Below are 91,645 nucleotides of genomic sequence, written 5' to 3'. Positions count from 1 at the left end.
CGAAGCGCTAAGCCGGGCACTCGTGAAGTAGCGGCTCAGAAGTAGAACCACCTAAACCGAGTTCTGCAACAGCCACGGTCGGAAGATAAACGCGTCTTTGTGCAACTGCCGTAGGTTTGCGCCTTCACCCAACTGAAAATAACAATGGAGCAAGCGGATGCTGATGCTGGCGTGTGGGTCTTTCACGGTTCGGGCAGCCGGTTTGCCAGCGGGGTGTTTACCACGCGTGACCAGGCTGAGGCGTGGATTCACCAGCATGACCTAACTGGCGTATTAACTCGCTACCCCATAGACCAGGGCGTGTATGATTGGGCCAAAGAAAAGCAGCTGTTCCAGCCCACGGAGCCGGAACACACCGAGGCCGCCTTTATCCAACGGTTTACCTCCGGCAGCCAGGAGCATTTCCACTACGACCCCGACGACATTGGGTGAATAAGGGACTGCCGTTCGCCAAAGCAGTTGTTCTTTCGGCTTCTCTTATGATTATTCAGAAACAACTCCTGCTGCCGGCCATGGCGCGGGGCTTTCACCTCATCACCGACCACGTACTGCGCGAGCTGCCCGAACTGGGGCGGCTGCGGGCCGGCCACTGCACGTCTTCCTGCAGCACACCTCGGCCAGCGTGTACCTGAACGAGAACGCCGACCCGACGGTGCGCCACGACTTCGAGCAGTTCTTCAACCGCCCCCCCCGAGCAGGCGCCTTACTTCCGCAACACGGCCGAGGGCCCCGACGACATGCCGGCCCACCTCAAAGCCGCCCTGCTGGGCAGCAGCGGCACGATTCCCATGGCCGGCGGCCGGCTGGCCCTGGCCCCCCACGGGCTAGCGTGTACGAGTTCAACCTTATTTACTGAGACGAGATAGTGGCCCGGGTTTTCCAGTACATCTAAGCTCAGCTACCTCGAAACACTGCGCCAGGCACCGGGTTGCTTAAATAGTAGTTATGGCCTGTTCCGGATGAAAGCGCTGCGTTTGACCTTCTTCTAATCACCAGATTTTGTCATGGAAGCTCCCCCGCTCCCGGGACCCGATTTTGGGGTAGCCGGCATTGCGCTCACCGACCTGGCCGAGGGCGCCCTCGTCCGCGGGCATGCCTTCGGGCAGCCGGTGCTGCTGACGCGGCAGGGCGAGGAGCTGCTGGCCGTCGGGGCGCAGTGTACCCACTTTGGGGCGCCGCTGGAAAAGGGCCTGCTTGTAGATGGCACGGTGCGCTGCCCCTGGCACCATGCCTGTTTCAGCTTGCGCACAGGGGCGGCCCTGCGGGCCCCGGCCCTCAACCCGCTGCCCTGCTGGACGGTAGAGCGCCGCGACGGGCGGGCCTACGTGACCGGCAAGCAGGAACGCGACCCGCTGGCCCCCTCGCCCGTGACGGCCGTGCCTTCCGGCCACCCCAAGACCATTGTCATTATTGGGGCCGGCGCGGCGGGCAACGCGGCCGCCGAGATGCTGCGCCGCGAAGGCTACCAAGGCCGCCTCACGCTGCTCGACAGCGAAGCGGACGTGCCCTACGACCGCACGAACCTCTCCAAAAGCTTTTCCCCCGATGACGAGCAATACATTGCCCTGCGGCCACCGGGCTTTTATGCCCAACACAATATTGAGCTGGTGCACGGGGAGGTAACCTCGCTCGACGTGGCGGGCCGCCGCGTGCTGCTGGCCAATGGCTCCGCGCACGCCTATGAGGCGCTGCTGCTGGCCACCGGGGCCGAGCCCGTGCGGCTGGACATTCCCGGCCACGACCTAGCCCACGTGCACGTGCTGCGCTCCCTGGCCGACCACCGCGCCATTATGAGCGGGGCCGCTCAGGCCCGGCGCGCCGTGGTGCTGGGGGCCAGCTTTATTGGGCTGGAAGTGGCGGCAGCGCTGCTGGGCCTTGGGCTGGAAGTGCACGTGGTGGCCCCCGACGAAGCCCCCCTGGCCAAGGTGCTCGGCCCTGAGCTGGGCGCCATGGTGCGGGCGCTGCACAAGGAAAAAGGCATCCAGTTTCACTTGCAGCAAACCGCCGCCACCATTGAAACTGATGCGGTGGTGCTCCAAAACGGCGAGCGGCTGCTGGCCGACCTGGTGGTGGCTGGCATTGGGGTGCGCCCCCGGCTGGCGCTGGCCGAGGCTGCCGGCCTGGCTCTGGACCGCGGCGTGCTGGTGGACGAATACCTGCAAACCAGCGTGCCGGGCATCTATGCCGCCGGCGACATTGCCCGCTGGCCCGACCCGCACACCGGCCAACGCATCCGGGTGGAGCACTGGGTGGTGGCACAACGCCAGGGCCAGACCGCGGCCCGCAACCTGCTGGGCCAGCGGCAGCGGTTCGACGCGGTGCCCTTCTTCTGGAGCAAGCACTACGCCCTGTCGATTCGCTACACTGGCCACGCCGAAAAGTGGGATGGGCTCGTGGTGGACGGGCCGCTGGCGCAGCGGGCCGGGAGCGTGGCCTTCGTCGGGCAGGGCCAGACGTTAGCCGTGGCCAGCGTAAAGCGCGACCTGGATAACCTGCGGGCCGAAGTTGCACTGGAAAACCACGACGAGGCCGCCCTTACGCAACTCTTACATAGGCCACTGGAACCGGCGCAAGCTCTGCCGGCTCCTTCATTGCCTACGCAGAAGCCATGAAACGATTTGAAAACAAGGTCTGCCTCATCACCGGCGGCAGCTCCGGCATCGGCAGGGCGACGTCGCTGCAAATGGCGGCCGAAGGGGGCAAGGTGGCCATTCTGAGCCGTTCTCAGGATGAAGGGCAGGCCGTGGTGGCCGAAATCGGCCAGGCCGGCGGGCAGGCCGTGTTCCTGCAGGCCGACGTGGGAAACCCCGAGCAAGTAAAGGCCGCGGTGGACGAGGTGCTCAACAAGTGGCAGCGGGTGGATGTGCTGGTGAATGACGCAGCCATGATGACCTTTAAACCCCTGATTGAGCTAGCCGTGGAAGAGTGGGACCAAGTGATGGCCGTCAACCTGCGGGCGGTGTTTCTGCTGTGCAAGTACTGCATCCCCCACATGGAGCAGGGGGCCATTGTCAACGTCAGCTCGGTGCATGCCCACGAAACCACGCCCAATGTGATTCCTTACGCCGCCAGCAAAGGCGCCATGGAGGCCTTCACCCGGGGCGTGAGCCGGGAGTACGACATCGGGAACGTGCGCATCAACAACGTGGCCCCCGGCGCTGTGGATACGCCCATGCTCTGGGAAAACCCCAACGTGAAAAGCGGCCAGGAAAAAGTGGAAGGCGCCGTGGGCCGCCCCGAGGACATTGCCGAGGTGATTTGCTTTCTGGCCTCCTCGCAAGCGGCCTTCGTGAACGGCGCCACCGTGGTGGCCGACGGCGGCCGGCTCAATATTTTGTAGCGGCCTGTGCCGGGCCACCCGCGGCTGTTTTCTTAACCCCACGCCCTGATTCCCATGGCTACCTCCTTTTTAACCGAAATTAAAAAGCACTTTGGCGCCAGTCATTACCCCGGCGACGAATACGGCGGGGCCGGGGGCACCGTGGGCAGTGGCTTGCCCAGCGGCGCGCCCGGCAACTTCATGTTTGCCACCGGCATTGAGTGCAGCTACCCCACCATCGACACCGGCCGGACCCGCCGCGACTTGCTGGCCGAATGCGACCACTACAACCGGTACCGGGAAGACCTGGAGCTGGTAAAGGAAATGGGGCTGAAGGTGCTGCGCTGCGGGAGCAGCTCAACATTCCCATCATGCACGACGACCAGCACGGCACGGCCATCATCTCCTCGGCCGCGCTGCTCAACGCGCTGGAGTTGGTGGGCAAACGCATCGAAGACGTGCGCGTGGTGGTAAACGGCGCGGGCGCCGCGGCCGTCTCCTGCCTGCGCCTGTACGTGGCCCTGGGCCTGCGCCGCGAAAATATTGTGGTCCTGGACACCACCGGCGTGATTACGACGCAGCGGCCCACGCTCAGCCCCGAAAAACGCGAGCTGGCCACCGACCAACCGCTGACCACGCTGGCTGAGGCGCTGGCCGGAGCCGATGTGTTCATTGGGCTTTCGGCGGCCAACATGCTGCCGCCCGCGCTGCTGCTCACCATGGCCGCTGACCCCATCGTGTTTGCCTTAGCCAACCCCGACCCGGAAATTGCCTACCACCTGGCGCTGGCCACTCGCCCGGATATTGTGATGGCCACCGGCCGCTCCGACCATCCCAACCAAGTGAACAACGTGCTGGGCTTCCCCTACATTTTCCGGGGCGCGCTCGACGTGCGCGCTACCGAAATCAACGAAGAAATGAAGCTAGCGGCGGTGCACGCCCTGGCCGCGCTGGCCAAAGAGCCCGTGCCGGCCGCCGTGCACGAGGCCTATTCCGACGACTCGCTCGCCTACGGGCGTCGCTACCTCATCCCTACGCCGCTCGACCCGCGCCTACTGTTTACAGTTGCACCGGCCGTGGCCCGCGCCGCCATGGCAAGCGGCGTGGCTCAACAGCCCATCACCGATTGGGATGCTTACGCCGAGGAGCTGCAAGCCCGGCTGACCGGGCCTATGGCAGCGGTTGTACAACCCTTAGAAACGACCAGCTCGGCGCCCATTTTGTAACCGCAGGTGCTGGAATGAGGGTTGCTAGCATAGTACCAAGCGTGCTTTTGGACACAACATAGCCTTTCCTCACAGCAGGTAGTGCAACGGCAGCAAAAAATAAAACCCCTTCTATCTGCAATAGAAGGGGTTTTTCGTGGGCCCAACTGGAATCAAACCATTGACTGCTGATTATGGGTTAGCGAAGGTAGATTGCGAAACCTAATCCATGGCTGTTGCTGAATTATGGACGTGTTCTTCCATTAGCCTGTTGAACTGGCTCCACTTCAACAATGGTATTTGCCTTCTTTATTTCGCCTAAGAAGCATCCTTAATTTACTGTTCTGATAGGTACGCGCGTGGGTCCACCGTTGTCGGAAAAGAAAATCTTGCTTTCGTTAATTTATGCTGCATATCGAAAATCAGAATAGCGATGAGCGAAGTAAACCGCATTCTGGCTCAACTAGTCGAAAGGAATAAGACGCCCTCGGTGCAGTATGTCTTTTTCGATAAGGACAGTACAATAGAACACTGCCAGTTGGGTTATGCGGATGTAAGCCACCAAATACCAACGACTGAGCAAACTACTTACCACGCGTATTCGGTCACGAAGACATTTACGGCATTGGCCATTCTGCAATTAGCAGAACAGCAAAAACTTGAAATTGAGCAATCAGCAAGGTGCTATTTGCCCGATTTCCCCTACTCGCCGGAAATCACGATTAAGCAGTTGCTGACGCATTCTGCCGGTATTCCAAATCCTATTCCGCTGAACTGGATACACCTGGAAAGTGAGCATACCGCTTTTGATAGAAATGCCTTTTTCAAAAAGGTGTTTCTCCAAAATTCCCGGCTTCGTTCAAAACCAAACGACCAATTTGCTTATTCAAATCTGGGCTACGTTTTACTTGGTCAAATTATTGAGCAAGTGTCCGGCCTGAGATATGAGGACTATGTTCGCACGCATATTTTAGCGCCTCTAAAGCTAAAAGCCAGCGAGATTGAATTTGCGGTAGCCGGGGCTAGCCTGCACGCGAAGGGGTATCACAAGCGAACCAGTTTTTCTTACCTCCTCCTGGGATTTCTGCTCGATAAGCGAAAATACATGGCCCCAGCGGAGGGCATCTGGAGGCCGTTTAAAACGTTTTATGTGAACGGCGCATCGTACGGCGGCTTAATCGGCACGGCACAGGCCTTTGTCCGGTACCTTCAAGAGCTAATAAAAAGCAATTCAGTGCTGATTTCTGACGACTACAAAAAGGAGTTATTTGTCGAAAACCACACCAACTCTGGTCAACGTACCGGCATGTGTCTGGCGTGGTTCCGGGGGCAGTTGCAGGGCCATGAATATTTTGCTCACGCCGGCGGAGGTGGCGGATATTATTGTGAATTGCGAATATATCCTGCCAAGGAAATGGGCAGCGTGCTCATGATGAACCGAACCGGTTTCAAAGACGAGCGTTACCTAGATAATTTAGATAAATTTTTGATTTACATGCAATAACGCTGCAACACTTGCGGTAGAAAGATGATATTAGTATCGTCCTTGCATGGAGAATTCAAAACCTAGTACTGCACCGGAACTGAAAAATTCGTGAATGAGATTGGTTTTCAATCCCATCCCGTTACGAAAACTCCAGCCGAAAAGCGGTGCCTACGCCCGGGCCCGATTGTACCTTGATACTGCCCCGGTGCAGGTGCATTATCTGCTTGGCCAGGCTCAGGCCAATGCCCGTGCCCCCGCGCCGGGTGGTGAAAAAAGGAATGAAAATGCTATCCAGGACCTCGGCCGGAATGCCGGCGCCGTTGTCGAATACCTCGATGGCGGCGCGCCCGGGCTCTGGCTCAGTTGCGCGCAGCTCAATCCGGGGCTGCGGGCTCTGCTGTACGGCGTAGGCCGCATTGAGAACCAAGTTGATGAGGACTTGTTCGAGCAGGTGGACGTCGGCTTGCAGGCACAGGTCTGCAGGCTCTACAGTGAGTACCAGCTCAATACCTTGCGTTTCAAGCTGTGAGCTCATCAGGCGGCGAATGTTATTGAACAGCTCCTGTACCTCGACTGGGGCTAGCACCGGCGGGCTGATGGTGCTGAAGTCGCGGTAGACCTGCGAAAACCGAAGCAGACCCTCGCTACGATTCTGAATTATGCCGATGCCTTCCACCACATCGGCCAGCAATTCCCGCTCGGGTGGGGCCAGGGCGGTGGCTTGCTCCAGCTCCCGGCTCAAGTCGCGCCGGAGCGAATCGGCCAGCGAGGCAATGGGCGCTACCGAGTTCATGATTTCGTGGGTCATCACGCGCAGCAGCTTTTGCCAGGCTTCGGCCTCGGTTTCGTCGAGGGTGTGGCTGACGTTTTTGAAGGCCACCAGCGTAAACGCCCGGCCCTGCAGCCGGAAGGTGGTGGCGGAGAGCAGCAGCTGCATGGTTTTTTGGCCCACCGTCAGCTTCACCACCGTGGACTCGCCGGGTTCCAGGCGGCTGATGGCCTCGTAGAGCACTGGCAAGCGCTTTTGCAGGGTGGAGAGACGCTTGAGAAAAGGCAGCTCCAGCGTCCGCTTAAACGACTCGTTAATGGATTCGACCTGCCCCTCGGCATCGTAGGAAATGATGCCCGTGTCGATGAGCTGCAGCACCGTTTGCAAGTACGTAAACTGCGCTTCGCGCTCCACGCTGAGCTGCCGAAACGTAGTACTGAGCTCGTTGAATACCACGTGCAGCGGCCGCAGGGCCCGGTTGGGGTGGGCCTCGTTGTGGTGCTGCGAGAAGTCGCGGTACTTCACCGCCAGCAGGAAGTCGGCCAGCGCCTGGCTGCCGCGCGTGACGTGCCGGCCCAGTTCCCACACCGCCGCTACCAGGAGCAGCACCGCCAGCGCCAGCAGCCCGTATTTGCCGTGCTCCAGCGCCCGCTCGGCCCCGTAGACGAGGGCGAACAGCCCTAGCAGCCGCGCCGCGATGCCCAGTTCCAGCCGCTTAAAGGTCATGTTTTTCGAGGCGGCGGTAAAGGGCCGTGCGCGTTAGCCCAAGCTCCTTGGCGGCCTTGGTGATGTTGCCGTGGTGCCGCTCAATCACGCGCATGATGGTGGCTTTCTCTACTTCGCTGAGCTGCAACGGGCCTTCTGAGGAAGTTGAGCTGGCTGCGGGAGTGGCGGCTTCCATGGCCGAGAAGTGAAAATCCTGCGGCCGCAGCACCTCGCCTTCGGCCAGAATTACGGCGCGCTCCACGGTGTGCTGCAGCTCCCGCACGTTGCCGGGCCAGCTGTGCTGCTGCAGCTTCTGCAGCGTGGCGGGCGCAAAGTCGGGCGTGGGCTTGCGGTTGCGGGCGGCGTACAGTCCGGCAAAGTGGCGGGCCAGCAGCAGCACGTCGTCGCCGCGGGCGCGCAGGGGCGGCAGCGTGATTTCCACGGTGTTGAGGCGGTAGATGAGGTCTTTGCGAAAGCGCTGCTGGGCGGCCAGCTCGTAGAGCGGCGCGTTGGTGGCCGAAATCAGCCGGATGTCGACGGGCACGGGCACGTTGCTGCCCACCGGAATCACCTCGCGGTTTTGGAGCGCCGTGAGCAGCTTGGCTTGCTGGGCCAGCGAGATGTTGCCGATTTCATCCAGAAACAGGGTTCCGCCCGAAGCCGCCGCAAACCGGCCAATCCGGTCTTCGCGGGCATCGGTGAACGAACCCTTTTTGTGCCCGAACAGCTCACTTTCGAATATGCCTTCGCTCATGGCCGCCAGGTCGGCCGTAACAAAGGGCTTGGCGGCCCGGAACGACCTTTGGTGCAGGGCTTTGGCCACCAGCTCTTTGCCAGTACCGTTTTCGCCTAGCAGCAGTACGTTGGCCTCAGTGGGCGCCACTTTCTCGATTTTGTGGAACACCTCCTGCATGGCCTCAGACTCGCCCAGCAGGGAAAACTCGGCGAAGGAAGCCGGGCGCCGGGCCGCGGGTGCGGGGGTGGCCTTGCCGGCTTCCTTGGGCTCCAGGGCTGCGGCCAGGGTTTCGAGCAGTTGGGCATTGTGCCAGGGCTTCACGATGAAGTCAGTGGCACCGGCTTTGAGGGAGCGCACGGCCGTGCCGATGTCGCCGTGCGCGGTAATCATGATGACCGTGGCCGTGGGGTCTTTTTCGCGGATGCGCCCCAGCCAGTACAGGCCTTCGTTGCCAGAACCGAGGGTGCTTTTATAGTTCATGTCCAGAAAAATGGCATCGAAATGCTGCTTGCTCAGGAGCGAGAGCAGCAGCTCGGGGTTCTTTTCCGTCACCACTTCCTGCACCTCGGGCTTGAGCAGCATGCGCACGGCAAACAACACGTCCGTGTCATCGTCTACCACCAAAACACGTGCTTTCTTGAGAATCATGAATTCAGTAAAACTAATCGACTTGAGACCCCAGCCCATTGCGGACGCAAAGCACGCATTCCTGGAGCGGTTTCGGCATTTACACGTCAGACAGTAGCGCGGACTGTAGCGCGGACTTTGTAGTCCGCGTCCCCGCGCCGTTCGTGTGTTATTCGGGTGTCCGCCGGGGACGCGGACTACAAAGTCCGCGCTACTGGTCGCGCTACAATGAAACAGCCCTAGCCACAATTGTACTAGTTTCTAAAAACGGCCTGCCAAGCATCTGGCGGCAACTTTTTAGCCCAACTGGTTCGGGCCAGTGTATCAGAAGCGGACAGCAGGTGTATCAAAAACGTACGATTTTGGCGCCGTTAATAAACGTCTTAAAATTAAATAACTCACAATCAATAAATTACTCATTTGGCATCGTTCTTCGTGTGCATTGGCACGGGCCTATTAGTAAGGCTGCCAAGCACATGGATGTACTGATTGAAAAAAAGACCTGGACCCCGGCCAAGCTCCTCCTGCTGGGGGCGCTGGTGCTGCTGGTGGTGGCGGTAGCTGCCAGCCTGCTGTCCTCGGCCGGGCCGGCTACGCTGAATGTAGACCCGGAGCGGCTGACCATCAGCACGGTTTCGCGGGGGGCATTCCAGGAGTTTGTGCCGGTGGATGGCGTGGTGATGCCCATCAAAACCATCTACCTGGATGCGCCCGAGGGCGGCACGGTGCAGCGCATTCTGGTGGAAGACGGCGCCACGCTCACGGCTGGTCAGCCCATCATTCAGCTCGCTAATACGGACCTGCAGCTGGAAATGGTGAACCGCGAAACGGCGGTGTTCGACCTGATGAACAACCTGCACAACACCCGCAACCTGCTCCAGCAAAACCGCATTCAGCAGCTCAACCAGCAGGCCGACATCGACAACCAGCTCCGCGAAGCCAAGCGCGTGTACGACCTGAACAAAACCCTTTACGACCAGAAAGTCATTGCCCGGCAGGAGTACCAGCAAACCAAAAATGCCTACGACTACCAGCTGCGCCGGCGCCAGCTCAGCCGCAAGGCCCTGAACCAGGATTCGCTGGCCATGCGCGAGCAAATCAACCAGATGCAGCAGTCGGTGACGCGCATGCAAAGCAACCTGGCCCTGATGCGCCGCAAGCTGGAGGACCTGACCATCAAGGCGCCGGCGGCCGGCCGCATCACCTCGCTCGATGCCGAAATTGGGGAACTGAAAACCCGGGGCCAGCGCATCGGCCAGCTCGACATGCTCACCGGCCTGAAGGTGCGCGCCACCCTCGACCAGTACTACATCTCGCGCATCTTCCCCGGCCAGAAAGGCGAGGTAACGGTGAACGGCAAGTCCTACGAGCTGCGCGTGAAGAAGATTTTCACCCAGGTAACCAAGGGCGTGCAGGTCGACATGGAGTTTGTGGGTGCTGCCCCGCCCGACCTGCGCCGCGGCCAAACCCTGCCCGTGCGCCTGGCCCTGAGCGACCCCACCGTGGCCGTGCGGGTGCCCAAAGGCGGCTTCAACCAGAAAACCGGCGGCAACTGGATTTTCAAGGTGAGCGAGGATGGCACCAAAGCCTACAAAACCGACATCCACCTGGGCCGCCAAAACCCGGACTATTTCGAAGTGCTCGAAGGCCTCAAACCCGGCGACCGGGTCATCACCTCCAGCTACGAAGGCTACGAGAAGATGGGTGAGCTTGAGCTAAAAGCGAAGGCGCAGTAGCCTCTAAGCCACATAAGAATTGAGCTAAAACTGAGCACGCATTGAGCTAAAAAGAACCGTCATGCTGGGCGCAGCCGAAGCATCTCTACCACGAGAGTAAATCAATGGTGAGTGCTTTCGCTTCGCTGCAACGAAGCGGTAGAGATGCTTCGACTACGCTCAGCATGACGGTTCTAACAGGCGCTACAATCCGTCCTTTTTTCTGAAATAATACCACACCGCTTTTCTCACCTTCTGCAAAAAGTACTTATCCACTCAACCCGCAGCCCCTACTCCGATGATTAAAATCGAAAACCTCGAAAAGATTTACCGCACGGAAGAAGTGCAGACCAAAGCCCTCAACAACGTGTCCATCGCCGTGAACGAAGGCGAGTTTGTGGCCATCATGGGGCCTTCGGGCTGCGGCAAGTCCACGCTGCTCAACATTCTGGGTTTGCTCGATGAGCCCGATGCCGGCAGCTTCACGTTTGCGGGCACCGAAGTCGCCCACGCGCCCGAGCGCCGCCGCGCCGAGCTGCGCAAAAAGCACATCGGGTTTGTGTTCCAGAGCTTCAACCTGATTGATGAGCTCACGGTGGCCGAAAACGTGGAGCTGCCCCTCATATACCTGGGGGTGGGCGCGGCCGAGCGCAAGGAAAAAGTGGCCAAGGTGCTGGAGAAAATGCAGATTATGCACCGCCGCAACCACTTCCCGCAGCAGCTCTCGGGCGGGCAGCAGCAGCGCGTGGCCGTGGCCCGCGCGGTGGTGAATGCCCCCCGCCTGATTCTGGCCGACGAACCCACCGGCAACCTCGATTCCAGCAATGGCAACGAGGTAATGGAACTGCTCACCGAGCTCAACGAGGCAGGCACCACCATCGTGATGGTCACGCACTCGGAGCACGATGCCCGCTACGCCCACCGCGTCATCCGCCTGCTCGACGGGCAGGTGGTGCTCGAAAACCTGCAGCCGGCCTTCACGGCCTAACCCTCCCCTCCTGCCCTTTTTTTTGCGCTTACCGCCTCCCGCCATGTTTAAGAACTATTTCCTCGTTGCCTACCGGAACCTCGTCCGGCACAAAGGCTTTTCCTTTCTCAACATTGCCGGCCTGGCCCTTGGCCTCACGGCCTGCCTGCTGATTGGGCTGTTTGTGTACGACGAACTGCAGTTCGACAAGTTTGTGCCCGACGGCGACCGGGTATACCGCGTGTATACCGAGCAAACCAACAAGGAAATGCCGGATACCTACGCCCCGGTGTCGCCGGCGTACGCCACCACGCTCAAGCAGGAGTTTCCCGAAGTGGAGCAAACGATGCGCATTCTGATGCAGTCGACCACCAACCTGCTGGAAGTCGGCGACAAGAAAATCTACTTCGAAGGCGGGCAGATTGTGGATTCTACCTTTTTCGGGGTGTTTCCGCTGGCTTTCAAGTACGGCACGGCGGCCGGGGCGCTGGATGCGCCCACGTCGGTGGTGTTGGGGGAGGACGTGGCCAAGAGCTTTTTCGGCAACGAAAACCCCGTGGGCAAAGAGATAAAAATAGGCAAATCGCCCTTCATCGTAAAAGGGGTGCTGCGCAACGACTTGTCGAAATTCCACCTGAAAATCAATTACCTCATCCCACTTTCGGCGGCGCAACTCCCGGCCAAGCGCATGAAAAACTGGGGGTGGCACCAGTTTTTCACGTACGTGAAGCTGCGCCCCGGCACCGACGCCAAGCAGACCGAGGCCAAGCTGCAGCGCTACATCGCGGAGAAGGTGACGCCAACGCTGAAGGACGGGGAGATGAACGACAAGCCCTTTTTGCAGCCGTTGCACGCCATCCACTTGTATTCATCCACCTTCAAGTACGATTTGTCGGTGAAGGGCAACATCACCTACGTGAAGGCCCTGAGTTTTATCGCGGCGTTTATCCTGCTCATTGCCGGGTTCAACTTCGTGAATCTGGCCACCGCCAAGTCGATGCAGCGGGCCAAGGAAGTGGGTATCCGCAAGACCATCGGGGCCAGCCGCCAGCAGCTGATGGGGCAGTTTCTGAGCGAGACGGTGCTGCTCACGCTGGTGAGCGTGGTGCTGGCCGTGGTGCTCACGGCGCTGCTGCTGCCGTCGCTGAATGCCTTCACCGGCAAAACGATGACGTTTGACTTGCTCCGCAACCCGGCGCTGCTGGGCCTATTGGTGGCCCTGACGCTGGTGGTGGGGCTGGTGGCGGGCTTCTACCCGGCGCTGGTGCTGTCGAGCTTCCAGCCGGTGAAGGTGCTGAAAAGCGCCGTGGTCACGGACGGCATTTTTGGGCGGGTGCAGTGGCTGCGCCACGGGCTGATAGTGGTGCAGTTTGCGTTGTCGGTGTTCCTTATTATCTGCGCCTTTGTGGTCTTCAAGCAGGTGAGCTTCCTGCACAACAAGGACCTGGGCTTCAACCGCGACCAAATCATGTTCTTTCCCATGCGCGGCGACAACATGAACAAGCACTACGACGCCTTCAAAAACGAGCTGGCTCAAGTGCCCGGCGTGGCCTCGGTGAGCATCGGCTACGGCTTCCCGGGCGACCAGGTGGCCGGCGACGGCATTATGATACCCACCAACGGCGAGATGAAAGAGCATCCGTCTACGCAGCTGATGGTGGACTTCGACTACATCAAAACCCTGGGCCTGCAGCTGGTGGCGGGCCGCGATTTTTCGAAAGAGCAGACCACCGACAAAGACCACGCCTTCATCCTCAACGAAACGGCCGTGAAAGAATTCGGCTTTGGCACGCCGCAGCAAGCGCTCGGGAAAAAAGTGCAGTGGAAAGTATGGAGCGACCGGAACCCCGATTCGCTCAAAGTGGGGCAGATTATCGGTGTGGTGAAAGACTTCCACTACAAGAGCCTCTACGACAAACTGGAGCCGGCCGTGCTGCAGATATTCCCCGGCGCCTACTGGAAAGTAGCCGTGAAACTCAAGGGCGAAAACCTCGGCAGCTCCGTGGACGGCGTGAAGCAGGTGTGGGCCAAGTTCAGCCCCGATAGTCCCATCGAGTACAAGTTTCTGGACCAAAACTTCGACGACATGTACAAGGCCGAAGACAAGCTCAAGTCCTTGCTCTGGCTATTCACGGGCATTGCCATTTTTGTGGGCTGCCTGGGGCTGTTTGGCCTGGCTACCTACGCGGCCGAGCGTCGCAAAAAAGAAATCGGCATCCGGAAAGTACTGGGCGCGAGCGTGGGCAACATCGTGTCGCTTTTGTCGAAGGAATTTATGGTGCTGGTGCTGGTGGCCGCCGTCATCGCCTTCCCCGCCGCCTGGCTGGCCATGAGCCGCTGGCTGCAGGACTTCGCCTACCGCATCGACATGCCGCTGTGGGCCTTTCTGGCCGCCGGGTTTATTGCGGCCGTGGTGGCATTCCTCACGGTGGGCTACCAGGCCGTGCGGGCCGCTACTGCCAACCCGGTCAATAACTTAAGGGCGGAGTAGCTGGCTGGCTTACCTCCACCAAGTTGTCGTCTACGTTCCGGTCTATCAGCAGCCGGCGCGGGTCTATCCCGGCGCTGGCGGGCCGCGCCGGCACTCGCACCGTCAGGGTCTGGGTGCCGGCGCGGATTTGGTGCCGGCGCAGGTACAGCGGCTTGCCCAACTCCCCTTCCGGGCCGGCGGCGTACAGCCCCACTTCCACCAGGTCGTGCATCGAAACCGGGGTTTCGGTGCCCAGGCTGTCTACAGTCACCTTTTGCGCCTTGATGGTGAGCGTGACCTGCCACGGCCCCGCTCCTGCCGGCACCGCCCGGGCCGTGCTGGCCTTGAGCTCCCAGAAAGTATTGGCGGCGAAAAGGTCGTGCAGCAGGCCCCGGAGCGAATCGGGCGCCACAGCTTGCAGCTCGCGGTACAAGTCGAGGGAAACCGGCAGCGGTGGCTTACCGGAGCCGTACTGCCGGAGCAATTTCCGCAGAGCACTATTCACAGAGTCTTTGCCGAGGCACTCGCGCAGGGCGTACATCGCAAAAGGGCCCTTGCGGTACACGCCAAAATGGTCGGTGGCCCGCAGCAGCGGAACGCCGGCGCTTTCGCGCGGCGTGAGGTACTCGCGGCGCATCATGTGCAGCAGCCGGCTCAACTGTTCGCGGCCATGGGTTTCCTCTACCACCATCATCGCGCTGTACCAGGCCAGGCTTTCGGTGAGCACCGGGGCGCCTTCCACATCGGCCGGCACCAGCTGATGGCCCCACCACTGGTGGGCCACCTCGTGCGCTACCACGGCGAAGGGCAGGTCCAGCAGCCGCTGGTCTTGTCGGGGACTCACCAGGGCAAAGGCCTCCGTGTACATTATGGTGCCGGGATAAGCCGTGAGGCGCATGCTGCTCCCGGCACCGGGTGTTTCGACCAGCCGCAGCTGGCTGTATGGGTAAGGGCCAAACTGCCGGGTGTAATACGCCAGCGAGGCCTGCACACTTCGCACCATGCGGCTAAGATTGTGGGCGTGGCCGGGATGATAAAAAATTTGAATCGGGACGTGCTGCCAGTGCGCCGTGTGCACGGCATAGCGCCCAGAGAAGATTGCGTAGACGTTCCTTATTGGCTTATCCATAGCGTAGTGGAAGTAGCGGCGGCCCGACTCCCGCCAGGTGCGGCGCAATGTGCCGGGCGCCACCGCCGTCTGGCCTTCCTCGGTGCCGATGGTGGCTTCGAAGCGTATCTGCTCCCGCCCCACCGGGCTCTGCCGGGCGGCGGCATCGTGCAGCGAGCGTACGGCCGGGCGCGTGGGCAGGCGATACTGGCGCCGCGTGGCAGCGTCCGGCAGCTCGCGGCCGGGCTGGTAGCCCACGGCGGGCAGCCAGCTTTGCTCCAGCCAGGTTCCATTTCGCGCCACGGCCGGATGGCTGTCGCTGTTGGCAAACCCGCGCGTACCGATGCGCAGCTCAAAGTGCAGGCGCAGGGTGTCGCCGGGTGGCAGCGGCTGATACAGAGCCAGAATGTGATAGCCAAACTCCTCGTCGGCGAGTACCAGCCGCGCCGGCCGGTCGCAATGAACAGTTGTTATTTGAACATCGGGTGAAGAAACCAGGTGAATGGAATCAATGGCAGTTGAGCCATGGTTCACCAGGCGATAGGTGCCGCTGATGGTGGCCTGGCCCTGGCTGGGGTAGAGCTCCACATGGAGCTTGGTGCCGGTGAGAACCGGCTGAAGCACGTTGCGGTACTGGCCGAAACGGCGCTCGTATGCAGCCTGACGCTCAGCCCGTTTGGCAGTAGGCTGGTAATGATTAAGCACGTTGGTATTGTAGAAAACAAACCCTCCCAGCAGCAGGATACTACCAGCCGAGGCCGCAGCAACCGTAGCGGGCACGCGGGAGAAGCGGCGGCGCGCTTCCCGCATCCGGCCGCCCAGGCCCGGCTCCCGGCCCCGCACCCAAAACAGCATCAGGAGCAGCCCCAGAAGCACGGCCCAGCCAGCCCAATACAGCTTAAACCACACCCACGGCGCCGCAAAGGCCCCAAAACCACCCATATCGGAATACTTCCAGCCGGGGGCCGAGCCGTATACCAGCAAGTGGTGCTCCAGGCCGAACTGGCCCGCGTACGTGATGTAGAGATACACAAGGAATACCGCCAGATGCCCCAGGTACTTGTCGCGCACCAGCACGTGCCCTACCATGGCCACCACCGCAAAGAGTAGGTAGTCCGTCAGGCGGAGGCCGAAAAGGATGCGCAGGTACAGCCCAATTTCAAAATGGTGGTAGCCCTCGAGCAGCTGAATGAGGATTCCCGAAGTCAGGACCACCACTTGCAACGCGAACAGTAACATCAAGAGCCCCAAAAACTTGCCCACGTAAAGAACCCAGTTCGGCACGGGCGAGGCATCGGCCAGGTCGCTCAGGCCGGCGGCGCGCTCCTGCCACACCAGCTGGCCCGCGAAGAGGGTGGTGAAGGCTGCCACCATCATGCCGATAACCACATGCCCCGACAGCATGGCGATGCGCCCCGTGGTGGGCAGGCTGGGTGTACCAAGCTCCCCCTCCAACAGCTCGGGGCCAGCTATCACCATCATCACCGCTGCCAACGGCAAAACCAACGCGCTGCGGCTCGCCAGGATGGCCTGAAAGGACCGCAGCGCAATGGCCAGGGCCTGCCACAGGTGAGCACTGAAAATTGAGCTGAAACTGCCGGCCGGCATAGCAACGGGCACGCTCCAGGTTACCGGGCCCAGCGCGGCAGCAGCCAACTCCAGGCCAGTGCTGCTTTGGGGCACCGCCAGGGCAAGCCGGAGGGCCTGCTGGCTCCTCCCACCGTTTGAAGCGTGGTGCGCAAAACGAAAGCGCAGGAAAGCCAGCCCCAGCCCAGCGGCAGCCAGGCCGAGCCACAAGAGGCGGTTGGTGAGCAGCGGCCCTGCCAGCCCAACGAGCTGAAGGTTTTTTTGGGAGGGCGTCCAGCTGCGCCACAGCGCGCTCAGGCCTGTGAAGCCGGTCGGGTCCAGGTAGGTGCCCAGGGCCCAGCGGCCCAGATGGCCGGCTACAAACTCCTTTGCCACGTTGCTCAGCACAAACAGCAGCACGGCGCCGCCATAGCTCGCCAGCGTACGCCGGCTGAGCACCGCCAGCGAAAACAGCAGCGCCGTGGCCACAAACACATTGGGCAACGCAAAGTTGAGCCAGGCCCCCAGGTAGGCAGCCGGGCGGAAGGGCCCCACAAGTTGGGCATCCATGCCGGGCAGGTACATGGCCATGGCAAGGCCCAGCGGCACGGAGGCTAGTAGCAACAACCCGTTTACGGCACAGGCGCCCAGGAAACGGCCACCCAGGTAGGCCGCCTTGCCGATGGGCGCGGTGTAGTGCAGCGGCGCCATTCGGGTGTGCAGGTCCCGGGTAGCGGCGTCGCCGGCTACTGCGGCCGTAACCAGCAGCCCAAATAAGCTGCTGATGGCCGTGACGGCGGCAATGACGATGGGCGCATTGAAGTAAAAACCACCTTTGCGCGCGGACTGCACGAAAATGAGGGCAATGCCGATGGCCAGGCCCAGGTAGGTAGCCAGGTACACCCAAGTGGCCACGCGGCGGCAATGGTAGGCTACCTCAAAGCGAAAGATTCCCCAGAGCTTCATAGCGCGGTTTCGGGTTGAAAGTGAGGGGCGACCCGGCTGCCGTGACCGGCCATCACGCTGAAGTAGACATCGGCCAGGGTGGGCTCGGCAGCCTCGAACGCGGGCCCCGGCTGCTCGTCGCTGTGCACGTGCACGAGCGTGCGGCCGGCCAGCATTTTGGTGGAGATAATCGTGTGGGCCTGTGCCAGCGCCGGCAATTCCTGCTTGGCCACCAGCCGCCGCCAGATGCGGCCCCGCAGGCCAGCTACTTCGCGCAGCGGCTCACCTTCCAGCAAAATCTGGCCTTTGTTGACAATGGCCATGCGCGTGCACAGCTCGGCTACGTCCTCCACGATGTGCGTGGAGAGCAGCACCACACTGCGCTCGCCCAACTCGCTGAGCAGGTTCAGGAAACGCACCCGCTCGGCGGGGTCCAGGCCGGCGGTGGGCTCGTCTACTATCATCAGGCGGGGGTTGCCCAGCAGGGCCACCGCCACGCCGAAGCGCTGGCGCATCCCGCCCGAGAAGCCGCCCAGTTTCTGCCGGCGCACTTCCCACAGGTTGGTTTGGCGCAGCAGCCCCGCCACCACTTCCCGCCGCGCCCGCCGCCCCCGGATGCCTTCGAGCAGGGCGAAGTAGTCGAGCAGGTCTTCGGCCCGCATGCCGGGGTATACGCCAAACTCCTGCGGCAGGTAGCCGAGCGTGGCGCGCAACTGGTCTTTTTGCCGCACCACGTCGATGCTGCCCAGGTGGATTTCGCCCGCGTCGGGCTCCTGCAGCGTGGCCAGAATGCGCATGAGCGTAGACTTGCCCGCGCCGTTGGGCCCAAGCAAGCCGTACATGCCCGGGGGAATGGTTAGGGTAACGTTTTGCAGTGCCCGCACCCCGTTGGGGTAGGTTTTGGACACATTCTGAATGGTCAGTTCCACAGCTTTGCCTCGTAGGTGGCCGGAACGGGTAGCGGCCCACGCTGCTGGGCTGTCCCTCCGGAATGCAACAAGGTTAGGCACCCCATTCCAGCCCCAAAACCAAATGGGACGACCCCGAGATAAGATGGGATGGGCTACCCATAAAATGGGATGAATGCCGGGGCCCGGCCCGCTCTTACTTCGGCAGCCACCGCAGCCATTGCGTGGCTACTGAGCCAACAAATTGGGCTGGGTTGGGCTACCGATGCGGCAGCCCAACCCCCGCTCCCACCCCGGAAAAACGGCATTCGTCCCATTTTCCGGGGTTCTCAGCCCAATTAGTTTCGGGTGCGGGTTGGGCGCCCTAACATTGTTACCGAAGGGCGCTGCACACCAAAGTCAATTTGCGCGCCTACAATCCAATTGATGAACCAACCAAGGCACTGCCACCATGTATTATACCAGTAAAGATGTGTCCGGCCGGCTGTGGGAGGCCTTAGCCACCGCTTGGGCCGCGGCCAGCCGCTTCACTCGCTATGGCATTGTGGCCATAGCCGGGTGCCTGTTGGTTACCCTGCTGCTCATTCTCGTTGACCAGGAACACGGGGAGTTGTCGCTCTTCATCAGCCTCCTGGTGATTCATGGCTTTGCGTTGCATGGCTACTGCTTTTACTACCTGATTCCCCGCCTGGAAAGCCAGGGGAAAGGGTTTCGGTCTTACCTGCTGCGGTTCGTCGGGGTGTTGGTCGTCTCGTCGGCGGTCCTGTTTACGGTGGGGTTGGTCCTGACCCAGGACCCCGATGCAAGTACCAACTTTGGCTTGCTGAATGCGTTCTTTCACTTGGTCGTGACCGGGCCGCTTTCCTGGGTGCTCTACAAACGGCAGGCCCGGCACACCCAGCAAATTGCCGTGCTGGAAACTGAGTTGGGCCAGACCACCGCCAACCTCGACTTTCTGCGCTCGCAGATAAACCCGCACTTCCTGTTCAACGCCCTCAACACCTTGTACGGCATGGCCCTGCAGGAAAACAGCGAACGCACGGCGCAGGGCGTGCAAATGCTCGGCGACATGATGCGCTTCATGCTGCACGAAAACCACCAGCCCCGCATCATGCTGGCGCGCGAAGTGGAGTACCTGCAGAACTACATTGCCCTGCAAGAACTGCGCACGGCCGCCTCCCCCAACATCACCATTGCCACCACCCTGGCCGACGTGCAAACCGACCTGCAGATTGCGCCCATGCTGCTCATTCCGTTTGTGGAGAATGCCTTCAAGCACGGCATCAGCCTGCAGCACAAATCCTGGATTACCCTCACCCTGGAATGCCGCCAAAACACCCTCTACTTTGACCTGCACAACAGCACCCACGCCAAGCCCACGCCGGATGCGGCCTCCACGGCCTCGGGCGTGGGGCTGGAAAACGTACGGCAACGCCTGGCCCTGCTCTACCCGGGCCGGCACGAGCTGGTCATTCGGCAAACCGCGGGCGAATATTTCGTTCACCTCACACTGCAGTTGTAGCGCCCGGCGCCCGGCATTAGGTTTGAAGCAATAATGCCGAGCGCCGGAAAACCCACCCACGACCCATGAAGGCAATTGCCATCGACGACGAACCCCTGGCCCTGGAAGTAGTGCGCTCCCTGGCGGCCAAACTGCCGTTTCTGGAACTGCAGGCCTGTTTCACCGATGCTTTTGCGGCCACCGAATACCTGCAGCGGGTACCCGTTGACCTGTTGCTGCTTGACATCAACATGCCCGATATCTCCGGTCTGGAGCTGGTGCGCAGCCTGCCGCGCAAGCCCCTGGTGATTTTTACCACCGCCCATTCCGAGCATGCCATCACCGGCTTTGAGCTTGATGCCGTTGACTACCTGCTCAAGCCGTTTTCGCTGGCGCGGTTTGCCAAAGCCTGCAACAAAGCGCAGGAGCTGCTCCGGCTGCAAGGCGCGGCGGCTCCCGCCAAAGAATACCTGTTTTTGAAAACCGGGTACGAGCAGGTCAAGGTTGTTTTCGACGACATTCTTTACCTGGAAGCGGCCGGCAACTACGTCACCTTCGTGCTGCCGGGCAAGCGCCTGCTCTCCCGCATCACCCTAAACGAAGCGCTGGAGCTCCTGCCGGCCAATAAGTTCGCCCGCGTGCACCGCTCCTTCGTGGTGGCCAAAGACAAAATCGACACCATCGAACGCCATCAGGTGCGCATACAAGGCCACTACGTGCCGGTAGCCGCCTCCTACTCCCAGGAATGGCCGCTGACGTAAGCAGCGAAATGACCTTTGCACCTTTGCCTGAATACCAAGTAAGGTGTTGACTAGCTGATTTGGTCGACCACGGAATCAGGTTGCCAGCCCACTTTTTCAGCCCACAGCTCGGCCGCGTGGTAGAGCAAGTGAAACACGGGTTCTTTTAAAAACAAGTAGCCATCGATGCTGTCGGGAAAGACTGCGGCGGCGCGTTGTTTCAGCAGCCCGTATTCTTCCCGGGCGGGGCCATGGGCACGGAGGTAGTCGCGAAACAGCAGCGCAAACCGGGCATTGAAACGGCCGGCTTCCCGCAGATGCAGGTGCATGCGCCGCTCGCCCTCAGGCTCGCGCAGGTACAGCTTGCGCACCTCTACGGAGCGCGCCGGCAAGCCATGAAAAAGGTCGTACTCCCACTGCAGGCCCTGCCGAAACCCCACGGCCCGAAGCCGTTGCACCAATATCGCGGCATCGGCCCACTGCGCCACGCGCAGCTGTACATCAAGCACATCCTTGGCTACCAGGCCCGGCACAGCCGTGGAGCCAATGTGGTCGATGGCCAGTAGCTCAGGCCCCGCCAGGGCCTGCAGGCGCCGGGCAAGGGCGGTGAACTCGGTGGCCCAAGCAGGCTGGTGGGGCACCAGCACCACCGGCCGCGAGCGTTCAAAAGTCAGCGGTTCAGTCATGGCAAGCATTGCAGTCGATGCGAAGAAACGGCCCGACGGCCTATAAACTGTTCTTTCTAGGTTGTTAGCCGTAGCCGGGTGCGGCAGTTGCTACCCCAACTCGGTTACCTCCTGTGCAACGGCACCAACCTGCTATGCTATAGCATTATGAGACTATAAAGATTAGCTTTGTTGGAATGCTGTGGCCTGAGCTGGCTGCAAGCTTTACCAATTATCGTCAACTTAATCTAATGAGCCACGTGCTTTCCGCCGGCCCCCAGCTTGTTGCTGAGGGCATCATCGGCCAGGAACTGTTTGACCAGTACGCTGCCGAGTGGCTGCGCATTAGCGGCGCGGCCGACGGCGCCGAGCTTACCGCCAGCTTCCGTGCCCCTCACGGCGACCTGCGCGTGTCGGCGGTGAGTTTTCCGGTAAAGTGCATAGCCGAATTGCTCTCGGCGGTGGGCGTGCGCACCATCAAGGCTCGTTTCCTGATGGTGCCCGATGAGCACAAACGGCCGCATTTCTCGGTCGCGCTTTTCGCCACCGATGCCCTCGATACGCGCCTTACCTCCTACTACCTGGCCGAGCCGTTCTGGAAACCGCGCAAGGACCCGGCCCAGGACGCGCCCCCGCTAAGAATGGAAATCGCCAATGTGCTGGCAGCGCACTGGGCCACCCAGTGGGCCGATGTGGCGCGCTTCCCGCTCACGGCCCAGCTCTTCAGCAGCCACTACGGCCCGCTGCGGGGCTACAACTTTGAGCTCAGCGATTTCATGAAGCCGCTGCTGGTGCTGGACAAGCTGGGCGACCAGCGCCTACTGCTTGAACTGGGCCTGCACACGCATTATGGCCCCGGCCCGTCGGGCGAGGTGTTCACCGCCACTTTTGGGCTCATGGTACGCCTGGCTGGCCTCCAGGCCGAGGACGGGGAGCTGGACCCGGAATACGACTTGGCTACCCCCATTCCTCCCGGTTCTTAAGTTCCTCGGAACATTTCTCACTGCCTCACTCGGGGCTTTTCTTCCCACACGCATCGTAGCCTTCACATATGGACGCCTCCTTTTGGTTGGTTTGGACCGGGCAACTTTCGAGGATAATCCTGCTGGCAGTGGGGCTGCTGGGGTTGGCGCGCTACCGGCAGCTGCCCTCGGGGCTTCGCTACCTGGTGGGGCTGGTGTGGTTTGGGCTGACTATTGAAGTTTGCGCAAAGGTGCTCCACGACTGGAAGGGCTCTAACCTATTGCTTGCGCCGATTGATGCAGCAGGCGAGCTGTGGCTGCTATCGTTGGTCTACGCCTGGGCCCTGGACTCGGCTACTTTCTCGCGGCTGCGGCCTTGGTTGTTCGGCGCATTTGTGCTCTACGCCGGATTCACTGTAGCGCTGGCGCCCGAATTTACCCGATTCAAAACCGGGGTCATGGTGCTCGAGAGTCTGGGAATGATGCTGCTGGCGGGGCTGTACTTCCGCAAGCTGCTCAACGAGCTGCAGGTGCCGCGGTTGAGCCAGGCGCCCATGTTCTGGGTGTCGACGGGGCTGCTGCTGTACGCATTGGGCAAGTTCCTGATTGCGCTGTTCAGCAACTACATGCTGGCGCACTACTCCCTGCAATTAAGCCTGGTAATGTGGACAATACACGCCATGCTCATCGTTGTGCTGTACCTCGGCTATGGCCGCGCCCTATGGATGCGCCCGCAGAGGTAACTTTCGGCACGCTGCTGCTGGGTGGCATTGGGCTGATGCTGCTGCTGGCGGCGGCGTTCGTGGGCTTCGTTGTGACTTACCAGCAGCGCCTGATGCGGCAGCAGCTGCGCCTGCGAGGAGCCGAGGCCGCCCACCAGCACCACCTGCTCACGGCCGTAATCGCGGCGCAGGAGGCCGAGCGCGAACGCATCGGCCGCGACTTGCACGACGACGTGGCTTCGTCTATTGCCATGGCCAAGATGCTGGTCGACCAACTCAGCACCGCTCCCAACGCCGCCGACGCGCCCGAAATGCTGGCCCTGGCCCGCGAAGTGCTGGGCAGTGCCGTGGAGGACGTGCGCACCGTGTCGCACAACCTCTACCCGGACCAGCTGGCCCGCGTGGGCCTGGTCCCGGCCCTCTCCCATCTGGCCGAACTCTGCCGCCGAACCGACGCCCTGGCCGTCGACTTCGACGCGCATTACCCCCATCCGCTGCCCCTGGTTAAGGAGCTGGCCCTGTACCGCATCTGCCAGGAGCTGGTGCACAACACCCTCAAACACGCCAGCGGCGCCGCCCACCTGCGCATCCAGCTACGCCAGCAGGATGGGAACCTGGTGCTCTCGGTGGAGGACGACGGCTGCGGGTTTGCCACTAGCCCCCCGCCGGACGGCACTGCCGCTAGGGGAATGGGCCTGCGCAGCATCGGCGTGCGGGTCGAGATGCTGGGCGCGGAACTGGAGCAGCATTCGGCGCCTGGCCTCGGCACCCGCACCAGAATCAAACTGGCCCATCCTTAAGCCTGACAGTCAGCACTCGCACTACCCCGCCAGGTACGCCTTGCTGGGTTAGGTGTCCTTTCTGCGTGGTGGGGCGTATAGGGCCTTACCACCTCCTCTAGCCCATGCCACAGCCTTCTCGCCTGCCCGTCTCCAGCCCCTTCGACGCCGATGAGCGGCTGCGTTGGGTGGAGCGCATTGCTCATTTGATGGATAGCCAGTTTCGGCTGCCCGGCACCCGGTTCCGCTTTGGCCTCGACCCGCTGCTGGGCTTGGTGCCCATTCTGGGCGACCTTTCGTCGACGGCCGTGTCGGTGGCCTTGCTGCTCACCATGCTGCGCCACGGTGCCAGCGGCGCGGTGGTGGTGCGCATGACGCTCAACATCTTGCTCGACACCGTAGTGGGCGCCGTCCCGGTTTTGGGCAACCTGTTCGACTTCGCTTATAAAAGCAACGAGCGCAACGTAGCCCTGCTGCGTAGCCACTACGCCGAAGGCCGGCACCGCGGCAGCGGCAAAGGTCTGGTGGCGGTGCTGGTGCTGGCCTTTCTGGTGGTGTTGGGCCTAGTGGCCTGGGGCAGTGTTGCTTTGTTGAGCTGGATATGGCACTACTTTGCGGCGCATCCGGTGCTGGGCACGTAGTTTTTAGCCCAACTTCTTTTTCTGAAACTGCAGGTCCCCGCTGAGGGATTCGTGATGCAGGATGGACTCGTACACCACCCGGGCTTGCCGGCCGGTTTCGTCGGCTTTATGGAAAAACAGCTGGGCTACGTCATCCTGTTTGTCTTGCAAAAAGTGCTGGCCGAGGCTTTGCAGGAGCATTTTGGTTTCCTCCAGCCCGCGCATGGACTGGTAAAGCATGCTTTCTACCGAGGCCGTGACCTCGCCTAGCAACGCACTCAAAGAGTAGGCGTGGCCGGTGTGGCAGCGGTAGCGAATCAGCTTGCCTTCGATAAGCTGGGTGAGCGCGCCGTGGCAGTCGGGGCAGGTGAAGGGCGTGAGCTTGCCCTTCTCGATGATGCCCAGCTCGAACCCGCCGCCCTGCTTGGCAATGGTCAGCTCCACCTGGAGCAGGTCCAGCTCAGCGGCCGGGAGGTGGGTTTTGGCAGGAGCGGCCTGCAGGGTGAGGCGCACCAGCAGCGAGCCCAGCTCCGCGAGCGGCACGACGTAGTCGGCTTTGACAAACTCTAGCGCGTTGGTGGGCATGGCCGGCGACTGCGCATCGGCCGGGTCCTGCACGATGGCCAGCCCACCCATGCGCTGCACGCTCCAGAGGCCGGAAGTGCCGTCGTCGAGGTAGCCCGTGAGCACCACGCCAATCACGCGCGGGCCGTAGGTGTACGCGGCCGAACGAAACAGCGCATCGATAGACGGCCGGAACCGGTTTTCCTTCGGGCCCCGCGTCACGAGCACCTTATTGCCTTCCAGCAGCAGGTGGTGGTCGGGCCGGGCCACGTAAATCACGCCGGGCTCCACGGTTTCGCCGTTCTGCGGGTGTCGCGCCGGCAGGGCCGATACCGAGCTGAGCAGCTGCGGCAGGATGCTGGGAGAGTCGGGCGCCACGTGCTGTACCACAAAAATGGGCGCCGGGAAGTCGGCCGGCAGGGTTTTGACCAGCTCCAGCAGCGCCGAGACACCGCCCGAGGAGGCTCCAATTACCACAATGTCGCGGTGGTGTTTTCCGTTCTTGCCGGCAAGTGGAGCTGTCATGGCGTGCTTAAAAATGCCCTTGTGTTTCTAAGCGTACGCAAAACCCACCCCTCCGGTCTACCGGCCCTCGGCAAAGCAGCCTTCGCCCAGGGCCGGCAGTAGAAGCAAAGGCTGACCAGTCAGCCCCACCAGACCCCATTGGTGTTTACCGGGAAATGGCGGCTATCGACGGCGCTGCCGTAGCGGGAGCTAATTCATTCACTGAGATAATGGTTTGCGGCTGGGCTTTCACCTGCACGGTGTAGCGGTACCGCTCGCGGCCCACGCGCAGCAGCACGGCGTAGCGGCCAGCCGGCACTTTGCGGAAGCTCAAGTGGTAGCCATTCGAAGGGCGGTGATTGACCTCGTTTATCAAGCTGTTGTAGCTATCCAGATTGATAACCTGCATCTGCATCGCTTTTTTAGCGGGGTTCTCAATCGTTACCCACAGGCTGGCTGCATCGGGCTGCTTGGCTTTCACGCTGGGAGCGTCTTGGGCCAGGGCCGTGCCGGCGCTGCCCAACAAAGCCAGCCCACCGAGCAGAGCGGCGCGGAAATGCGGTGCTGCCATAAAAGAACGGGCACGAGTGGAAGATTGTGCGGCGGCCAGAGGCTGCTCGCTGCGGGAGGTGTTGGGACGTTTCATGATTACAGAAAAAAGTAGGGTGGAGTGAAAAAACCAGGCCTTACGGTTACGTATAGTACTGGGTGACGAACAATACAAATGTATGCTAGGTACTTTGCAAAGCAAGGTAGTGGGTGTAAAAATTTATTTTTTCCCGCTGTTGCTTTGAATTATTGACTGATAATCAGCGAGAAAATTTTCAAGCCTTCTGGGCTGGCCGGCGCCTTTCCTCCTTTTTGCAGCTAGTCGGCCCTTGGCTTGAAGCCCTGGAGAGCGGAAATACAGATTGCCCAGCTCCATCCCAAGTCAGGAATACACCCCATGGGTGTGCCTTATCAGATTGCGGCACCTATCCCTAACCGAGCAACTGCGCCCCTAAATGGACGTGGCGATACCATTAGGTTAGCAAACCAGCTCAATTCTTGCCCTTTAGAGGTTTTACCGTGTGAGCTTTCATTGTGCAGCCGGGACTAGGCCGCAGCTATGCAGCCCGTAACACCTCCCTCCTGCTCCGCACCAGGCAAAATCAGACAAGCAGCGCGCCACGGCCCTGGAACCTCTGCTTTTTTATCCTTGTCGAGAGTGCATGAACTGGCTGTTCTTATTCCTGCTACCGCTGCTCCTTGGGCTGACTGGTGGGGCACAGGAGCCGGCACCCACTGCCATTACCGGCCGCTGGCAGCCCGCGGATAAGCGGGGCGTGCTGGAGATTTATGCGGCTCAGGGCCATTTTTATGGCAAAGTGGTGGGCCCCACGACTCCCCCACGCCTCGACACGGAGAATCCCAACCCGAAGCTGAGGCAGCGCGCCTTGCTGGGCACGGTCATCCTGCAAGGCTTCCGCTTCGACGGCAAGGGAACCTGGCAGGGTGGCACCATTTACGACCCTACCAACGGCAAGACCTATGCTGCCACCCTAAGGCTGCGAGATGCTAATACGCTGGTAGTCCGGGGATATGTAGGGATTCCCCTATTTGGGCGCACGGTGGTGTGGTCACGGCTGCCCTAAAAGCGAGCTCTGCTTATTCAGCGGGCCGGGGCCTAAAAACAATTCCGGTATTTTTCAGTCAGCCCAATTTAGGTAATTGAGCAAGGCCAGCCCGTAATCAAGCAGTGCATTAAGGACATAGCAAAAGACACACGAATATTAGCAAAAACGTCTTTCAGAACGCTTAATAGCCCTTTTACCTGTTACCTCCGCCCTTTTCGCTTAAACTCAGAATGGTGAAATCCGGAGATGTCCCGGGCCGTTACTGATGCGCCATTCGAGCAGAATTAGACTAAGTGGCCAATCTCAAAAACAAGTTTTTTTGGTTTTACAAAAAATAGTCCCCTTATTGTCAGCATCAATTCCTCACTTATGAAGGATTGTTTTTATACAGAGGCGCGGAGAGACAGGCTCGACGAAACGCCGGCAACCCCCTGCTAACGCAGAACGGTGCCAATTCCTGACCATATAAAAACAAGTAGCCGTGCGCGTTTCCAACCACCTCCGCCTAATGCCCCTCCCTTTTGCTGCCATGCAACCGATGTGTTGTTGCATGCCAGGCATGGGCATGTGTATGGCGGGGACCAGCGCGGGTTGTTGAAGCTCCCTTTCCTGCTATAGCTGCCATTGAGGCAACTCATTGAAGCCGGCCGCTGCAAAGCGCTTTGGCGACTAACCGCACGGGCATGTCCTGCGGCTACGCCTGCCAGGCCGGCTCTTTAGCCACCCGGAGCTTTCACTGAAAAGCGCCACTCCCTTCAAACATCATGGAATACCCCCTGGCAGGGCTGGTCGACGACCTGCGCCGCTATTTGGTGGGCCAATCCGTGCCGGACACCCTGGCGCTGATTGCCGACCACTTCCCCGGCCAAGCCTCCTTCTCGACCTCATTTGGCCTCGAAGACCAAATCCTCACCCACTTCATTTTCACCCACGACCTGCCCATTCGCGTGTTTACACTCGACACGGGCCGCAATTTTCAGGAGACGTATTCGACCTGGAACAAGACGCTGCTGCGGTACCAGAAGCCCATCGAGGCCTTCGCCCCGCAGCAAAGCAGCGTGGAAGCCCTGGTGCTCCAAAAAGGGCCCAACAGCTTTTACGAGAGCATAGATAACCGCAAGGAGTGCTGCTACATCCGCAAGATGGAGCCGCTGCAGCGGGCCCTGGCGGGGCAAAAAGTGTGGGTGACGGGCATCCGCGCCGAGCAGTCGGCCAACCGCCAGCAGATGCACCCGGCGGAGTGGGACGACACCCACCAGCTTATCAAAGTGCACCCCCTCTTTGACTGGACCTGGGAGCAGGCCCGCGCCTTTGCGCAGGAACACAGCATTCCGGTGAGCCCACTGCACCAGCAGGGCTTTGTGAGCATCGGCTGCGCGCCCTGCACCCGTGCCATTCAGCCTGGCGAGGACTTCCGGGCCGGGCGCTGGTGGTGGGAAGACCAGGCGGCCAAAGAGTGCGGCCTGCACGCCACCGCCCCCCACCAGGGCCTCGACCCCGTGGTGGAGCCGCTGCCGGCCTAAGACTCTCCCCTATTCAAGATTTATCAGTGAATGGCTCAGCTTGAGCCCTCCTTTTTACGCCCCATGAATACGATTACGCTTGACTACCTGGACCGGCTGGAGGCCGAAGCCATCCACATTCTGCGCGAAGTGGCCGGCCAGTTTGAACGCCCCGCGCTGCTCTTTTCGGGCGGCAAAGACTCCATTGCCCTCACCCGCCTGGCCGAAAAGGCCTTCCGCCCGGGCCGGTTCCCCTTCCCGCTGGTGCACATCGACACGGGCCACAATTTTGAGGAAATCATCGACTTCCGGGATTCCCTCGCGGCCTCGCTGGGCGAGCAGCTGATTGTGCGCCAGGTGGCCGACACCATCCGGGAGCGGGGCCTGCACGAGCCGGGCGGCAAATACCCCAGTCGCAACCCGCTGCAGACGTACACGCTGCTCGACGTGATTGAGGAATTTGGCTTTGACGCCTGCATCGGCGGGGCGCGCCGCGACGAGGAGAAGGCCCGCGCCAAGGAGCGGATATTCTCGGTGCGCGACGAGTTTGGGCAGTGGGACCCGCGCCGCCAGCGCCCGGAGCTGTGGAACATCTACAACGGCCGCATCCAGAAGGGCGAAAACGTGCGCGTCTTCCCCATTTCCAACTGGACGGAGCTAGACGTGTGGAACTACATCCAGCGCGAAAACATCCAGCTGCCCGACATCTACTTCGCCCACGAGCGCCGTTGCGTGGTGCTGCCCAGTGGCCAGCTCCTGGGCCTAAGCGAACACCTTAACCTCGACGACACCGACGAAATCGTGAGCCGCCGCGTGCGCTTCCGAACCGTGGGCGACTCCACTTGCACCGCCGCCGTGGAAAGCGACGCCGAGTCGGTAGACGACATCATCCAGGACCTGCTGTTGGCCAAAGTGAGCGAGCGCGGCGCCACCCGCCTCGACGACAACCTCTCCGAAACCGGCATGGAGGACCGCAAGCGCAACGGGTATTTCTAGCCGACCAATTACAAAAACGTCATGCTGAGCGGAGTCGAAGCATCTCTACTGCAGCAGTAATCAATGCTAGCTCAACGAAGCGGTAGAGATGCTTTGACTGCGCTCAGCATGACGAACTGATAAAACTCAAAATACATGGACCTTCTTCGATTTATCACCTGCGGCAGCGTGGACGACGGCAAAAGCACGCTCATCGGCCGCCTGCTATACGACAGCGACTCCGTCTCGCTCGACGTGCTGGCCACGCTGGAAAAGCGCCGCCACGCCGGCGGAGCCGTGGATTTGGCGCTCCTCACCGACGGCCTGAAAGCCGAGCGCGAGCAGGGCATCACCATTGATGTCGCGCACAAGTACTTCACCACGCCGCGCCGCAAATTCATCATCACCGACGCCCCGGGCCACGTGCAGTACACCCGCAACATGGTGACTGGCGCCTCGAATGCCGACCTGGCCATTGTGCTGGTTGATGCCCGCCAGGGCATTATTGAGCAAACCCGTCGGCACACGCTCATCGCCTCCTTGCTGGGCATTCAGCACTTTGTGCTCGCGGTGAACAAGATGGATTTGGTGAGCCACGAAGAAGCGGTGTTCAACCAGATTGTGGAAGACTACCACGCTGTGGCCGAGCAACTCAAGCTCGCCAGCGTGGTGGCCATTCCGCTCAGCGCGCTCAATGGCGACAACGTGGTGCGGCGCTCGCGGCAGTTGGGCTGGTACGAAGGCCCAAGCCTGCTCGAACACCTCGAGCAAGTGCCCGTGCCGGCCGATGCCAACCCCAACGAGCCGCGCTTCCAGGTGCAGTATGTGATTCGGCCCCAGACCGAGGAGCTGCACGACTACCGCGGCTACGCGGGCCGCATTCAGAGCGGCACCTACCGGCCCGGCGACCGGGTACGCGTCTGGCCGTCGGGGCTGGAAACGGAGATTGAGGCCATTGAAATAAATGAACGCGAAGTGGCCGCGGCCACGGCCCCCCAGGCGGTGGTGCTGCGCCTGCGCGACGACGTGGACGTGAGCCGCGGAGACACCATAGTGCCGGTGAACGCCCACCCCGCCGTGACCCGCGAAGTGGAAGCCACCTTGTGCTGGATGGACGAGCGGCCCCTCAAAGCCGGGCGCAAGCTGCTGGTGCAGCACCACACCGCCGTGGTGAAGGCCTCGGTAACAGCCATTGTGTACAAAACCAACGTGGCCACCTTCGAAAGCGTGGGCACCGACGCCGCCCAGCTCAACGACATCGTGCGGGTGCAGCTGAAAACCGCGGGCCCGCTGGTAGTGGACGACTACCGCCAGAACCGCGCCACCGGCGCTTTCATCCTGGTCGACGAGCAGACCGGAGCAACCCTGGCCGCCGGCCTCATCGAAGGCACCGAACGGGACTACTTCACCCCGCCCGTGCTGGCTGAGGCGAGCTTCTCCATCTAACATTTAAGCAGCCCAAGCCATGCGTGCTACTAGCTTATTTATTCCGCGCCTGACCGTAGTAGGCGCCGGCCCTGGCGACCCGGAGCTGCTGACGCTCAAGGGCGCGCACGTGCTGGCGGCGGCCGACGTGGTGCTCTACGACGCGCTGGCCAATGACGCCCTGTTGGTCCACACCCGGCCCGGCACTCCCACCCTATTTGTGGGCAAGCGCCGTGGGTTCGCGGGCTATACGCAGGACGAAATCAACGCCCTGATTGTGGAGCAGGCCTACCGCCACGGCCACGTAGTGCGGCTGAAAGGCGGGGACCCGTTTGTGTTTGGCAGGGGCCGAGAAGAAATGCTTTACGCGGAGCAGCACGGCCTCAGCACCGAGTATGTTCCAGGCATCAGCAGCGCGGTAGCGGCGGCGGGCTGCCTGGGCATTCCGGCCACGCACCGCGGGCTTAGCGAAGGCTTCCGGGTAATAACAGCCACCACGGCCGATGGCCAACTATCCGGCGCCGTGGCCGAAGCGGCCCAATCGCCGCGCACCACCACCATCATTCTCATGGGCCTGAACCGCCTGGCCGACATCATGGCCCTGTTCGGCCAGCACGGCGGCGCCGACGTGCCAGCCGCCGTCATTCAAAACGGTACCCTGCCCACCGCCCGCCTCGTGACCGGTACCGTGGCCGACCTGGCTGTCCGCACGGCGCGCGCCGGCCTGGGTGCTCCGGCCATCATCGTGGTGGGCGAGGTGGTGCGGCTGGCCACCGCCCCGGCCGCGGCGGCTGTCGCGCCGGCCTGGCAGGCTGCGCTGCAGGCCTTGCTCCTGCCCTACGCCAAAGTGGCCTGACGCAGCCCAATCGCCTTTTTTCTACGAAGCATTCTCTATAGTTATGAATCAGCTACCTCTTACCCTGCCCCTGCCTGCCGGTTTCGACGAAGCGGCGCTCCGCCAGCTCTCGACCGGCCTCAACGCCCAGCAGTTGGTGTGGCTGAGCGGGTATTTCTATGGCCAAGCCGCCGGGGCGACCGTCGCCAATGGCGCGCCCTCTGCCACAGCCCGGGGCCTAGTACCGTCGGCAGAAAAGCTCACCATCCTGTACGGCTCGCATACCGGCAACGGCAAAAAGGTGGCCCAGCAAGCAGCTGAGGCCGCCCGCAGCCGGGGCCTCACGGCAGAAGTGCGCGACCTGAACGATTACGCCACCCGGCAGTTGGCTCAGGAGCAAAACCTGCTGCTCATCGTGAGCACGCACGGCGAGGGTGACCCGCCCGTGGCGGCCGAGGAACTGCACCGTTTCGTGCTGGGGCCGCGCGCGCCTCAGCTGCCGAAGCTGCAATTCGCGGTGCTGGCCCTGGGCGATAAAAGCTACCTGCACTTCTGCCAGACGGGCAAAGAGTTTGACCAGCGACTGGCGGAATTGGGTGGGCAGCGCTTGGTGGCCCGGGTCGACTGCGACGTGGATTACCACGATGCCGCTACGTCCTGGATTGCGGCGGCGCTGGATAAAATAACGGCCAGCACGCCGGCGGCTGCCGTCAGTGCGAATGCTACTGTGGCGGCCAGCCCAGCGGCGCTCACTACCCCAGCCATTACGCGGACCAACCCTTGGTCGGCGCGGGTACTGGAAACCATTCAGCTCAACGGGCGTGGCTCTTCCAAAGAAACCTACCATATTGAGCTAAACCTGGCCGGCTCGGGCCTGCACTACGCCCCCGGCGATGCCCTGGCCGTGCTGCCCGTGAACGAGGACAGCCTGGTAGAAGAAGTGCTGCGCGCCGCCCGCCTCAGCGACACGGCCTCGGTGACGCTGGGCAACGAAAGCCGGCCGCTGGCTGCGGTACTGGCCAGCCGGCGTGAGCTCACGGTCCTCACCCGCGATGTGGTGGAGCGCTACGCCGCCCTCACGCCCCACGCCGAGCTCCACGCACTGCTGGCCGATACCTCCCGCCTGCAGCCCTACCTATACGGCCGCGATGTGGCCGACCTGCTCACCGATTTCCCCACCGACCAGCTCACGGCCCAGGTGCTTGCCGAAACCCTGCGTCCACTGCCCAGCCGCGCCTACTCCATCGCCAGCAGCCTGCTGGTGCACCCCGATGAGGTGCACCTCACGGTGGGCGCGCTGCGCTACGATGCCCACGGCCGCCGCAAGCACGGCGTGTGCTCGTCGTACCTCGCCGACCAGATTTCGGTGGGCGACACGGCCCGGGTGTTCGTGGAAACCAACGAGTACTTCAAACTACCCGCCAACCCAGCTGCAGACATTATCATGGTGGGCGCGGGCACTGGCGTGGCCCCGTTCCGGGCCTTTGTGGAGGAGCGGGTGGAGCTGGGCGCCACCGGCCGCAACTGGCTGCTGTTTGGCAACCCTCACTTTACCACCGACTTCCTGTACCAGGCCGAGTGGCTGCGGCACCTGCAGAAAGGCGGCTTGGCGAAGCTCGACGTGGCCTTCTCCCGCGACCAGGCCGAAAAAATCTACGTGCAGGACCGCCTGCTGGAGCACAGCCGCGAGGTGTTTGCATGGCTCGAAGGCGGCGCCCAATTCTACGTCTGCGGCGATAAAAAGCGCTTAGGCGGAGCCGTGCAAACGGCCCTCACCGAAGTGGTGCGGCGCGAAGCTGGCCTCTCGGCCGAAGAAGCCACCAGCTACGTGCGCGACCTGAAGAAGCAGCGCCGCTACCTGGAGGACGTGTACTAAAACCTGCAGGCAGCGCGGAGCAGTGGAACCTCACCCCAGCCCCTCTCCAAAAGAGAGGGGAGCCTGACGATTGTAGCGCGGACTCTGTAGTCCGCGTCCACGCGCCGTTCGGGTGTCCGCCGGGGACGCGGACTACAGAGTCCGCGCTACTTCCCGCGGCAAACTGGGGCCGTGTAGGAGTCAGGGGGTGAGGTTCAGCCAGCGCCACATGAAGACTAAATAATACCTGTCAAAAAACCTTCTTTCTGAGCAATGAAAACGACTATCATCTCAAACCGAATTGTGTTGCCCGCCACTGTTGCAAGCTGCTGTTGTTGAACCTGCTTTCGCCCGAGCGCGGGGTCTTGGCCCGGTGCGCATCCTCACCAAAAGCCCTCAACAACTTTCCCCAAATCACCTTGAGATGAAATTCTATTACTCCGCGCTTTGGCTGTTTTTACTCCTGCTGCTGGTCAGTACCACGGCGGCTTTTGCCCAGGTTGAGCTCATTGCCATCAGTGGCGAAGTGCGCGAAAAAGGCACCAACGAACCCCTGCCCGGCGTGAGTGTGAGCGTGAAAGGCGCCAGCATGGGCACCCAAACCGACGCAGAGGGCAAATTTGAGCTGCAAGCCAAGCTGCAGTACCCATTTGTGCTCGTGTTCAACACCATCGGGCACGCGGCCCGCGAGATTGAAATTGCCCGCGGCAGCCGCCGCATTGCCGTGTCGCTGGACTCCCGCGAAATCATCACCAACGAAGTCGTGGTATCGGCGTCGCGGGTTGAGGAAAGCCGGCTCAAGTCGCCGGTGGCCATTGAGAAGCTCGACATCCGGGCCATCAAGGAGACGCCCGCGCCGAGCTTCTACGACGCCCTGGAAAACGTGAAGGGCGTGCAGATGACCACCAGCAGCCTCACTTTCAAAGTGCCGAACACGCGGGGCTTCAACATCCCCAACAACTTCCGCTTTATGCAGCTCGTGGACGGCGTGGACATGCAGGCCGCCACGCTGGGCGTGCCACTGGGCAACGCCATTGGGCCGACGGAGCTGGACATTGCCAGCGTGGAAATTACGCCCGGCGCGGCCTCAGCCCTCTACGGCATGAACGCCATCAACGGCATGGCCAACCTCACCACCAAAAGCCCCTTCACCTACCAGGGCCTGAGCGTGTACCAGAAAGTGGGCGTAAACCACGTGGACGGCACCGACCGCAACCCGAGCGGGCTCACCGAAACGGCCATCCGCTACGCTCAGGCCTTCAACAACCGCTTCGCCTTCAAGGTGAACGGCAGCTTTCTGCGCGGCACCGACTGGCTGGCCAACACCCAAACCGACCAGAACCCCCAAAACCTGGCTTCGGCCAACCCCCGCTTTCCCGAGCTGAGCGGTAGCGCCAACCCCGCCGCCGACCTCTGGAACCGCTACGGCGACGACAATGCCGGCAACGTGAGCATCACCATCCCCTACAACGGCCGCAACGAAACCTTCAACGTGCGCCGCACCGGCTACTACGAGCGGGACCTCACCAACCCCATCGTGCGCAACCTCAAGGCCGACGCAAGCCTGCACTACAAGCTGCGCGACAACCTGGAGTTGAGCTACGGCTACCGCTTCGGGCTGATGGACGGGGTGTTTCAGCGCGGCAACAAGATTCAGCTGGACGGTGTGACCGTGCAAAACCACAAAGTTGAGCTGAAAGGCAAGGACTTCACGGCCCGCGCCTACATGCTGATTGAGGACACCGGCAACTCCTACAACCTCAACCCCCTGGCGCTAAACCTGGACCTGCAAAACGGCTCCAACGCCATGTGGGGCAACAAATTCCGCACCGAGCTGCAAAGTCAGCTCACCGCCGGCCAGCCCCTGGCCGCCGCCATGCAGCAGGCCCGCGTGGTGGCCGACCAGGGCCGGGCCCTGCCCGGCACCGCCGCCTTCAACGACCTCAAAAACCAGATTACCCACACCAATAACTGGGACAGCGGCGTGAACGTGCCGGGCGCGCCCGTGCCCGGCGGCGCGGCCCTCACCCAGCGCAGCCACACCTACCACACCGAGGGGACGTGGAGCCTGGGCAACCGCATCAAATTTGCCGATGTGCTGCTTGGGGCCGATGCCCGCCTCTACGAGGTGATTCCGGACGGCAACAACTTCGTGGATTTCAGCCGGCCGCTGGCCGAGCGGATTCAGCCCGGTGGCACCAACCAGTACTACAAAAAAGCCGGCGTGTTTGCCCAGGCCACCAAGCTTTTGCTGCAGGACCGGCTGAAGCTGACCGCCTCTCTGCGGGCCGACTACAACCCCGAGTTCTCGCCCAAAATCAACCCGCGGGTGGCGGCCGTGTACACCGTGGCCGAGAAGCACAATTTCCGCGCTTCTTACCAGAACGGCTGGCGCTTTCCCTCCCTGTTTGAGGCCCTCTCCTTCGTGAACAACGGCAACGTGCGCCGCGTGGGCGGCCTGGCCCGCGTGAACGAGGGCCTAAACTACCTCGACAACTCCTACACGCTGGCTTCCATCACGAAATTCAACGCGGCCGTGAATGCCTACGTGGCCGCCACTTCCGGCGCCACAGCCGCCCAGGCCGCCGTGCGCCCCGAAATCCGCAGCCTGCTCACCGTGGGCAACCTGCCCACCGAGCAGCCCGAGCAAATCAACGCTTACGAAGTGGGCTACCGCAGCGTGCTCTTCGACAACCGCCTCTCCCTCGACGCCGACGCCTACTACAACGTGTACTCCGGCTTCCTGGGCCAGGTGGAAGTGAGCGTGCCGAAAAACGCCGCCGGCCAGCAAGTAGCCGTGGGCTCCGATGATGCCGTGCTGGCCGCCCTGAACAGCAACCGCGCCGCCCGCCAGGACCGCTACCGCGTGTATACCAACGCCCTGAACAAGTACAAAAGCTACGGCTCCACGCTGGGCCTGACCTACAATTTCTACCAGAAATTCACCCTCGGCGGCAACGTGGGCTACAACAACATCTCGGCCAATAGCCAGTCCGACATTTTCGTCACTGGCTTCAACACCCCAAAATGGGCCACCAACGTGAGCTTCGGCAACCGCGAAATCGTGCGCAACCTGGGCTTCAACGTGGTGTGGCGCCACCAGAGCACCTTCTACTGGGAAAGCCCGCTGGCCAACGGCCAGGTGCCCGCCTACCATACCGTGGATGCCCAGGTGAATCTGCGCGTGCCCGCCCTCAAAAGCACCATCAAGCTTGGGGGCGCCAACCTGCTCAACAACCGCTACATCCAGTACGCGGCCGGGCCCACCATCGGCGGGCTGTATTACGTGGCCCTGACGTTTGACAACACCGTAATCCGCTGAGCGACTTATGACACGGCCGATTCTTTTACTGGGCTTATTGGGGCTCGCGGCGCTGCCGGCGCGGGCCCAGAAGCAGTACGTGCAGGAGCAGCAGCTGTGGCTGGGTGTGTTCAACCAAACCCGCTTTTCGCCGCGCTGGGGCACCTGGACGGATTTGCACCTGCGCCTGCACGAGCATTTCGTGAACCGCCTGTTTCAGGGCGTGGCGCGGGTGGGCCTCACCTACTACCTCACCGATGAGGTGCGCCTGACGGCCGGCTACGCCTACGTGCACCACTTCCCGGAAGGCGCGCGCACCATTGGCCAGCCCGAGCACCGGCCCTGGCAGCAGGTGCAGTGGTTTACGCGCTTCCCCAAGGCCAGGCTGATGCAGTGGGTGCGGCTGGAAGAGCGGTTCCGGCAGCAGGTGGTGAACAACGAGGACCTGGGCTCCGATTTCAATTTCAACTACCGCACCCGCTACAACGCCGCGCTTTTTCTGCCCATCACGAAGGATGCCTTCGAGCCCGGAGGACTGCAGTTTCTGCTCAACGACGAGCTGATGGTCAACTTCGGCGAGGAAATCCGCTACAACACCTTCGACCAGAACCGGCTCTTTGCCGGGCTGGTGTACCAAGTGAGCAAGCACGGCCAATTGCAAGGGGGCTACATGCACCTGTTCCAGCAATTGCCGGCCGGCAACGTCTACCGCAACCAGCACAGCCTCCGGCTTTTCTATTTCCACAATTTCGATTTGCGGCCCAGCGCTGCCCCCGTTCCCACCCCGCAATAGCCCGCGCTGCGTCCCGGCCATTTAACTAAGCTTAGAGCCTAACCCTATGTCTTCCAAATTATCCGAAGTCGAAATCGTAAAAGATGCCAGCAATTACCTGCGCGGCAGCATCGTCGAGAGCCTGGGCAACCGCGTCACCGGCGCGCTGAACCACGACGACACCCACCTCATCAAGTTCCACGGCTCCTACCAGCAAACTGACCGCGACCTGGACTCCGAGCGCAAGCTGCAGAAGCTGGAGCCGCTCTACTCCTTCATGATTCGGGTGCGGGTGCCGGGCGGTGTGGCCTCGCCCGCGCAGTGGCAGCGGCTGGATGCCCTGGCCGATGCCTACGCCAACGGCACGCTCAAGCTCACCACCCGCCAGACGTTTCAGCTCCACGGCGTGCTCAAGCGCCACCTGCGGCCCACCTTTCAGGGCTTTAATGAGGTGCTGATGGACAGCATTGCGGGCTGCGGCGACGTGAACCGCAACGTGATGTGCAACACCAACCCGCACGAGTCGGCGGTGCACGCCGAGGTGTACGCGGCCGCCGTGGCCATCAGCGCGCACCTTACACCGCGCACCACGGCCTACTGGGAGTTGTGGCTGAACGGCGAGCAGCAGCCCACGGCCGAGGTGGTGGACGACGAACCCATTTACGGCAAAACCTACCTGCCGCGCAAGTTCAAAATCGCGCTGGCGGTGCCGCCCTACAACGACGCCGACATCTTTTCCAACGACATTGGGCTGATTGCCATCGAGGAAAACGGCCGCCTCCTGGGCTACAACGTGGCCGTGGGCGGCGGTCTGGGGATGACCTTCGGCCTGCCCGAAACCTACCCGCGCCTGGCCGACCTCATCGGCTTTGTGCCCGCCGCCGACGTGGTGGACCTGTGCGAGAAAGTGGTGACCATCCAGCGCGACTGGGGCAACCGCGAAAACCGCAAGCTCTCGCGCCTCAAGTACACCATCGACCGGGTGGGGCTGCCCGCGTTCCAGGCCGAGCTGCACCAGCGCCTGGGCTACGCCCTGGCCCCGGCGCGGCCCTACCGCTTCCAGACCTCGGCCGATGCCTTTGGCTGGTCGGGCGATGCTACTGGGCTTTCGCACCTCACCCTGTTCGTCGAAGGCGGGCGGGTGCTGGACCGCCCGGGCTACACCCTCAAAACCGCGCTGCGCGAAATAGCCGGCTTCCACACCGGCGAGTTCCGCCTCACCGGCAACCAGAACGTGATTTTGGCCAATATTGAGCCGGCGCACCGCCCCCGCATCCAGGCAGTGCTGGAAGCGCATGGCATCTGGCCCGGCACCGTGCGCCAAACCGCGCTACGCCAGAACGCGCTGGCCTGCGTGGCCCTGAACACCTGCTCGCAGGCCTTCGCCGAGGCCGAGCGGTACCTGCCGCAGCTACTCGACAAGCTCGACGTCGTCATCCGGGCCCACGGCCTGGCCGATGCAGGGATTCTGGTCCGGATGACGGGCTGCCCCAACGGCTGTGCCCGGCCTTACCTGGGCGAAATTGGGCTGGTGGGCCGCGCCATCGGCCGCTACAACCTGTACCTCGGTGCCAACCACACCGGCGAACGGCTCAACAAGCTCTACCGCGAAATGCTGGACGAGGACGGCATCCTGCGCGAGCTCACGCCCCTGCTGGCCGCCTACGCCGCCCAGCGCGAGCCGCAGGAGGCCTTTGGCGACTTTGTGGTGCGCCAGGGCTACGTGGCCGCCACCACCCACGGCCAGAACTTTCACGCCTGATTTTCCTAAAATTCTATGGCCGTTGACCCCATCGCCGCTTCTGCTGCCGTCCTCCCCGAGTTAAAGTCCGCCCCCGCGGCGCCTCCCACATCCAACGCCCTGTTTCCGGTGTTCCTGAAGCTGGAGCAGTTCCGGGTGCTGCTGGTGGGCGGCGGCAACGTGGGCCTGGAGAAGCTCTCGGCTATTCTGCGCAACAGCCCGGCCACGGCCGTGACGGTGGTGGCCCCGCGCATCCTGCCCGCGCTGCGGGAGCTGGCCGACCGGCACCCGCGGGTGCAGCTCCACGCCCGGCCCTACGACGAGGACGACCTCGACGACCAGGACTTCGTGTTTGTGGCTACCGACAACCCAGCCCTCAATCGCCACATCAAAGCCGCCACCGCCGCCCGCCGCATTCTCACCAACGTGGCCGACACGCCGGAGGAATGCGACTTCTACCTCTCGTCGGTGGTGCAAAAGGGGGATTTGAAAGTAGCCATTTCTACCAATGGCAAGTCGCCCACCGTGGCCAAGCGCCTGCGGGCCGTGCTGGAAGAAGCCCTGCCCGGTGAGCTCCACTCCCTGTTACAGAACATGACCGTCATCCGGACCCGGCTCACGGGCGACTTTGGCCAAAAAATCAAGTCCCTGAACGCCGTTACGGCCGAGCTGGCTTATGGGCCGCGCTATGAGTCGCCGGCCACGGCCTACTGGCGGCGCATTGCCACGGGGGCACTGGTCACGTTTGCGCTCTTTATTCTGCTCAACATCCTCTCCTACTATTTCACCCTGGGGCAGGCGGTGGCGCTGCTCAAGGGTTCGGGTACGTTCTACGCCTTTGTAGCCGTGGGCTTTGTGGCCCAGCTCATCGATGGGCTTTTGGGCATGGGCTACGGCGTGGTGTCGGCCATCAGCCTAATATCTTTGGGGCTGAGCCCGGTGGCGGTGAGTGCCAGCATCCACACGGCCGAGATGTTCGCCTCCGGCGCTTCGGGCTACCAGCACTACCGGTTTGGCAACGTCAACAAGCGTCTGTTTCGGGTCTTGCTGCTGCCCGGCGTGGCCGGCTCCATCGGCGGGGCTTTGCTGCTGGCCCACTTTGGCGAGCAGTACGCCGCCTGGATTAAGCCCCTGCTAGCCGCGTACCTTCTGATACTGGGCATTCGGATTCTGAGCAAGGCGCTGCGCACGCATCAGCAGAAGCGGCGCAAAGTGAAGCACGCCGGCTGGCTGGCCGGGGCCGGCGGATTTCTCGATTCGTTTGGAGGGGGCGGCTGGGGGCCGCTGGTCACGAGCACGCTTATTGCCAACGGCCGCACGCCGCAGTACGTCATCGGCACGGTGAGTTTGGTCGAGTTCTTTGTCACCTTCGCCAGTGCCTTTACCTTCTTCACCCTCATCGGCATCTCGCACTGGCAGATTGTGGCCGGCCTGATTGTCGGCGGCGTAGCCGCCGCGCCCTTGGCCGCCAAACTAGCCGGGCGAATCCCCACCCGCTGGATGTTCCTGGGCGTGGGCCTGATGGTTATCTGCTGGAGCCTCTGGGCCTTGCGCAAGCTTTTTTAGGCGTTCTTAATCAGCCCAATTTCCAGCTTGAGCCGGCATTGGGCTAGATTTTAATTACCCTGTTCACCCCTGGCTATTCATAGTGCAAGGCATCTATTGGGTTGAGCCGGGCGGCCTTGCGCGCCGGGTACCAGCCGAAAAACACGCCAACCACTGAGCTGAACAAAAAGGCCAGTGCCACCGAAGGGAAGGATACCGTAGTAGTCAAATTCAGCGCGCGGCCGGCCAACTGGGCCAGGCCCAGCCCCAGACCAATGCCCAGCAAGCCGCCGGCGATGCTCAGCACCACGGCCTCGAACAGAAACTGCCGCAGCACGTCGCGGCTGCGGGCCCCAATGGCCAGCCGGATGCCGATTTCGCGGGTCCGCTCCGTGACCGACACGAGCATGATGTTCATGATGCCAATGCCGCCCACCAGCAGCGAAATGCTGGCCACGCTGGCCAGCAGCACGGTGAGGGAGCGGCTGGTGGTGGTGGCCGTGGCGCCAATATCGGCCTGGGTGCGCACCGTGAAGTCGTTGGCGACGCCCGGCGCCAGGCGGTGGCGCTCGCGCAGCATGGCACTGACGCTGGCCGCGGCTTCGGGAATGCGGGCCTCGCTCTGGGCCGAAAGGAAAATCTGCCGGATGAAGGTGCCGGCCAGGATGCGCTTTTGCACCGTGGCAAACGGGGCCAGAATCAGGTCGTCCTGGTCTTGCCCGGTGCTGCTCTGGCCCCGCTCGGCCAGCACCCCGATTATCAGAAAGGGAATACGGCCCAGGCGCAGGTGCTGGCCCACCACGTCGGTAGTACCAAACAGCGCCCGAGCCACCGTGGCCCCCACCACGCACACTTTGGCGGCCACTCGCTCGTCGCGCTCGGTGTAGCGGGTGCCGGCCTGCAGAGCCAAGACGCGGATGTTGAAATACGCCGGGTAGGCGCCAAAGACATTGGTGCGCCAGTTGCGGCCGGCGGCCAGCGCCTGCACGGTGGCGCGCACGGCCGGCGACACGTACCGCACGGCCGGGCTGGCCCCAGCCAGCGCGTCGGCATCGGCCTGGGTGAGGGTGGCGATGGAGCCCGCCTCCTGCCGCACCCCACCCTGGGCAAAAGCATCGGGCGTGACGGTGATAACGTTAGTGCCCAGGCTGGAAATCTGCTCCTGAATGCTCTGGCGCGTGCCATTGCCAATGGCCAGCATGGCGATGACCGCGCCCACGCCAATAATGACGCCCAGCGTGGTGAGAAAGGAGCGCAGCTTGTTCTTGCGCAGCGAGCGGGCGGTGATTTTCAGTAGGTCGAGCAGGCGCATGGCGGGGCGGCGAATACGTTAGGGCTCCACGGGAGGCAGGTGGGCCAGCACCTCGGTGGCAATTTGCTTATCGGGCACTGGCGCATCGGTCACAATCCGGCCGTCGCGGAACACAATGGTGCGGTCGGCAAAGCCCGCGATGTCTTTTTCGTGGGTCACGAGCACCACCGTAATGCCGCGCTCGGCGTTGAGCCGCTGCAAGATGGCCATCACCTCCACGCTGGTGCGGGTGTCCAGGTTGCCGGTGGGCTCGTCGGCCAGAATCAGCACCGGGTCGTTGATGAGGGCGCGGGCAATGGCCACGCGCTGCTGCTGCCCGCCCGAAAGCTGGTGCGGCAGTGCGGCTTCGCGGCCGGCCAGCCCCACGGCGGCCAGAGCGGCGCGCACCCGCTGCTGGCGCTCGGGCGTGGCCATTCTACCGGCGTAGAGCAGGGGCAGCTCCACGTTGTCGTAGGCAGATGTACCAGGCAGCAGGTTGTAGCCCTGAAACACGAACCCCAGCTCGCGGTTGCGCAGGCCGGCCAGCTCGTCGCGGCTCAATTTGCCCACAGCCTGCCCGTTGAGCCAGTACTGCCCGCTGGTGGGCACATCCAGGCAGCCCATTATGTTCATCAGCGTGCTTTTGCCTGAGCCGCTCGCTCCCATGATGGCCAGTAGCTGTCCCGTGGGCACATCCAGGTCAATGCCGCGCAGGGCGCGCACCACCACATCGCCGGTCTGGTAGGTTTTGGTGAGGCCGCGCAGGCGCACCAGCGGGCTGCCGCTCGGCTTGGGCTGGCCGTTGGGAGTTGGCGCTCCGGCCTTCGCATCGGCTGGCAAAGGCGCTTGGAAGGATGGCGCGGCGGGGGTCATGGTGCTGGGCTGAAAATTGGGCGCGCTTACATACCCGGGCCGCGGCGACCACCGGGGCCACCCGGCCCGCCCGGAAATGCCGGCACCAGACTACCCGAGCGGGGCTTGGGCGTGCCCAGGTCCTGGCCGGTGGCTACCAGCTGGCCGGCCCGCAGCGGGCCTTCCACCTGCGTTCGCAGCCCGTCGGATGCGCCCACGCGCACATGCACGGGCCGCAACGCTGTGCCTTCCTGCACCCACACCGTGGCCTCGCCCCTTTGCCTGGCTTTGCCGGCGGGCGCGGGTTGGGCTGTCTTGCTCAGGTATTCGGTGGGCGGGGTGAAGCTGAGAGCGCCGGCTGGCACGGTGGGCGCCGCCGGGTGCCGCGCGGTGGCAATGGTGAGGTTGGCGGTCATGCCCGGCAGCAGGGCCCGGTCCGGGTTGGCCACGCCGATGATGACGGTGTAGGTGACCACGCTTTGAATGATGCTGGGCTGCAGCCGCACCTGCCGCACCACGCCCCGGAACGTGCGCCCGGGATAGGCATCAACGGTGAAACGCACCGGCTGCCCAATTTTAACTTGCCCGATATCGGCCTCGTCCACGGCGGCTTCCACTTGCATTCGGGTCAGGTCGTTGGCAATGGTGAACAGCGTCGGGGTGTTGAAGCTGGCGGCCACCGTCTGGCCCACGTCTACCTGCCGGTTGACCACCACCCCCGAGATGGGGGCCGTGATGGTAGCATAGCCCAGGTTGATGCGCGCCCGGTCCCGCTGCGTCTGCGCCGAACGCTGATTGGCAAGGGCAGTCAGGTAGGTGTTTCGGGCCGTTTCGAATTCGGAGCGGGCGATATAGCTCTTGGCATACAGCGCCCGGGACCGGGCAAAATCGCGCTGGCTCTGGCGGGCCTGCACTGTGGCTTTTTGCAGATTGGCAGTGGCATCGTTCAGCGCCGCGCGCAGGCTGGTTTTGTCCAGCTCGGCTATCACCTGGCCCTTGCGCACGGGCGAATTGTAATCCACATAAATCGCCGAAATCACCCCCGATACCTGCGTGCCTACTGCTACCGTGCGCACCGCCGTAACCGGTCCGGTGGCAGTTACGGTTTTTTCCAGGGGCGCTACAGCCACCGGCGTGGTGTACCACTTCCAGGTGGTTGGCCGCGGGCGCAGCCAGAAATACACTCCCGCCCCCACGGCGACAATCAGTGCCAGCCACAGCCATAGCCTGGTGCGGCCCGGCTGCTTAGGCTGCTCTTCTACTGTGGAAGTGCCTTCATTAGGCGCCACAAGGGGCGTGGGCGTATCGGGCGCCGCAGCAGGCGGAGTCTTTACCAGCTGCGAATGAAAGGCAGGTGCGGACATGGGCGTTCAGAACTTCGGTACACCAATGACGCCGACGACGGAGCGTCCACGATGCAGTCTTTGATTGGCTTGCTGACTTATCCAACCATCTTAAAATCACATACATTTACCAATTGTCGAAATCGTCTAGCCAGGAGACCAATGGCGGCTTTCGAGGATTTCCGGGTTTGCTTTTTGCGGTCCTTTTCCAGAAGCCGATACAACCGTTTGGTCAGCTCCCCGGCCAGGCGGACCATCGGCTTGCTGATTTCCCTCGCGTACTTTTTGTCTAGTTCGCTCAGGTCCGCAGGCAGGCTCTTGAAAAGCCTGGCCTGTAATCGACGCTCAGATTTTTTCAAAGCCATGGAGTCATTAGGTGTGATAAATGGACCGTGCAATGGGCAGCCTTCGCTACGCCAAAGCGCACTACTTAAAAATAGCAGCGAGCCTTGGGCTGAAGAATGATAAAAATCAGAGCCAATGCCGATTTAAGTCATGGAAAGCGCCCAGGAGCGACTTGGTGTGACAATAGCTTTGTCAACTCTCCACCCCTACTTCTCACTTGTATGAGCTGATGGTACTAGCCGATGCCCTGCGGATGGTCCTTCAGCTACACGAGGTGCTGACCACTTGTAGCCAAGAATGCACGAGCCCGCGGAATTGAGCTAAAGAGCAGCATTAAACCCTACTGCCACACACTGTGCAGTTCTTCGTAAAGCGCCTCCACCTGATGCTTCTCATAGTCGTTGGGAATGTTGGCCTCCGCGCTGGCCAGCACCAGGGCTGCCTGTTCGCGCAGCACGGCTTTGCGTTCGGGCAGCAGCACTTGCTCGCCGGCCAGGGCCAGGGCTCGCAGCATGCGCCGTAATACGGCCGGGTTGTTCTGGGCATTGAGCCGCACCAAGTTAAACGACAGGCGGATATAGTCCTCAAACGTGGGAATATTCACCAACACGCGCAGGTGCTGGCCTGCTCCCCGCCAGGGCGCCGGGAACTCCCGCCGCGCCAGGCGGCCGCAGATTTCGCCTAGGTAATCGACGGCCATGATGGCCGTGGTCGTGTCATTAATACCGATGGAGAGGGCTTTGAGGGCGATGTCGACGAGCTGCTGAATGCCAAAGCCGATGTCCTGCTCGATGTTGCGGTGGCGGCCGATGCTCACGTAATCCATCAGGTGGGCGGGCCATTCGGCGCGGGGCTCGCCGGGCGCGTCCTGCCCTTGCCGCACGCTGAACAGCGGCTGGCCCTCGCCCACAAACGCGCCCATGGGGAAGTTGATGCGCAGCACCGCGCGGTGCCGAATGGCCCAATGCAGCAGCCCAACGGTATCGATGCGCTGCAGATACCCGCAGGCGGTGGCAGGCAACGGGTGCCAGCCCGCCTGCTCGCGCAGCAGCTGCTTGGCCGTGGCCACCTGGCGCTCATCGGCCACGGCCTCGCCAAAGTGGCTGGGAAACAAGTCCTCCACGGCCTCGAGCGTTTCCAGGGCAATGTTGCGCACCAGCGTGCCCGTCTGCAGAGATTCCGCAATGTGGTGAATGAAAAACACCAGCGCGGCCACCCCGCCCATGGCCAGCAGCAACCCGGCCAGCACCGCCGACGACGGCACAAACTTGCCCTCTTCGGGCCCGCGGATGGTGCCGAGCACCGCGAGGCAGTAGGCAAATACGCCCACGAAGTACCCCATGATGACCTGGTTGACCTGGTCGCGCATGAAGTTGCGCAACACCCGCGGGGAGTACTGGGTACTGATTTGCGAGAACGCGGCCAGCGTCACGGAAAACGCCAGCGTGGCCACCGTCAGCATCGACCCCGCAATGGCCGTGAGCATCCCCCGCGAGGCATCGGCGCCGATGCCGAATAGCAGCGGGAAGTGCTTGGTGCCCTGCACAGTGGTTTGCGCATCGTAGCGCACCAGCCCGAAGGCGGCGGCAATGGCCGCGAGCACCATCAGGCCGGGCACAAACCAGAGCGATTCGCGGAGCAGCTGCCACTGCTGGAGGAGTCGGAGTTTCATGCCGTAAGAGGGCGTTAAGGAACGAGCCGGCCCGCCTTCCCGACGACTTTGGGAAGGCGGGCGGCTGCCGAGGCCCTGAATATAGCATTTTGCCGGCGTGGCAGCAGCGGGCGCCTAGGCTTACATCGCCATTTGGCTGCGGCGCTGGAAGGCCTGCGCCACCGCGGCCGTATCGGTGTACACCTGGAAGCGCTCTACTTTGCCGTCGCGCATCCGAAACACGTGGGCCCATTCCTCCTCGCTGGTTTGCCCGGTGGTCCGGGCCTTCCCTTTGGCGTAGCCCAGGGCCACTACGGCTTCGCCTTGGGCGATGCATTCCACGGTTTCGAAACGTTCGAAGTCTATGGCCTCGTGCAGCTTGGCAAAAAAAGACTGCACCTGTTCCTGCCCGCGGTAGATGCCGGCATACGGCACGTCCTGCGCCGGGCCAGGAATAATAAATTCAATGTCCTCGGTATACAGCTTCATCAAATTCTGGATATCGCCTTTCCTAAAAAGGTCATATCCTTCCTGAACTCTCTGGATGTTTTGCTGCTCGTTCATGGCCGTAGAAATGAGAATTGGTGAAGGGTTGTCACACGCTCGCCATCTATTCCCGCAACCCCATCGGCAACAGATATTTTCAGCGGCCATATCGGCATAAACGGCTAGCGTTCAGCTATGTGTACCGCTTCTTTAATTTACCGAATTTTTGCTGATTTCCGGTTAATGTTTGAGCGAATCATTGTCGGTTTACCGGCCCTGGTCTTCTCGCGGACAAGCACTGGCTCCAGCTCAATTTTCTGGAATTAGCCCAACTATTCAGCGCCCCAAGGACGAAGCATCTGTACTTAGTCAAACCCTCGGACGTTGGTGTACTTCCGTTGATTTAGGAGACCGGCGCGCACGATGTGGCGCTCGAAGTCCTTGGGGTCATTCAGCGTTTTAAAAAAACCGTCCAGGTAGCGAGTGGCAAACTCTTTCTCCTCCAGGCTGAGGTAAGGACACGCCAAGTAGACGTTGTACATGGCCGCGCGCCGGGAATTGAACAGGTCCCGAACCAGAGCGTAGGTCTGCGGCGGGAAGTCGTAGCCCCGGAAAAGCCGCTGCCGGACCGACGTGATGCCGAGTTGCTCGGGCGGGACGGCGTATGGGGCCATCACCAGGCCACTGTAATCGAAGTCGTAGGGCACCGGCACGGGCGGATTCTGCACGTTCTGCGTCAGCAGCCGGATGTTGTGCCGGTAAGGCACCGACCAATCCGTGTTGCCTATCATGTATTGGAACACGGCCATCGTGGCCATGGCCGTCTGGTTCATGTTTTCCATGCCGATAAAAAGCCGTTTCGGCACTTCCGTGGCCTGGTTGCGCCGGGCCAGGGCGTCGGCATTCTCCAGAAAGAAGGCGTAGTGCACCATGGCGCTGCGCCGGCCCCGGCTATCCCGATAGGTGATGAGGCACAGCCGAGTGCGAAAGCTGATGTCCGTGAGGGTGTTGTAGAGCTTGTACACCAGGTATTCCCGCAGCGTGTACGTATCGGAGAGGCAATGCGTGATGAGCTTCAGCTCCCCTACCGGTCCGAAAATGTGGCTCGTCGTGGCCTCCGGTGGGAATTTTACCAGCAGCGGCGGAAATCCGCACACCGTGGGGTCTTTGCGCCGGTTTCCCCGCACCTTTACCTGCACGGACAGGGTTTTGGGGCCCGCCGTAGCATCCCGGTAGGAAAGGACGGCCGAGTGGAGCCCCGTAGTAGCACCCCGGTCATTAAGCACTGCGTCCAGCGGCAGGTCGAGCGTTAGCTCAACGACCTCGTCCCGGGCAAAAAAAGGGTTGTCGGGCGAGTAGGCGCACACCAGCTCCCGACAGCCGGCCGGTGCCGCGGGCGGCTGGTAAAGCAGCAGGCTCAGGCTTGCCAGAACCGATAGAAGCTGGGGTATCACAGCAACATCACCACTAAAAGCAGCCGCGAAGAGCAGCGTGCTTCGTGAACCGATGAACGGGTAGGAACGGCCTAGCCCGTTGAGCTAAAGCATTTAAAACATAACCGATTATCAACGTTTCAGCAAGCTCTCAATCACCTTTCCCTGGCCTTGGGGAAAGGGAAGTCCAAGCAAATACGCCACCGTGGAAGGTACATCGACCAGGTTAAAGGGCTCGGTGATGGTGCGGCCTTTTTTGAAATCCGGCCCCAGCGCCAATAGGCTAATGTGCCGGCACCCTTCGCAGGCGTCGCCGTGGTCTATCCAGCCGGTGGCCACGCCGTCGAGGTGCCGGCCGTGGTCATTGGTGATGAGCAGCGTCGTGTTGTTTCGGTAGGCTTTGTTCTTGCGCAGGAAATCATACAGCTGCATGATGTACCGGTCGTCGCGCGATATGCCCCGCAGGTAGTTGGGCCAGTTGCCGGCATGGGCAAAGCCATCGGGCTCCATAAAACTGATGAGCACCAGGTTGGGCTGGTATTGGGTCAGAATCCGTTTAGCCGCCACCAGGGTCAGGGAATCGGCGCGGTAGCCGGTGCCGGGGCCGCTCACTCCGCAATCGATGGAGGGCGGGTATTGGTCCTTCCACTCCGGGTTCAGGGTATTGGCCAGGATGTGCAGCTTGTCTTTGCTCGTGATGAGCCAGGCGGCGGTGGCGGGCTTGCCGGTGGCTTTGCGCCACAGCTGGAAAATGGAAGGATTGGCGGGTAGCTCCTGGTCGAAATTGTCGATGGGCTGGTTGACGCCCGTGGTGATGGCCGTGTGCCCGGAGTTGGTATACGTGAAGGCGTTGTTGTAAAAGCTGGAAAAGAACACGCCCCGGGGCTTCAGCTTGGTGGACATATTGGGAATCAAGCCCGGCGTGTTGCCCCAGGTTTCGGAATACCGGGGCCCGTCGATGACCACAATGATGACGTTTTTGGTGCGAATGCGCTTTTTGGGGGGCGCAAAGCCCACGAGCAGGAGCAGCAGCCAGCAAAAGAGCCAGAGCCCAAGCCCAGGCCCAACGGGGCCAGAAGCATGGTAGCGGCTCCGCCGCCCGAGGGGTGCAAGGAAAGCCATGGCGCTCGACGGATTAAGTAGAAAGCCCTATACCAAATTGCCAGCCTTCTCAAATTGGCGGAGGCCTATAAACAACTGGTTAACAAGCAAATTTGGAGGAAAATATCAGCACAATACCCTAATGAATAATTGTTTTAGCTCAACTTAATTGCTTTTCCTACTTCCATAAAGGGGCAGTTGGTTACCGTTTATTGGCTCAATTCCTTAACGTCATTTTATGTTATGACCAGCTGCCACTTCGGGATGGGGCTATGGTGAGGAACCCGCTCTGCTCGACCGCAAGGCCTTCTGATAAATATAATATTATTTATCAGTAAAACAAAATTCATAGGAGCTTCCCATGGGTTTACCTTGCTGCTTTCGTTAATTCAAACAGCTAACTCCAATAGCCTTCCAGTTTAATTGAGCAAGCCCTCTCTCGTGCAGGAGTACTTCAGGCATGCCACAGCCGCGCAGCCCTTTCGAACGCCGCGCCTGCCAAAATATTGGCAAACCCTTGAAAGCCCCAACCCCACCTAGGAGCCGCCGCGCACTAGCGCCGGCCTTGAGCGGCCAGCACAGCCAGCGTTTCCCGATGGCGCCGCTCGGCCAAATCCTGGGCACGCGAAGCCACGGCCCATATGGCAGCCGGAATCCACCCAATGAGGGTGAGGTGGAGCACCCCGCAGAGAATTCCCTTCAACACATGGCCGTTGAGAATCATCGAGATGCCGGGTAACAATATCGCAAGCAACATAAAAAAAGAGAGGGGAAATACAGGCGCAAACCTACAGAATCGAAGTTGCTTTTTTTAGAAGACCAGCCAGAAACTGATTAACAGGCACTTCTGCCCTGCCGCAAGATAGAACGACCCGAAGCAGGTCACCTGAGCAGGAAGTTTCGTATGATGTCTCATGAGCGACGACACTTCCCTCCAACGCTTCCTGGACGCCCAGGAAGCTGCCTATCCCACGGCCCTGGCGGAAATCCAGCGGGGCAAAAAAGTAAGCCACTGGATGTGGTACATCTTCCCGCAGCTGCAGGGGCTGGGCTTTAGCTCAACAGCTCAGTATTATGGCTTAACGGGGGCCAGCGAGGCTGGGGCCTTTCTGCAGCACCCCGTGCTGGGGCCGCGGCTGGTGCGCATCAGCGAGGCTTTGCTCGGGCTGCCTGGTAGCGATGCGACGCGCATTCTGGGCAGCCCGGACGACGTCAAGCTTCGCTCGTCCATGACCTTGTTTGCGTCCTTGCCCAACGCCAACCCCGTCTTTCAACAGGTGCTGGACAAGTTTTTTCAGGGCCACCAGGACCCCAACACGCTGCGCCTTTTAGCCCAACGCTAAGCTCCAGCCGCCTGGGGCAATAGCACTTCGTAGAGCTGGTACTTGCCGGACTTGCCCTTTAGGGCGCGCGAGCAGCTGCGATGGATGAACAATTCGGAGCCGGCGGCTTGTACCACGGCTTCCGACACCAAAAACTGGGTACCCAACTCCTTGTTGGTGCTTTCGATGCGGCTGGCCATGTTCACGTTGTCGCCGATGGCGGCCAGCTTGCGCGAGGTACCCTCCCCTACATGGCCCACCACCACAGGCCCGTAGTGCAGCCCGGCGCGCACCCGGAAGGTGCGGTCGTACATCTGTTTAAGGTAAGGGTTGAGCCGGTCCAGGGCCTGGTACATCGCCTGCACGGCGGCCAGGGCGTCGGCCACGGCCTCGGCGGGGCGCTCCAGGCCGAACACCACCAGCAAGCCGTCGCCCACGTAATCGACGAGGTAGCCGTGGTGCGCGGCGATGGCCTCGTTCATGAGCCGGAAGTAGCGGTTCAGTACGTGGATGATGTCGTAGGGCGGCAGCGCCTCGGCGAAGGGCGTGTAGTTCTCGATGTCGGTGAAGAGGATGGCCAGCTGCTTTTCCTCTCCCAGGCGCTGTCCGGGCGCTTCCAGCTCCTGGCGCGCCATGGCCAGGTCCAGGGCGTCGACCACGGGCCGGCGTATTTCCACATCTCCCTGCACGCAGGTCTGGCAGGCCAGGCGAACTTCAGCGGGCAGATGGAGCTTATCGGCCAGTTCTTGTTCGGCGGCGTTTCGCGGCAGGCAACTCTCCAGCCCTTGCAGGACCACCACCCGGCAAGTAGAGCACCTGGCCCGGCCGCCGCAGGCGTGTACGTGCGGTATGCCAGCGGCCAAGGTGGCCTGTAGTATCGATTGCCCGGGCTCGATGGGAACGGTCTGATGGTCGGGCAATACCTGCAGGGATGGCATACGGGGAATGAAATAGGAGGACAACCGGCAGCGGCAACGTGCAGCCCACAGCAGCAAGGTAGCTACGGAGCAAGAATGGTGAAGAACGACACCGGAAACCACTTTGGCGAAGGGAAACCAGCTGGCGCCCCCTCCGATGCCCAAGAACCCGCCAGCACCCCAAGCTCCCATAACCCAAAATGCCTCAGCCACTCCCGGACGCGGAGCAGCTGAGGCAAGGCATGGAATTGGGCTGAACCTAGTCGGCCAGCAGCTTTAGCAGCTCCTTGGCGGCGGGCTCGGACGAGGCCGGGTTCTGGCCGGTGATGAGGTGGCCGTCGCGCAGGACGTAGGGCTGCCAGTCGGCCACTTTGGAGTAGTCGCCGCCGTTTTGCTTGAGCATGTCTTCCACCAGGAAGGGCACCACGTTGGTCAGTTGCACCGCCTCTTCTTCGGTATTGGTGAAGCCGGCCACCTTTTTGCCGCGCACCAGCGGCGTGCCGTCGGCGGCTTTGGTGTGGCGCAGCGCGCCGGGCGCGTGGCACACCAGGGCCACGGGCTTGCCGGCGGCGTGCATGGTTTCAATCAGCTCAATCGACTTCTTGTCTTCGGCCAGGTCCCACAGCGGGCCGTGGCCGCCGGGGTAAAACACAGCGTCAAACTGTTGGGCCGATACACTGGCCAGCGGCACCGTGTTGGCTAGGGCCCGTTGGGCTTCGGGGTCTTTTTTGAAGCGTTCGGTGGCTTCGGTCTGGGCGCTGGGGTCGTCGCTTTTGGGGTCGAGGGGCGGCTGGCCGCCCTTGGGCGAGGCCAGGGTCAGTGTGGCGCCGGCATCTTTGAACACGTAGTACGGCGCAGCAAATTCTTCCAGCCAGAAGCCAGTTTTCTTGCCCGTGTTGCCCAGTTGGTCGTGCGAGGTCAGCACCATCAGGATATTCATAATCGTCAGTGTAAAAGGTGGAATTGTTGGAAATGTGAGGTAGCTCGGATGATTATTGGGCGGTGGGCTCGGCCACTTTTACCACGGCCTTGCCGGTGTTTTCGCCTTTGAACAAGCCCAGGAACGCCGCCGGAATCTGGTCGAAGCCTTCGGTAATGGTTTCTTCAAATTGCAGCTTGCCATCGCGGTACCATTCGCTGAGCTTTTGTACGCCTGCGGGCCACTGGCTGAAATAGTCGCTCACGATAAAGCCTTTCATCAGGGAGCTGGTGGTGAGCAGCTTGGATTCCGGGCGCGGCCCCACGGGCACGTCGGTGACATTGTACATGGAAATCTGCCCGCAGATGGCAATGCGGGCTTGTTTGTTCAGGTTGTTGTACACGGCGTCGGAGATGGCGCCGCCCACGTTATCGAAGTAGCAGTCCACGCCGTTGGGGGCCGCGGCGGCCAGGGCCTGGTTGATGTCGGGCGTGGTTTTGTAGTTAATGGCTTCGTCGAAACCCAGCTTTTTCAGGTAGGCCACCTTTTCATCGGAGCCCGCCGTGCCGATGACGCGGGCGCCCTGAATCTTGGCCAGCTGGCCCACCACCATGCCCACGGCCCCGGCCGCCCCGGATACCACCACGGTTTCGCCGGCTTTCGGCTGGCAGATATCCAGCAGCCCGAAGTAGGCCGTGAGGCCCGGCATACCCAGCAAGCCCAGGAAATAGCTGATGGGCGCCTGGTCGGTGGGAATACGGTTTAGGCCCTGGCCATTGGAAACGCTGTATTCCTGCCAGGGCAGATTGCCCACCACCACGCTGCCCACTGGCAGCGAATTGAGCTGGCTCTCCACTACTTGAGCTACTACGCCGCCGGTGATGGGCGCGCCCACTTCAAACGGCGGCACATACGACTTGCCCGCGTTCATGCGTCCCCGCATGTAGGGGTCTACGGACACATACAAGGTCTTGAGCAGCACCTGACCAGCCTGCAGGGGTGGCAATTCCTGGGTTTCGAAGCGAAATTGAGCTGCGGTAGGCTCCCCTTTTGGCCGGCTGGCCAAAACGATGGTTTGAGTTTTCATAAAGGACTGGAAAGAAGGACTGCGCCGAGGCAATGCTTTGGGGCGCTGGAGGGGGTTGATAACCGCTGAGGCGCGAAATGTTCCTCGGCCCGCCAACTTCTTCCCTAAAAACCACTACGGCCATCCCCTAATCGGAAAGGCCGTAGTGTTTTGCAATGATGCTTACCTATCGCACCGGAAAACGGGGCGTTTGCCATTTCGGCCCATCAGGTTTCAGCTGGCATGATGGTTTGCATCTTTTCGTTTTGCCGACGCAGGCGCTGGCACAGCACCCGCATCACATTGCGGACTACTTCGGGGCACTCCTCCATCACGTCGTAGAAGTCTTCCTGGTCGATGCGGAAGGCCACTACCTTACACATGGCTTGGGCGGTGGCCGAGCGGGCTTCGGCGTCGAGCAGAGCCAGTTCCCCGAAGAACTCGCCTTTGCGGAAGGTGGTCAGGTGGTGGGAGCCATCGAAAATCCCTACCTCTCCTTCGCTGATGATGAACAGCGAGGTGCCGAGATGCCCTTTCGCAAAAATCTGCTGCTCGGGCTGGAAAGCAACTTCTTTCATTATCGGCATGATGGTACTAAGAACGTTTTCGGGGGTTTCGGCAAACAGCGTGGTGCCTTTGAGCATCAGCACACGCTCACGCGCCGAAACGCTGGATGTGGGGCCTTGAGGTGACATGAGCAGGGAGGCAACAGAGGGGAACAGGCTGATTAATTGGTCGTAGGCGGCAGGCCGCTGAATGGGCAACTGCCGCAGCACCGCAGTGGCATTTTCCTGAATCAGCAAATTGGTACTTTCCAAGTGCGGGTAGAGGTAGGCAACGGTATCGGGCTGCGGGTGCCACTGCTGCAGCGCCAGGCTGATGGTCCAGATGGAGAAGGCGGCCGTGCCGCCGCGCACGATGACGGTCTGGATGCTTTCCGACGCTTTGGTGGGGCCCAGCAAATCATCAAACTTCCGCACCTTGTCGCGGAGCCGGCCCACGTCGAGCATGGCCTGCAGGCCGTGGTACAGCGGGCGCGGAATCAGGTTATCGAGCATTTCGAGGGCGTTGGCCTGCCGCTCGCCGGCAGTGTGGGCCACGCCGCGCTGGGCGTCCAGGATGGGCTGCCGCTCATATACTTGCGCGAGTAGCCCAAAAATGCGCTGCTGGCCTTTGCGCAGCTCGTAGCGGAGGGCCGCCCGGAGCTCGGCGTTGGCGTTCACCATGCCGTGCAGCAGCTGCTGGGCCAGCCGCATCTCCTCCTCCACCAGGCGCTGAAACAGCGGCGTATCGGCTGCTTCCGTGGCAAAGGAGCTCAGGGCGCGCAGCGCGGCGGCGCGGCCCACGAGGTTGGGGCCCTGGGCCAGCTCCACCAGCAGCTGCCGGGCCGCCGGCGTGGCCAGGTGCGCGCACACCTGGGCCAGGCTTTGGAAGCCGCGCGAGTCCGTTTCGCGGGCCAGCGCCTGCTTCAGCAGCGGCAGACTGGCCGCACCAATCTTCACCAATCCGGTGGTGGCATATTTCTGCACGGCCTTGATGCGCAGCAAGGCAATGAGCTGCTCCATCAGGGCCTGGTTGGAAGTTTCGGCCGCGGCCTGCACCGCCGCCGAAACCACCATCGGGTCGGGGTTACAGAGGCTGGTGGTAACCAGCTCTACCTGCTGCTCCGGCGTGAGCAGGTCGACCAGGGCCAGGGCAGCGAGGCGGGAGCTGGTTTCGTCGGATGCCACGATGGCCGCGAGGCTGGCCCGGGCCGGCGCATCGGTGGGCGTGGTTTCGAGCCGGCCCCGAATGGCGCCTTTGCGCACGGCCAGGTCGGGGTGCTCCAGCAAATCGGTGGATTCGGGGTGGCGGCTGGCTAGCTCGCTGGCCGTTTCGCGCAGGGCCGGGTCGGGGTCGGCCATGGCCAAACGGCGCAGCAGGGCAACATCGGCCGACTGGCCCACCACGCTCAGCACCCGGTACCGCACCCGGCTGTCCGTGTGCTTGAGCAGGTGCTCGGCATGTTTCACTACCGCGGCCGCCTCGGCTTTGTGCAGGTAATCAATGGCCTGGATAGCATCCGTGGGGCTAATGCGCGAGCCGTTGTACTCCGTTTCCGGCTGGAAGTGCAGGGCCGAGTCCGAGGCCGCATCTGTGGTAAAGCGCAGGCCCAGGGTGCGCTTTAGCTCGTCGATATACGTCCAGTAGGTGCGCTGCAGCAGGAAGACGGACCCCAGCAGCAGCAGCCCCATCCACACAAACGGCACCCACAGGTTGAGCTCCGGTAGCTGCGGCAGCCCCAGCAGCAGCAGGCCACCCAGTCCGAGGCCCAGCGGCTCGTAAAACCCTTTCACGAGGGAGTGACCTTCCAGCCGCTCGGGCGCAGCCAGGGGCTGCAGCAGCACCAGAAACACGGGCTCGAACACGGCCCGCCTCAGCACTTCCAGCACTAGGTAGAGGCCGCCAAAATAGGCCATCAGGGCGGAGGGCCCCATGTGGGCCGATTGCAGCACCCCAAACAGCAGCACCCCGGCAAAAGCCAGCAGCGGCAGCAGCGCCAGGGTCCAGCGTACGCCCAGCCGGTCGAGGCTGTGGCGCGAAAAGCCCAGCTTAAACAGCATGGCCAGCATGTAGGTGAGGGCCAGCACGCCGCCCACGTACTGCAGGATGGTGGTCTGGTCCTGCAGCTTGTACTTCACGTTCACGAAGAACAGGTACTCTACCCCCACGGCCACGGCCGCAATGGCCGTGAGGCTCAAGCCCATGGCCCGCACCAGCGGGCTGGCCCCAAAAAACTGCCGGAACAGCGGGGTCAGCTCCCGGCCCGATTCGCGCACCGGCCCCGGCCGGGCCACCACCGTCTGGGCCCGGAATGTGGCCCGCTGGATGAACAGCGCCAGCAAGTAGAAGGCCGACGCCGTGAGCAGCAGCGCGTAGAGTGCATTGTGGGCATGCACGAAGATGGTGAGCACCGCGCCGAGGGCCTTGGCCGGCATGTCGCCGGAGCTAATCACGCTAAACAGCCGCCGCCCCTGCCGCACGTTGAACACCACCGACGACATGCCCCAGAACTCCAGGTTGGTGAGCAGGTAAATGAGGCGGTAGCCCGTCATGATGGCCACGGCCGCTACCACCGAAGGCCCGCGCAGGAGCACCAGCCCCAGCACCAGCGTGAGCACCACCGTCACCATGAGCGTGCGCACGGCCAGCGAGCTGAGCTGCAGCTTGCGCTCATAGTAGGCGTATAGCCGGCCCACCACCATCATGGCCACGGCGCCGGCGCAGTAGGCCAGCGGCAGGTTGCGCTCCGGGTGCTCGGCCAGCAGCAGCACGTTGGCTGCCACGTACACCAGAATGGTGCCGATGCCGAGCAGAAAATTGTGCACGAAAAACAGCCAGACGGTCTTGGTCTCGCTTGGCCGAACTCCCAGAAAACGGTACCACTTTTCCATGATATTTTTTCTGATTAAAGCAAGGCTCCGGCAGTACTGCTTCAGCAGCAAAGACGCTGCTTTGGGGCCGGGGCTGCGGCGCTAGCGCAAGGGGTGCTTCTTGATGAGCCCCCCTTTCATGTCGCTCACGCTTTGCATGACGATGAAGGCATGCGAGTCAATTTTATAGATTTCGTCCACCAGGCTAACCACTTCCAGGCGCGTTACCACCGTGAAAATCGCCTCCACTTTGAGGTGCTGGTGCCCGTGGGTGCCGTAGCCCTGGGTGCACTCGTAGACCGTGGCGCCGCGGCGGAGCTTGTCGGTTATCATCCGCCTGATTTCGTTGCTGTGAAACGAGATGATGGTCAGGCCCGTGTATTCCTCGATGCCCACGAGCACAAAATCCACCGTGCGGGCCGCCGATAGATACGCCAGGATGGAATACAGGGCCGTTTCTATCGACAGCAGCCAGGCCGCCACCCCGAAGATGACAATATTGATTACCAGCACAATATCGCCAATAGAGATGGGCAGCTTGCGGCTGAGGTAGAGGGCCAGGATTTCGGTGCCGTCGAGCACGCCGCCGCCGCGCATGGCCAGCCCAATGCCGGCCCCCAGAAAGAAGCCACCGAAGACTGCAATCAGGAGCTTGTCCTGCGTAAGGGCCGGAAAGGAAACCACCAGCAGGGTCCCGGCCAGCGCCAGAATGGTGAGCAAGGTCTTGATGGCGAACTTCTTGCCGAGGTGGTAATAGCCCAGCCCAATAAACGGGATGTTGATTAAGACAATCAGCAGCGACAAGGGCACGCCCGTGAGCTGGCTCACCAGCAGCGAGACGCCCGTCACGCCGCCGTCGATGAAGCCGTTGGGCAGCAAAAAACCTTTCAGGCCCAACGCCGCCGAAAACATCCCTGCCGCCAGGAAAAACCCCTGCAACACCCACTGCCCCACGGCCTGCAGCGAAATGCCAGGCAGCGGGCCCGTGGCGACGGCGGCTGGCTCTGCCACTACTCCCCCACCGGCCGCCGGCGTGGCCTGCCGGGCCAGCTTTCTGGTGCGAAAGCGCGGAGGAAGGAATTGTTCGAGTAACATCACAACCAGCAAAAGCCCGGTAATTACAACGAAAAGCTGCCTGAGCTACTGGCGTACCGCGACCATCGGTGCCGGATAAACCATAGAAAAACAGCCTATTGCCAGTAAATTTTGCTGGCACCGTAGAGTTCAAAGCGCAAGCCAAGCCGTTATCTGGCATAGGCTTGAAGCTGGCGCCTGTTCTGCTTCCTCCTATCGAGGAAGCCATGTGATGAGCATGGTCCGGGCCTCCTGCCCCAACCACCACGGGCCCGCCCGGTCCCATGGTAATAATTGTAGCAGGAGACTTGCTAAAGATATAAAATTAATTTAAAAAAAAGGCAGAATAGTTCAGATTGAATTAACCATTTCGCTTACCCTTACCGGCAGTGAAATCCGAAACTGCGAGTACTTCCCTTCCTCGCTCTCTACCTCCATGGAGCCGCCGTGCTCTTTGGTCACAATGTCGTAGCTCAACGAGAGGCCCAGCCCCGTGCCCTCGCCGGTGGGCTTGGTGGTGAAGAAGGGCTGGAACACCTTGGCTTGCACGCCCGCCGGAATGCCATTGCCATTGTCGCGCACCAGAATCTGCACGGCGCTCGCGGTGCGCCGGGTTTGCACGCACACTTCGGGGCGGTAGCTTTCGCCGATTTGCCGGCTTTTTTCGGCCACGGCGTAGAAGGCGTTGGTGAGCAGGTTGAGCAGCACGCGGCTCAGGTCCTGGGGCACCACCCGCAGCGGCAGCATGCCCGGGTCGAGGTCGGAGATAAGCACGGCGGTAAAGTTCTTTTCCTTGGCCCGCCAGCCGTGGTAGGCCAGCCGCAAGCTGTCTTCGACCAGTGCGTTCAGGTCCGTTACCTGGGGCTCGCCGTTGCTCGAGCGGGAGTGCTCCAGCATGCGCTTCACAATGAGGTCGGCGCGGTGGCCGTGCTCATGAATCTTGCTTTGATTCTGGGTCAGCTCCTGCAGGAGCTGGTCGATGGTGTGCTTGCCGCCCACCGTGAGGGGCTCCTTGGCCAGCTCCATTTCCAGCTCGGCCGCCAGCTCCACGCTCAGGTCCGAGAAGTTGGTGACGAAGTTGAGCGGGTTTTGAATTTCGTGGGCCACGCCCGCCGTTAGCTCGCCCAGGCTGGCCATCTTCTCGCGCTGCACCAGTTGGGCCTGGGTGGTTTTCAGCTCGGTGAGGGTGCGGTCCAGGGTGTCGCGGTGGGCGGCTATCTCCACGTTCTTTTCCTGCAGGCGGCGGTTGGTGCGCAGCTTCAGGAAGATGTTGCGCAGCAGCAGCGCCACCACCAGCACCACGCCCACCAGCCCGGCTAGCAGGCCGTAGAGCTGCATGCGCTGCCGGGCGGCCGTTTGGGCCTGCAGCTCCCGGGTTTTGGTGAGCAAGTTTATCTGAGCCTGCTTCCGGTCCAGCTCGTACCCGAAGCGCAGGGCACTGGTACGGCGCTGGGTGTCTTCGCCCGACAGCGAATCGTTGTAGGCCATGTGCAGGGTGCGGTAGCGGTAGGCCTGCTCAAAGTTGCGGCGTAAGGCATAGGCCCGGGCCAGAATGTCGGCCGCTTTGCGAATGTTGTCCTTGCTGCGGGCTTGCTCGCTGAGCGTCAGGCTCTGGTGCGCCAGGGCCAGGGCGCTGTCGGGCTGCTGGGCCAGCAGGTAGGCCTGGGCCAGCATCAGCTCCACCAGGGGCAGATTGTAGTCGTCGTGGGTGGCTTGCACCAGCTGCCGGGCCCGCAGCCCGTGCGCCAGCGCCTCGGCCTGGTGGCCCAGCATGCCGTGCACTTGGGCCAGATTGGTTTCGTTGCCTATCTCCCCCGACGTATCGCCCAGTTCCCGGCTCAGGGCGAGAGCCCGCTGGTAGTACGCCAGGGCCTGGGGCCATTTGCGGAGCTGCTCGTACGAGTTGCCCAAGCCGTTGAGGGCCGTGAGCACCACTTGCTTGTCGCCGGTGCGCTCCCCCCTTTTCAAGACAACCCGCAGCACCGCCAGCGCTTCCGCATAATTGCCCATGGAATAGTAGATGTCGCCCAAATTGGCCTCGAGGCGCGTAACCGTTTGGGCATCGCCGGCTTTTTCGGCCAGCGGCAGGCCTTTGAGAGCAGCCGCCAAGGCGGGCGCCGGGTTGCCCTGCAGCATGTGAATCAGGCTCAGCTGCAGCCATGCTTTTCCCTGCCCTCGGGGGTCGGCACGGCTCTGGAAAAGGCGCAGGGCTTGCAGGGCATACGTTCGCGCCTGCTCGAACTGGCTCTGCCGGCGCAGCCCGATGCTTATGGCCAGTCGGGCTTCGCCCTCCGCCCGGGAGTCGTGCAGCTGCCGTGCCAGCTCAAGCGCCTGATAGCTCAATTTTGTGGCCTGGGCGGCATCCGTGGCCCGCAGCTCCTGGGCCAGGGCCAATAGCCGGCGCACACCAGCGGTATCCAGCCGGGAGGGTTGCGGCCGTTGCTGGCGCCGGGCTGTTTGGGCTGAAGCTGGTGCCGGAAGCGTCGGTTGAGCTAAACCCAAGAAAAACAGAACAATGTATGCTTTCATGCTGAGGCATTAATAATCGAGTCAGCCCAGGGTCTACATGCACTTGTTCGCTTTCACCTTGCGTAGGGAAAGTCCAGGATGCTCGTTCATCTTAAGCCACAGCCACTTAGTTCATTCTTAAGCCAGCTGCTTACTTGCCCCAATCGCGCCGCAGCATTGCTGCGTTGTTGAATACTGAGAATCAGTAATTCGGATTGTGAATCACTAAGCCGATTGAGTCAGAATCGGTCAACATATCGGTTGAGGAGTCTGCCCCTTTGTGGTCGTGCAAGTAGAAACTATAGAATTTAGTATCTCCTGGAATTACACCCTTCGCATTTTTACCAAATTCAGGCAAAGTGCGTTTGTCTTCTTTAATAGCTAGCCCTAGGCCTTTTAATTTATCGTAAATGCTATCGAAATCCTCCTTCTTATCGCAGTGAATAAAAGTGTGAGCCCCTTTTCCCTCTCCTACTTCAACTTTAAGCGCATTGCCAGGCACTCCCCATTCCCCTTTAGAGGGATTAACTCCCTTTTCGCCAAGCCCTTGGTTTATAACGTCAATCAAGTCAGGTAACAGTGTTTCGGGAGCATGAAGTGTGGTATCCATTTTTCGTGGGGGTTATGAGGCCAGGTTTGTAAGCGGGTTTCAATGCTGCGCTTAAGTTACTGAAATACTTTCAATTAATCATTATAGAATAATATTAAATCTGCAAATTATCATGCGCGCTTCAAGCAAACCTCACCCATAGGTGGGTTTTAGTGTCACTATATGAACTTATTGCAAAAAATTAGAAATATATAGCTAATTTTGAGCACCAACATTGAAACCTGAGCTATTTTTCGGCCTATTTCGTAGCAGCCTTACTCACCTCAACTACTTCCAACATGCGTTACGCCTACCTCCTTCCGCTTGCCCTTGTGATGGGCTGCGCCGCTACCGAAAAACCAACTGCTGAAACGCCTGCCGTAACCCGCGCCCTGAAAGTGGACCGCGCCTTCGACGTGCCCGCCCTGCTGGGCATGAACGCCAACCAGATTGCCCAACCGCTAACCGGCCAATCCATTCGGCCCGACCATGACCGCACGCCCCGCGAGTCGGCCACGGGCGGGACGGAAGCGCTGTACACCTACTGGCGCGATACCACGGCCCTGAAGGTCAGCTACAACCCCGAAACGCTGCACGTCAACAGCTACTTTATCAAGACCAAATCCGGCCACGCATCGGACTACAACGCGCTGCTGAAACTGGCCAATGTCAGCAAGTTTGATAAGCGCCTGACCATCGAGCCCATTGCCTCGGTAGCCAACCCAAAGCTCTACACGGGCGTGAAGCTGGTGCCGCTGCAGTAGCCCGCCCAGGGGCCTACCCGTTGCGCTTCCTGTGTAAGTTGCGCCCATGCACAAAGGACGACTCGAAGCTTTCAGCGATGGCGTGCTGGCCATTATCCTCACCATTATGGTGCTGGAAATCAAGGTGCCGCACGGGGCCGATTTTGCGGCCCTGAAACCGCTGTTGCCCACGGTGCTCAGTTATGTACTGAGCTTCATTTACATCGGTATTTATTGGAGCAACCACCACATGATGCTGGCGGGCACCAACCGGATTTCGGGTGGCATACTTTGGGCCAACCTGCACCTGCTGTTCTGGCTGTCGCTGGTGCCTTTCGCAACCGGCTGGATGGGCGAAAACCACTTCGCCCGGGCCACGCTGGTGGTGTATGGCGTGGTGCTGCTAATGGCCGGGCTGGCTTACTTAATAATGCAGAACTGCATCATTGCCATCGAAGGACCCAATTCGGTGCTGGCCCATGCCATTGGGCGCGACCTGAAGGGCAAATCCTCGGGCCCGCTCTACGCAGCGGGCATAGCTGCCAGCTTCTGGAACCCGTGGGTGGCGGGCGGCATCTACATTGGCGTAGCGCTGATGTGGCTGATTCCGGACCGGCGGATAGAGCGCACGCTGGCGGCAAGCGAAGCGGAGCTAAAAAAAGTAAAATAGCCACTACTCCACGGCCCCAATCCCAGTCTGCTACAGCTGCTACAGCACCGCAGTGGCTGAATGGTGCTAGGCCATTTCCTGGATTGTCAATGCTTACTGCCTCTTCAAACGGCGTGATTCAATAGCTTCCAGTCAACCAGAAAATTGACCTTACGGTAGCACCAAGCGCGTGCAAGAACGAATGTCGAGTACCTTGAACCGGTAAACCCAGCCGCTTTGGCGTCCAGCTCAATTGCTTATGAATAAGCTTTCCCCTTTGCACTCGATTACGCCACGGCTGCTGCCGGTTGGGCTGCTGGTCCTGGCCCTGGCCAGCTGCCAATCCAAGTCTACCAATGAAACTGCTACCACCACGGCCACCCCGCCCGTCGAGGCCACGGCCGGCGACTCCGCCGCAATTACAGCGGCGGAAGTGGGCAGCTACCTCAAAGCTGTGTCCTCGGAGGAGATGCAGGGGCGCAAGCCGTTTACACTGGGCGAAGAGCGCATTACCAACTACCTGGCGGCGCAGTTCAAGCAGTTGGGCTTACAGCCCGGGCCTAATGGCAGCTACTTCCAGTCGGTTCCGATGGTGGAAATCAGCGTCACGCCGGCCCCAACCATGCAGATTGCGGGCAAGGGCCAACAGCTGACCTTGCAGTACAAGACCGATTACGTGGTGTTTACGCAGCGCGAGCAGCCCACCGTGGCCGTCACCAACTCGCCGCTGGTCTTTGCTGGCTACGGCGTGGTGGCGCCCGAATACGGCTGGGACGACTACGCCGGCCTCGACGTGAAGGGCAAAACCGTAGTGGTGCTGGTGAATGACCCGGGCAATGCCGGCAACGACAGCACGCTCTTCAAGGGCAAGGCCATGACCTACTACGGCCGCTGGACCTACAAATACGACGAAGCCGCCCGCCACGGGGCCGCAGGCATCCTCATCGTGCACGACACCAAGCCCGCCGCCTACCCCTGGAGCGTGGTGCTGAGCGGCGCCGTGGGCCCCAAGCTGCGCCCCCAAACGCCCGACCGCGGCGCCAGCAAGTGCGCCATGGAAGGCTGGCTGACGCTCGACGCTGCCAAACGCGTCTTCACGGCTGCCGGCCAGAACTACGAAGCGCTCTATGCCGCTGCCAACCAGCGCGGTTTCCGGCCCCGGGCCCTGGGCCTCAGCATGAGCACCAGCCTGCAAAACAAGCTGCGCCGCCAGACCTCCAAAAACGTGTTGGCCGTGCTCCCTGGTACCACCCGCGCCGGTGAATACATCATCTATTCGGCCCACTGGGACCATTTCGGCGTGGGCAAAGCCATTGCCGGCGACTCCATCTACAACGGCGCCGTGGACGACGGCACCGGCCTGGCCGCCCTGCTCAGCATCGCCAAAGCCTTCCAGACGGCCAAAGTGAAGCCCGCCCGCAGCATCGTGTTCCTGGCCGTGACCGGCGAAGAGCAGGGCTTGCTGGGCTCGGGCTACTACGCCCAGCACCCGCCGTTTCCGCTGGCCAAAACCGTGGCCGACCTCAACATGGACATGCTCTGGCCCTACGGCCGCATGAAGGACCTCACCGTTATCGGCTACGGGCAGTCGGAGCTGGAAGACTACGCCCGCGCCGCCGCCAAGGAGCAGGGCCGGTACGTGCTGCCGGACCAAACGCCTGAAACCGGCATGTTCTACCGCTCCGACCACTTCAATTTTGCCCACGTGGGCGTGCCCTCGCTCTACGCCAGCGGCGGCTACGAAAGCCGCGCCCACGGCAAGGAATACATCGCCGAAAAGCGCCAGAACTACACCACCAACATGTACCACAAACCCGCCGACCAAATGGACCCCAGCTGGGACCTCACCGGCGTGGCCGAAGATGCGCAGCTCTACTTCCGCGTCGGCCAGCGCCTGGCCAGCGAAACCACGTTTCCGAAGTGGCGCGAAGGCTCAGAGTTTAAGGGCGTGCGGGATAAGATGGTGGGGAAGTAGCAGGTCGGCCCGAATGCTGAGACGCGAAGTGTCGCGTCTCTACATTTTATCTATAAAGGCCTTCGCCATTGTCTTGGTCTGCTTCCCAGCGGCTCGGATTGGTTAGAATATAATGTTGTATACGCTCCAGCTCGTTTTGATTGCGGACTACCCTTTCGTGAAACCTAGCCTGCCATTGAAATTCAATTTCATGGTAACGGGCATAGTTTGTTACAGCCGATTTAAATCCTCGAATTACCGAGGCCAAATTCCGAGACTGAGGCCCAAACTGGTTTTCGTAGGCGTGTAGAGACGCGACACTTCGCGTCTCCTCGTCCGCGCCGTTAACAATATCCTTATCAAATAGCAAAATCCCATGCAAATGGTCTGGCATCAGAATAAAAGCATCCAACTGTACAAACGACGTATGATGCGGAATAGCGGACCAACATTCAGCAGCCTTCTTTCCTAACGCAGTCGCTTGCAGAAATGCAGCGTTCCAATCATTATCCGGCACCTCAATATTTCCAAAATAAGGCTGTCGATTTTTGGTGCAAACGGTAATGAAATACATACCGCTTTGACCGTAATCATAACCAGGCAGGCGCGCAGAAGGAATGCGGTATTTGTCCTGAAAAAGCGGCGGCTCCTGCATTGTAAAAATGTAGAGACGCGACACTTCGCGTCTCGGCGTTGAACGATGATTAGCGAAGCCAAAGTTAGTTCTGTCGCAATCGTACAACGCCGAGACGCGAAGTGTCGCGTCTCTACATTCGTTCTATAACGCGGCTAGCTCTCTAGCGCGAACGCGCACCAATACCCCCAAAGACTGTCTTGATACAAAGGGTGCTACTACGCTGAGGGCGAACCAGAGCCTAGTAAGTTCAGCCCAATGGGAAGTAGGTTTGTGTACAGCTAAGCCACTTCTCACTCGCCTCCCTCCCGTTTTTACCGCTGCTCCACGTGCCTGATACCACTCCTGCCGCTGGCCCTACCGGCCCCACCCTGAATGATTTTGCCAGCTTCTACCTCTACGGCCTCACCAACAGCCCCTACCAGCAATCCGCTGACATTGCGAAGTTTGGCGAGCTGTACAACCTCGTCATCGGTGCCCATGGCGGCTTGAGCATCGGCAGTTCCTTTCACCCCTACCAGCTGCTGAATCCCGCGGGTGTGTCGGTGTGGTACACGGCTTTCGCGCAGTTCTACGCCCAGCCCAACCGCATCGAAATGTTCGGGGAGATGACCCTGGAGAAAGCCCAATTTCTGGTGGCACCGCCGGCCTCGTTTGCCGAGTTTAACGTATGGCCCGACACTCGCCTGACCAGCACCGAAAACCCGGTTTTCAGCCGCTATATCCCCTTCGTGCTGCCGTTTCTGGTGCGCAAAAGCCCGGACGCGCTGCGCTGGGACGCCGAATTTGCGGCCGCCGATGGCGACCGGGAACGCATCGGCTGGTATCTGGAAGACGTCAAGCAGGCCATCCAATTCGTGCAGCCCGCCCCCGCCATCGTACTGGGTTTTGGGGAATTTGACGAGCAGCACCCAGAGGGACTGATTGAGCGGTTTATGAGTTACCGCGAAATGCTGAAATAGGTGAATGCTGCGGGACAGCACGGCCGGGTTTATCGTGGCAGTCAGTTACTTTTGTGGGCTCAATTCATTGTAGGTTGCCCGCAATCTTCCTGTACTCATTTATTTAAATCCCACCTATGCCCACTTTTCCTCTTTTAGTGCGCCGTCTACTCACCATTTGCCTCTTGAGCTTGCTGGCCGGCACCGCAATGGCTCAGCCCACCGGCAAGGCCGCCAAAGGCCGCAAGCGCTATACGTTTGCCCAGAAAGATGCCGTGTCGCCCTACGTGCAGAACGTGACCAAAAACACCGACGAGGAGCAGGACGTCGACGGTTCTTTTACCCGCCTGGGCTACCGCTCCTACAATGATTTGCTGACCGAAATCAACGCGCTACGAAAACTGAAGGATTGGGCTGATACGACCTACCAGCGCCGCGTGGCCGCCATTCCCGCTGGCGGTGCCTTGCTGGTCACCATCCACCGCCAAGGCCCCAAAAACGCTGATTTAGCCAACCTCACGCTTACCGTTACTTCCAAAGACGGAAAGGAAGTCTTCGCCCAAACCTTGGAGCCCGGCAACGGCCGTTTCTTCGGCCGCGACCTCTACATGGCTCAACGCGCTATCCCTTTCCCTAAAATGGATGCCCAGGAGTTGGCCGTGAGCATCCGCGACGCCAAGCTTTATCAGACGTTCGATTATATCCTAAACTTGCCAGCGGCGCAGTAGGGAACCTCACCCCCGGCCCCTCTCCAAAAGAGAGGAGAGCCGAACGGTAAGCCAATAAAAGGCCCGGCTCAATTGAGCCGGGCCTTTTTATTTAAATTGAGATTGAGCTGAAACTTGGTGCCGGGGCTCCCCTCTCTTTTGGAGAGGGGCCGGGGGTGAGGTTCCCCTACGACTTCCGCAGCCGCACCCACTGCACGGCAATCACCGTCTTGGCATCCTGCAGCGGCTCAGCCACCAGTTGGTCCCAAGTGAAGTCCACCATTTCAATATTCTCGTTTTCCTCAACCAGCCCGCCGCCATCGCCGCTGCGGTGGCTCACCTCGGCGTAGTACACGGTGATTAGTTCGGAGCTGGTGCCGGGCGAGGGCCACATGTCCACGATTTTTTCCAGCTTGTCGATTTCGTAGCCCAATTCCTCGTGAATCTCGCGGCGCACGGCCGTATCAGGGGTTTCGTCGCCGTCTATCATGCCAGCGGCTATCTCCAGGATTTCGGCTTCGGGGCCGATGCGGAACTGGCGGGTGAGCACGTACACCTGCCGGTCGGTGTCGTAGACCAGCGCGGCCACGGCCTTGCCGGGCGCAAACTGCTCGCGCTTGAGCTGGGTGTCGCCGTCTTGAACGATAAGTTGATTGACTTTGTAATGGCCGTTGAATACGCGGCTCCGCTCAATAATCTGCATGGTGGGGAAGCAATGTTGTACCTTTGTAGAAACCAGGGCCGCCGTCGGAGCAGCCCGCCGCCCGGCTGTGCCGGGCAAAGCCCCGCGCCTCGGCTGCCTCCGCAAGTAAGCGCACCTCACCCCAACTTCTCTTCATTCAGGGAACATGACGGCCTCCGACGAGCCGCCAACCCCGCCCACGCCTGGCGCAGTCCGGCGTGGCCATGCCCGCCTATGCCAACGCGTTAGGCGCACCCTACTGTTCGGCAGGCCCGTGTCTGCCAGACTCCTAACTTAAGTACCCAGTACCAAACACTACACATGACGTTTGACGATTTAAATCTGATTGACCCCATCCTCAAAGCCCTCAAAGAGGAAGGATACACCACCCCCACCCCCATCCAGGAGCAAGCCATTCCGCACGTGCTCGAAGGCAAAGACCTCCTCGGCGTGGCCCAAACCGGCACCGGCAAAACGGCGGCCTTCACCGTGCCCATCCTGCAGGTGCTGCACCGCACGGCCCAGGTTTCCAACCATGCCCCGCGCGCCATTCGCTGCCTCGTGCTCACGCCAACCCGCGAGCTGGCCATCCAAATCAACGAAAGCTTCGGCGCCTACGGCCGCCACCTGAGCCAGATTCGCCACACCGTTATTTTCGGCGGCGTGGGTCAAAACCCGCAGGTAGCGCAGCTCAAGCGCGGCGTGGAAGTACTTATCGCTACTCCCGGCCGCCTACTCGACCTCATGAACCAGGGCTTCGTGGACCTGCGCCAGGTGGAAGTATTCGTGCTCGACGAAGCCGACCGCATGCTGGACATGGGCTTCATCAACGACATCAAGCGCATCCTGCCCAAGCTGCCCACCAAGCGCCAGACGCTGTTTTTCTCGGCCACCATGCCCGGCCAGATTCAGGAGCTGGCCAGCACCATCCTGCGCCCCAACCCCGTGCGCGTGGCCGTAACGCCCGTCAGCAGCACCGCCGATACCGTTACGCAGTCGGTTTACCTGGTTGAAACCAACGACAAGCCCGCCCTGCTCCGCCACATTCTGGAGGACAAAGGCATCAAGCGCGTCCTGGTTTTCACCCGCACCAAGCACGGCGCCGACAAAGTGGTGAAGGCTCTAGCCGCCAACCAGATTCAGGCCGAAGCCATCCACGGCAACAAAAGCCAGAACCACCGCCAGCGCGCCTTGTCCAACTTCAAGGCCGGCAGCACCCGCGTGTTGGTGGCCACCGATATCGCCGCCCGCGGCATCGACGTGGACGAGCTGACCCACGTTATCAACTACGAAATCCCGAACGAGCCCGAGACCTACGTGCACCGCATTGGCCGCACCGGCCGGGCTGGGGCATTCGGCACCGCGTTTTCCTTCGTGGAAGACGAGGAGCGCGCCTACCTCCAGGATATCCAGAAGCTCATCAGCCGTCAGATTGACGTGGAAGCCGAGCATCCATTTACTTCGGGCCGCATCAAGCCCGTTATGCTGCACGGCAACGAGCGCATCATCCGGCCCAAGGGCCCGGCTGGTCGTCCGGCCCGTTCCGGCCCCCGCGATGGCGGCAATGGTGGTGGCGGCCGTTCCGGCGGTGGCCAGGGCGGTGGGCGCCCCAGCAGCAACCAAGGCGGCGGCCGCCCCAGCGGCGAGCGTAGCCGTCCGGCGGCTCCGGCCGGCGGCGGTCATTCGGATACGGCTCGCCGCTTCGGCAGCGGCGGGGCCCGCGTGAACGTGGGTGGCAACCGCGAAGGTGGCGACCAGGGCGGCCGTCGTCGGGGCGATGCCGGCGGCACGCGCCGCGGCTCGTTCTAGGCAACGTCCTCAAGTAAAAGCAAAACAGCTCGGAAAACTTTTTCCGGGCTGTTTTGCTTTTTAAGGCAGATTACGTGCTTACCCACGAATACATTATTCTGTTTGCTCATGGCTCAGTCCACGCTTCCCGTTATCCAGGCCCTGCGCGACACGGCGCACCGCCTCGCCACCCAAGCGCCCTACCAGTGGGGCCACATGGGCAGCTGCAATTGCGGTCACCTGGCCCAAACGGTGACGCGCCTCACCAAGGCCGAAATCCATGCCCGGGCCATGCAGCGCTACGGCGACTGGGAGCGGCAGCTCATCGACTACTGCCCCACCAGCGGCCTGCCCATCGACCAGACCATCGATGAGATGCTGGCCCTGGGCTTCACGCGCGCCGACCTCACCCACTTAGAGAAAATTTCTGACCCTACCATTCGCGCTGCCATTCCCTTTGAGCGCCGCGACGCCCTGCGCCACAACCAGCGCGACGACGTGGTGCTCTACCTCCGCACCTGGGCCGACCTACTGGAGCAAAACCTACTGGCCGGCATTACCCTGCCCAACTTCAGGCCAACCCCCACGCCGAGCCCAGCCCTGGAAAGTGTAGCTTCGGATGTATAAGACCGCAGTCGCCAGGTAAGCCGTGCCCCTTCTTCGGGGCCAAGCCGACTTAAATATGCAAACCCGCAAAAAGCCCCTGCCAAATTTTGGCAGGGGCTTTTCATTTTTATCGGATGCAAGCCAGGGGCAGTTGAGTTGGCTGGCCGCTAAACTCCTAGATTAACGGGTGACGTTGGAGCGCTGAGCTTCGCGGTAGCCTTCGGCACGGTGCGCGCGTTTGTAGGTAGCGTCGGCATTGGGATCTTTCTCAGCGTCGGGGGCCTGCGAGCAAGAGGCCGTCAGGAACATTGCCGCGGCAGCGGCCAACCAAAGATTTGTGCGGGTCAGTTTCATGCTGCGAAGGTAACCGCTCCGCGCCAAACGCACAACCGAACCAGCAGCGCTTACTGAGCCCAAGCTCAACTCTCCTGTTCCAATTCAACCGCAACACCGGAGCCATTTCGGCAGAATCATTAGGCACCAACAAAGGGAAAACCAGCATTTACAAATGACAACCAACCAACTTTGGTTTACCTAAACTAATGCCGTTAAGGCTTCACCCACGCATCGACTATCCTATCCAAATTAGCCAAGCACAACTTAGCTACATCCGGCTGTTGAGCTGTTAGAATCCAGCTCAACATCGATTCACAAGCGCTCAATCGGTTAGTATTAAAAATAAGCAGGGCTCCTCACTCATTGTGTTTATATGAGCCTGGCAGGTGCCCATATTCTTAGCACCACTCCCCGTATAACTAAGCTACGCCATTAAGAACAGGTGCCATCTAACTTAGGTATGGGGTTACTGACCTGAACAGCAAACCAAGTATAAATGCATTCAATATCACCTAATCCATTGGTTTCATTAGCTAAATCAAATTAATTGAAATAGAGGTGTTTATGATACATAAATGAGTTCCAAAAGCCTTATCCGTTAACTAGCCACGGAAATTAGTATCCTTATAAGCTGAATATATAAATAATACTAACGCATTAACTCATTACCAAGTCAATTCCTGGAAAGCAAAATAGCTCGTATTGTCAGGCTGACAAATTGTGCTATTACAAGCTGACCTTATAATTAGCTAGTGTCGCTATCCAAACCAATGCAGCAACCTACTCCTTCTTTAAACCTGGCCTACGCCAGCCATAATGAAGCGCTAGCAAAGTCGCTGAAGCCTACGGTAGGCACGCTGTAGGCACGCTGTAGGCAGGCAGAAAGGCAGCCAAATGATGCAGCTACTGACCCGCTTTGTTATAAGCAAGGTGACCCGGGTCTACTCCAATCCCAGAATAGCAAACCGTCTCCATTCCCAAACATTTGGAAATGGAGACGGTGCCTCAGCAGACCTATAGTCGGCAGCCCGGAAGAGGGATTTTGTTTACTCGGGCTGATAATCCGCAAAGGACCCGTCGCGATAGAAAATCACGATTCGCCGAATCGGCTTTTCAGTCCTTTCGATTAATGCGGCAGCCGTGGGGTCGACAGCTGGTTGAGCCGGAGCAGCTTCTACAGCTACCGGTGGCACTACCGTTGCCGTAGGGCTGGTAGCAGGCGCAGGGGGCGTTTCAACGGCCGGCTGTGGCTGGGCCACCAGCGGAGCAGCAGATGGCGCAGGGGCAGCATTAGGCCGCGAAGTGGTAAACCGCTTAGGTACTGGGTACTTGGCACCTGTATTGACCGGGCGGGAAATGGGCCCAGTAGGGGCAGCGACAGCAGTTCGTGGGCTACGAGGAGCCGGGGTAGCTGGTGCCTCGGCAACGACCGGAATTGCATCTGGCGCCGGGGCCGGCTCCTTTTCGGGTACTTGAGGAGCTTGTTTAGGCGGCGCCACTGCCTGTATGGCTGCCGCGGGGGCAGCAACAGTAGTAACCGGAGCAACAGCCGCCGCTAACATGGGCCCGGTGCCATTGAGCAGCCATGGCATGGATAAGTCAGGCATGGCCGCCAGAATGCGCTGCACCACCTCCAAACTAGGCTTGTTGCGACCGGACAGAATATGACTCACAATCGGCCGAGCAATGCCAATGGCATCGGCAAATTGAGTAGGAGTAAGCTGACGGGTTTCCAACAGCGTCCGGATACGCTCGACCATGGCAGTTTGTTTGATTACAAATCTACCACATAATTTCTGACATGAAGAAAAATATTTTTTTACAACTCTTGACTTTGATTACAATTCTTTCATATGTTTGCATTACATTTCTATATCATCTCAAAAGAACATGGATACAACCTTTTATCCGGCCGTTATAATTGTAATCAATTTGGCCAGTGTGTGTATTGCTTGTGGAGTTATATATATGGTAACGCGTAAGAGCCCGGCAACTGCGAAGTTGTCGGGCTCTTATATATCCTGGCACCGCTTGGATAACGAAGCCAGAAAGATTCAGTCGGCACGCAGCCGGCTAATCGAAGTACTCGCGGGCTAGCGCCTTATCATGGCCATAGATGTCATCGCGGAAGTGGGGGTGGCCATCGGCATCGGCCCACGCCGTGAAGTATACCAGGTACACGGGTAATTTGGTCTTGAGAGGGACGTACTTTTCCCGGCGCCGGGCCACCGTATCGAGGATGGTTTGCTGGTCCCAGCCCGGCTTATCGCGCAGCAAGTAGGTGGCCAGCCGCAGGGGGTCCTGCACCCGCACACAGCCGTGGCTGAAGCTGCGCAGGCTCTGGGAAAACAACTCGCGGTGCGGCGTATCGTGCAAGTACACGTCGTTGGAGTTGGGGAAGATGAACTTCATATTGCCCAAATCATTCTCCGGCCCGGGCCGACGGCGCAACGTGTATTTGAAGTTTTCCTCCGTCACCCCAGCCCAATCGATAGAGGAGGGGTCCACCGCCACGGCCTTTTTGCCGTAGCCTTTCACCACCTCCATGTCGAGGTGGTCAATGTAGTGGGGGTCGGCAATCAGCTTATCCTTGAGCTCATTTTCGATGATGCTAAAGGGCACATTCCAGTAGGGAGCCAGCACCACGTACTCCATTTTATCGCTAAAAATGGGGGTCTCGTGGAGGCTTTTGCCCACGATGACACGCATGTTGAAGGCCTCTTTGCCGTTCTCAATTACGTGCAGGGTATACTCCGGAATGTTAACCAGCAGGTAGCTCGGCTCGAAGCGCTTGGGGAGCCAGCGCCACCGCTCCATGTTCAGGATGATTTGGTCGATACGGGAGCCGATGGGCACGTTGAGCTGGCGCAACGTTTCGCCGCTTACAATGCCATCGGGCCGCAGCCCGGCATCCTCCTGGAAGGTCTTCACGGCGCTCACCAAATCGGGGCCGTACACCTGCTCGACGGGAGCCACGGCGGCTTTTCCAGTCTTGGCGCTATCTCTGAGCGACACTGGCATCGCGGCTGGAGTGGTCGCCGGCTGGGTGCCACCAGGGCTGCCGGCACCACCCAACAGGCGCTGCCGCAACGCAGGCACGGCCGGCGACGACTGCCCCGGTTTGAGCTTCAACGTGGCCGGTAATACGGGCCAGCCGCCGGCCCGCTCCTGCGCCCGGTAGGCCGCCAGGGCCTTGCGCAACTGGTCGTACTCGGGGTGCAGGGGCGCAAATTCGTAGTAGTTGTAGCGGCTTTTTCGCTCTCCCAAAAAGGTAAGCAGGGCCTTATGCAGCTTGATTTTGTTGGGCTTTACCTGCCACGCCGTGTTCTTCGAATCGCGCGGATTGGCAGCGCCCCGGTAGTAATCAGAAGCCCACTTTAGGTAGGTGCCGGTAAGGGCAACGTCAATCTTTCGCTCCAACGCATTGCGGCGCGCCGAATCAGCCCGAACCTGTTCCAGCTCGGCGAATAGCTTCTTAAAGTCCTTAACCTGGTAGTCTTTAGGGTCAAGACCTTCTTCCTTAGCTTTAGCAATGATGTTCTGTAACGTCTGGGCCTGGGGCACCAACTGATGGTCCTTGAACCAGCCCAACTTGAATTTTCGCTCTCGGTAAAAACGCCGGGCCGCAAGCAGCTGTGCCTTGAAGGCCGGTTCGGACCGGATAGTGTTGATGACATACGTGCTGTCGACCAGGGGCTGCGGACCGGCGGCCACGGAAGCGGCCGACTCGCCCGCGGAGCCATCTGCAGACTGGCCCTTATCGGACCCGCAGGACTGCAGCGTGGCGCTGCCAAGCGCCACTAGTAGCAGCGCCCACAGCAGGGAAGTAAAACGAAACAGAAGGGACATTGAGAGAATTAAAACGGAGAGAACAAAGGCCTCGGGCAGTCGCAAGGGGCCGGGCGGTGAATTGCCAAGCGGGGCGAACCTGAACCGGGCCGCCCGCAGGCAGTCCTAACGCAAAGTACGCAACCGTAAGGCATAGCTTGGCCTTATAACGGCCGTTATCATGCCAAGTTCGTACTCCAAGCACCCCAAAATAGAAGTTGCCACCCGGCCGGACACCGCGAAAAGGATTTTCGGCTGCGCTCTTGCTCCGGCGTTCAGAAGCTGAAGCACAAATAACGAGGGAGTTGCGAGGCGCGCCGGGCATTGAGCTAATACTTAGTTCCTCAGTTGGAACCCCGCACGCCACACTTCAGGTAATTTTTTCTGTTTCTTCAATCTCTGCTTTTTGATTCCCTCCCTTATGGTTTCTCCTACTACTTCGGCCTCTCCTAATACTTCGCCGGTCGCCTTGCCCACCGACCCGCACAGCTACGCAGGCTCAAGCCCGGTGCGGGTCCAGCACCTGTTGCTTGAGCTGGCCGTTGACTTCGACAGCCGCACCCTGGCGGGCAGCGCTACCTGGCACCTGGCCAATGCCGGCGAGGCCAGCCAAGTCGTATTCGATACCCGTGAGTTGACCATCGAGTCCGTCGAACGACTCGACGGCTCGGGCATTGCCGCCCCGTCTGAGTTCACGCTGGGCGCCGCCGACCCCGTGCTTGGCCAGCCCCTGCGAGTCACCCTGACGAATGACACTACGAGCGTACGCATCCATTACCGCACCGCTCCTGCCGCGGCCGCGCTGCAATGGCTGGACCCTGCCCAGACCTCCGGCACCCAGCCCTTCCTCTTCACCCAATCGCAGGCCATCCTGGCGCGTACCTGGCTGCCCTGCCAAGACTCCCCCGGCATCCGCTTCACCTACGAGGCCCGCGTGCGCGTGCCGGCCCACCTGCTGGCCCTGATGAGCGCTGAGAACCCCCAGCAGCGAAGCGCAAGCGGCGAGTACCAGTTCCGGATGGACCAGCCCATTCCGGCCTACCTCATGGCCCTGGCCGTGGGCGACCTGGAGTTTGCGCCGTTGAGCGGCCGCACCGGCATCTACGCCGAGCCGGCCACCCTGCCCCTGGCCACCCACGAGTTTGCCGACCTCGAACACATGGTGGCCGCAGCCGAGCAACTCTACGGCCCCTACCGCTGGGAGCGGTACGATTTGCTGGTGCTACCCCCCAGCTTTCCCTTTGGCGGGATGGAAAACCCTAGGTTAACATTTGTAACACCCACCATTCTGGCCGGTGACCGCAGTTTGACAAGTTTGGTGGCGCACGAGCTGGCGCACTCTTGGTCCGGCAACTTGGTTACAAATGGAACGTGGAATGATTTCTGGCTCAACGAGGGATTTACGGTGTATTTCGAGCGGCGCATCATGGAACATTTGTATGGCCGCGAATATGCCGACATGCTGCAGGTGCTGGGGCGCGATGCCTTGCACCACACCATCGAGGAGATTGGCGCGACCAGCTCCGACACCCACCTGCGCCTGAACCTGGCCGGCCGCGACCCCGACGAAGGCCTCACCGAAATTGCCTACGAAAAAGGCTGCTCCCTCCTACTCACCCTGGAAGGGCTGATTGGCCGACCCCGGCTCGATGCCTTTATTAAGGAGTACTTCGCGCGCTTCAGTTTTCAGGCCATGGACACGGCCACCTTTCTCGCCTACCTCCGCACCGAACTCCTGGACAAGGAGCCCGGCCTGGAAGCCCGGTTGCAGCTGAGCGATTGGGTAGACGGTCCCGGCCTGCCCGCCAATGCCCCGGCCGTGACCTCCCACAGGTTCGAAGCCGTGGACCAGGCGCTGGCCCGGCTGGCGGCTGGCACCGCGCCGGCGTCTCTCGCAACTGAGACGGCCGAATGGAGCAGCCACGAATGGGTGCATTTCTTACACGGCCTCCCGCCTTCCTTATCGGCGGAACAACTAAAGTCCCTCGACGACGCTTTTCATTTTACCACCTCCGGCAACGCCGAAATTCTCACGGCCTGGTTTCCGCATACCTTGCGGGCCGGCTATGCGGCCGCTACCCCGGCGCTGGAAAATTTTCTGCGGCACGTGGGGCGGCGCAAATTTCTGGTGCCGCTGTACCGGGCCTTACTCGCCACCCCCGACGGGCAGCAGCGCGCCCGGGCCATCTATGCCGAAGCCCGGCCCAATTATCACTCCGTGGCAACGGGTACGCTCGACACCTTGCTGGCCGAACGCACATAAGTCCATCCGGCCCGAACTTTGTTCGGAGCCTAGCTCCCACTAGGCGTCCTCGCACGCCTGCTTAGTTTCGCATTTCTCAGTTACGCTATTTATAAGTTGAAAAACATCATTCCACTTGGCAAGCTCATCGCCGTTGGCGGCAATGAAGACAAGGGCACGTACCCCAATCCTCGCACCCGCCGCAAGTATTACCTCAACTTTTTCAAGCTGGGCATCCTCAAGCGCATTGTGCTGGAAACCGGCAAACTCGACCCGCGCATCGAGGTAATCACCACGGCCTCCATGATTCCGGAGGAAGTTGGGCCGGTTTACACAGGGTCGTTTGCCATGCTCAACTGCCTCAATGTGGGTGTCATGGACATTCGCACGCCCGAAGATGCCCGGCAGCCGGAGTATCTGGAGCGCCTGATGGTCGCCGACGTCGTGATGTTTTCGGGTGGAAACCAGTCGCGCCTGCGCGAAATGTTCGGCGATACCGAATTCCTCAGGTGCATGACGCAGCGCTACTACGCCGAGCCTCATTTTGTGGTTGCCGGCACCAGCGCGGGGGCCATGGCCATGTCCGAGCATATGATTCGGGGTGGCTCTGTGCCCGATGCGTTGCTGAAAGGCGCCGTGAAAATGGGCGTTGGGCTGAGCCTGCTGCCGGCCGCCATCATCGATTCGCACTTTGTAAAGCGAGGCCGCTTTGGCCGGCTCATCGAATCGGTAGCGCTGCACCCCAAGCTCATCGGCATTGGGCTGGGCGAAGACACCGGCGTGCTCATCACCGATGGCAACTTGGTTGAAACCATTGGCTCTAACCTGGTTATCATCCTCGACGGCCATCATATTCAGCACAACAACGCCGCAGCCGCCAAGAAAGGAACCGTGCTTTCGATAGAAAACGTGACCATGCACGTGCTGGCCAAAGGCAATGTGTACGACATGCACGAGCGGAAATTCTACGTGAGCAAGGAAGCCCAAGCCGCCCGCCATCCCAAGCCGGACACCGTGGATGCGGATTCGACGGTAGAGCAAGCCTAACCGGCTGGCCGGGCACTTGCCGCCTCGGCTCTTTTAGCTCAACTTTCTATCAACTACAAAAAAGCCCGCTCTTCTTCAGGATGAGCGGGCTTTTTTGCTACCGTAGCCGCCTCAGCACGTACGTTAACTTCACGCCCACTTTTCTCGGCTAGCGGGCCGCCGTGAAGCAGCCTTAACTACCTCACCTTTCTCATATTCCTCTCAATGAATTATCGCAAGCTTGGCAAAACCGGATTTTCCGTTTCTGAAATCAGCCTGGGCACCTGGCAGGTCGGCGGCAAATGGGGCGACCCGTTCAGCCACGACAATGCCGACAAAATCCTGAACGCCGCCGTTGATGCGGGCATCAACTTCATCGACACGGCCGATGTGTACGGCGAGGGCGAAAGCGAAAAGGCCGTGGGCCGACTAGTGCGCTCCCGCTCCGAGCAGATTTTTGTGGCCACCAAATGCGGGCGGCGCCTGCAGCCCCACGTCGCCGACGCCTACCAACCCGCCGTGCTGCGTCAGTTTGTGGAAGACAGCCTGCGCAACATGCAGCTCGAAACCCTGGACTTGGTGCAGCTGCACTGCCCGCCCACGGAGGTGTACTACCGCCCCGAGATATTTGAGCTGTTTGACCGGCTGCGGGACGAAGGCAAAGTCCAGCACCTGGGCGTGAGCATCGAGAAAGTGGAAGAAGGCCTGAAGGCCATCGAATTTCCGAACGTAGAGACGGTGCAGCTTATCTTTAACATGTTTCGGCAGCGCCCGCCGGAGCTGCTGTTTAAAGAAGCAGCGCGCCGCGACGTTGGGCTGATAGTGCGCGTGCCCCTGGCCAGCGGCTTGCTCACCGGCAAATTCTCGCCACAAACCAGCTTTTCGGCCGAAGACCACCGAAACTTCAACCGCAACGGCGAGGCCTTCGACAAAGGCGAAACGTTTTCGGGCGTGGATTATGCCACCGGCCTGGCCGCTGTGGAGGAATTGAAACGGGTGTTCCCCGACGAAACCCAGCTGGCTGCTTTTGCCCTGCGCTGGATTCTGATGTTCGACGAGGTCAGCTGCGTTATCCCCGGCGCCTCCCGGCCCGAACAGATTCTCTCCAACCTGAAGGCCGCTGAATTGCCAGCCCTTTCGGCCGAGCAGCTGCAGGCCGTGCGCGATGTGTACGACCGAAAAATTAAGCCCCTCGTCCACTTCACTTGGTAAGGGAATTCACAAAAAAGAGCGGCTCCTATATATAAGGTATAGGAGCCGCTCTTTTTTGCGCCTGCGCCGGAGCGGGCGCCTACTTGTAGATGGCCACCAGGGCCTCTCCTCCTTCGGTTCGGCTGGCGCGGTACATGCCTTCGGAATTGAAGGGCAGCGTCACGTTGCCGGCTGCGTCCACGGCAATCAGGCCGCCTTCGCCGCCGGCCGGGGCGAGCTTGTCGTGCACCACCACGCGGCAGGCTTCTTCCAGGCTCAGGCCTTTGTACTCCATCAGGCAGGCGATGTCGTAAGCCGCTACGGCCCGGATAAAATATTCACCGTGGCCGGTGCAGCTGATGGCACAGCGCGCATCAGCCCAAGTGCCGGCGCCGATGAGTGGTGTGTCGCCGATGCGGGCGTAGCGCTTGTTGGTCATGCCGCCGGTGCTGGTGGCGGCGGCCAGGTGGCCGTGCACGTCGCGCGCCACAGCGCCCACGGTTCCTTTTTTCCAGTTGGGGTCGGCCGTTTCCACCACCTTGCCGGGCTCCTCCAGCGGCGCCGTAATGGGCGACGTTGGTGCTTCGACGGGCTGAGCCTGGCTGTGGTCGAGGCGCATGCGGCCTTCGCGCAGGGCCTCCTGCAACTGGTCGTAGCGGTGCTGTGTGAAGAAATATTCGGGCGGCTGCAGCGGTAGGCCGTACTCGCGGGCCAGCTCGTCGGCACCGGGGTAGGCCAGCAGCACGTGCTCGGTCTTTTCCATCACCAGCCGGGCGGCCCGGATAGGGTTTTGCACCTGGCGCACGCCGGCCACGGCGCCGGCCAGGCGCGTGTGCCCGGCCATGAGGGCAGCATCCATTTCGTGGTGGCCTTCGTGGGTGAACACGGCGCCACGCCCGGCATTAAACAAGGGGCAGTCTTCGAGGCTGCGCACCACGGCTTCCACACAGTCGAGGGCCGAAGCGCCGTCGCGCAGCAGGTCGTAGCCGGTGTTCAGGGCCAGCTCCAGAGCCGTGCGGTAAAGCTTTTCGTCGGCGGGTAGCAGCGTGGCGCGGGCAATGGTGCCGGCACCGCCGTGGAGGGCGAGAGCGAACATTGAGGAATAAAAATGTTGAGAATTATGGCCCCAAAGGTAGCCGTAGGGAACGGGTAGCGGGCGGCTAGTGTTTTTTTTCGTAGGTTTGACCCTTAAGTTTTTTAATCCCCAAACACCTTACTTTTATGGCATACGACGTAACCGGCCGGCTGCACGAAATATTTGACGAACAGCAGGTAAGCGAGAAATTCCGCAAGCGTGAGTTCGTGCTCGAAGTCCAGGACGGCCAGTATCCCGAGCATATCAAGTTTCAGATGGTCCAGGACAAAACCAGCCTCATCGACCCCTTCAAAATGGGCGACGAGGTGAAAGTGACCTTTAACCTGCGTGGCCGTGGCTTCAACAAAAACGGCCAGATGCTGTACTTCACCAACTTGGAAGCCTGGAAGATTGAGCCGGCTTCGGGTGGCAACGGCGGTGGCAGCTTCGGCGGTGGCCAGCAGCAAGCCGTTCCCCGTCCCGCAGCTCAGAACCAGAATCCAACGTTGCGTGCCCAGCCTTCGGCAGCACCCATCGCCAGCGACGACGACAACGACCTGCCCTTCTAAGGTAGCTCCATCGTTGCGGCCGCCCCGCGGCTGAACGCAATTCTTAAAAATGCCGCCTCTGGTTATCGGAGGCGGCATTTTTATGTCCATCTCACGTATAGAAAGGCATGGATTTATTCGAGCTAATTGCACGCGGCGAGGGCGAAGAGTTGGAATTCAAGCAGAAAACCACGCACCCGCACCGAATTTCGCGCACGCTGGTTTCGTTGGCCAACACCCGCGGCGGGCAAGTCCTCGTGGGCGTCGACGACCTGGGCCGCGTGGTGGGTGTTCGCGACACCGAAGAAGAACTTTTTGTACTGCGCGAAGCAGCCCAACATTACATCCAGCCGCCCCTCACTACCCTGCACTTTCTCGAAATAGAAGAAGACGGCCGCACCGTGCTGGTGGTCACCGTGCCCGAAAGCCTGAACAAACCCCACCGCGCCCAGGTGGCGCCCGGCGACTGGCGCGGCTACGTCCGCGTGCGTGATGCTAGTGTCCAAACCAGTGGCCTCACCGAAAAGGTAATGGAACGCCAACAGCCCGAATCACGCTTCGAAAAAATCCCGCTCAACAAACAGGAGCTGGCGGTGATTGACTACTTGAAAAGCCATCCGCGTATCACGCTGGGGCAGTTTATGAAGCTCGTGAATTTCGGCAAGCGTCGGGCTTATCAAACCTTGATAAAGCTGGTGCTGCACGGCTATATCCGCCATCACGACAAGGAAAAGGAACCCTACTACACGCTGTAGCACTGGTCCTGTTGGGCTGCTGCGTCTACTTCACCGCGCCTCTTGTCATGCAGAGCGCAGCGAAGCATCTTATCCCCGCTGAACGAGTCGTGCTGACCTGAGAAGATGCTTCCTTCGTCAGCATGACAGATGGTTTGCAACGAAGCGGTAAAGATGCTTCGCTGCGCTCTGCATGACGTTCCAGCGCTTTTCAAGAGTTCTCAAAAAACAACTGCAATAGAAAAAGCGGATGCTTCCCGAGCCTGAGCTGGGAAACATCCGCTTTTTAAAAACGACTGCGCTTTAGTCTTGCTTGCGGGCGCGCGCGATTTTCTTCTCTTCTTTTTCGGCTTTTTTCTCTTTGGTCGTTTTAACGGGCTCTTTCTTTTTCTCTTTGCGGGCGTCTTGTGCTTTGGCCATGATTGAAAAGAAGGTTAGGGATGTAGGGTCTGAGGTGTGGATGATTTCAACGCACGGCCCCGCCGATGTGTTGTGCCGGGCGAAGGTAGAAGTTTTGCCGAAAATCTACAGCACGGGCAGGTACCGCTCGCGGATGATGTTGAGGTGGTGCAGCTCGTGGCCGGGCACAATGTAGAGCAGCGCCCGCACGGTGGCCGGGCCGCCATTGGCCGTGCCACGGCGGTCGAGCTGCTCGTCGGTGAAGCTGTCGAAAAGGGCCTGAGTGGAGGCGCGGGTGGCGTCGTACTCGGCCAAGAGGCTGGCTACGGTACGGGCGTTGGCCCCACTCTGAGCTACGTAGTTGTCCTGGTCGAAACCGGGCAGGTCTTGGCTGTCGCCACGGGCAAAGCGCATGGCGCGGTAGGCAAAAATGCGCTCCGTGTCAATCTGGTGCTGCAGCATTTCCTTGAGCGTCCACTTGCCGTCGGCGTAGCCTTTTTCGGCCTGTGCTTCGCTCAGGTTTTCGAAGATGGCGTGCAATTCCGGTGCAATGGCCCGCAGAGCCTCTCGCGGGTCGGCGCCTTCGGGCACCTGATTGATGTAGGTGGAAGCGTAGGGCAAGAAATCCCCTTCGGCAGGACGGGCAATAGGCATGGTGGAATGCGATGAAATGGCGGTAAGGGGGGAACTGAGGTGAAGCGTTTGCACGGACGGCGCGAAAGTTTCTGGCAGCACCAGCGGCGCCGGAGCAACTGGCTCAACTACCTCTGCCGTGGGCGGCAGAATGGAAGGTGCCAAATCGGGGTCAAACTGTAGGCGCACCACGGGCAAAGGAGCCGGCAGCGCGGCAGCGCTTCCCTCCTGCCCAAATGCCCAAATCAGGAAGTCGGGCATTACGCGGCCCCAGGTATCGGGGTGGTGATGCCCGCCTTCTACTTGCACGTAGCGCAGGGCCTGGCGCACGTCCAGCCCAACTTTAATCAGCTCCTCAATCAAATCCAGGCAGTCTTCTACTGAGTCGATGACGCCGTTTTGGTTGCGGTCGTTGTGCTCGTCGAGGGTGCCGCTTTGCAGCCAGAAACGGTGGCTCGGATGCGGGTGCCGGGCCCGCACCAGGCCGTGCATGATGCGGTCGGAAGGCGTATAGCCCGCTCCTACGGCCCGCTGCCGCCACCAGAAGGAGCCCGAGAACACGCCAGCCCGTGTAAAAGCATCGGGGTGATGCCACACCAAATCGAACGCCGACAAGCCGCCGAGCGAAAAACCCGCCATCACGGCGTGGGCGGGGTTGGGTGAGGCCTGGTAAGTAGCTTGAGCAAAAGGCAATACCTCTTCAAGTACAAACTGGGAATATGCCCCAGCCAAGTCGCCGCGCCCGTCGTAGTCGGCGTGAGTGGCCGTACCGTATTCGTGCTTGCGCTGCTCGTTGGCGTGCATGGCCACTACCAGGAAAGGCTGAACCGCGTGGCGGGCATACAGCTCATCGAGCGTGGCTTGGAAATTTAGCCGCTCCAGGTCCTGCCCATCGTTCAGGTACAGGACTGGGTACGGGCCCGAAGCCTCCTCGTAAGCTGGTGGCAACAGGATGCTCAGCTCCACATCGCGCCCCAAGAAGCTGGAAGGCAGCACTTCCCGAACTAGCCGGACGGCGGTGGACATGGTAAGTACAGTGGGAGTATCGGTAAGCATTAAACAAAGTAACGATTCGCGGATGAGTTGAGCTTAAAAAGCTGAATCAGACAACCTGGATATGGCCGGACCGTTATTTTTTGCTAGTTTGCCGTACAGCTTGAAAACTGCTCTTCGCCTCACCCTTACTTCCCCCTTCCCGTGCAGGAACAACACCGCCGCTTTTACTCGCACCACCTTGGCCAAGACATCGACATGCTGGTATTCGGCCAGTGGGGCTACCCGGTTGTCATTTTCCCTACTTCTGGCGGCGGCATCAACGAGGCCCGCGACTTCCAACTTATTGAATCGGCGCGCCCGTTGATTGAAGCCGGCCGCGTCAAGCTCTACTGCATCGACAGCATCGACCGGTTTTCGTGGTACGCCAAGCACCTGCACCCGTCCATCCGGGTGCAAAACCACGTGTTCTACGACCAGTTTTTGAGCGAGGAGCTGGTGCCCATGCTCCAGCAGGAGTGCAACGTGGATAAGATTGGCGTGGCGGGCTGCAGCTTTGGTGGCTATCATGCCCTGAATTTTGCCTTTCGCCATCCCAACCAGGTAGCCCACCTATTTACGATGGGCGCGGCCTTCGATATCCGCCAGTTTGTGGACGGCTACCACGACGACAACGTGTATTACAACAACCCGCCCGAGTACCTGCCGGGCGCGCAGAGCGAGCATTTCCAGTGGATGAACATCATCCTGGGCACGGCCGAGCACGACTTCTGCAAAGATTCCACCTTTGAAATCGCCCGCATCCTCAGCGAAAAGGGCATTCGTTACACCCTGGACGTTAAGCCCTTCGGCGACCACGACTGGCCCGTGTGGCGCGAAATGTTTCCGCAGTACTTGAACACCATCGGCTAAGCCGCCCGTTACTTCATCCTTTCACACCTAGCTTCACCGCTACCAACACACCCCAGAACATGAAAAAAATCGGCATCCTTTTCGGACAGGAAAACACATTCCCCCAAGCTTTCATCGACCGCGTGAATGAGAAAGCACCGGCCGACATCCGCGCCGAGTTCGTGCGCATCGACCAGGTTGAGCAGCACGTAGCGCCCGACTACGCCGTAATCATTGACCGGATTTCGCAGGACGTGCCCTTTTACCGGGCTTACCTCAAGAATGCGGCCCTAATGGGCACGGCCGTTATCAACAACCCTTTTTGGTGGTCGGCCGACGAAAAATTCTTTAACAATGCGCTGGCCGTGCGCCTCGGCGTGCCCGTGCCCAAAACCCTGCTCCTGCCCAGCAAGGAGCGGCCCACCGATACCAGCGAGCGCAGCTTCCGCAACCTCAACATGATGGATTGGGACGCGGCCTTTGCCCACATTGGCTTCCCCGCCTACATGAAGCCCCACTCCGGCGGCGGTTGGAAAAGCGTGTACAAGGTTAATTCGCCCGATGAATTTTTCCGGGCCTACAACGAAACCGGCCAGCTGGTGATGCTTTTCCAGGAAGCCGTGGACTTCACCGACTATTTCCGTTGCTACTGCATTGGCGGCACCGAGGTGCTCATCATGCCCTACGAGCCCCGCAACGAGCCGCACCTGCGCTATGCCACCGAGATGAAAACCACCGGCGAAGCGGGCGAGAAGCTACTGGCCACCATGAAGGACTACGTGCTGAAGCTGAACGCCGGCTTGGGCTACGACTTCAATACGGTAGAATTTGCGGTACGCGACGGCATTCCGATTGCTATTGACTTCGGCAACCCCGCTCCCGACGCCGACATTAACTCCGTGGGCGAGAAGAACTTCGAGTGGGTGGTAGAAGCCGCCGCCAACATGGCCATTGCCCGGGCCATTGCCCAGAAGCCCGGCGAGGACAACCTGACCTGGGGCACGTTTGTGCACCCGCACCGGGCCAAAGCCGGCGTAACCCACTTCACGGTCGGCGACACCCCTCCTGCTCCCAAAAAGCCCGCAGCTCCTAAAGCTGCTGCCAAACCTGCTGCGGCAAAGCCCGCGGCCCAAAAGGCCGCAGCTCCCAAAGCGGCTGCTCCTAAGGCTGCGGCGAAAAAGCCGGCGGCAAAGAAGGCCGAGTAAGCTACTTATCTGTCTGGCTAAGCCCGGCGCGCCGTTGTGCGCGCCGGGTTTGAGTGCAACATCCTTTCCCCTTTCCATTCGCACCGTCTATGGCCATGCCCGCGTTTACCCTCGGCATCGAGGAAGAATTTCAGACGATTGACCCCGATACCCGGGAACTGCGCTCGCATCTATCTCAGATAGTGGAAGGCGGCCGGGTGACCCTGCAGGAGCAGGTGAAGGCCGAAATGCACCAGGCCGTGGTGGAAGTCGGTACTAATATTTGCCACAACATAGGCGAGGCGCGCACCGAAGTGTTTCACCTGCGCCGTCAGGTAATGGAGCTGGCCGACAAGCAGAACCTGAAAATCGGGGCGGCTGGCACGCACCCGTTTTCGCGGTGGCAAGACCAGCCCATCACGCCCGATGTCCGCTACGACAAGATTGTGGAGGAGCTGCAAGAAGCCGCTCGCTCCAACCTTGTTTTTGGCATGCACGTGCACGTGGGCATCGAAAACCGCGACATTGGCGTGTACATGATGAACGCGCTGCGGTATTTCCTGCCGCACTTATTTGCGCTCAGCACCAATTCGCCGTTTTGGGAAGGGCGCGAAACCGGCTACAAGTCGTTTCGCACCAAGATATTCGAGCGGTTTCCGCGCACGGGCATCCCAGGCTTCTTTCACAGCGCCAGCGACTACGACGAGTTTTTGCAGCTGCTGATTAAGACCGGCTGCATCGACAACGGCAAAAAAATCTGGTGGGACCTGCGGCTCCACCCTTTTTTCGACACCATTGAGTACCGCATCTGCGACATGATGATGCGCGCCGACGAAACCATCTGCATCGCGGCCATCATGCAGGCGCTGGTGGCCAAGATTTACAAGCTTAAAATGCAGAACCTCAACTTCCGCATTTACCGTAGTGCTCTGATTAAGGAGAACAAGTGGCGCGCCGCCCGCTACGGCCTCGACGGCAACATGATTGACTTTGGCAAGCAGGAAGAGGTGCCCACCCGCAAGCTGATTTTGGAGCTCCTCGATTTTATTGACGACGTTGTCGACGATTTAGGTAGCCGCCACGAGGTAGAATACGTATTGACGATGATGGAGATGGGCACCGGCGCCGACCGCCAGCTCAAAGTCTTCCGGGAAACCGGCGATTTGAGCAAGGTAGTCGACTATATCCTCGCCGAAACCGCTCACGGGCTATAAGTTAAGTAAACGACCTTTGCTAACGCAACGCCCGCCGTCACGGCAGGCGTTGCTTTTTTTTGCCTTAACTACGGTTTAGCTTTGTTTATCGGCTGGCGGTGCTGGCAGTTTTTATTTTGATTACCCTATGGAGGCTATTCGCATTGCGATTCTGGATATGTACAACAACGCGCCGAACGAAGGCATGCGCTGCATCAGGCAGTTGCTGGCCCGCGGCGCAGAAGAAAACGGCGTTCCGTTTGCCGTCGACACCTATAACGTGCGCGCCGAAAATGCCTTGCCCGGGCTGGATTACGACATTTATATTTCCTCGGGCGGCCCCGGCAGCCCCCTGGAATCTGGCGAGGCCTGGGAGCCGCGCTACTTCGAATTCATCGATTCGCTGCTGGCCTACAACAAGACCCAGGACCACAAAAAGCACCTGTTGCTCATTTGCCACTCGTTTCAGCTCGTGAGCCGGCACCTCGGCTTGGGCGAAGTGAGCCGGCGCAAGTCCACCTCCTTTGGCGTGCTGCCCGTGCACCTCACCTCGGCCGGCCTGGCCGAGCCTGTGCTGCAGGGCCTGCCCGAGCCGTTCTACATTGTCGATTCGCGCGATTATCAGCTCACCAACCTCGACATGAACCGCCTCGAAGAGCTGGGCGCCGAAGTGGTGTGCCTGGAAAAAGAGCGGCCCCACGTACCCCTGGCCCGCGCCATCATGGCCATTCGCTTCACGCCGGAGGTGTTCGGCTCGCAATTTCACCCCGAAGCCGACGGCGAGGGCATGCTCCGCTATATGCTCACTGATGAGCGCAAGCAGCAGGTAGTGACCACCTACGGCGAAGCCAAATACGAAGAAATGGTGCACCTGCTGGCCAATCCGGACACCATCGAGCGCACGGAGTCGGTAATTGTGCCTACCTTTTTGCGCCGCGCCGTGGCCCAACTGGGCGTCCTCACGGCTGCCTAGTCCATTGCCCGCTGTGCCTGCTTAGCCTCGCTCTATGATTCCGGAACACCGCCAGACTTTCAACGCCGCTTTCAGCCCGGCCCGCTATCAAGAAATGCTCGCTGACATAGACAGCCAGCTGCCCGGCCAACTCGACTTCCGGGTAGCCGAAACGCCGGTATTTGTGCCGGCCGGGTTGCGCGACAAGCTAATTGCGGCCGGCGAAAGCATCATACAGGTAATTGAGCAGCCCAATTTCAAGGAATTAACGGAAGGGGCCATTCCGGCGCATCAGCGCGTGCCCAATGAAGACGCATGGCCCGAATTCCTGACGTTTGACTTCGCTGTGTGCCGCAACGCCAACGGCGAACTGGAACCTCAGCTGATTGAAATGCAGGGCTTCCCTTCGCTTTATGCGTTTCAGTCCTGGCTGCCTTCGGTTTTCCGTAGTCATTACCCAATTGCCGATTCGGTCAATCCCTTTCTGGGAGTTCCTGATTTTGACACGTACCAGGAGCGGATGCGCGAATTTATTTTGGGCGACCAACCTGCGGAACAAGTTATTTTATTAGAGCTATTTCCGGAGAAGCAAAAAACCCGAATTGATTTCGCGTTATCAAAGAAATTCTGGGGTGTTGAGGCCGTTTGCCTAACCAAAATTCAGCGCAAAGGGCGGAATTTGTTTTATGAAAGAGACGGTCGCCAAATTCAAATAAAGCGGATTTACAATCGAATTATTTTTGATGAATTGGAGCGCTATCCGGAGCTCAATTTGTCTTTTAATTTGACCGAAGACGTTGACGTAACCTGGGTCGGCCATCCAAATTGGTTTTTCCGCATCAGCAAATACACGCTGCCGCTTTTGCACGGGCCTTTTGTGCCGCCGAGCTATTTTTTGCACGAACTCACCGAGTACCCGGCCGACCTGGAGAATTACGTGCTAAAACCTTTGTTCTCGTTTGCAGGAGCGGGTGTACGCCTGGACGTTACGGCCGCCGACCTGGATGCTTTGCCTGACAAGCAGAACTATTTATTGCAGCGCAAAGTCAGCTACGAGCCGGTGGTGCAATCGCCCGATGGCTTGGTCAAGTGCGAGATTCGCCTGCTTTACATCTGGCCGGCCGGCGAAGCCCGCCCACAGCTGCTCACGGGCTTGAGCCGGTTGAGCCGGGGCGCCATGATTGGCGTGGATTTCAACAAGGACAAAGATTGGGTGGGCGGCACCACGCCCATGTTTGAGTGCTAAACAGTAAAACGCGGGTTTGCAGTGAGCCTCAGCAACGCACGGGAATAGTTGCGCGTAAAGCAGGGCCAATCACCCTTCACTCGCAATCCATGTCACTCGCTGATAACGGTCTCAAAATCTCTAAGAATGTCCTCTTTAACGTCTTTGTAGGGCGGGCCGCCAAATTACTGGGCAAGCCTTTTAAAGTTGTCACGGTACTAAACGAAGCCGCCGATAAGCTGGCCGATAAAGAAAGTAAGACGCATAAATTTCGCCAGCTATTTGAAGTTGGGCTGACTTTGGTTCGCATGGTGCGCAGCTACATAAGCGGCGAATACCGCGAAATTTCCACCGGTACCATCGTATCGGGTTTAGCGGTACTACTTTACGTGCTTTCCCCCATTGACTTGGTTCCGGACTTCATTCCGGTGCTCGGCTTCCTCGACGACCTAAGCCTGGTAAGCTGGTTCGTTGGCAAGTTTCACGGCGAAATCACCCGGTTCAGAGAATGGGAAACCACTGGCCGGGGCCAGGCCGCCAGCACCCACGGAACCGCGGGCGCCCCAGATGCCGCGGCAATGCCTGCTTTGGGCGACGTCTCACAGCCGAGTGTTGCCGAACTCGGCCATTCTTAAGCGTCGACTACTACTAGCCAGCCCAATAAAACACTACCGAAACAAAAGCTCCGACGTTGTTCGGAGCTTTTGTTTTAGTTGGGCTATGCGCTTAGCTGCCTCGCAAACTAACCTTATTGATTAGCTCCGGAGTAAGTATTACAAAGGCTTACTATTAAAGCGGAATCGCAATTAAAACAGTCGCGTGGTTTTCCTAAAAACGCTGTTGCGATAATTTATCCTGGTCCTGGAGGACATCGGCTGAAATTTATCCTCCGTCCTTCCTCCCCAACTTTCGGGTTACGGCCGGCGTTAAATTGCCAGCTTTAGCCGCCTGCATTTATGCCTACTTTCGTTGTTTCTCTGCGCCTACCCGACGATTTCGATGAGGAATTCATTTCCCTTATCCCAAGCCATCGTGCTTTCATCAACCGCTTGCTCAATGACAAGGTGATTGAAGTGTACGCCATCAGCAGCGACCGTAGCCGGGGCTGGGTAACGATAAACGCCGACAACGCCGTGGCAGTGCAAGCTGTGGTCGAACAATTTCCGCTTTACCCCTACCTACATGGCGTGGAAATTGATGAGCTGTTCATCTTTGACAGCGCTTATTCGCGCTTCCCCCACATTAGTCTCAATTAATTGCTTTTTAGCCGGCTTTTCCCATTAGGCCGGCCACTCCTGTTCCATTTATGGTAGCATTGCTCACCTCGTTCCTTCCTCGATTCCGAAATATTTGGCCCCTTGGCGCGCTGGCCCTATTAGCGGCCGCAGCTCCAGCCCAACCAACGTCCCTTACCACCGAACAGCTCACCACGCGGATGAGCGCGGCCATCGAAAACCTAAAGTACTTGCGCTGCACCGTAAAGGCACAAGAGCGGATTGGCAACAGCATCAATCAGGCCCGTAGCATTATGAAAATAAGCTACAAGCCCCTCCGCATTTACATCAAAAATCAAAAAGGTGTTGAAGTACTGTGGGTGGCCGGCCAAAACGGCGGCGATGCCTGGGTATATCCCGCCAGCTTCCCCTATGTCACGCTCAGCCTGGACCCCAATGGCAAGCTCATGCGTGGCAACCAGCACCACACGGCATTGCAGGCTGGCTTCGGCACTATCTCCGACCTGCTGCGCACCACGGGGCTGCGGCAGGACAATTCCTTTAGCCGCTCTTTCCGCTACACCGGTGATACCGTACTGCTGGGCCGGCCGGCCTACGTGTTGCGCTCGGTTTACCCGCAGTTCCGCTACGTGAACTATCGGGCGGGTAAAAACGAAACCATTTCTACCGTAGCCGAACGATTCGGCTGTGGTGAATACCGTGTTTTTGAGCGCAACAACCTGACCATTGGCGAGAAAATACCCGAGGGCAAAGTGCTGCAAGTGCCCAACGCCTACGGCCGCCGCACCACCGTGTGCATTGACCCCAAAACCTACCTACCCATCATGGTGCAAGTAGACGACGACAAGGGACTTTATGAGAAATTCGAATTCCTCGACGTTATTGCCAATCAGCCTATTCCTGCGCAAGAATTTACCAGGGATTATAATGGCTACAAATTATAATCCCTGATTTTTCAAATTGAAGCAGAGAGATTCTCCAGACGATTCAGAATTATTACAAGTATAGTTTTTATTGAGCTAATTAATTATTTGCAAATAAAAAGGCCGCTTTGAAAAGCGGCCTTTTTATTTTAATTATAATCGTTTACAAAATCTATTCGAATTAGAAAAACAATGATTTAGCGGCGCATTGTTTTCTCTATCTGGTCCCACATATCCGGGGTTAGCATTTCCAGCTTGTTGAATTCGCCGGCGCCGTTGAGCCATTCGCCGCCGTCGATGGTCACAACCTCCCCGTTGACATATGATGAAAAGTCCGAAACCAAGTATGCCGCCAGGTTGGCCAACTCCTGGTACTGGCCCACGCGCTTGAGCGGTACGCTGGCAGCAGGGTCTAGCTTGCTGGCCAGCGGCTCGGGGAAGAGCCGGCTCCACGCGCCTTCGGTGGGGAAAGGGCCGGGAGCAATGGCATTCGATCGAATGCCGTACTTCGCCCATTCCACCGCCAAAGAGCGTGTAATGGCCAGCACACCCGCTTTAGCAGCGGCCGATGGTACTACATAAGCCGAGCCCACGGAGGCATAGGTGGTGACAATGTTGAGGATGGTGCCGGGTTTTTTATCGGCAATCCAGCGCTTGCCCACGGCCAGCGTGCAGTTGTAGGAACCCCGCAGCACAATGTCCACAATCACATCGAACGCCTTGTGAGACAGGCGCTCCGTGGGGCTGATGAAATTGCCGGCGGCATTGTTCAGCAGCACGTCCACGCCCCCAAACTCCTGAATGGTGCGTTCCAGCATGGCTTCCACCTCGTCGTACTTACGCACGTCGCAGGCAATGGCCAACACTTTTCCA

76 protein-coding genes, 2 pseudogenes and 1 riboswitch (1 of these 79 running past the window's edge) are annotated in these 91,645 nt (G+C 60.4%); of the genes and pseudogenes, 47 read left to right on the top strand and 31 right to left on the bottom strand.

Annotated features, from left to right (window positions below):
* The first annotated feature begins 144 nt into the window (after positions 1-144).
* The 7 genes and pseudogenes from LJ738_RS10930 to LJ738_RS10905 all read left to right on the top strand — a co-directional run bounded on the left by LJ738_RS10930 (position 145) and on the right by LJ738_RS10905 (position 6,028).
* On the top strand, positions 145-432 hold the full coding sequence (locus LJ738_RS10930; protein WP_227786355.1) for a DUF7710 domain-containing protein: 288 nt from the start codon (positions 145-147) through the stop codon (positions 430-432).
* Between the two features lie 47 nt (positions 433-479).
* Positions 480-632, top strand: a complete 153-nt coding sequence (locus tag LJ738_RS21500) for a hypothetical protein (RefSeq protein ID WP_317206798.1) — start codon at positions 480-482, stop codon at positions 630-632.
* Positions 623-866: pseudogene (locus LJ738_RS21495) on the top strand (YjbQ family protein). The gene LJ738_RS21500 and the pseudogene LJ738_RS21495 overlap by 10 nt, the downstream one beginning before the upstream one ends.
* Positions 867-1,004: 138 nt before the next feature.
* Entirely contained in the window at positions 1,005-2,612 is a 1,608-nt protein-coding gene (locus LJ738_RS10920; protein WP_227786354.1) for an FAD-dependent oxidoreductase, read from the top strand.
* On the top strand, positions 2,609-3,340 hold the full coding sequence (locus LJ738_RS10915; RefSeq protein WP_227786353.1) for an SDR family NAD(P)-dependent oxidoreductase: 732 nt from the start codon (positions 2,609-2,611) through the stop codon (positions 3,338-3,340). Before LJ738_RS10920 ends, LJ738_RS10915 begins: the two co-directional genes overlap by 4 nt.
* A 323-nt stretch (positions 3,341-3,663) precedes the next feature.
* Positions 3,664-4,482, top strand: a pseudogene (locus tag LJ738_RS10910) (malic enzyme-like NAD(P)-binding protein); the annotation flags it as partial.
* Between the two features lie 475 nt (positions 4,483-4,957).
* Positions 4,958-6,028, top strand: coding sequence for a serine hydrolase domain-containing protein (locus tag LJ738_RS10905; RefSeq protein ID WP_227786352.1), 1,071 nt, complete (start codon positions 4,958-4,960; stop codon positions 6,026-6,028).
* 121 nt (positions 6,029-6,149) lie between these two features.
* On the opposite strand, the gene LJ738_RS10900 is transcribed toward LJ738_RS10905, so the two are convergent.
* Positions 6,150-7,505, bottom strand: coding sequence for a sensor histidine kinase (locus LJ738_RS10900; RefSeq protein ID WP_227786351.1), 1,356 nt, complete (start codon positions 7,503-7,505; stop codon positions 6,150-6,152).
* A complete protein-coding gene (locus LJ738_RS10895) occupies positions 7,495-8,868 on the bottom strand; it encodes a sigma-54-dependent transcriptional regulator (protein WP_227786350.1) in 1,374 nt (457 codons plus the stop codon). The genes LJ738_RS10900 and LJ738_RS10895 overlap by 11 nt, the downstream gene beginning before the upstream one ends.
* Positions 8,869-9,323: 455 nt before the next feature.
* Here LJ738_RS10895 and LJ738_RS10890 point away from each other — a divergent pair, with 455 nt between their 5' ends.
* The 3 genes from LJ738_RS10890 to LJ738_RS10880 all read left to right on the top strand — a co-directional run bounded on the left by LJ738_RS10890 (position 9,324) and on the right by LJ738_RS10880 (position 14,020).
* Positions 9,324-10,583, top strand: coding sequence for an efflux RND transporter periplasmic adaptor subunit (locus LJ738_RS10890; protein ID WP_227786349.1), 1,260 nt, complete (start codon positions 9,324-9,326; stop codon positions 10,581-10,583).
* Positions 10,584-10,860: 277 nt separating this feature from the next.
* Positions 10,861-11,550 (top strand): ABC transporter ATP-binding protein, encoded by a 690-nt coding sequence (locus LJ738_RS10885; protein ID WP_227786348.1) that lies wholly within the window; start codon positions 10,861-10,863, stop codon positions 11,548-11,550.
* 43 nt (positions 11,551-11,593) lie between these two features.
* A complete protein-coding gene (locus tag LJ738_RS10880) occupies positions 11,594-14,020 on the top strand; it encodes an ABC transporter permease (RefSeq protein ID WP_227786347.1) in 2,427 nt (808 codons plus the stop codon).
* Here LJ738_RS10880 and LJ738_RS10875 read toward each other — a convergent pair.
* Together LJ738_RS10875 and LJ738_RS10870 are read right to left on the bottom strand one after the other, a co-directional pair.
* On the bottom strand, positions 13,998-17,639 hold the full coding sequence (locus tag LJ738_RS10875) for a M1 family aminopeptidase (protein WP_227786346.1): 3,642 nt from the start codon (positions 17,637-17,639) through the stop codon (positions 13,998-14,000). The genes LJ738_RS10880 and LJ738_RS10875 overlap by 23 nt on opposite strands.
* Positions 17,636-18,547, bottom strand: coding sequence for an ABC transporter ATP-binding protein (locus LJ738_RS10870; RefSeq protein WP_227786345.1), 912 nt, complete (start codon positions 18,545-18,547; stop codon positions 17,636-17,638). Before LJ738_RS10870 ends, LJ738_RS10875 begins: the two co-directional genes overlap by 4 nt.
* A gap of 430 nt (positions 18,548-18,977) precedes the next feature.
* Here LJ738_RS10870 and LJ738_RS10865 point away from each other — a divergent pair, with 430 nt between their 5' ends.
* Both LJ738_RS10865 and LJ738_RS10860 read left to right on the top strand, forming a co-directional pair.
* Positions 18,978-20,048 carry a sensor histidine kinase gene (locus LJ738_RS10865; RefSeq protein ID WP_227786344.1) on the top strand — a complete coding sequence of 357 codons (1,071 nt, stop codon included), beginning with the start codon at positions 18,978-18,980 and terminating at the stop codon, positions 20,046-20,048.
* A gap of 65 nt (positions 20,049-20,113) precedes the next feature.
* Positions 20,114-20,788, top strand: a complete 675-nt coding sequence (locus tag LJ738_RS10860) for a LytR/AlgR family response regulator transcription factor (RefSeq protein WP_227786343.1) — start codon at positions 20,114-20,116, stop codon at positions 20,786-20,788.
* Between the two features lie 50 nt (positions 20,789-20,838).
* Here the strand turns inward: LJ738_RS10860 and LJ738_RS10855 are convergent, their stop codons facing one another.
* The gene (locus LJ738_RS10855; RefSeq protein ID WP_227786342.1) at positions 20,839-21,453 is read right to left on the bottom strand and encodes a GrpB family protein; all 615 of its coding nucleotides are present in this window, start codon (positions 21,451-21,453) and stop codon (positions 20,839-20,841) included.
* 230 nt (positions 21,454-21,683) lie between these two features.
* Here LJ738_RS10855 and LJ738_RS10850 point away from each other — a divergent pair, with 230 nt between their 5' ends.
* The 4 genes from LJ738_RS10850 (at position 21,684) to LJ738_RS10835 (ending at position 24,536) form a co-directional block, all read left to right on the top strand.
* Positions 21,684-22,415: a hypothetical protein gene (locus LJ738_RS10850; protein ID WP_227786341.1), complete on the top strand. Its 732-nt coding sequence runs from the start codon at positions 21,684-21,686 to the stop codon at positions 22,413-22,415.
* A gap of 68 nt (positions 22,416-22,483) precedes the next feature.
* Positions 22,484-23,137, top strand: coding sequence for a hypothetical protein (locus tag LJ738_RS10845; RefSeq protein ID WP_227786340.1), 654 nt, complete (start codon positions 22,484-22,486; stop codon positions 23,135-23,137).
* Complete coding sequence (locus LJ738_RS10840; protein ID WP_227786339.1) at positions 23,116-23,916, top strand: sensor histidine kinase; 801 nt, start codon at positions 23,116-23,118, stop codon at positions 23,914-23,916. The genes LJ738_RS10845 and LJ738_RS10840 overlap by 22 nt, the downstream gene beginning before the upstream one ends.
* Before the next feature lie 104 nt (positions 23,917-24,020).
* On the top strand, positions 24,021-24,536 hold the full coding sequence (locus tag LJ738_RS10835) for a DUF4112 domain-containing protein (RefSeq protein WP_227786338.1): 516 nt from the start codon (positions 24,021-24,023) through the stop codon (positions 24,534-24,536).
* Positions 24,537-24,539: 3 nt separating this feature from the next.
* Here LJ738_RS10835 and LJ738_RS10830 read toward each other — a convergent pair whose 3' ends face one another.
* On the bottom strand, positions 24,540-25,604 hold the full coding sequence (locus LJ738_RS10830) for a chemotaxis protein CheB (RefSeq protein ID WP_227786337.1): 1,065 nt from the start codon (positions 25,602-25,604) through the stop codon (positions 24,540-24,542).
* A gap of 145 nt (positions 25,605-25,749) precedes the next feature.
* Positions 25,750-26,229, bottom strand: coding sequence for a hypothetical protein (locus LJ738_RS10825; RefSeq protein ID WP_227786336.1), 480 nt, complete (start codon positions 26,227-26,229; stop codon positions 25,750-25,752).
* A gap of 565 nt (positions 26,230-26,794) precedes the next feature.
* Between LJ738_RS10825 and LJ738_RS10820 the strand changes: the two genes are divergently transcribed.
* The 10 genes from LJ738_RS10820 (at position 26,795) to LJ738_RS21490 (ending at position 41,171) form a co-directional block, all read left to right on the top strand.
* The gene (locus tag LJ738_RS10820) at positions 26,795-27,217 is read left to right on the top strand and encodes a DUF2147 domain-containing protein (protein ID WP_227786335.1); all 423 of its coding nucleotides are present in this window, start codon (positions 26,795-26,797) and stop codon (positions 27,215-27,217) included.
* Positions 27,218-27,579: 362 nt separating this feature from the next.
* Positions 27,580-27,671: riboswitch (SAM riboswitch) on the top strand.
* Positions 27,672-27,963: 292 nt separating this feature from the next.
* Positions 27,964-28,722: a phosphoadenylyl-sulfate reductase gene (locus LJ738_RS10815; protein ID WP_227786334.1), complete on the top strand. Its 759-nt coding sequence runs from the start codon at positions 27,964-27,966 to the stop codon at positions 28,720-28,722.
* Between the two features lie 63 nt (positions 28,723-28,785).
* Entirely contained in the window at positions 28,786-29,697 is a 912-nt protein-coding gene (gene cysD, locus LJ738_RS10810; RefSeq protein ID WP_227786333.1) for a sulfate adenylyltransferase subunit CysD, read from the top strand.
* A gap of 135 nt (positions 29,698-29,832) precedes the next feature.
* Positions 29,833-31,122 (top strand): sulfate adenylyltransferase subunit 1, encoded by a 1,290-nt coding sequence (locus tag LJ738_RS10805; RefSeq protein ID WP_227786332.1) that lies wholly within the window; start codon positions 29,833-29,835, stop codon positions 31,120-31,122.
* Positions 31,123-31,141: 19 nt separating this feature from the next.
* The gene (cobA, locus tag LJ738_RS10800; RefSeq protein WP_227786331.1) at positions 31,142-31,957 is read left to right on the top strand and encodes a uroporphyrinogen-III C-methyltransferase; all 816 of its coding nucleotides are present in this window, start codon (positions 31,142-31,144) and stop codon (positions 31,955-31,957) included.
* Positions 31,958-32,000: 43 nt separating this feature from the next.
* A complete protein-coding gene (locus LJ738_RS10795) occupies positions 32,001-33,812 on the top strand; it encodes an assimilatory sulfite reductase (NADPH) flavoprotein subunit (protein ID WP_227786330.1) in 1,812 nt (603 codons plus the stop codon).
* A 403-nt stretch (positions 33,813-34,215) separates the two neighbouring features.
* A complete protein-coding gene (locus tag LJ738_RS10790; RefSeq protein ID WP_227786329.1) occupies positions 34,216-37,113 on the top strand; it encodes a TonB-dependent receptor in 2,898 nt (965 codons plus the stop codon).
* A gap of 7 nt (positions 37,114-37,120) precedes the next feature.
* Complete coding sequence (locus LJ738_RS10785) at positions 37,121-37,885, top strand: DUF2490 domain-containing protein (protein WP_227786328.1); 765 nt, start codon at positions 37,121-37,123, stop codon at positions 37,883-37,885.
* Positions 37,886-37,931: 46 nt separating this feature from the next.
* Positions 37,932-39,626: an NADPH-dependent assimilatory sulfite reductase hemoprotein subunit gene (locus LJ738_RS10780; protein ID WP_227786327.1), complete on the top strand. Its 1,695-nt coding sequence runs from the start codon at positions 37,932-37,934 to the stop codon at positions 39,624-39,626.
* A gap of 15 nt (positions 39,627-39,641) precedes the next feature.
* Entirely contained in the window at positions 39,642-41,171 is a 1,530-nt protein-coding gene (locus LJ738_RS21490; RefSeq protein ID WP_317206797.1) for a TSUP family transporter, read from the top strand.
* A gap of 73 nt (positions 41,172-41,244) precedes the next feature.
* On the opposite strand, the gene LJ738_RS10765 is transcribed toward LJ738_RS21490, so the two are convergent.
* From LJ738_RS10765 to LJ738_RS10725, 9 genes are all read right to left on the bottom strand, one after another.
* Positions 41,245-42,462 carry an ABC transporter permease gene (locus LJ738_RS10765; RefSeq protein WP_227786326.1) on the bottom strand — a complete coding sequence of 406 codons (1,218 nt, stop codon included), beginning with the start codon at positions 42,460-42,462 and terminating at the stop codon, positions 41,245-41,247.
* A gap of 18 nt (positions 42,463-42,480) precedes the next feature.
* Complete coding sequence (locus LJ738_RS10760) at positions 42,481-43,314, bottom strand: ABC transporter ATP-binding protein (RefSeq protein WP_302717232.1); 834 nt, start codon at positions 43,312-43,314, stop codon at positions 42,481-42,483.
* 26 nt (positions 43,315-43,340) lie between these two features.
* Complete coding sequence (locus LJ738_RS10755) at positions 43,341-44,657, bottom strand: efflux RND transporter periplasmic adaptor subunit (RefSeq protein ID WP_227786325.1); 1,317 nt, start codon at positions 44,655-44,657, stop codon at positions 43,341-43,343.
* Positions 44,658-44,734: 77 nt separating this feature from the next.
* Positions 44,735-45,001, bottom strand: coding sequence for a hypothetical protein (locus LJ738_RS10750; protein ID WP_227786324.1), 267 nt, complete (start codon positions 44,999-45,001; stop codon positions 44,735-44,737).
* A gap of 320 nt (positions 45,002-45,321) precedes the next feature.
* Positions 45,322-46,653, bottom strand: coding sequence for a DUF2254 domain-containing protein (locus tag LJ738_RS10745; protein ID WP_227786323.1), 1,332 nt, complete (start codon positions 46,651-46,653; stop codon positions 45,322-45,324).
* 120 nt (positions 46,654-46,773) lie between these two features.
* On the bottom strand, positions 46,774-47,196 hold the full coding sequence (locus LJ738_RS10740) for a nuclear transport factor 2 family protein (protein WP_227786322.1): 423 nt from the start codon (positions 47,194-47,196) through the stop codon (positions 46,774-46,776).
* Between the two features lie 287 nt (positions 47,197-47,483).
* Positions 47,484-48,572, bottom strand: a complete 1,089-nt coding sequence (locus LJ738_RS10735; protein ID WP_227786321.1) for a hypothetical protein — start codon at positions 48,570-48,572, stop codon at positions 47,484-47,486.
* Between the two features lie 111 nt (positions 48,573-48,683).
* Entirely contained in the window at positions 48,684-49,673 is a 990-nt protein-coding gene (locus LJ738_RS10730; protein ID WP_227786320.1) for a sulfatase-like hydrolase/transferase, read from the bottom strand.
* Between the two features lie 532 nt (positions 49,674-50,205).
* Entirely contained in the window at positions 50,206-50,409 is a 204-nt protein-coding gene (locus LJ738_RS10725) for a hypothetical protein (protein ID WP_227786319.1), read from the bottom strand.
* A gap of 157 nt (positions 50,410-50,566) precedes the next feature.
* On the opposite strand from LJ738_RS10725, the gene LJ738_RS10720 reads away from it, so the two are divergent.
* Positions 50,567-50,995, top strand: a complete 429-nt coding sequence (locus LJ738_RS10720) for a DUF1810 domain-containing protein (protein WP_227786318.1) — start codon at positions 50,567-50,569, stop codon at positions 50,993-50,995.
* On the opposite strand, the gene LJ738_RS10715 is transcribed toward LJ738_RS10720, so the two are convergent.
* From LJ738_RS10715 to LJ738_RS10685, 7 genes are all read right to left on the bottom strand, one after another.
* Positions 50,992-51,912, bottom strand: a complete 921-nt coding sequence (locus LJ738_RS10715; RefSeq protein WP_227786317.1) for an adenylate/guanylate cyclase domain-containing protein — start codon at positions 51,910-51,912, stop codon at positions 50,992-50,994. The genes LJ738_RS10720 and LJ738_RS10715 overlap by 4 nt on opposite strands.
* Before the next feature lie 238 nt (positions 51,913-52,150).
* On the bottom strand, positions 52,151-52,831 hold the full coding sequence (locus LJ738_RS10710; RefSeq protein WP_227786316.1) for a type 1 glutamine amidotransferase domain-containing protein: 681 nt from the start codon (positions 52,829-52,831) through the stop codon (positions 52,151-52,153).
* Between the two features lie 52 nt (positions 52,832-52,883).
* On the bottom strand, positions 52,884-53,897 hold the full coding sequence (locus LJ738_RS10705; RefSeq protein WP_227786315.1) for an NADP-dependent oxidoreductase: 1,014 nt from the start codon (positions 53,895-53,897) through the stop codon (positions 52,884-52,886).
* 206 nt (positions 53,898-54,103) lie between these two features.
* Positions 54,104-57,310, bottom strand: coding sequence for a cyclic nucleotide-binding domain-containing protein (locus LJ738_RS10700; protein ID WP_227786314.1), 3,207 nt, complete (start codon positions 57,308-57,310; stop codon positions 54,104-54,106).
* Between the two features lie 81 nt (positions 57,311-57,391).
* Positions 57,392-58,384 carry a YitT family protein gene (locus LJ738_RS10695; protein ID WP_227786313.1) on the bottom strand — a complete coding sequence of 331 codons (993 nt, stop codon included), beginning with the start codon at positions 58,382-58,384 and terminating at the stop codon, positions 57,392-57,394.
* A 330-nt stretch (positions 58,385-58,714) separates the two neighbouring features.
* Positions 58,715-60,892 (bottom strand): tetratricopeptide repeat protein, encoded by a 2,178-nt coding sequence (locus tag LJ738_RS10690; RefSeq protein ID WP_227786312.1) that lies wholly within the window; start codon positions 60,890-60,892, stop codon positions 58,715-58,717.
* Between the two features lie 181 nt (positions 60,893-61,073).
* Positions 61,074-61,481 carry a hypothetical protein gene (locus tag LJ738_RS10685; protein WP_227786311.1) on the bottom strand — a complete coding sequence of 136 codons (408 nt, stop codon included), beginning with the start codon at positions 61,479-61,481 and terminating at the stop codon, positions 61,074-61,076.
* A gap of 278 nt (positions 61,482-61,759) precedes the next feature.
* On the opposite strand from LJ738_RS10685, the gene LJ738_RS10680 reads away from it, so the two are divergent.
* The 3 genes from LJ738_RS10680 (at position 61,760) to LJ738_RS10670 (ending at position 64,827) form a co-directional block, all read left to right on the top strand.
* A complete protein-coding gene (locus tag LJ738_RS10680) occupies positions 61,760-62,224 on the top strand; it encodes a hypothetical protein (RefSeq protein ID WP_227786310.1) in 465 nt (154 codons plus the stop codon).
* 46 nt (positions 62,225-62,270) lie between these two features.
* Positions 62,271-62,873 carry a TMEM175 family protein gene (locus tag LJ738_RS10675; protein ID WP_227786309.1) on the top strand — a complete coding sequence of 201 codons (603 nt, stop codon included), beginning with the start codon at positions 62,271-62,273 and terminating at the stop codon, positions 62,871-62,873.
* Between the two features lie 238 nt (positions 62,874-63,111).
* On the top strand, positions 63,112-64,827 hold the full coding sequence (locus LJ738_RS10670; protein ID WP_227786308.1) for a M28 family metallopeptidase: 1,716 nt from the start codon (positions 63,112-63,114) through the stop codon (positions 64,825-64,827).
* A gap of 46 nt (positions 64,828-64,873) precedes the next feature.
* Here LJ738_RS10670 and LJ738_RS10665 read toward each other — a convergent pair whose 3' ends face one another.
* Complete coding sequence (locus tag LJ738_RS10665) at positions 64,874-65,485, bottom strand: transposase (RefSeq protein ID WP_227786307.1); 612 nt, start codon at positions 65,483-65,485, stop codon at positions 64,874-64,876.
* A gap of 284 nt (positions 65,486-65,769) precedes the next feature.
* On the opposite strand from LJ738_RS10665, the gene LJ738_RS10660 reads away from it, so the two are divergent.
* Entirely contained in the window at positions 65,770-66,402 is a 633-nt protein-coding gene (locus LJ738_RS10660) for a hypothetical protein (protein ID WP_227786306.1), read from the top strand.
* Positions 66,403-66,539: 137 nt separating this feature from the next.
* Positions 66,540-67,109 (top strand): hypothetical protein, encoded by a 570-nt coding sequence (locus tag LJ738_RS10655; protein WP_227786305.1) that lies wholly within the window; start codon positions 66,540-66,542, stop codon positions 67,107-67,109.
* Positions 67,110-67,275: 166 nt separating this feature from the next.
* Here LJ738_RS10655 and LJ738_RS10650 read toward each other — a convergent pair whose 3' ends face one another.
* A complete protein-coding gene (locus LJ738_RS10650) occupies positions 67,276-67,791 on the bottom strand; it encodes an NUDIX domain-containing protein (RefSeq protein ID WP_227786304.1) in 516 nt (171 codons plus the stop codon).
* A gap of 300 nt (positions 67,792-68,091) precedes the next feature.
* Between LJ738_RS10650 and LJ738_RS10645 the strand changes: the two genes are divergently transcribed.
* Both LJ738_RS10645 and LJ738_RS10640 read left to right on the top strand, forming a co-directional pair.
* Complete coding sequence (locus LJ738_RS10645) at positions 68,092-69,579, top strand: DEAD/DEAH box helicase (protein ID WP_227786303.1); 1,488 nt, start codon at positions 68,092-68,094, stop codon at positions 69,577-69,579.
* Positions 69,580-69,687: 108 nt separating this feature from the next.
* The gene (locus LJ738_RS10640; RefSeq protein WP_227786302.1) at positions 69,688-70,185 is read left to right on the top strand and encodes a hypothetical protein; all 498 of its coding nucleotides are present in this window, start codon (positions 69,688-69,690) and stop codon (positions 70,183-70,185) included.
* A 159-nt stretch (positions 70,186-70,344) separates the two neighbouring features.
* Here LJ738_RS10640 and LJ738_RS10635 read toward each other — a convergent pair whose 3' ends face one another.
* The 3 genes from LJ738_RS10635 to LJ738_RS10625 all read right to left on the bottom strand — a co-directional run bounded on the left by LJ738_RS10635 (position 70,345) and on the right by LJ738_RS10625 (position 74,349).
* A complete protein-coding gene (locus LJ738_RS10635; protein ID WP_227786301.1) occupies positions 70,345-70,518 on the bottom strand; it encodes a hypothetical protein in 174 nt (57 codons plus the stop codon).
* Positions 70,519-71,546: 1,028 nt separating this feature from the next.
* Complete coding sequence (locus LJ738_RS21600) at positions 71,547-72,260, bottom strand: helix-turn-helix domain-containing protein (protein ID WP_227786300.1); 714 nt, start codon at positions 72,258-72,260, stop codon at positions 71,547-71,549.
* 313 nt (positions 72,261-72,573) lie between these two features.
* Positions 72,574-74,349 carry a L,D-transpeptidase family protein gene (locus LJ738_RS10625; RefSeq protein WP_227786299.1) on the bottom strand — a complete coding sequence of 592 codons (1,776 nt, stop codon included), beginning with the start codon at positions 74,347-74,349 and terminating at the stop codon, positions 72,574-72,576.
* 385 nt (positions 74,350-74,734) lie between these two features.
* Between LJ738_RS10625 and LJ738_RS10620 the strand changes: the two genes are divergently transcribed.
* The 3 genes from LJ738_RS10620 (at position 74,735) to LJ738_RS10610 (ending at position 78,808) form a co-directional block, all read left to right on the top strand.
* Positions 74,735-76,591, top strand: coding sequence for a M1 family metallopeptidase (locus LJ738_RS10620; protein ID WP_227786298.1), 1,857 nt, complete (start codon positions 74,735-74,737; stop codon positions 76,589-76,591).
* Between the two features lie 96 nt (positions 76,592-76,687).
* Positions 76,688-77,617: a cyanophycinase gene (locus LJ738_RS10615; RefSeq protein ID WP_227786297.1), complete on the top strand. Its 930-nt coding sequence runs from the start codon at positions 76,688-76,690 to the stop codon at positions 77,615-77,617.
* 204 nt (positions 77,618-77,821) lie between these two features.
* The gene (locus tag LJ738_RS10610) at positions 77,822-78,808 is read left to right on the top strand and encodes an aldo/keto reductase (RefSeq protein WP_227786296.1); all 987 of its coding nucleotides are present in this window, start codon (positions 77,822-77,824) and stop codon (positions 78,806-78,808) included.
* Between the two features lie 79 nt (positions 78,809-78,887).
* Here LJ738_RS10610 and LJ738_RS10605 read toward each other — a convergent pair whose 3' ends face one another.
* A complete protein-coding gene (locus LJ738_RS10605) occupies positions 78,888-79,883 on the bottom strand; it encodes an isoaspartyl peptidase/L-asparaginase family protein (RefSeq protein ID WP_227786295.1) in 996 nt (331 codons plus the stop codon).
* 125 nt (positions 79,884-80,008) lie between these two features.
* On the opposite strand from LJ738_RS10605, the gene LJ738_RS10600 reads away from it, so the two are divergent.
* Both LJ738_RS10600 and LJ738_RS10595 read left to right on the top strand, forming a co-directional pair.
* Positions 80,009-80,431: a DUF3127 domain-containing protein gene (locus LJ738_RS10600; RefSeq protein WP_227786294.1), complete on the top strand. Its 423-nt coding sequence runs from the start codon at positions 80,009-80,011 to the stop codon at positions 80,429-80,431.
* A gap of 107 nt (positions 80,432-80,538) precedes the next feature.
* Entirely contained in the window at positions 80,539-81,165 is a 627-nt protein-coding gene (locus tag LJ738_RS10595) for an AlbA family DNA-binding domain-containing protein (RefSeq protein WP_227786293.1), read from the top strand.
* A gap of 504 nt (positions 81,166-81,669) precedes the next feature.
* Here the strand turns inward: LJ738_RS10595 and LJ738_RS10590 are convergent.
* Positions 81,670-83,232, bottom strand: a complete 1,563-nt coding sequence (locus LJ738_RS10590) for an alpha/beta hydrolase-fold protein (protein WP_227786292.1) — start codon at positions 83,230-83,232, stop codon at positions 81,670-81,672.
* 141 nt (positions 83,233-83,373) lie between these two features.
* On the opposite strand from LJ738_RS10590, the gene LJ738_RS10585 reads away from it, so the two are divergent.
* The 8 genes from LJ738_RS10585 (at position 83,374) to LJ738_RS10550 (ending at position 90,793) form a co-directional block, all read left to right on the top strand.
* Positions 83,374-84,081, top strand: coding sequence for an alpha/beta fold hydrolase (locus LJ738_RS10585; protein WP_227786291.1), 708 nt, complete (start codon positions 83,374-83,376; stop codon positions 84,079-84,081).
* 59 nt (positions 84,082-84,140) lie between these two features.
* On the top strand, positions 84,141-85,265 hold the full coding sequence (locus LJ738_RS10580) for an ATP-grasp domain-containing protein (RefSeq protein ID WP_227786290.1): 1,125 nt from the start codon (positions 84,141-84,143) through the stop codon (positions 85,263-85,265).
* Between the two features lie 95 nt (positions 85,266-85,360).
* Positions 85,361-86,458, top strand: a complete 1,098-nt coding sequence (locus LJ738_RS10575; RefSeq protein WP_227786289.1) for a carboxylate-amine ligase — start codon at positions 85,361-85,363, stop codon at positions 86,456-86,458.
* 127 nt (positions 86,459-86,585) lie between these two features.
* Complete coding sequence (locus LJ738_RS10570; RefSeq protein WP_227786288.1) at positions 86,586-87,410, top strand: type 1 glutamine amidotransferase; 825 nt, start codon at positions 86,586-86,588, stop codon at positions 87,408-87,410.
* 34 nt (positions 87,411-87,444) lie between these two features.
* Positions 87,445-88,635 carry an ATP-grasp domain-containing protein gene (locus LJ738_RS10565; protein WP_227786287.1) on the top strand — a complete coding sequence of 397 codons (1,191 nt, stop codon included), beginning with the start codon at positions 87,445-87,447 and terminating at the stop codon, positions 88,633-88,635.
* Between the two features lie 89 nt (positions 88,636-88,724).
* Entirely contained in the window at positions 88,725-89,249 is a 525-nt protein-coding gene (locus tag LJ738_RS21595; RefSeq protein ID WP_410779913.1) for a YkvA family protein, read from the top strand.
* Positions 89,250-89,570: 321 nt separating this feature from the next.
* Positions 89,571-89,870 carry a hypothetical protein gene (locus LJ738_RS10555; protein WP_227786286.1) on the top strand — a complete coding sequence of 100 codons (300 nt, stop codon included), beginning with the start codon at positions 89,571-89,573 and terminating at the stop codon, positions 89,868-89,870.
* A gap of 50 nt (positions 89,871-89,920) precedes the next feature.
* Positions 89,921-90,793 carry a DUF1571 domain-containing protein gene (locus LJ738_RS10550; RefSeq protein WP_227786285.1) on the top strand — a complete coding sequence of 291 codons (873 nt, stop codon included), beginning with the start codon at positions 89,921-89,923 and terminating at the stop codon, positions 90,791-90,793.
* A 176-nt stretch (positions 90,794-90,969) separates the two neighbouring features.
* Here LJ738_RS10550 and LJ738_RS10545 read toward each other — a convergent pair whose 3' ends face one another.
* Positions 90,970-91,645 carry the 3' portion of an SDR family oxidoreductase gene (locus LJ738_RS10545; protein ID WP_227786284.1) on the bottom strand. The gene runs 197 nt beyond the window's last position, so 676 of the gene's 873 nt are visible here — the last part of the coding sequence; the start codon falls outside the window, past its right edge; it ends in the stop codon at positions 90,970-90,972.

The sequence above is a fragment of the Hymenobacter plasmatis genome, from assembly GCF_020711255.1.
Taxonomy (GTDB): domain Bacteria; phylum Bacteroidota; class Bacteroidia; order Cytophagales; family Hymenobacteraceae; genus Hymenobacter.
Note: the sequence above shows the minus strand (reverse complement) of the source record. Positions and strands in the feature narration are given on the sequence as shown.

Excerpts from the sequence above, each read along its gene's own strand:
- LJ738_RS10790 (WP_227786329.1), top strand. The coding sequence starts at position 34,216 with ATGAAATTCTATTACTCCGCGCTTTGGCTGTTTTTACTCCTGCTGCTG.
- LJ738_RS10815 (WP_227786334.1), top strand. The coding sequence starts at position 27,964 with ATGGAATACCCCCTGGCAGGGCTGGTCGACGACCTGCGCCGCTATTTG.
- LJ738_RS10610 (WP_227786296.1), top strand. The coding sequence starts at position 77,822 with ATGAATTATCGCAAGCTTGGCAAAACCGGATTTTCCGTTTCTGAAATC.
- LJ738_RS10555 (WP_227786286.1), top strand. The coding sequence starts at position 89,571 with ATGCCTACTTTCGTTGTTTCTCTGCGCCTACCCGACGATTTCGATGAG.
- LJ738_RS10715 (WP_227786317.1), bottom strand. The coding sequence starts at position 51,912 with ATGCCATCCCTGCAGGTATTGCCCGACCATCAGACCGTTCCCATCGAG.
- LJ738_RS10720 (WP_227786318.1), top strand. The coding sequence starts at position 50,567 with ATGAGCGACGACACTTCCCTCCAACGCTTCCTGGACGCCCAGGAAGCT.
- LJ738_RS10875 (WP_227786346.1), bottom strand. The coding sequence starts at position 17,639 with ATGAAGCTCTGGGGAATCTTTCGCTTTGAGGTAGCCTACCATTGCCGC.
- LJ738_RS10865 (WP_227786344.1), top strand. The coding sequence starts at position 18,978 with ATGTATTATACCAGTAAAGATGTGTCCGGCCGGCTGTGGGAGGCCTTA.
- LJ738_RS10730 (WP_227786320.1), bottom strand. The coding sequence starts at position 49,673 with ATGGCTTTCCTTGCACCCCTCGGGCGGCGGAGCCGCTACCATGCTTCT.
- LJ738_RS10900 (WP_227786351.1), bottom strand. The coding sequence starts at position 7,505 with ATGACCTTTAAGCGGCTGGAACTGGGCATCGCGGCGCGGCTGCTAGGG.
- LJ738_RS10685 (WP_227786311.1), bottom strand. The coding sequence starts at position 61,481 with ATGGATACCACACTTCATGCTCCCGAAACACTGTTACCTGACTTGATT.
- LJ738_RS10675 (WP_227786309.1), top strand. The coding sequence starts at position 62,271 with ATGCACAAAGGACGACTCGAAGCTTTCAGCGATGGCGTGCTGGCCATT.
- LJ738_RS10575 (WP_227786289.1), top strand. The coding sequence starts at position 85,361 with ATGCCCGCGTTTACCCTCGGCATCGAGGAAGAATTTCAGACGATTGAC.
- LJ738_RS10580 (WP_227786290.1), top strand. The coding sequence starts at position 84,141 with ATGAAAAAAATCGGCATCCTTTTCGGACAGGAAAACACATTCCCCCAA.
- LJ738_RS10740 (WP_227786322.1), bottom strand. The coding sequence starts at position 47,196 with ATGAACGAGCAGCAAAACATCCAGAGAGTTCAGGAAGGATATGACCTT.
- LJ738_RS10905 (WP_227786352.1), top strand. The coding sequence starts at position 4,958 with ATGAGCGAAGTAAACCGCATTCTGGCTCAACTAGTCGAAAGGAATAAG.
- LJ738_RS10785 (WP_227786328.1), top strand. The coding sequence starts at position 37,121 with ATGACACGGCCGATTCTTTTACTGGGCTTATTGGGGCTCGCGGCGCTG.
- LJ738_RS10780 (WP_227786327.1), top strand. The coding sequence starts at position 37,932 with ATGTCTTCCAAATTATCCGAAGTCGAAATCGTAAAAGATGCCAGCAAT.
- LJ738_RS10850 (WP_227786341.1), top strand. The coding sequence starts at position 21,684 with ATGAGCCACGTGCTTTCCGCCGGCCCCCAGCTTGTTGCTGAGGGCATC.
- LJ738_RS10805 (WP_227786332.1), top strand. The coding sequence starts at position 29,833 with ATGGACCTTCTTCGATTTATCACCTGCGGCAGCGTGGACGACGGCAAA.
- LJ738_RS10645 (WP_227786303.1), top strand. The coding sequence starts at position 68,092 with ATGACGTTTGACGATTTAAATCTGATTGACCCCATCCTCAAAGCCCTC.
- LJ738_RS10915 (WP_227786353.1), top strand. The coding sequence starts at position 2,609 with ATGAAACGATTTGAAAACAAGGTCTGCCTCATCACCGGCGGCAGCTCC.
- LJ738_RS21595 (WP_410779913.1), top strand. The coding sequence starts at position 88,725 with ATGTCACTCGCTGATAACGGTCTCAAAATCTCTAAGAATGTCCTCTTT.
- LJ738_RS10930 (WP_227786355.1), top strand. The coding sequence starts at position 145 with ATGGAGCAAGCGGATGCTGATGCTGGCGTGTGGGTCTTTCACGGTTCG.
- LJ738_RS10680 (WP_227786310.1), top strand. The coding sequence starts at position 61,760 with ATGCGTTACGCCTACCTCCTTCCGCTTGCCCTTGTGATGGGCTGCGCC.
- LJ738_RS10705 (WP_227786315.1), bottom strand. The coding sequence starts at position 53,897 with ATGAAAACTCAAACCATCGTTTTGGCCAGCCGGCCAAAAGGGGAGCCT.
- LJ738_RS10700 (WP_227786314.1), bottom strand. The coding sequence starts at position 57,310 with ATGGAAAAGTGGTACCGTTTTCTGGGAGTTCGGCCAAGCGAGACCAAG.
- LJ738_RS10890 (WP_227786349.1), top strand. The coding sequence starts at position 9,324 with ATGGATGTACTGATTGAAAAAAAGACCTGGACCCCGGCCAAGCTCCTC.
- LJ738_RS10745 (WP_227786323.1), bottom strand. The coding sequence starts at position 46,653 with ATGAAACTCCGACTCCTCCAGCAGTGGCAGCTGCTCCGCGAATCGCTC.
- LJ738_RS10625 (WP_227786299.1), bottom strand. The coding sequence starts at position 74,349 with ATGTCCCTTCTGTTTCGTTTTACTTCCCTGCTGTGGGCGCTGCTACTA.
- LJ738_RS10855 (WP_227786342.1), bottom strand. The coding sequence starts at position 21,453 with ATGACTGAACCGCTGACTTTTGAACGCTCGCGGCCGGTGGTGCTGGTG.
- LJ738_RS10695 (WP_227786313.1), bottom strand. The coding sequence starts at position 58,384 with ATGTTACTCGAACAATTCCTTCCTCCGCGCTTTCGCACCAGAAAGCTG.
- LJ738_RS10640 (WP_227786302.1), top strand. The coding sequence starts at position 69,688 with ATGGCTCAGTCCACGCTTCCCGTTATCCAGGCCCTGCGCGACACGGCG.
- cobA (WP_227786331.1), top strand. The coding sequence starts at position 31,142 with ATGCGTGCTACTAGCTTATTTATTCCGCGCCTGACCGTAGTAGGCGCC.
- LJ738_RS10755 (WP_227786325.1), bottom strand. The coding sequence starts at position 44,657 with ATGTCCGCACCTGCCTTTCATTCGCAGCTGGTAAAGACTCCGCCTGCT.
- cysD (WP_227786333.1), top strand. The coding sequence starts at position 28,786 with ATGAATACGATTACGCTTGACTACCTGGACCGGCTGGAGGCCGAAGCC.
- LJ738_RS10885 (WP_227786348.1), top strand. The coding sequence starts at position 10,861 with ATGATTAAAATCGAAAACCTCGAAAAGATTTACCGCACGGAAGAAGTG.
- LJ738_RS21490 (WP_317206797.1), top strand. The coding sequence starts at position 39,642 with ATGGCCGTTGACCCCATCGCCGCTTCTGCTGCCGTCCTCCCCGAGTTA.
- LJ738_RS10825 (WP_227786336.1), bottom strand. The coding sequence starts at position 26,229 with ATGAAACGTCCCAACACCTCCCGCAGCGAGCAGCCTCTGGCCGCCGCA.
- LJ738_RS10860 (WP_227786343.1), top strand. The coding sequence starts at position 20,114 with ATGAAGGCAATTGCCATCGACGACGAACCCCTGGCCCTGGAAGTAGTG.
- LJ738_RS10895 (WP_227786350.1), bottom strand. The coding sequence starts at position 8,868 with ATGATTCTCAAGAAAGCACGTGTTTTGGTGGTAGACGATGACACGGAC.
- LJ738_RS10845 (WP_227786340.1), top strand. The coding sequence starts at position 22,484 with ATGGACGCCTCCTTTTGGTTGGTTTGGACCGGGCAACTTTCGAGGATA.
- LJ738_RS10840 (WP_227786339.1), top strand. The coding sequence starts at position 23,116 with ATGGATGCGCCCGCAGAGGTAACTTTCGGCACGCTGCTGCTGGGTGGC.
- LJ738_RS10765 (WP_227786326.1), bottom strand. The coding sequence starts at position 42,462 with ATGCGCCTGCTCGACCTACTGAAAATCACCGCCCGCTCGCTGCGCAAG.
- LJ738_RS21500 (WP_317206798.1), top strand. The coding sequence starts at position 480 with ATGATTATTCAGAAACAACTCCTGCTGCCGGCCATGGCGCGGGGCTTT.
- LJ738_RS10590 (WP_227786292.1), bottom strand. The coding sequence starts at position 83,232 with ATGCTTACCGATACTCCCACTGTACTTACCATGTCCACCGCCGTCCGG.
- LJ738_RS10550 (WP_227786285.1), top strand. The coding sequence starts at position 89,921 with ATGGTAGCATTGCTCACCTCGTTCCTTCCTCGATTCCGAAATATTTGG.
- LJ738_RS10830 (WP_227786337.1), bottom strand. The coding sequence starts at position 25,604 with ATGACAGCTCCACTTGCCGGCAAGAACGGAAAACACCACCGCGACATT.
- LJ738_RS10605 (WP_227786295.1), bottom strand. The coding sequence starts at position 79,883 with ATGTTCGCTCTCGCCCTCCACGGCGGTGCCGGCACCATTGCCCGCGCC.
- LJ738_RS10690 (WP_227786312.1), bottom strand. The coding sequence starts at position 60,892 with ATGAAAGCATACATTGTTCTGTTTTTCTTGGGTTTAGCTCAACCGACG.
- LJ738_RS10760 (WP_302717232.1), bottom strand. The coding sequence starts at position 43,314 with ATGACCCCCGCCGCGCCATCCTTCCAAGCGCCTTTGCCAGCCGATGCG.
- LJ738_RS10835 (WP_227786338.1), top strand. The coding sequence starts at position 24,021 with ATGCCACAGCCTTCTCGCCTGCCCGTCTCCAGCCCCTTCGACGCCGAT.
- LJ738_RS10820 (WP_227786335.1), top strand. The coding sequence starts at position 26,795 with ATGAACTGGCTGTTCTTATTCCTGCTACCGCTGCTCCTTGGGCTGACT.
- LJ738_RS10635 (WP_227786301.1), bottom strand. The coding sequence starts at position 70,518 with ATGAAACTGACCCGCACAAATCTTTGGTTGGCCGCTGCCGCGGCAATG.
- LJ738_RS10565 (WP_227786287.1), top strand. The coding sequence starts at position 87,445 with ATGATTCCGGAACACCGCCAGACTTTCAACGCCGCTTTCAGCCCGGCC.
- LJ738_RS10750 (WP_227786324.1), bottom strand. The coding sequence starts at position 45,001 with ATGGCTTTGAAAAAATCTGAGCGTCGATTACAGGCCAGGCTTTTCAAG.
- LJ738_RS10600 (WP_227786294.1), top strand. The coding sequence starts at position 80,009 with ATGGCATACGACGTAACCGGCCGGCTGCACGAAATATTTGACGAACAG.
- LJ738_RS10920 (WP_227786354.1), top strand. The coding sequence starts at position 1,005 with ATGGAAGCTCCCCCGCTCCCGGGACCCGATTTTGGGGTAGCCGGCATT.
- LJ738_RS21600 (WP_227786300.1), bottom strand. The coding sequence starts at position 72,260 with ATGGTCGAGCGTATCCGGACGCTGTTGGAAACCCGTCAGCTTACTCCT.
- LJ738_RS10725 (WP_227786319.1), bottom strand. The coding sequence starts at position 50,409 with ATGTTGCTTGCGATATTGTTACCCGGCATCTCGATGATTCTCAACGGC.
- LJ738_RS10595 (WP_227786293.1), top strand. The coding sequence starts at position 80,539 with ATGGATTTATTCGAGCTAATTGCACGCGGCGAGGGCGAAGAGTTGGAA.
- LJ738_RS10880 (WP_227786347.1), top strand. The coding sequence starts at position 11,594 with ATGTTTAAGAACTATTTCCTCGTTGCCTACCGGAACCTCGTCCGGCAC.
- LJ738_RS10710 (WP_227786316.1), bottom strand. The coding sequence starts at position 52,831 with ATGAATATCCTGATGGTGCTGACCTCGCACGACCAACTGGGCAACACG.
- LJ738_RS10570 (WP_227786288.1), top strand. The coding sequence starts at position 86,586 with ATGGAGGCTATTCGCATTGCGATTCTGGATATGTACAACAACGCGCCG.
- LJ738_RS10670 (WP_227786308.1), top strand. The coding sequence starts at position 63,112 with ATGAATAAGCTTTCCCCTTTGCACTCGATTACGCCACGGCTGCTGCCG.
- LJ738_RS10795 (WP_227786330.1), top strand. The coding sequence starts at position 32,001 with ATGAATCAGCTACCTCTTACCCTGCCCCTGCCTGCCGGTTTCGACGAA.
- LJ738_RS10650 (WP_227786304.1), bottom strand. The coding sequence starts at position 67,791 with ATGCAGATTATTGAGCGGAGCCGCGTATTCAACGGCCATTACAAAGTC.